We start from the raw sequence: 114434 nt of genomic DNA, 5'->3' as shown, positions 1-114434 counted from the left end.
CGGCCAGCCGGGGGAGTGCGCGGGGCGGGAAGGGCGCGAGGCGTTCGCTGAAGTCGGTGAACGCCATCGTCGTGTCCAGCCGCACCTCCCCGTACCGCTCGGCCAGGTCCAGGAAGTCCTCGTACTCCGGCATCCCCATGTGGGCTAGGACGAGTCGCAGCCGGGGGTGCCGGGCAAGTACCCGCCCGATGGGCTCGGGCCCGGTGTGCTTGCCGGGTGCGGCGGGCCCCGATCCGCAGTGGATCACGACGGGCGTCCCGCTCTCGGCGAGCAACCCCCAAGCCGGGTCGAGGAGTTCATCGTCCGGGTCGTATGCCCCGACCTGCACATGCGCCTTGAACACCCGCGCGCCGGCGTCGAGGGCGCGCCGCACATAGTCGTCGACTCCCGGTTCCGGGAAGAGAGTCGAGGTGTGCAGGCAGTCGGGTGTGCGCGCGGCGAAGTCGACGGCCCAGCCGTTGAGCCACTCGGCCATACCGGGCTTGTGCGGGTAGAGCATGGCGGTGAAAGCGCGTACTCCGAACTCCCTTATCAGCGCGACCCGTTCCGCCTCCTCCTTCCGGTACGCGATCGGCCACTCCAGTGCTCCGCCGGTCGCCGCACCGAGCGCGTCGAAGTAGTCCCAGACCTTGCGCAGCACCCGCTCGGGCATGAAGTGGGTGTGCACGTCGATCAGCCCGGGGAGGCCCAGCCGCCGCCAGAACGCCCGGACTTCGGCCACTTCGGCTGCTTCAGCCCCTTCGACTGCCTCGACTGCTTCGGCCGCCTCAGCATCCACGTCTTGATCCTCCCTATCGAACCGGCCCCTGCTCATCCACATGGAAGTCGGGCGTCCCCAGAAACACGTCGGCGGTCACCGGCCCATAGGCGATGTTGAAGGTGTCCAGCCAGTACGACCAGTCCCGCACAACGACCGCGCTGCTGAGTCGGTAGTTGAGCTGCCACCGGACCCACTGCCCCGGCACGAGCCGTACCGCCGGAAGTCTGCGGGGCCTGGGCGGCAGCTCGTGCATCACGCGGGGGAGCACCCGCAACCGGCCGTCCACGCGACGGAGTTCGGCGCTGACGCGCCTCAACTCCGCCCGGTCTTCGCACGGCGTGAAGTCCTCCCACTCCCGGATCTCGACGACATGGGCGAGCGGCAGCGCATCGTCCGGCAGGACGAACCCGACCGGCACCGCGTTCCTCCGCGCGGCGGCCTCACCGCCACGCGACCGCTTCGTCCAGGAGGTCCGAACCCACTGGACGGTGACGGGGACTTCCATGACGACTCCCTCCCAGCCCGCTTCCCGCACTTCCCGATGCCTACTGCGGCTGCCGGCTTCCGACTGCCCGCTGCCGGCTTCCGGCTTCCCCGCTTCCGGCTTCCCCGCTTCCGGCTTCCCCGCTTCCGGCTTCCCGACTTCCCGGCTTCCGGCTTCCCGGCTTCCGGCTTCCCGGCTTCCGGCTTCCCGACTTCCCGGCTTCCGGCTTCCCCGCTTCCCGCTTCCCGCTTCCCGCTTCCGGCTTCCCGCTTCCCGCTTCCCGCTTCCCGCTTCCCGCACAGCCTGACGACTACGGCGGCTGCCCGACATCCCCACCGCCCGACGACTACTCCGGCCGCCCGACGACCCCGGCGACCCCGGCGGCCGCCCCATAACCCCGGTCACTTCAGCCCGGCGTCAGAACAACCCCTCCTGCACCCCCGGCACCTCCCGCCTGAACTCCCGTACCGGCACGGTGAATCCACCCGTGTCACCCCCATCACCCCCGGCCTCACCCCCGGCCGGGATCAACTCCCACCCCGTCATCAGCCGGGTATCCAGCACGACCACCCCCCGCCCGGTCGCGAGGTGGAGGTCAGGTCCCGCCACCGCGACGACCTCCCCGCTCACCACCCCGCCCGCGACCAGCCCGCTCACCTCACCGACGGCGGCCGGGAGTCCCGCGAGGCCGAAGACGTCGACGTGGTCCACGGGTCGGTACGGCTCGCGGTGGAGCGACTCCGGCCATTCGCGCAGCGCGAGGGCGCGGGTGTGCAGGTCGGCGATCTCGGCGGCCCGCTCCGCCGCCGACGTCGGCAACGCGGAACGGACGACGCGCTTCTCGCCGTAGGGAATCCGGTCCGGGACCCGTAGGGCGGCGCGCAGCAGTTCCTCCGAGCGGCGGGCCGCCATCAGCGGGCCGAGGCCCAGCCAGCTGAAGCAGACGGCGCCCTGTTCAAGCAGGCGTGCGGAGCCGCGTTCTTCGGCGGTGATGCCGACCTTGAGCAGGCCGGGGCCGAACCAGGCCAGGTACACGTGGTACGGCCGCGGGTCGTCCGCGATGGTGTCGGCGGCCACCGAGTGCGCCCGGTCCAGCCGCGCGCACTCCTCGCACCGCGCGCCCGTGCTCCGCTCCGGCACGGCCGCCCGCACCGGGCAGGCGTGCCTCCGCGCCCCCACACATGTCCGCCCGCCCCCTTCCGCGACCTCGAAGGCCACCCGCTTCCCCCGGGGCAACGGGCTCCCGCGCCCGCCGTCCCACTTCAGCTCGGGTCCGTCCACCGCCCACCGCAGCCCCGAGCACTTCCACGTCTGTGATGCCCGTGATGTCTGTGCCATCGCTCACGAGACTAGACGGCGGCACTGACAACCGCGTCAGCCCGCGGTTCCACCGGCCGGGGCGGACTCGCGCGGCACGACCGCCATCGCGCGCTCCTCGGCCGTGTACTCCTCGGCCGCCCGCCCCCGCCCCGCCAGCCGGCACCCGACACACCCCGCATGTCCCGCCCGCGCCGACGGGTCCCGCACCCGCATCCCCCACTGCGCCCGGTCCCGGCGCCCGGGCGGCTTCCCCCAGCCGGTGAGATGCAGCGCCCACGTCACCAGGACGCCCGCCGCGACGATCCCCAGCCCGACCCCGATCTGGAGGGCGGAGACCGCGCACACCCCCACCCCGGCCCAGGCGCTGGACGCGATGGACTCCCTCATCGCCACCGCCCAGCTCGGCCAGCAGGAAATGGCCGAACGGCTGGGCCTGAACGTCACCGATCTCGTCTGTTTCGCCTACGTCATCAGGTCCGGCGAGCACCTCCTCACCGCGGGCGATCTCGCCGCACACGTCCACGTCACGACGGGCGCGGTGACCGGCATCCTCAACCGCCTGGAACGCGCCGGTTTCATCACCCGCGTCCCCGACCCGGCCGACCGCCGCCGCGTCCGCGTCGCCTCGGTACCGGCCGCGGTGACCCGAGTCGTCGCCCTCTACGGCCCCTACTACGACCGCCTCAACGCCCAGTTCGCCGACTACTCCCCCGCCGAGATCGCCGTACTGAACGACTGGTTCACGCGGACGTCGACGCTGGCGCAGGACTATATGGAGGAACTCCGGGCCAGGGACAAGGAGTTGTGAGCCGGCCGGCCCAACCGCGTAGGGGGGCTAACCCGACCCCGTAGGTACAGCCCACTCCCCCCACGGTCCGGGAGACCGCTCCATCGTGCCCGGAACCGTACGACGGCATCGTTGACCTCAGCCGGTCAAGAGGGTCGGCGCAGGCCCAACAGCCGCCGTACGGAGGGAAATCCCATGAAGCCCGCCCCGTTCGCGTCCTTCGTCAGGTTCGTGGTGTGCGGCGGCGGTGTCGGGGTCCTGTCCAGCGCGGCGGTACCGCTGCTGGCCGCGCTGATGCCCTGGGCGGCGGCGAACGCCCTGATCACGATCGCCTCGACCGTCCTCTGCACCGAACTGCACGCCCTGTTCACCTTCGGCACCGGCCGCCGCCCGGGTTGGCGCGAGCACTGGCAGTCGGCGGGATCGGCCACGGCGGCCTACGCGGCGACGTCCGCGGCGATACTCGTCCTCCACACCGTCCAGTCCTCCCCGGGCATGCTCACCGAACAGGCCGTCTACCTCACCGCCTCCGGCCTCGCCGGTATCGGCCGCTTCCTGGTCCTCCGCCTGTTCGTCTTCGCCGACCGCGGCGCCTCGGCTCCGGTCGCGATCGCGGTACGGCCGACGGTGGCAACCCCCGCGTTCAGCGCGGCCGCGTGAGGACCCCGGCGCACCAGCGGAAATGCCCGTCGCCCCCGTCCGACGAGAACAGGTCGTAGGTCGCCAGCGCATACGCCCGTTGATAGAGGACGAGCGTGGCGGGCGAGTACCGGAACTCCTCGGCGAACAACCGGGTGAGGGTGGCGGTGTGCCGATCCGCGTACGGCCCGTACATGTCCCACACGGCGGCTGCCACGGCGGCCTCGAAGGCCGGGTCGCCGGCGGTGGTGAAGAACCCGAAGTCGAGTACGGCCGTAGGGGCGCCGGTGTCGTCGACGTGGACGTTGGGCGGCACTAGGTCACCGTGCACGACGCCGACCGGCCCGCCGTCCGGAAGCGCCCCCAGGGATTCCACCGTCTCGCGCACGATGCCCGCGAGGCCGGGAACCCGGGCGGCGAGCAGACCACCGTGCCGGCGAACGGCCCGCCGGACGAGATCGGCGAGCGCGTCGGGAAAACGGCCGTGCCCCTCCCAGAGAGGCCGGTCGTCACCCTGCACGACAAGCCGCCGCATGGCCTCCGTACCGGGCACGGCGGCCAGCCCGCGCAGCACCGTCAACAGGGCGTCGGTCTCCCGCGCGGCCAACTCCCGCCCCGGCGCCACGACCGCCGAGTCGGCACGCAACGGGACGCCTCCCAACTCCCGTTCGTAGGTGACCAGAACCCCGTCATGCTCCTCGACACCGAGGATCTCCGGCGTGGCGAAGGGCAACAGCGCCGCGTGCCCGGCGATGTCCGCGTACACCCGCCGCATCAGCTCCACCCCGACCGGCCGCCGCCCGCTCCACACCTTGCCGACGATCCCGTCGCCGAGCCGGTAGACGGCTCCCTCGACGCCCGCGGCGAGCGGCTGGACGTCTCCGTGACCCCGGTCGGCGAAGTACCGCGTCCAGTGGGCGGTGTGCTCCTGGCGGTGGGTGACCATGGCTGAACCGGACCCCCTGAGGGTGTCAATGGGCGTACGGGTGAAGGTCGTTCGCGAGGTGTGACTCCCGTCGCCGCCAACTCCCCGGCGGTTCCCCGTGCCGGCGGGTGAACGCTGCCGCGAAGGCGTACGGCGAGGTGTAGCCGACGGCGTGGGCGATGGCCGTGAGGGGGAGGTCGCCGGTGCGGAGGTGGTCGCGGGCGAGGGCCATCCGCCAGTCGGTCAGGTACTGGATCGGGGTCTGGCCGAGGGCGTCGCGGAAGGCGCGGGCGAAGGCGGCCCTCGACAGGCCGCTGATCGCGGCGAGTTCGGGGACCGTCCAGGGGTGGCCGGCGTCTTCGTGGACGGCCTGGAGCGCGGCGTTCAGGCGGGGGTCCGCGCACGCCCGGTACCAGCGGGGCGCGTTGGGGCTGCGCCGGAAGTCGTTGCGGATGGCCAGCACCAGGAGGACGTCCAGGAGCCGGTCCAGAACCGTGGGCCCGCCCGGTTCGCCCGGCGCCGGCGTCGCCAACTCGTGGGACAGCAGCCCGATCACGTCCCGCAACGGATCCCCCACCGCCGCCGAAAGCGTCAGCACCTGCGGCAGCGCCTCCAGCAGCCCGGCGCCGATGTCACCCGAGAACCGGTACGCCCCGCAGAGGAACACCGTCGCCCGCGGATCCTCCGAACTCCCGTCGCCGGCATGCCTGTCTCGGAACTCCTCCGGTTCGAGGCAGTCCGCGCCCGGCTCGTGCCCGATGTGGTGGTCGGGGCCGCCGCGCACGAGCGTCACCTCACCCGGTACCAGTTCCACCGCGCCGCCGGGGTCGTCCAGCCACAGCCAGCCCCGCCCCCGTACGACGGTGTGCACGGCCAGTTGGATCGACCCGGCCAGCCGCAGTCCCCACGGCGGCTCGGCCACCGTCCGCGCGAAGACGGCACTGGAGGCGCGGGCCCGCGCGAGGCGATCGTGCAGTATGTCCACCCGATCAGTATCCGTCAGAAGGCTCCGGCAAGGGTTCCTTCGAGCGTCTGACGTAATGAATCAAGCGATTCACGCATTGATCCGCCCGCTCCGCGCTCCCACGATGGAGCCATGACTGGATCACCTCCCACCGCACTCGTCCTCGGCGGCACCGGCCGGACCGGCTCCCTCCTGGCACGGCGGCTCTCCGAACGGGGACTGCCCGCCCGCACCGCCGCCCGCCACGGCGCCGACGTGCCCTTCGACTGGGACGACCCCACCACCCACCCCGCCGCCCTCGCCGGCGTCGACCGCCTCTACCTCGTCACCCCCGTCCTGCGGATCTCCTACGCCGACCAGGTGGCCGCGTTCCTCGACCTCGCCGTGGCCGCGGGGGTACGTCACGTCACGTACCTCAGCACCTACGGCGGCCAACTGGCGCCCCCGGACGTCGACATCAGGGCCGTGGAGGACGATCTCGCCGCCCGCGACACCCTCACGCACGCGATCCTGCGTCCCGCGTGGGTGATGCAGAACTTCAGCGACGCGCACCTGCCGGTCGTCGACGGTGTGATCACGGTGCCGACCGGCGGCCGTAGGGAGGCGTTCGTCGACGCGGGCGACATCGCCGCCGTCGCGGTGGAGACGCTGCTCGATCCCGAGGCCCATGCCGGGGCGTCGTACGCGCCGACCGGACCGCGGGCCCTCACCGTCGCCGAGGTCGCCGACACCATCACCGCCGTGAGCGGCCGGCCCGTCCGGCACCAGGACATCGACCCCGAGGCGTGGATCGGCGGCGCGGTCGCGGCCGGGATCGTCCCCGCCGACTACGCGGTGATGCTCCGCTGGCTGACCGGCGCCATCGTCTCCGGGAACGGTTCCACGCCCAACGACGACATCGAGAAGGTCACCGGCCGAGCGCCGGCCGGCTTCGACGACTTCGCGCGGCGCAACGCCGGCGCCTGGGTGCGCCGGGCGGGGGCGAAGTGACCATGGCCGAGTCCGAACACGTCGAGAACACGGGCGAGTTCGCGGCGCTCGACCCGTTCTTCCGGATCGTCCGGGAGGGGCTCGCGGGGCTCGTCGACGGCGATCACTTCTTCGACCTCCTGGCCGAGGACGTGGTCGTCGAGTACGTCGTGTCCGTGCCCGGCTACCCGCGCCGGGTTGAGGGACGCGGGGCGGTGGCGGACCTGTATCGCGGCTACGGCGACGTCATGCTGCTGCACAGCGCGGACGAACTGGCCGTCCACCGGGACCCCGGGACGTCCGTGGTCGTCCTTGAGTACGCGGTGCACGGACGGGCTGTCCGCACCGGGCGGGCCTACGACAACCACTTCGTCTCCGTGCTCACCGTCAAGGACCGGCAGGTGACGCACTGGCGCGACTATCTGGACCCCGTCGCCGTGTTCCGCGCCACGGGGTGGCCGGCGGAGGCTCGCTGAGAGTCCGCGGGGTCGCTGAAGGACCGCTGGAGAAATGGCTCGTCGTCGACTGACGGGCTTCGCCGGACCTGACCGTGGAAGCCCTGCCCGCCTTGAACTAGCCCGCCCTGCGGAAAGCCTCGTCCATGTCCGAGAAGGGTGCCTGCCCGTCGTCGAGCAGCAGCGACTCGTCCTCCCCGAAGTCCGGGGCCTGGAAGGGGTTCGTCGCCGGAGGGGGCGATCCCGCGCTGGATTGGCGGGACGCCCCTTCCGGGGCGGAGAACAGCGAGGTCAGTTCGATGAGAGGTCTCCCGTTCGTTACAGGCCGCTAGGACCTGGTGTGCCGTGAACCGGGCACAGCGGTCCTACAGCTTGCTCATCTTGGCGTACGGACTCAGGATGCGCTCCTGGACCGACCCGAAGTCGACGAGCACCGCGATTCCGTCCTCGATGCCGATGACCCGGCCGAGGCCGTACATGTCGTGTGTGACCTGGTCGCCCACGGCGAACTGCTTGGGTGCCGCCGCGGCCGGGGCCTTGAAGGGACTGGTGGGCAAATAGCGCTTCGGTGCAGCTGGCTTTGTCATTGACTCCAGTATGGGCCTAGACACGCCACTCGCTGAGGCCGTCCACATCGCTTGTTCATCACAGATCGGGCAACCGGGAACCACGGCGCCGCCCCGGACGTACCCCTCACGCCCCTGACCTGGCCGTTCCCGGACCCGTCCCGGAACCGCCGCGGGCCTTCGAAAAACAGCCGCCGGGGCACACGCGAGAGGCCCCGGATCACTCCGGGGCCTCTCGTCAGATGTGCACTCGGCAGGATTCGAACCTGCAACCTTCTGATCCGTAGTCAGATGCTCTATCCGTTAAGCTACGAGTGCTTGTTTTCTCTTGTTTTCCTTCGTCGTTCCCGGCCCTTCCGGCCCGCTCGCGGCGACAGGAAGAACATTACATGACTGCCGCCGCCATGTGAAATCCGTTAGCCATACCCCTTGTGAGCTGCGAAAACGGCCTTACGGAGGGGTTCCGGGAACGACCGAAGCCCCGGTCGCGCGGACCGGGGCTTCGACGAGGTGCGGAGGCGGAGGGATTTGAACCCTCGATGGGATTTGCGTCCCAAACCGCATTAGCAGTGCGGCGCCATAGACCGGACTAGGCGACGCCTCCAGCACAACCACCCGCGCGAGCGCGGAAGGTGCGTGCAGATGATGACACAGACGAGCGCGGTGTCACCAATCGCCTCCCACGGTACTAGGCAGGCGGCCCGCAGGGCAAAGCCGTTGATGCCGGCCGCCGGGTCCGCAACGTCCGGGGGCGGCGGGCGTTAGTCAGGTCATGTCGCAGGTCAACCGTCTCCTCGTGATCGTCGCCGCGTCCGCCGCCACCGTCGGCTCGTCGGCCGCGGTGCCCGCCGTCGCCCTCGCGCGGGCCGCCCCGGCCGCGCCCCGCACCCTCGCGCCACCGCCCGTCCGCGACGAGGACCGGTCCGGCGGCGACCACCTCACCGTCACCGTCCGGCACGCGGGCGGCGCGGCCGACGGGACGCGCGAGCTGTACTGCCACCCCGGCGGCGGCACCCACCCGGACGTGACCGGCGCCTGCGCGGCCGTCGGCCGCAACACCCAGTGGGGAAAGGACCCCTTCGCACCGGTGCCCCCGGACAGCCTGTGCACGATGATCTACGGCGGCCCGGCCACCGCCCATGTCACCGGCACCTGGGCCGGACGCCCGGTCGACGCGACGTACGACCGGAGCAACGGCTGCGAGATCTCCCGCTGGAACGGGATGGTTCCGCTGCTGCCCGACCTCGGCGCCCGTCGCTAGAGACAACCGGAGGCCGCTGAAGACGCCGAGGATCGGTGGCCGGTTAGCGCTCGGTCACACGTTCTACGTCACTTCACCGTGCGACCTCCCTCTCATCTCACTCCGCGAGCACAAGGACTGCCCTTAGACTCCCTCGCGTGACACGTCGCGGGCAGGTTGGCAAGATGGCCTCCGCGGTCGGCAAGGTGCGGTAACAGGGAGGAAGCGTCTCGTGAGCAGCAGGCCATCCCGAGGCGCTGCTCGCCTCGCAGCCATACTCGACGCGCTCCCGGACGCGTTGGTCCTGGTCAACGCCAACGGGACCGTCGTCAACGCGAACACCATCGCGCTGGAGGCCTTCGAGGCACCGGGCACCGCGCTCGTCGGGCGCGGACTGCTGGACCTGCTGCCGGAGTTCGACTCCCGGCTCATCCCGGGTTCCATGCGCCGCCCCGACTCGATGGACCCGCGCGGCCGGACCAAGCCCACCCGCATGACCGCCCGCCGCACCGACGGCTCCGAGTTCCCCGTCGAGGTCACCAGCGCCAACCTCGAAGACGGCCAGCAGGCCTACGACGGCTACGGCTACACCTCCGACGAACTCCTGATGCTCGTCGTGCGCGACCTCTCCGGGACCGTGGACACCGAGGCCGAGCTGGCCCGTTCGCAGCGGCAGACCGAGATGATCCTGCGCGCGGCCGCCGAAGGTGTCGTAGGAACGGACACGGACGGGCGGGTCGTGCTCGTCAATCCGGCCGCCGCGCAGATCCTCGGGTACCGCGCCAGCGACCTCGGCGGCAAGGAACTGCACAACCTCGTCCTGCACTCGCGCGCGGACGGCTCCCCCTTCCCGTACGCGGAGTCGCCGCTCGCCGACACCCTGCGGTCCGGGCGCAAGCACCGGGTGCGCGGGCAGGTCCTGTTCGCCAAGAACGGGGACCGGGTCTCCGTCGACCTCACCACCGCGCCCGTGCGCGACGGCGACCAGCTCGTCGGCGCCGTGATGACCTTCACCGACCGGCGTCCGTACGACTCGCTCGCCGAGGAGAAGGACGCCGCCGACAAGCTGCACCGGGACGAGCTGGAGCGGCTCGACGAGGAGCACGCCTCCGAGCTGACCTCGCTGCGCCAGAAGCACATCACCGAGGTCGAGGAGCTCCAGGAGCGGCACGAGGAGGAACTCGCCGCGAACGAGGAGCGGTACGCCGCGCTCGGGGAACGGGAGAAGGACCGGTTCGAGGAGCTGGCCGGACGGCACGAGCAACTCCTCACCCTGCTCGGGCGGTCGTTGCGCGGGCCCCTTGATGAACTGCGCCGCGAACTGGCCGCGTTGGCCGCCGATGACGCGGGGCAGTTGTGGCCCGAGGCGAATCAGGTTCTCCATCACCTCTCGGCCGGCTACTCGCGCATCACCCAGCTCATCGACAACGTGCTCGGTTACCAGCGGCTGGAGACCGGGGAGGGCGACATCACCCGTACGAAGGTGATGCTGGACGCCGTCGTCGCCGCGGGTGTCGACGGGGCCGTGGAGCTGATCGGGCCCGGGCGGGTGCAGTTCGCCGTGCACGCGCCGCCCATCGAGGCCGAGGTCGACCCCGGGCTCCTCGCGACCGCGCTCGCGCATCTCGTCGCGGATGTCGCCGGTGTCGACGCGACCGGCAACTCGCCTGTGTCGGCGGGCGGTTACATGGACAACACGGTCGTCGTGGCGGCGGCGCAGCGCGGTGAGGTCGTACGGATCGAGGTGCGCGGGCCGTACGCCGGGGGAGACCCGGTGCACGAGCCGATCGTGCGCGGGATCGTGCGGGCGCACGGCGGTGTGCTTCAGACGCACGACGTGCCGGGGATGAGCGGCAGCGCGTATGTGCTGGAGGTGCCCATCGGGGGCGGGGCGGGGGCCGTCGCGGCTCCGGCCCCGACCGGTGCCGGCGCCGAACTCGCCCTGCCCGAGCAGGCGTCGGCCAGCAACGGACGGCGGCGGGCCCGGCGCTCCTCCGTGGACGCGTTCCTGGAGAGCGAGGTGCCGGGCGGTACCTCCGAGGACACCGGTGACGCCGGCGAGGCCGCCGTGCCCACCGGGCGGCGCAGGAGGCGTGCGGGCGACGAGTCCGCGGCGGTCGCGGTGGCCGGTGAGGCGGGCGGCGACGGTGCGTCCGGCGGTACCGGGCGGCGGCGCGGGCGGGCGGCCGAAGGCGCGGCCGGTGAGGTGTCCGACGGCGACTCCGAAGGTGGCCCCGGGGGTGTCTCCGAGGGCGCTGTCATGACGGCGGCGGAGCATGCCGCTGGAACTGCCGCTTCCGGTACGGGACTTGGTGGCACCGTGTCGCCACGAGGTGTGCCCGTGGGCGGTGAACGGCAGGCGTTGCCCGCCGCGTTGCCCGCGAGCGGCTCCGCCGATGGTGCCGACGACTCCGACTCCGTCGGCGAGGACGGGCAGCCGACCGGGCGGCGCAGGCGGGCGCTGGCCGCCGCGGCCGAGCGGGCCGCGGCGCAGGAGGCGGGGGCGCGGACCGTGTTCGCGTTGCCGCCGGCCGAGGCCGATCGGACGCCGGAGGGTTCTGGGGCTACGGCCGCGCAGGCGCCCGGAGTTGGCGTCGCACCCGGAGTTGCCGTCGCCCCTGGGGTTCCGGTTGTGCCTGGCGTTCCAGTTGCGCCCGGGCAGGTTCCGGGCGGTGTCCCTGGTGGGCATCCCGGTGACGACGGCCGGCACGATGCCGTTCCGGTTGATCAGGGTGACGATCACACTCCGCCTCAGCCGCATCCCACGAGTGCGCCGACTGGGCGGCGGCGTCGGGCTGTTGGCCAGCCGCAGCCTCAACAGCAGGCGCAGGGTGGGGAGTCGGTGCCCGTGCGGGCCGCGGCCCCGGTTCAGGCCGGTGTCGCGGTGCAGGGGCAGGGGCAACCTGGTGCGGTGGTTCCGGCGCAGGGGGCGGCCGGGCAGGGGCAGCAGGGGGTTCCGGCGCAGGTTGCCGCGGGGCAGGCGGTTCAGCAGGGGCAGGGTGTTCCCGTAGGTGTGCCGGGTCAGGTCGGTGCGGGGCAGCAACAGGGCGTGGGGCAGGCGGGAGTTGGGCAGGCGGTTGCGGGTCAGCCTGTCGCCGGGCAGGGGGTTGCCGGGCAGCCCGGTGCCGCTATGCAGCTTGCTCCCGCGCAGAGTCTTCCCGCTCCGGGGCAGATCCCGGCGGGGCAGCCGTTGCCGGCCGAGGCGGTTCCCGGGCAGGGGATTCCGGCTCAGGGCAGTCCTGGGCAGGGCAACCCCGGGCAGCCGGTGTCGCCGCAAGGGATCCAGGGGCAGGGAGTGCGGGGGCAGGGACTTCCCGGTCAGCCTGTCTCGCCTCAGGGGATCCCGGGGCAAGGCGCCCCCGGTCAGCCGATTCCGCCTCAGGGCATTCCCGGGCAGGCCGTGCCCGCGCAGGGGCAACCCGTCTCCCCGCACGGCATCCCCGGTCAAGTCGCCCCGGTTCAGGGGCAGTCCGGTGGGCCGGTGCCACCGCAGGCGCTGCCCGCCGCGCAGCCGAACCCGGCCGCGGGTACGCCCGGTGGGGCTCCGGCGCCCGTGGCGGCGAACGGCGCCGACAGCGCCGTAGCGCCGAACAAGGCACCGAACCCGCAGCCGAACTCCAACCCGAACCCGAATACGCCCGCACCCGGTACTCCCGTGCCCGCGCAGGCACGGGTCGCTCAGCCGCTTCCCGCTGAGGCCGGCGCTCCCATTGATCCCAACTCCACTCAGGGGCGGGCGATCAGTGTGCGGACGCTGGGGCAGGGAGTGCCGTTCACGCGGCAGGCCGCTCAGGTGCAGGTGCCCGCCGCCACGCCTACGCCTCCGCCCCATCAGTCCGGTGGGGGTGGTCGGAGAAGGAAGTTGGGGACTCGGCCCGAACCCGCCGGTGGGGTGGCGGAGCAGAGTGAGCGGGCTCAGCCCTCCATGGCCGGGCAGTCGCGGCTCGCGCAGATGACCGAGGGGGCCGGGCGGTCGTACGCCATAGGGGCACCGGACGAGAACGCGGCCGAGGGGCCGGAACCGTTGGACGGGCCGGGCGGGGCCGTCGAGATCGCGGACACTCCCAGGCCGCAGCCGCTCGACGACGAACTGCCCCCGGAGCCGCTCGACAACCCGCGCCGACTGCTCGTGTGGCCCGCGCCGGACGTGACGACCACGCAGGCGCTGAGCGACCGCGGGTACCGGCCCGTCATCGTGCACTCGCGCGAGGAGGTCGACGCGCAGATCGCCGCGTTCCCGGCGGCGCTGTTCGTGGACCCGCTGACCGGGCCGATCACGCGGACCGCACTTCAGTCCCTGCGGCAGGCGGCGGTGGCCGCCGAGGTGCCGGTGCTGGTCACGGCCGGGCTGGGGCAGGCCACGCGTGAGGCGGCCTACGGTGCCGATCCCGCCGTTCTGCTGAAGGCGCTCGCGCCGCGGGACAGCGACCAGCATCCGCCGCGGGTGCTGCTGATCGAGGAGCACGCGGAGATCGCGCTCGCGCTGACCGCGACGCTGGAGCGGCGTGGGATGCAGGTGGCTCGGGCCGCGAGTGACGCCGACGCGGTGACGTTGGCGGGGCAGTTGCGGCCCAACCTCGTCGTGATGGATCTGCTCCAGGTGCATCACCGGCGGGCCGGGATCGTCGACTGGCTGCGCGCGAACGGGCAGCTCAACCGCACCCCGCTCGTCGTGTACACCGCTGCCGTGGATCAGGCCGACCTGCCGCGGCTGGCCTCCGGGGAGACCGTGCTCTTCCTCGCCGAGCGGTCGACGAGCACCGAGGTCCAGTCGCGGATCGTGGACCTGCTCGCCCGGATCGGCACCAACTAGCCCCGGAAACGGCCCACTTCGCGCACTTCGCCAAGTGGTCCTGAAACAGGGCTACTTGGCGACCAGTCGCCGTGCCGCCTCCTTGATCGACTCGCGGAGCCGGTCGCGGTCCGGGTCGTCCACGCCCACCAGGACGCGGCGCATCTGCGGTACGACGACACCCCAGTTGGCCATCGCGACCAGCAGGAAGAGGAGGTCGCGGGCCGGGATCACGTCGGTCACGACACCCCGGTCCTGGCCGTCCTGGAGGGCGGCGACCTTGAACGCGTAGTGCTGTTGGCGCTCGGTCTCGTCGGGCAGTTCGGCGGTGCCGTACTCCAGGCCCTCCCAGAAGAGGAGGCGGAGCACTTCGGGGTGGGCCTCGTGATAGTCCATGAGACGGTCGATCCAGCCCTCGATGTCGTCGGGGTCGACGGGGAGCTGGACGGCCAGGTCGAGCATGGCCTTGCCGAGGACCTGCGTGAACAGCTCCGCCTTGTTGCCGAAGTAGGCGTAGATCAGCTGCTTGTTGGCCTTGGCCTCGGACGCGATGCGGTCGATGCGGGCGCCCGCGATGCCGTGCCGCGCGAACTCGGCGACCGCCGCCTCGAAGATCCGGGCCTTGGTGGCCTCGGGGTCTCTGACTCCCATGAGGCCAGGGTACTCGGCGGGCGACGGTAACCAACTATTTGGTTGACAGGGAATTCCGGGGCACCGCATGCTGTTCCAGCTTCCAACCAACCAGTTAGTTGCTAGAGCCCTCTCGAAGCGTTCGTGGGCTTGAAGGAGTGCCGCCGCTCATGTCCTCCGCAACCACAGCTCAGCCGGTGCATCCGGAGCATCCGGTGCAGGTCCCGACGGGAACGCCGGTCCCCACGGCCGCCGACCGCCTCTTCCTCGTCCTCATCGCCGTCTGTACCGCCGTGACAGCCGCCAACATCTACCTCGCGGGCCCGCTGCTCCCGCTCATCGCGCACGACTTCGGCTCGACCCCGTCCGCCGTGGCGTGGATCGCCTCGGTCGCGCAGTTCGGCTACGCCACCGGTCTCCTCTTCTTCGCTCCGCTCGGCGACCGTGTGAACCGGCGCCCGCTGGTCGCCGCCCTCTCCGTGGCCACCACGGCGGCCCTGCTCGTCGGCGCGGCGGCCCCCGGCACCGCCGCCCTCGCGGTCGCCGTCTTCGTCGCCGCAGCCGCGACCGTCGTACCGCAACTCCTCGTCCCGCTGGTCGCCGAACGCGCCCCCGCGCACCACCGCGCCCGTCATGTCGCCGCCGTCATAGCGGGCCTGTTCACCGGCATCGTGGCGGCGCGCGTGGTGGGCAGCCTGGTCGGCCAGGCCTACGGCTGGCGGGTCGTGTTCATCGGCTCGGCCGCCCTGACCCTCGTCCTCGGCCTCGCCACCGCGTACGTCCTCCCGTCCGAGAAGCGCCGCGGCTCCGGCCCGCTCTTCGCCGGCCTCGCCGCCCTGCCCGGCCTGGTCCGCACCTCGCCCGACCTGTGGCGCGCGTGCCTGCGCCAGGCCGGGATGTTCGGCGCGTGGAGCGCCCTGTGGACGACCCTGGCCCTGCTCCTGACAGGCACGACCGGCGGTTCCTACGGCTTCTCGACCGCGACCGCCGGCCTGTTCGGGCTCTTCGGTCTGGCGGCCAGCGCGGTGGCTCCGCTCGCGGGCGGGTTCGTCGACCGGTTCGGCGCGGGCAAGGTCGTACGGTCCGCGTATGTGCTCGCGGCCGTGTCCGTACCGGTGTTCTGGCTGGGCGGGCACGTGCTGTGGGCGCTGTTCGTCGCCGCGATCGCGATCCACGCGGCCCTGGTCGCCGCCCACGTCGCCAACCAGACCCTCGCCCTCACCACCACCTCCACCCCGGCGACCGCCAACACGGCGTACGTCGTCGCGGGCTTCACCGGCGGCGCCCTCGCGTCGGCATTGGCGGGGCCGGCGTTCAGCCACTGGGGCTGGGGCGGGGTGTGTGTGGTGGCGGGGGTGTGGCTGGTGATCGGGTGGGTTTCGACGGCTACGGGCGCGCGGCGGCGGTGAGGTCTTCGCCTGCGCGCCGGTGAGTTCTTCTTCTACGACGATGACGTGGCCGTACGCCGGGCAGGGGCCGTGGGGCGCCCTGCCCGGCGGACCGGCGTGAACGGCGTGAACGGGTGGGCGGTCAGAGCTTGGTGACGTCCAGGTCACCCTCGGCGTACCGCCTGCGCAGCACCTTCTTGTCGAACTTGCCGACGCTGGTCTTCGGGACCGACTCGATGATCGTCCAGCGTTCGGGGAGCTGCCACTTGGCGATCTTCGCCTCGTCGGCGAGGAAGGCGCGCAGGGAGGTGAAGTCCGCGGTGGAACCCTCCCGCAGGACGACCGTCGCCAGCGGACGCTCGCCCCACTTCTCGTCGGGGACGGCGACCACGGCGGCCTCGGTGATGTCCGGGTGGGACATCAGGGCGTTCTCCAGGTCGACGGAGGAGATCCACTCGCCGCCGGACTTGATGACGTCCTTGGCGCGATCGGTGAGGGTGAGGAAACCGTCGGCGGAGATCGTGCCGACGTCACCCGTCTTGAGCCAGCCGTCCTCGCTGAACTTGTCGGCGGGGCGCAGGGGTTCGGTGTCCTGGCCGTTGTAGTAGGCGCCGGCGATCCACGGGCCGCGCACCTCCAGCTCGCCCGCCGACTCGCCGTCCCAGGGCAGCCGTTCGCCACCGGGACCGGTGAGGCGGGCCTCGACGCTCGTCGGGAAACGGCCCTGCGTCAGCCGGTACTCGAACTCCCGCTCCGTACCGACCGCCTCGGCCGGCGGGCGCGAGACCGTGCCCAGCGGGGACGTCTCCGTCATGCCCCAGGCGTGGCAGACCCGCATGCCCAGCTTGTCGAAGGCCGCCATGAGGGCGGGCGGACAGGCCGAACCGCCGATGGTGACCTGGGTGAGCGAGGAGACATCACGGGGCTTCGCGGTCAGTTCCGCGAGCAGGCCCTGCCAGATGGTGGGCACGGCAGCCGCGTGCGTGGGGCGCTGGCTCTCGATCATCTCGGCGAGGGGGGCGGGCTGAAGGAAGCGGTCCGGCATCAGCATGTTCACGCCGGTCATGAAGGTGGCGTGCGGCAGACCCCAGGCGTTGACGTGGAATTGGGGCACGACGACGAGGGAGGTGTCCTGGTCGGTGAGCCCCATCGACTGGGTCATGTTGACCTGCATGGAGTGCAGGTAGATCGAACGGTGGCTGAACACCACGCCCTTGGGGTCACCCGTGGTGCCGGAGGTGTAACACATCGCGGCGGCCTGGCGTTCGTCCAGCTCGGGCCAGTCGTACGTGGTCGGCTTGCCGGCGATGAGGTCCTCGTACTCGTGCACGCGCGCGTGGGCGCCGTCGAGGGGGGTGCGGTCGCCGGGGCCGGAGACGACGATGTGCTCGACCGTCGGCAGCTTGGGCAGCAGCGGTGCGAGCAGCGGGATCAGCGAACCGTTGACGATCACCACCCGGTCCGCCGCGTGGTTGACGATCCAGGCCAACTGCTCCGCCGGAAGACGGAGGTTGAGCGTGTGCAGCACCGCGCCCATGGCGGGGATCGCGAAGTAGGCCTCGACGTGTTCGGCGTTGTTCCACATGAGCGTGGCCGAACGCTCGCCGTCCACCACCCCGAGGTCCTCCCGGAGGGCGTGCGCCAGTTGGGCCGAGCGGGCACCGATCTCCGCGAAGGAACGGCGCTGCGGCTCTCCCTCACCGGTCCAGCTGATCACCTGCGATGTTCCGTGGACCGTCGACCCGTGGGTCAGGATCCTGGAGATCAGCAGCGGTACGTCCTGCATGGTGCTCAGCACGGCGTCCTCCCGGGGCGACATTGCCTACGCGGTAGTAAGGGATGCGCTGATTCTGCGCACATACCGCACGGTATGTCACTAGGGGCGGGTGATCGATCACGTCACGTCGGCCGAGGGGGGGCGCTTTTGGCGGGTGGGGCTGGGGCACGGTTGCGGTTGGAGCACGGCTGCGGCTGCGGTGTCATGGCTTCGCCGGCAGCCGGGTGACTTGAATGTGACGCCCGCCTGGCCTCCAACGGCCTGACCTCTAGCGGGCGAGAACCAGCTCGGGGTCCTCGCGCAGCTTGCCGAGCGCCCGCGACACCGCCGACTTCACCGTGCCCACGGACACCCCGAGCACCTCGGCCGTCTGGACCTCGCTGAGATCCTCGTAGTACCTGAGGACGACCATCGCCCGCTGTCGCTCCGGCAGCTTCGCGATCGCCCGCCACATCGCGTCGTGCAACGCCTGCTGCTCGGCCGGGTCCTCCGCGCCGCCGACCGTCTCCGGCTCGGGCAGCTCGTCGCACGCGAACTCGTCGACCTTCCGCTTGCGCCACTGCGAGGTCCGCGTGTTCAGCAGCGCCCGGCGGACATAACCGTCCAGCGCCCGGTGGTCCTCGATCCGCTCCCAGGCGACATACGTCTTGGTCAGCGCGGTCTGCAACAGGTCCTCCGCGTCACACGGATTCGCCGTCAGCGACCGCGCGGTGCGCAGCAGCACGGGTTGCCTGGCCCTCATGTACGACGAGAACGAGGGGTACGTGAGCGTCTGGGCCCGAGCCTGCCCCGGGGCCGGGGTCCCGGTCGGGGACTGGGCCTGAGGTTGGGACTGGGGTTGGGTCTGCGAGGCCCGCGCGGCGGGCCGGGTGACTGTCCGCGTGGCAGGCCGTGCGGCGGGCCGGGTGGCAGGCCTGGTGACGGCTCCGGCGGCGGCCCGTGCGGCGGCGTTCGACGCGCTGGTGCAGACTGCTGTGGTCATGGCTCCACGCTATGAGTGACCCCCACTCCTCCGGATCGGCCGCAGGTCCCGAAGCAGACTCCGCCTCAGGTTGTAGGGGTGGGGCTGCCTCCACCTCCTGAAGGTGGACAAGCGCCTGACATGTACTGCGGGTTTACCCCTGGGGGCTCACCCGTCCGAGGTATGAGGGGTGGGGGCGGTAGGGGTTGGTGGGGCTGTTGAGGCGGCGGGGGTTGAGAGAGCGGCCGGGGTGGCGGGGGCGCCCGGGTCTGCGAGGGCTGTCGCGGTCGCCGGAGTTGTGCGGCCAGTGGAGGTCGCCGGGGCGGCAAGGGCAGCGGAGGCTGCTGCGAAGCCGACAGGAGTCGCAGGCGCCGCGAGGACCGTGAGCACCAGCCCCGATGTCGGCACCCCCGTCCCGGCCGTCACCAGAACCCGTCCAGCCCCCGGTATCTGGTTCACCGCCGTGCCGCGAACCTGGCGAACCCCTTCCGCTATCCCGTTCATCCCGTGCAGATACGCCTCCCCCAGCTGTCCCCCGTGCGTGTTGATCGGCAGCCCCTCCTCGGCCACGAAGTCCGCCGCCTCGCCCTGCCCGCAGAACCCGAACTCCTCCAGCTGCATCAGCACGAACGGCGTGAAGTGGTCGTACAGGATCGCCACGTCCATGTCCTGCGGGCCCAGCCCCGCCGTCCGCCACAACTGCCGCGCGACGACACCCATCTCCGGCAGGCCCGTCAGATCGTCGCGGTAGAAACTGGTCATCTGCTCCTGCGCCCGCCCGGCCCCCTGCGCCGCCGCCGCTATGACCGCGGGCGGACGCGGCAGGTCACGGGCCCGCTCCACCGACGTGACGACGATCGCCTGGGCCCCGTCCGTCTCCTGGCAGCAGTCCAGCAACCGCAACGGCTCCACGATCCACCGCGACGCCGCGTGCTCGGCGAGCGTGATCGGTCTGCCGTGGAAGTACGCCGCCGGGTTCGTCGCCGCGTACTTACGGTCGACCACCGCCACCTGCCCGAACACCTCCGGCGTCAGCCCGTACGCGTGCAGATACCGCTGCGCCGCCATCGCCACCCACGACGCCGGCGTGAGCAGCCCGAACGGCAGCGCCCAGCCGAGCGCCGTGCCCTCCGCCGACGGCTCCCGGTGCGTCACCCCCGAACCGAATCTGCGCCCCGACCGCTCGTTGAAGGCGCGGTAGCAGACCACCACCTCCGCGACCCCCGCCGCCACCGCGAGCGCCGCCTGCTGGACGGTCGCGCAGGCCGCGCCGCCGCCGTAGTGGACCCGGGATAAGAAGGACAGCTCACCGATCCCGCAGGCCTGGGCCACGGTGATCTCCGGGTTGGTGTCCATCGTGAACGTGACCATCCCGTCCACGTCCGCCGGCGTCAGCCCCGCGTCGTCCAACGCGGCCCGCACCGCCTCCACGGCCAGCCGCAGCTCACTGCGCCCCGAGTCCTTGGAGAACTCCGTCGCCCCGATCCCGACGATCGCCGCCTGCCCACCGAGGGTGTCGCGGGTACGGGTGCTCATTTCCCGGCCTCCCTCGTCCTCGGCACGGTGACCGTGACCGTGCCGGTCACATGCCTGCCGATGCCGTTCGCCCCGAGCACCCTCACCGTCGCGGTGTCGCCGTCCGTCTCCTCGATCCGCCCCGTCAACACCATCGTGTCGCCCGGGTAGTTGGGCGCACCGAGCCGTATCGCCACCTTGCGGAGGACCGCTCCCGGTCCGAAGTGGTCCGTGATGTAACGCCCGACGAGACCGTTCGTCGTCAGGATGTTCATGAAGATGTCGGGGGAGCCCTTCTGCCGCGCCGACTCCGCGTCGTGGTGCACGTCCTGGTAGTCCCGCGAGGCGACGGCTCCGGCGACGATCAGGGTGCGGGTGATCTCTATCTCCAGCGGGGGCAACTCCTCACCTGCCCTCATGGCCGCACCGCCTCACTCACGATCAACTCCCCCAGTTCTTGCAGCATTTCGCCCCCGCCACCCAGATAAGCGTCCAGCTGCCGGCCCCAGAGAAAGTGCCGGTGCACCGGATGGTCCAGGTCGGCTCCCGCCCCGCCGTGCAGATGCTGACCCGTGTGGACGACACGCCGGCCCGCCTCGGACGCCCACCAGGCGGCGGTCAACGCGTGCGTGGCGTACGGCAGCCCCGCATCCCGCCGCCAGGCCGCCTCGTACGCCGTCACGCGTATCGCCTCGATGTCCATGTGCGCGTCGGCCGCCCGGAGTTGAACCGCCTGCCGCGTCGCCAACGGACGCCCGAACTGCTCCCGAGTGTTGACATGCGCCACAGCCCGAGCGAGCGAACCGGCACACACCCCGGCCTGCAACCCGGCGAAGGCGATACGGGCCGTGGCCAGAACGTCGGTGTAGGGGGAGGGAGTTGCGGGTGACACCGAGGATCGGGCGTAGGACCCGAGCCGCTCCGCCGACGCCCCGTCCAGCGTCAGTCGCCCCGCCGACCAAGGTGCCGTCAGCTCGACCGCCTCGACACGCTCGGCCTCCGTGACCGGGGTCAGCCACAACTCACGCCGGTCATCGGCGACCAGGACATGCGTGGCGTCACGCAGCCAGGGGACGACGGGGACCGTGCCGGTCAACTCACCCCGCGTGAAGGCCCGTTGACCCTCACCCCGTGCTTCCCGGGCATCCCGCGCACCCCTCGCCCGTACACCCCCCTGCGCCGGAAACGCCCCGCACACCACCACCGAGCCGTCCCCGATCCCCGGCAACAACCGCTCCCGCTGCTCGGGCGAACCATGGGCCGCCACCGCCAGCAGCCCGTACACACAGGTCGACGCGAAGGGCACCTGGGCCGTCGTCCGCCCCTGTTCCTCCAGGAGGAGCACGAGGCCGAGCAGGCCCAACTCCTCGACGGCGCCCACCAGTCCGGCCGCACACAGGGCCTTCCACAGCTCGGGATCACTGTCCGTCCCAGCCGCCGTGAGCCGCTCGGGTGTCGCGAGGTCGCCGAAGATCCGGGCGGCCAGATCACGGGCCGCCGCCTGCTCCTCCGTGGGCGTGAAGTCCATGTCAGCCCACCCCGCCCTCTCGGCCTTCCTGGACCCGGAAGACGGGGAGCACCAACGGGCCGTCCTGGTCGCCGGCCCCCTGAGGTTCGTCGTACCGCCGGAATTCGAGCCGCACCGGCAGCCCGATGCGGACCTTGTCGTACGGCACCCCCACCACGTTGCTCACGATCCGCACACCCTCGGCGAGTTCGATCAGCCCGACCGCGTAGGGAGGATCGAAGGCGGGGAAGGGCGGGTGGTGCATCACCACATACGAGTAGACCGTGCCCTCGCCGCTCGCCTCGACCGTGTCCCAGTCCAGGCCGCCGCAGGCGTTGCAGCCCGGCAGCCAGGGGTGGCGCAGCGTCCCGCAGCTCGTGCAGCGCTGGATGAGGAGTTGGTGTCGCTCCACGCCCTCCCAGAAGCCGGCGTTGTCGCGGTTGACGACGGGCCGGGGCCGCCACGCGCGGGCCCCCTTCCCCTCCCGTTTCTCCTCCCCTTTTTCCTCCTTCTCCTTCTGGCGTGCGGGGGCGTACTTGAGGATGCGGAAGCGGTGGGTGCCGGCTAGGTCCGGTCCCACCCGGACGTCCATGCGTGTCGTGACGAAGTACCCCGTCCCCAGCTTCGTCGTCTTGCGGTCGGACACCGACTCGATCACCGCGTCGAAGGTGACCTCGTCGCCCGGGCGCAGGGGCCGTAGGTACTCCTGCTCGCAGTCGGTGGCGACCACCGAGGTGCAGCCCGCCGCGTCGAGGAGGTCGAACAGCTCGTCGTAGGCGCCGGCGCGTCCCGTGTGGCCGGAGAGGCCGCCCATGGTCCACGCCTGGAGCATGGTGGGCGGGGCTACCGCGTCCGGGCCCACGTACGCGGGATCGGTGTCACCCATGACCTCGCACCAGTGCCTGATCATCGGCTCGTTGACGGGGTCCTTGCCCCGGCCCGCGACGGCGGCCGCACGCCCCTCGTACGTCTTGAGCCGCGCCCCCAGTTCGTCGACCACTGTGCTCACCTCCGCCCCCTCGTCATCCCGAGCCGCATCGTCGCGACGATCTCCCGCTGCACCTCGCTCACCCCGCCCCCGAACGTGTTGATCTGTGCCGCCCTGTTCAACCGCTCCAGCTCGCCGTCCCCGAAAGCGCCCGGCGAGCCCGAACGCACCAGTCCTGCCAGTCCCGCCGGTCCGTCCGCCCCGGCGATGTGCTGACATATCTGGTACACCGCGACCGTCGATTCGGTTCCCACGACTTTCACGCCGCTCGCGTCGCCGGGCGCCAGCCGGCCGGCCCCGACATCACCCACCAAACGCCAGTTGAGCAGGCGCGTTGCCGCCAGCCGGGCATGTGCCTCGGCCAGTTGTGAGCGCACCCACGGCTCGTCAACCCGGCGCCGTCCCGTCACCGGATCGGGCGTGCGGGCGGCGGCGAGCACGGCGGTGTAGAACTCCTCGGCCTGCATTCCGGTCGCGGCGAGGGCGACCCGCTCGTGGTTGAGCTGGTTGGTGATGAGGGACCAGCCCTCGTTCTCCGCGCCGACGAGGTTGCCGGCCGGGACGCGGACGCCGTCGTAGTACGTGGCCGTCGTGCGCTGCCCGCCGACCGTCTCGATCGGGGTCCACGAGAAGCCGGGCGCGTCGGTCGGGACGAGGACGATCGAGATGCCGCGGTGCTTGGGGGCCTCGGGGTCGGTGCGGCAGGCGAGCCAGATCCAGTCGGCGTTGTGGGCGTTGGAGGTGAAGATCTTCTGCCCGTCGATCAGCCAGCCCCGCTCGTCACGTACCGCGCGCGTGCGCAGGGACGCGAGATCCGTGCCGGCCGACGGTTCGCTGTAGCCGATCGCGAAGACGAGTTCCCCGCGCAGGATGCCCGGCAGGAGGGCGGCCTTCTGTTCCTCGCTGCCGTACTTCATGAGGGTCGGTCCGACGGTGTTCAGGGTGACCATCGAGACGGGCACGCCCGCGCGGTAGGCCTCGTCGAAGAACACGAACTGCTCGTCCGCGCCCTTCCCTTGACCGCCGTACTCGACCGGCCAGCCGAGCCCGAGCCAGCCGTCGCCGCCGATCCGGCGCAGCAGAGCGCGCTGGCCCTGGGGGTCGTCCGCGCGGGGTGGCCCGTCAGGCATCAACGCGGCGAAGTACGTGCGGAGTTCGGCGCGCAGCCGCCGCTGGCGTTCGGTGGGGGCGAGGTGCACGACGGCGGACCTCCGGGGCGTCGTAGGCAACGTAGGTGTCGTGGGTGTCGTACGGTCGGAGGTTTCTGACTGTCCGTCAGATGCCGTGCACTGTCAAGGTCGTTACGGCACAGCCGTCCATCCGCCCGGGCACGCACGCGTGGTGCACGAAAAACGTCTGCGCGACGGTGCCGAAGCACCGCCGCGCAGACGTGTCACAACCCCAGAGAGCACACCTCACACACCCCCGCGCATCCCCACGCGGGAGTCGGGCGCGGCTACCAGAAGTTGGCGAAGTTGACGGCGACGTTCTCGTTTCCCTGGTTGATGGCGGTGAACGCGGACCCGTTGACCTGGGCGGTGTTGCTCTGGTTCGAGGCCCCCGAGCCGACCGCCTGCTGCTGTGTGGTGGACGAGTTGCCCTTGTTGTCGTGCCCGACCCCGCTCCCGCTGACGGTCGCCACACCCGCGTTCGATCCGTTGCCCGCGATGGCGCCGTTGTCCGCCGCCGCGACGCCGGTGAAGAGGGCGGCTGCCAGCGGGAGGGCGGAGACGGCGGCGATGACGCGGGCGGTACGGATGCTTGCCATGTTGTTCCTCCAGAACAGGGTGCGTACCGGCTCCGTAGCCGAACGCACATGAACTACGGCTTCAAGTACTGCTTCTTCCAAGGCGGTTGGCCGACCGCCTCGGTGTTGTGCACGACGTCGCGGAACCAGAGTTGCCCACCGAATCCCCGGCGAACCAGACCGGAAGGGGTTATTCCCCCTGAAGCGTGATGACAAGTCGATAAACCCCTTCACCTACCTTGAAGCCGCAGTTCAGGGCAGTACGGACAGCTCGCCCCAGGCGCCCCAAGGGGCGAAGCGTTCCGCCAGATTTCCGGCCGATCCGCCCGCCCCGGCGAGTCGGAGCCTCCCCCTCTTCCCTTTTTCGAACACTCGTACGAACATGGAGGCATGGCCACCACCGACCGGCAGGCCACGACGCTGGCCCTCGCACACGCCCTGTCAGCCGCCGAACGCGGACTGGCCGTGATCCCCCTGTCCCGCACCAAACTCCCGGCCCTGCGCTCACCGCACCACGACGACCCGTCGCCCCCGGCGGGCGAGGCGGGCGCGGTGAACCCGGCAGGCCCGCGCTGCCACGGCGAATGCGGCCGCCTCGGCCACGGGGTGTACGACGCCTCGTCCGACCCGGCGCGCATCCGTGAACTGTTCGCCGCCGCGCCCTGGGCCACCGGTTACGGCATCGCGTGCGGACTGCCGCCGCACCATCTGATCGGCATCGACCTCGACACCAAGTCCGGCACGGACTCCTCGTCCGCCCTGCGCGAACTCGCCCTCCGCCACCTGTTCACGATCCCCGAGACCGTCGTCGTCCTGACCCCCAGCGGCGGCCGCCACCTCTGGCTCACCGGCCCGCCCGACGTGGTCGTCCCCAACTCCGCGAGCCGGCTCGCCCCCGGCATCGACATCCGCGGCGCCGGCGGCTACCTGGTGGGCCCCGGCTCCCGCACGGACCACGGCCTCTACGGCGCCGCCCCGGCCACCGCCCACCTGGCCCCGGCCCCCTGCCCACCCTCGCTCCTGCGCCTCCTGCTCCCCCCGCCCCGCACGAACCACCCCACCCCCACGTCGACCGGCCAACACGGCCAGGGCCTGGTCCAGTTCGTCCTCGCCGCCCACGAGGGCCAACGCAACACCCGCCTCTTCTGGGCGGCCTGCCGCGCCTACGAGAACGACATCGGCCCCGCACTGATCGACCCCCTGGTCGAGGCGGCCCTGGGCACGGGGCTGTCGGAACGTGAAGCGCGGGCGACGATCGCGTCGGCGGCACGGATGACGGGGCATCGGCCGTAGGCCTGGTCCCGAGACACGCGTAAGGGGTGTCCTCCAGGGAGGACACCCCTTACAAACACTGCGGTGGGTGTGGGATTTGAACCCACGGTGACATCGCTGCCACGACGGTTTTCAAGACCGTTCCCTTAGGCCGCTCGGGCAACCCACCTGCGCACACGCCCACCAGGGGCGGAGCGGGTACAGCGTACCGGCACCGCGCGGTTCGCGGGTGGTGTGGCCCCGCTTGGGGCTGTCCGCCGCGGCTACTCGCGAGCCGGCCCCAAGAAGTCGTACCCGACGAAGTCCCCCACCGGAACGAACCCGATGCGCTGGTAGAGCGCGGTGCTGGTGGTGTTGGCCGGGTCGGCGAACAGGACGACGTCTGTCGCGCCGGCCGCCAGTGCGGCTCTGCTCACCTCGACCGTCACGGCGCCGGCGTAGCCGCGGGTCCTGAGGTGGGCCGGGGTGTAGACGGGGTCGATCCGGACCATGCCGGCGGTCATCGAGGTGACAGCCGCCAGGGAAGTAGGGATGCCGTCAGGGGTCTCCCAGAACGTGAAGTGTCTGTCGCCGAAGCGCGAGGTGGCCCAGTCGCCGACGTCGATGGCGTCTATGGAGACGGTCTCTCCGACGTCGACGCAGAACTCACGGCACCAGCGCACGACTTGGTCACGGTCTTGCTCACCCGCGACTCGACCCCGGCCTTCCGGGATCGGTTCCGGTGGGGTGAGCGTGCCGAGACGGTGGAGACGGGCACCCCAACTGCGTACCGACGTCGCACCCGTGTGCCGCTGCCAGGCCTCGGCGAACGTGGTGGCGGTGTCGTGGTCCGAGAGGACACCGGGCAGGCACTGGCCGAGCCCGGCCAGGTGGGCGGCGAGAGTGTCGGCCTGCTCGGGGGAGAGGGAGGTGGGATTCAGGCGGCGGGAGTCGACGCGGTAGAAGGCGGCCTCGACCTCGCCCCCTCGCTCCAGTCTGCCGAACACGGGGGCCTCTGCGCCGTGGGCCTCCGACCCCCGCTTTCGTATTTTCTCGATCGCCGTCAGCGTCAGGGTGTGGGGGGTGGGGCGTGACCCCAGGAACTCTCCGGCTCGGGCCAGGAACTCGTCGACGTCATCCGTGAGGTGCCAGTCATCCGGTCGCATGGTTCATGATTTCCCGTGCCGTCGGCGTGCGCCTGTGTTTTTGCTCGGCCATCCTCGCCGAGTACTCAGGCACACCGCCGACCGGCACGTCACGTCCCTACGGCCGCTGCATCACCCGGTCCACCACAGCGCTCGCGGCGAGGTACGACCACTGTTCGTACGTCGTCGCGCCCATCGAGCGCCGATCGTGCATGCCCAGGTAGCGGTACGTCTTCGCGTCGAAGACCAGGACCCGGCCGCCCTTCGCCCAGGGGGTTCCGGGGGGTCCCACGTACTGGATGCCGATGCCCACGCGGCCGTCCCCGTCCTTCTGGTCGGGCAGGACCTTGACGCCGGGGACGGTGGCCAGCGCCTCGTAGGCCGCGGAGCGGAGCCCCTTCGGCAGGACGGCGGTGCGGAGCAGGCTGGCGACGAAGAACTGGGTGATCGGCCAGTCGGCGGCCTTCATCGGCCTGTTGTAGTCCGCCTTTTCAGGGCCACCGCGGAGCGCGATCAGCAACTTGGCCGGATCGGTGGGCAGTTGCTTGAGCAGGGTCCACCTGGTCGGCGGCCAGTTGGTCTGGTTCGGCGCGTACACCGGGACCCACTGCTTCTGGCCCAGCTCGCTGACGTAGGACCTCTTGGAGCCGTCGACCGAGTCCCAGCTCTCGTCGACGTACGTCCGGGTCCGGCCGCCCCCGGTCGGGGTCTCCTTGATGACCTCCTTGGTGTAGATGAACTGGTCGTCGCGCGGGGCGATCGGCTTCTCCAGGCGGCGTTCCTCGGCCGCCGCGCCGTGCAGCACGGTGCTCGCGCTCACCGGCTGAGTGCGGGGTGAGGACTCGTTGGCGACCAGCACGGTCGTGGTGATCGCCGCCGCCGCGACGCCCGCCACCGCCATCCGCAGCACCGGACGGCGTCGTACGGCCGCGGGAGCGGGGGCGAGGGTGGTGGGCGTGAGCATCGCCTGGTGGAGGCGGAAAAGGGCACGCGCGCGTGCGGGGTCCGTGAGCGGGGGCGTGTCCGCGTCCCACTCCCTCAGGAGCTGGAGTTCGTCCCTCGGTTCACTCATCGTCGGATTCCTCTCGGAAGGCTGTCGGATCGGATCCGCCCAATGCGTCGCGAAGTTTTCTGCGGGCCCTGTGCAGCCGTGACCGGACCGTCCCCACCGGTACCTCCAGAGCGCGGGCGACCTCCTCGTAGCCGAGGTCGGCCCAGGCGACCAGCAGCAGCACGTCCCGGTGCCTGGCGGGCAACCGGGCCATCGCCAGGGCCAGTTCGCCCCGTACGGCCTGTGCGCTGACCCGCGCGGCCACCCGGTCGGCGACCGGGTCCTCGGAACCGTCGGCGCGGGCAGCCGACGGCAGCCGGCCGATCGCCTTCAGCCGTCGGGCCTCGGCGCGCCGGTGCCGGCCTATGAGGTTGGTCGCGATGCCGAACAACCACGGGCGGGCGTCGGCCAGTTCCGTGTTGTACCGGAAGCGCTGCTGGAACGCGGTGGTGAACGTCTCCGCCATCAGGTCCTCGGCGACCTCCGTGCCGAGTCGGCGCGCCGCGTAACGGTGCACCGAGTCGGCGTGGCGGTCGAAGAGCACGGCGAATGCCTCGGGCTTCTCCCACGACCGTTCGATCACCGAGGCGTCACTCGTCAAGGCGTCACTGTCCTGCCCCACTCTGACACCTGGTTCGACGGTCATCGGGGCTCCTCTCGTCCTTGCGAACACGCTGATGAAGATTGGGCTTTCACCCGTACTTCGCCGCAGGGAGGAATCCAGTTCCCGAATCGGGGTCCGCGAGTCGAGGTCCGCGAATCGGAGTCCGCGAGTCGAGATCCCCGAGTCGCATTCAGCCGCACGCACGCACGCGTGGAGGACGAAAACGATCGACCGGAAAACGATCGGGCCGGGCAAGGATTCCCTTGCCCGGCCCGCCGGTTGAGCGTCTTCGTCTGGCGCTGCGTCAGCTGTCGCCGACCCTCGACCCCAGGGTCAGGTCGGTCGTGTGCTCCGAACCGCCGCGCTTGTACGTGATCTTGACCTTGTCGCCCGGCTTGTGGGTCCAGATCTCGCCGATCAGGGTCGGGCCGCTGTCGATCACCGAGTCGTCGAGCTTGATGATGACGTCGCCGGCCTTGAGACCCGCCTTGGCCGCGGGGCCGCCGGCCTCCACCGAGGAGGAGCCGCTGGCGCCCTCGGCGGTGATCGTCGCTCCGGAGGTGCTGTCCTCCAGGGAGACGGAGGCGCCGATCTTGGCGTACACCGGCTTGCCGGTCTTGATCAGCTGCTGGGCGACGTACTTCGCCTGGTTGATCGGGATGGCGAAGCCCAGGCCGATCGAACCGGACTGGCTGGTGGAGCCGAGGCCGCCGCTGCTGGTCGACTGGATCGCGGAGTTGATGCCGATGACCGAGCCCTGCGCGTCGAGCAGCGGGCCGCCCGAGTTGCCGGGGTTGATCGAGGCGTCGGTCTGCAGGGCGCTCATGTACGACGCCTTGCTGGTGGAGCTGCCGTCGCTGGAGGCCACCGGGCGGTTCTTGGCGCTGATGATGCCCGTGGTCACCGTGTTGGACAGGCCGAAGGGGGCGCCGATCGCGATCGTCTCGTCGCCGACGGCGATCTTGTCCGAGTCGCCGAGGGCGAGCGGCTTCAGGTTGCTGGGGGCGTCCTTGAGCTTGATGACCGCGACGTCGTAGCCCTGGGCGTGGCCGACGATCTCGGCGTCGTACTTCTTGCCGTCCGGGAAGGTCGCCGTGAGCTTGCCGCCGTCGACCGCGTCGGCGACGACGTGGTTGTTGGTGACGATGTGGCCCTGGGTGTCGAAGACGAAGCCCGTGCCCGTGCCGCCCTCACCGCTGGTGCTCTCGGCCTCGATGGTGACCGTGCTGGGCAGCGACTTGGCGGCGACGCCCGCGATGGTGCCCGGGTCGCGCTTCACGGAGGCGCTGCTGCCGGTGTCGGCGGAGACGGTGGTGGAGTTGCTGTTGTCGTCGTTGTCCTTGGCCAGCGTGTAGCCGAGGCCACCGCCCAGGCCGCCGGCGACCAGCGCGGCGATCAGCACGGCGGCGATCAGGCCGCCGCGTCCGCCACCAGGCTTCTTGGGCGCGGGCTGCTGCTGGTACGGCGTGCCCCAGCCGCCACCGGCACCGGCGCCGTCACCTCCGTAGCCGTCTCCGCCGTATCCGCCGACGCCCTCGCCGCCGTACGCGCCCGCGCCCGTGCCGCTGTCGGCGTACGACGGGGTGGCGGGCGGCGGGGGCGGCCAGGCGGCGTCGGGAGCGGATCCCGTGCCGTGCTGGGGCGCTCCGGCGTACGCCGGAGCGGGGCCCGCGTGCAGTGTGTCCTGCGGGGCGCCCGGAGGCACCGGCGGGAGCTGCGTGGTGGGCGCGCCCCCCTCGGCCGCGGCCGCCTGCGGGGAAGCTGCGGGAGATTCCACCGGCACAGGAGGTGCAGACGGGGCCGGGGGTACCTCAGTGCCCTCGTTCTCGGTGCTCACAGCTCTTCTCCTCGGTCCACGGCTGTTGTTCTCGGAAGCATGCGGTCACACTCTTCACGCTTGTCGATCGGTCCGGCGCGAAACAGCTGTGCATGTGTTTTTGTATGCCGTCAGCTTTTCCCACCGGCCGTCAGAGCACCATAAGCGGTGCCTGTGTGTTCATGGCGAACCTTTACAAGGGACCTGTCGGGCTAACAAGACATAGCCCCTATGAGCCGTCCACCACCCTTCGGTTCCACGCCTTCCCCGTCGCGGTGGCACCATGACGCGGTGACCCTCGCACGGCAGCACCGGATCCAAGTCGTCGCCCACCGCGGAGCCTCCGAAGAGGCCCCCGAGCACACCCTCGCCGCCTACAGGAAGGCGATCGAGGACGGTGCGGACGCCCTCGAATGCGACGTACGGCTGACCGCCGACGGCCATCTCGTCTGCGTCCACGACCGCCGCGTCAACCGCACGTCGAACGGGCGCGGGGCGGTCTCGGCGCTGGAGCTCGCCGATCTGGCCACCCTGGACTTCGGTTCATGGAAGGGCCGCGACTCCCGTACGACGCGGGACGAGGAGCCCGACTGGGAGCACCTCCCGGAGGACCGCGAGGACACCTCCGTGCTCACCCTGGAGCGGCTGCTCGAACTCGTCGCGGACGCGGGCCGGCGCGTGGAGCTGGCCATCGAGACGAAGCATCCGACGCGCTGGGCCGGCCAGGTCGAGGAACGGCTGCTGGTGCTCCTGAAACGCTTCGGCCTGGACGCGCCGGCCACCGCCGCCGACTCCCCGGTACGGGTCATGAGCTTCTCGGCGCGCTCGCTGCACCGGGTGCGGGCGGCCTCCCCGACACTGCCGACGGTCTACCTGCTTCAGTTCCTCTCGCCCCGCCTGCGCGACGGTCGACTTCCGGCCGGTGTCCGGATCGCAGGCCCCTCGATCCGGATCGTGCGCAATCACCCTGCGTACATCGAGCGGCTGAAAAACGCCGGTCACCAGGTGCACGTGTGGACGGTCAACGAGCCCGAGGACGTCGATCTCTGCGTTGACCTGGGCATTGACGCCATCATCACCAACCGGCCGGGGGCCGTTCTGAGCCAGCTCGGCCGCGCACGGTAAACAACCTCATAAAGACCGCCAAACACCCCTTGACCCGGCCACCTCACCTGCACCATCCTCCGAACCCGGCCACACCGTCGAAAACAAGCCACTCGATTACAGGGAGTGCACCGGCGCGTTCGGTCCGTGTTCGATCGTTGCGAATGCGTCACTGAACGTGGATTGGCCGGTTTCCGGTACAGGCCAATGGGGCATCCACACCGTGGCGTGGGGCGAAGGAGGTCTCGGGGGTGGCGTTGGTGGTGGCACAGGAGGTGCCCACGTCGTCGAGCATGGCCGTGTCCCATGGCCCTGCGGGCGTGGGACAAGCAAGACATCGCATGCGCGATCAGCTGCGCACGGGCGGTGTGTCGGAAGCGGTCATCGACGACGCCGTACTGATCCTCTCCGAACTGCTGAGCAACGCGTGCAAGCACGGCCGTCCCCTGGGCGACGCCCTGGCCGGTGACGGCGACGTCCGGTGCGCCTGGCGCGTGGACACGGGCGGTCGGCTCACGGTCGAGGTGACGGACGGCGGCGGCCCGACCCGCCCGGCCCCGGCGACCCCGTCGGTGACGGCGCGCGGCGGACGCGGCCTGAACATCATCACCGCACTGGCCGACGACTGGGGCGTACGGGACGACACCCGGGGCGAGGTCACGGTGTGGGTCGTCGTACAGGACGACGTCCATGATCCGGATGCCGGGCCTCGACGCGACGACTTCGCTACGCGCGTCACCGCCCCCACGGTCTCCGCGGTCCCCCGACTGGAGTTCGCGGACGCGTTCGACGACCTGGACTGACCCGCCGGCCCGTACCTCGCCCGTACCTGCCCACGTCGCCCGCGTCGTCCCCAGGCCGCCGTCCACACCCGCCGGCTTGTCCACAGGCTCCCGTCGGTCATGGCGTGAACGGCTAGGCTCCCGCCAGTACGAGACGAGCCGTAACCGGGAGACACCCACGATGGCCAAGAAGCGCCCCCAGACCACGGCCAAGCGGCCGCAGCTCAGCGACGGAGAGGTCGCGGTCGTCGGTGCCCGCGAGCCCTGCCCCTGCGGCAGCGGCCGCCGCTACAAGGCCTGCCACGGCCGGGCCGCCGCGCACGCGGTGACCGAGCTGGTGCAGCGCCCCTTCGAGGGGCTGCCCGGCGAGGGCGACTGGGTGGCGCTGCGCGAGCTGGTGCCCGCGGCCACGGTCGCGCTGCCGCTGAAGGGCGGTCTCCCCGAAGGGGTCCCGTCGGTCACGCTCGCCACGGTGCTGCCGATGGCCTGGCCGGCCCTGCGCCGGGACGACGGCTCGGTGCTGCTCGGCCTGCAGAACGACACGGCCTCCGGCGACATCAGCCGCGACCTCGCCGACACCCTCCAGCGCGCGCTGGCCGCCGACCCGGGCACTCCGGTACAGGCCCGCCGCGCCCCGGCCGAGGGTCCGCGACTCCAGGATCTGCTCGACCCGGAAGGCACGTTCGAGCCAGTTGTGCACCCGGGCTTCGAATTCTGGGTCCCGGAGGCTTCGAGCGCGGCGCCGGAGGTGACCGCCTCCCTGGAGCGCGCCAACGCCGCCGCCATCCCGACCGTGAAGCTCCAGGGCGTGGACGCCGCGTACTGGTGCGAGACCCCGGACAAGAACCATCTGCGCTGGGTCATGCCGTACCCGGAGGAGCGGCTTCTGGACGGACTCGCCCGGCTGCACGCCGCGGGCCGCTCCGGTCTCGGCGAGGGCACCCGTCTCGTGGGGTCCTTCCGTGCTCACGGGCTGACCGTGCCCGTCTGGGACCTGCCGAGCGGGCTCGGCGCGGACGACATCGAGAAGCCGGCCGCCGAGTTCGCCGAGCGCCTCACCGCCGCGCTGGCCACGGAGACACCGCTCACCGCGGACGAGCGCCGCGCGCGGGGCGGCCTCACCAACCGGCAGGTCACGCTGAGCTGACACCCGGAATGGGCCAAGGGTTCGACTGAACGACCGTTCAGCCGCAACAGGCCTGTTCACTCGGGTGACTCCTGTCACAACTCCCCGTTGTGAAAGGGAAGTCGGTGTCCGAATAGCCGAGATCGAATTTGCTAACCGCCGATCTCTTGTTACCGTTCGAGTAGCCCGGTTGCTGGTGCATCCCCCGTCGCCAGCAACCGGGTCTTTTCATGCCCGGCCCGCGTGTACGGAACGATGTCGTCCGTCAACTCGCCGTAGGCGCCGAGGAGTTGCTCCCCGATCGCAGCAACAGCGGCCCGCTCCCGTTGCGCCCCGCGAACTCCGCCACGGCCGTGTAGGCCGCCAGCTCGCCCCGTGTGCGCTCCCGGGGTGTCTCGCACAGCGCGGGCTCGTCCTCGGCCGCCACGACGCAGTGCATCCGCACGGTGCGGTCCGCCGGACCCATGAGGCTCAGCACCGCGTCCAGGTCGTCGCCGGTCGCGTTCCGGTAGTAGGTGCGCGCCCAGGTGTCCTCACCCTGCGTCATGACACAGGTCTGCGCCTCGATGCCGTCGGGGGAGGAGAGTTCGGGTCCGCAGCGCGCGGCCGTCGCAAGACCCAGGCCGAGCGTCAGCGGGGAGCGGGCCGGAGAAGGCGCGGCGGAGGGCGCCTTGGGGTCGTCGTCGGAGGACCCGAGGGACCCGAGCGAAAGGGACCGTACGACCGCGTGACCCTCGTCGCGTACGGGTCCCGCGGACGCCACGGCCAGCGGCAGCGCGACCGCGCACACCGCGACGCCCGCGAGGGCGAGCAGACGAAGGTTCATGCTTCGGAAGATAACGACCAACTACGGGCGCCATGTCCCGCGCACGCCCGACACCCCTACAACTCGGGCGCGCTCACACCCGTACGAGTGAGGGCCTCGACCACGGCGTCCACCACGGCCTCGACGTCGGGTACCCAGGGCGAGGACGAGCCGGGCAGTGGTGCGCGCTCCCAGCGGATCTGGCCCTGGCCGGTCTCGGAGGGGGGCAGGGCGAGGTAGCCGCCCTCGCCGTGGAAGCGGAGCGAGCCGGGGACGTGGTCCTTGGCGTAGAGCAGCTCGCCCAACTGCTCCAGGGAGTACGGCTTGACGAGCAGCGACCAGCGGGTCGGCGCGGCGACGACCGGGCCGAGGCGCATGCCCTGGCGGTCGAGCGCGGCGAGGGCCCGGGCGGCCGCGGGGGCGGGCAGGCTGACCGCGCAGGGAGCCTTGTCGCCGGTGGCGAGGACGATCGGCGCGGCGGGTCGGTTGCCCCACCACCAGCGCACCATCCGGGCGTCGGTGGTGGCCGCGAGGAGGCCGGGGTCGAAGGGGTGTGCGCCGGGGACCGTGCAGTCTGGGTCCGGACAGCCGCAGCGGGCCCGGCCCTGAGGGTCCGGTGCCACGCCCGGGAGTACGGGCCATTGCCATTCTGTCGCGAAGGTCAGGGCCGCGCTGAGCATCTCAGACCTCCTGTTGTCTCGCCTGGACAGGAGCCTGCGTCGCTTTCCGGGGATCTCGCGCATGAGCGCTCGTTCCTTTCCGTTGCACCGCTGGCAACACCGAGGACCACATCACATCATGTGTCGATCACTTCACTGTGCGTACCTGTTGGCGCATCACACCCCTGCCTTCGGCAAGGGGAACCCGTGCGTGCTTGAAAAGCATGGGCGTGGCGATTGGGGGTGGCGAAGTCTGGCGTTTTGCCGTCCCGCGTAGTTCTCTCCGCCTCCGCCACGGGAGGATGGGGCACGATCGTCGGTGGTTAAGACGCCCGGGTCCTTCACCAGGTTCCGGGTGGCCCCCAGCCACCCCTGGCCTTCTCCGAGTACGTACCCATCACGACCGCTGTGACGCTCCGTCGAGCAAACCCAGTCGACCGCAATGGACCGTCCCCTGATGCAGTTTTAAGCCAACTTTGCCAATCCGCAAGGGGAGAGCGAAATAGCACCCGTAAACCCATGGACACCAGGAATCCCGGCAGGACAATGCTGGACATCCCCTCACGAGTGCGTGTACATGTGGAGACACTGCCAGCGGCGCAGAATGACATGGGGGTTTGCGATGCTTTTGAGCAATACGCACCGGTCGGAAAGCCGGACGCCATGAACGCCCCGCACCCTCCGAAAGTGGCTGGAATCGATTCAACGGTTCCCTCGCCCGCACACACTGTCGCGCCCGCGCCTGCCGCCACCGATACCCCGCCGAGCCCCTCCTCGAACACCCAGAACACGCCTGATACCGCACCGAACGCGCCAGGTGCCCTGCTCCAGGACCGGCTCGCCGGCTGGGTGTCCGATCTCACGACCCTCCATGAACTCACGGAGCGGCTGGCACGCACGGACGCACTCGACGAAGCACTCCAGGAGCTGCTGCGCGCCGGAGCCGCCCTGGTGGGCGCCCGCCGCGGACTCGTCGTCCTGGAACCCGGCGACGGCCTGGGCCCCCACACCACCATCGGCCTCGGCCTCGCCCGCTCCGACCTCGGCCACATCGAGACCGTCCCGCGCGGGGCGATGTCCTACGGCCAGATTCTCGACGGCGCTCCCGGCGGCGAGGGCGGCGAGATCGTCCACCCCGACCTGTTCGCCGAGGACACCCTCGACCCGCGCCACCGCGAGGTCGCCGTACGCCTCGGCTACGCGGCCAGTTACGCGCTGCCCCTGGCGACCGACGCGGCCGGGCGCCTGGGTGCCGCCGTGTGGCTGTACGACGAGCCCGCCGAGCCGGTCGAGCGGCAGCGCCACCTCGTCGGCCTGTACGCCCGGTACGCCACCGAGCATCTGGCCCGGGTCCTCGAAGTCGAGCGCACGCGCGCGTGCATGACGACCATCGCCGAGGAGCTGCTGCCGTCCCGGCTCCCCCGCGTGGCCGGTGTGCAGCTCGCCGCGCTGCACCGCACGGGTCCGCGCGGCGGCGGCGACTGGTACGACGCGCTGCCGCTGCCCGATGCCGCGCTCGGCCTCGCGGTCGGCTCGGTGACCGGCTCCGGGCCCAGCGCGATCGCCGCGATGGGCCGGCTCCGCGCGTCCCTGCGGGCGTACGCGGTGATGGAGGGCGAGGACCCGGTCGCGGTCCTGTCCGACCTCGAACTCCTCCTGAGACTCACCGAACCCGCCCGCTCGGCCACCGCCCTGTTCGCCTACTGCGAGCCCGCGCTGCGCAAGATCACCCTGGCCGGCGCAGGACACAGCCCGCCCCTCCTGGTCGGCGAGCGGCGCACGGAGTTCGTGGAGACCTCCGTGTCCGCGCCCCTGGGCATGCTCGCCTGCTGGGAGGCGCCGAGCGTGGAGCTGGAGGCGGAGGCGGGCGAGACCGTGCTGCTCTACACCGACGGGCTGCTGCACCGCACCGGCGACCCCATGGACCGCGCCTTCGCCCGCCTGCACGCGGCGGCCGCGAGCGTCCCCAAGGCGCTGCGCGACGACCCGGCCGCGATCGCCGACCACGTCCTGCGGACCGTGCTGCCGGACGGCCTCGACACGGCCGACAGCGACGAGGACGTCGTCCTCCTGGCGGCTCGCTTCGAGTAGTCGCAGCGAAGCCATGTGTAACAGGCCATACGGCCCTGGGCCCCCTTCCGTACGACCGTACGATGGACGGGGTCCAGTGCCGTATCTAGGAGGATGACCGTGGCCGACGAGCTCAATCCGGAGACCCCGGAAGCGGAGCCTGAAGAGCCCATCAAGAAGCGGAAGAACGGCTTGTACCCCGGCGTGTCCGACGAACTCGCAGACAGCATGAAGTCCGGCTGGGCCGACACCGAGCTGCACGACCTGCGGCCCGTCGAACAGGCCGAGCACACCGCCCGCCGCCGTGCCGCGCTCTCCGCGCGCTTCCCGGGCGAGCGCCTGGTGATCCCCGCGGGCAACCTGAAGACCCGCTCGAACGACACCGAGTACCCCTTCCGGGCGTCGGTCGAGTACGCGTACCTGACCGGCAACCTCACCGAGGACGGCGTCCTCGTCCTGGAGCCGGCCGCCGAGGGCCACAAGGCGACGATCTACCTCCTGCCGCGCTCCGACCGCGAGAACGGCGAGTTCTGGCTCTCCGGCCAGGGCGAGCTGTGGGTCGGCCGCCGCCACTCCCTCACCGAGGCCGAGCGGCTCTACGGCATCCCCGCCTCCGACGTCCGCGAACTGCCCGCCGCCCTGCGCGGGGCCACCGGCCCCGTCCGCGTCGTCCGCAGCTACGACGCCGGCGTCGAGGCCGCGCTGACCGACAAGGTCACCGCCGAGCGCGACGAGGAACTGCGGGTCTTCCTCTCCGAAGCACGCCTGGTCAAGGACGAGTTCGAGGTCTCCGAGCTGCAGAAGGCCGTCGACTCGACGGTCCGCGGCTTCGAGGACGTGGTCAAGGTCCTCGACAAGGCCGAGGCCACCAGCGAGCGCTACATCGAGGGCACGTTCTTCCTCCGCGCGCGCGTGGAGGGCAACGACGTCGGCTACGGCTCGATCTGCGCCGCGGGCCCGCACGCCACCACCCTGCACTGGGTGCGCAACGACGGCCCGGTCCGCTCCGGCGACCTGCTCCTCCTGGACGCCGGCGTCGAGACGCACACCCTGTACACCGCCGACGTGACGCGCACGCTGCCGATCAACGGCCGCTTCACCGAGGTCCAGAAGAAGGTCTACGACGCCGTGTACGAGGCCCAGGAGGCCGGTATCGCGGCGGTGCAGCCGGGCGGCAAGTACCGCGACTTCCACGACGCGGCACAGCGTGTGCTGGCCGAGAAGATCGTCGAGTGGGGTCTCGTCGAGGGGCCCGTGGAGCGCGTCCTGGAGCTGGGCCTCCAGCGCCGGTGGACGCTGCACGGCACGGGTCACATGCTCGGCATGGACGTCCACGACTGCGCCGCCGCGCGGACCGAGACGTACGTCGAGGGCACCCTGGAGCCCGGCATGGTCCTCACGGTGGAGCCCGGCCTGTACTTCCAGGCGGACGACGTGACCGTCCCCGAGGAGTACCGAGGCATCGGCGTCCGCATCGAGGACGACATCCTCGTCACCGAGGACGGCAACCGGAACCTGTCCGACGGCCTGCCCCGCACCTCGGCCGAGGTCGAGGGCTGGATGGCGTCCCTCAAGGGCTGACAGCTGATGGCTGCCACCTGATACAAGACTGATGGCCGGGCACACCTGCTGTGCCCGGCCATTCGTGTGCCGAGCGCATGCCCAGGGGGAGGCTTTTTTCATGAACGTGCCTAGGGGGAGGGCTTTTTCGTGAACGACTTCTGGTCCGGCGTCGGCGTCGACCTGCACCTGGAACCCGACCCGGAAGGCGGCCGCCGGGTCGGTCTCGAACGCGCGCTCCGGGACGCCGTACGGGACGGCCGACTCGCCCCGGGGACCCGCCTTCCCGCCACCCGCCGGCTCGCGGCCGAACTGGGCGTCTCACGAGGCACCGCGAAGGCCGCCTACGACCAGCTCGTCGCCGAGGGCTACCTGACCGCGCGCCAGGGCTCCGGTACCCAGGTCGCGCGGCTGCCCTCTGTCGACGCGGAGGCACCGGGCGCGGCGGCACGCGCGCGTGTACCCCGTTTCGACCTGCGGCCCGGCAGCCCGGACGTCGGCATGTTCCCGGCGGCGGCCTGGCTGCGCTCGCTGCGCCGCGCGATCGCGACGGCACCCTCCTTGGCGTACGACTACGGGGATCCGCGCGGCCGCATCGAACTGCGCACCGCCCTGTCGGGGTACCTGGGGCGGGCGCGCGGGGTGATCGCGCCGCCGGAGCGGATCGTGATCACGTCCGGGTACGTGCAGGGACTCGCGCTCCTCACGCGCGTGCTGGACGCGGCGGCGGGGCGCGGTGTCGCCGAGGTCGCCATGGAGGACCCGGGGCTGCCGTTCCACCGGGAGGTGGTGCGGCACAACGGCGGGCGCGTGGTGCCCGTACGGGTCGACGAACGAGGCGTCCGCGCCGAGGAGTTGGGGAACGCGGCGGCCGTGGTGGTGACCCCGGCCCACCAGTACCCGACCGGCGTCACCCTGCACCCGGAGCGCAGACGGGCGCTGACCGACTGGGCACGCGCGCGTGGGGGCCTGATCGTCGAGGACGACTACGACGGGGAGTTCCGCTACGACCGCCAGCCCGTGGGCGCGCTCCAGGGGATGGCACCGGGGCAGGTCGTGTACCTGGGGACCGCGTCCAAGACCCTCGGGCCCGCGCTGCGGCTCGGCTGGATGGTGCTGCCGCCCCACCTGGTCGACGCGGTCGCCGACGCCAAGCTGCACAGCGACCACCACACCGAGACCATCGGCCAGTTGGCGCTCGCCGAACTGATCGACAGCCATGCCTACGACCGTCACGTACGCGCGTGCCGGCTGCGGTACCGGCGCCGCCGTGACCAGCTGCTCGGCCGACTGGGGGCGCACGCAAACGTTTACGGCATCGCGGCGGGGCTGCACGCGCTGGTGGAGGTCGCCGACGAGGAGGCGGTGCTCGCGCGGGCCGAGAAGGAGGGCCTCGCGGTCGGGCGGCTCGGGGAGCACTGGCATGCGGCGGACGGGGACGAGGGGCGACCTCAGGGGCTTGTGGTGGGGTACGGGACGCCTCGGGAGCGGGTCTATCCGGAGGCGCTGGACGTGTTGGGGCGGGTGCTGGAAGGGCCGTGAGGGGGGGCTGGGTGAGTGCCGGGCGGGCTGCCGAATTGGGCCAATGACAGGGCGCCCGATTGGGCCTTCTGGCAGATCCAACCGAGCTCTACCGTCGTAGACATGACGAACTCACTCGTCCCGCCCGCGGGCCCGCAACGCACCCTCGCACTCGCCCAGTTGACCAACTCGGTCGGCGACGGCGCCTACTACGTGACCTCGGCGCTGTACTTCACCCACGTCGTCGGGCTCGCCCCCGCGCGCGTGGGCCTCGGGCTCACGCTCGCGTGGGCCGTCGGTTCGCTGGTCGGGGTGCCGCTGGGGCGGCTGGCCGACCGGCGTGGGCCGCGCGGTACGGCGGTGCTGCTGGCGCTGGCGACGGGGCTCGCGGTGGCGTCCTTCCTCGTCGTCCGGGGATTCGTGCCGTTCGTGATCGCCGCGTGTGCCTACGCCTCGGCGCAGTCGGGGCTCGCGGCGGCCCGGCAGGCGCTGCTGGCGGGGCTGGTGTCCGCCGGGGAGCGGACCGGGCTGCTGGCACACCTCCAGTCGACGCTGAACGCCGGTCTCGCGGTGGGCGCGGGTCTCGGCGGGCTCGCGCTGCGGGCGGGGACGCGGTCGGCGTACCTCGGGGTGTTCGCGCTGGACGCGGTGAGCTTCCTGGTGTGCGCGGGGCTGTTGGTGCGGCTGCCGTCGGTGCGGGGCGTCCAGGTGCGGAAGGCGGGCGGGCTCGGGGTGCTGCGGGACCGGCCGTACGTCGTCGTCACGCTGCTCAACACCGTGCTGCTGCTGCGGATGCCGTTGCTCAGCCTCGGGCTGCCGCTGTGGATCGCGGAGCGGACGGACGCGCCGACCTGGCTGGTCTCCGCGCTGTTCGTGCTCAACACCGGGGCGGTGATGGTCTTCCAGGTGCGGACGGCCCGCGGGATCACGGGGCTCGCGTCGGCCACGCGCGCGGTGCGGCGGTCCGGCTGGATCATGCTGGCGGCCTGCGCGGCGTTCGCGCTGTCGGCGGGCGCGTCGCCGTGGGTGGCCGTGGGGGCGCTGGTGGTCGGGGCGGTGCTCCAAGTGGCCGCCGAGATGGGGCAGTCGGCGGGTTCCTGGCAACTCTCCTTCGACCTGGCCCCCGCCGACCGGGTGGGCGAGTACCAGGGCTTCTTCGGGACCGGCGTCACCGTGGCGAGGACGATGGGTCCCCTGGTGCTGACGTCCCTCCTCCTGGAATGGGGGACGCCGGGCTGGCTGCTGCTGGGCGGGGCGACGGTCGTGGCGTCGTACGCGATGGGGCCGGCGGCGCGGCGGGCGGCGGGTGCCGGGCGGGAGACGGACGAGGAGGAGGGCGAGGCGGGCGCGGTGAACAGGCGGCCCGCATTGGCGAGTTGACCGGTACCGGGCTCGGTCCTCTACAGGTTCAGGCGGCCCACGCCAGTGAGTTGACCGGTAAAGAGTCCAGGAACAAAGCGCCCGCCAGGAGCCCCGCACTTCCGCGAGGGCTCCACGCGCGTGCGTGCAGGTCGGTGTCGAAGGCGGTCAGGGCCTCCGCACCCGCCGATGTCGCCGTGCCGCCCGACTCCAGGACACCCCGGGCGCCCGCCTGGACGTGCCGCAGGCCCAACGGGCCCACGGCGTGCAGGAGTTCGGTGTCCTGGAGGGTGGACATCACCGTGAGCAGGGCGTCGAGGCGGGCCTGAGTCTCCGTCGCCCCGGCCGCGCGGGTCGTGGCGAGGGTGTCCAACGCCCGCCGTACGTGCGGGAATCCGGCCTTGGCCTCGCCCCGCGCGCCGGCCGCGCCGTACTTCGCCGAGATCGACGAGCCGCGCGAGGGTCTGCGCGGGGCGCGTCGGTCGGGGTGGGCGGCGATGCGCTTCGCGGTCGCGGCGACGTCCTTGGCTCCGGCACCCGGGTCCAGGGCGGCCGCCGCGACGAGCAGGCCGAGGGCCCACAGGGCACCCCGGTGGCCACCGCCCGCGAGCGCGACGGAGTGTTCGGTGCAGCGGCCGATCGCGCCGAGCTCCGCGCGGAGCACGGAAGTCGGCTCGCCCGTGCGGCGGGCGGCGGCCGCCATCGCCGCGAGGCCGGGTGTCAGCGCCTTGGCGGACCAGCGCAGGGCGCTGTGGTCCACGCGGGTCGTGCGGGCGGCCAGGTCGCGCGGGTCGGGCAGTCCCGGCTTGGGGGCCAGGGCCAGTTGCCCGGTGAGCGCGTCCACGGCGGCCCGCGCCAGTGCCTCGTCCTCGCGGCTCTGCATCGTCGTACCTTACGAGGAGGCGGAGGCCGAAGGGGAGGGGTTGTCGCCGGGCGGCGTACCCGTCGGGGCACCGCTCGGGGGCGTACCGCCTCCACCGCCGCCCGCGCCCGTGCTCTCCGCGTCCGGGCCCTCCGTGGCGCTCGTCATCAGTGTCATGCTCGCGACGCTAGGGACGGGATCCGTCAGGGACGTGGGCCTGTGCTGTGCGTGAGGTAAGAATCCTCGGAAAGCTGAGGCCGGGTCGATCACACCGCCATCAACGGCGCGTCCTTGCGCCACTTCAGGATCTTGTCGAAGCTCACCACCGCGCCACCCACGCCCGGCTTGTTGCCGATGTGGACGTGGTCGGCGAGCTCCTGGATGAGGCACAGGCCGCGGCCGTTCTCGGCCTCGCTCGGGGCCGGGCGGACGGACTGCGTGCGGGCGAAACCGGGGCCGGAGTCCGCGACTTCGATACGGCACTTCTCGCCGTCGAGGTACGCGGTGACCCGGTACGCCTCCGTGGGCGCGCCGTGCGCGGTGTCGCCGCCGTGCTCGACGGCGTTGGCGCACGCCTCGCTCAGGGCGACGGAGAGGTCGTAGGAGATGTCCGGGTCGACGCCCGCGGTCTCCATCGTGCCGAGGAACAGTCGCCGGGCGAGTGGCACGCTCGCGGCCTCGCGCCTCAGATGGAGTGACCACCAGATGCTCATGCTCCAGCCTCCCGGCCGCGGCTCGACATAGTGATACCTATTGCCGCCAGTGCCCCTGTGTAAGCACGGAGTTGACGTGATGCCGCCCATATGGGCGATGCGTCCCAAACGTAATTGGTGTATCCGGAGGTAGCTCACGCCGGAGAGTGATCTTTGTGACCTACGACACACTATGGCCTCGATGTTGCCGACCTGCCGTATGGCGGCAATAAGGCCGGTGCGATGATGAGCCCGCCATGACTGCCCCCCACCCACGTACGGCGCGCTCCGGAGGTGAACTCCGGGTCCTGAGGGCCGCGGTGTTCGCCGCGGTCTGTGTCGTGCTGGCCGCGGCCGGTCATGCGATCGCCTCCTGCGCCACGGTTCCGCCGTGGACACTGGGCGCGGGCTTCCTCGCCACCTTCCTCGTGGTGGCGCCGCTCGCCGGGCGGGCGCGTTCGCTGCCGGGGATCGTGGTGCCGCTCGCGGTCGGACAGACCGTGCTGCACACACTGTTCGGGCTCGGTCAGACGGCCGTCACCCCATCGTCCGACTCCCTCTCGGCCTCCGACGCCACGCTCGTCGCGCGTGCCGCGCATCTCCTGTGCGGGACCACCGCCGCGGCGATCAGCCCGGCGCAGGCCCATCAGATCCTCACCGACGCGCGGCTGTTGCCGACCTCGGGCTCGATGGGTCCGACGGGCTCGATGAGCGGCATGGGGTCGATGCACCATCCGGCGGACGCCATGTCCACCTCCGCCGCGTCCTCCATGTCGCTGTTCCCGTCCCTGTCCATGCTGCTCGGTCACGTCCTCGCGGCGCTCGCCGCGGGCTGGCTGCTGCGGCGCGGGGACCTGGCGCTGCTGCGCCTGATGGAACTCTCGGCGCACGGAGTCGCGGAAGGGGCGCTCGTACGGTCCTTGCGCGGTGCGCTCGCCCTGGTGCGCGCTCTGCGGGCCGGGCTGCCGGGAGCGCCCGAGGCGGGCCCGCGTCCGCTCCGTAGCGCCCTGTTCGCGCCGCCCGCGCCGCACACGACCGCACTCCAGCACTCGGTGATCCGCCGCGGCCCGCCGGTCGCCGCCGCACACACCCTCGCCGCCTGACGCGACGCGACCAGTACCACTTCCATCGAGCACAGCTCTCCGGGAGAGGTGGCCGCCGTCGTGCGGCACACGCGCGTGCCACGCGCCCCCTCTTCACCACCGGAACTCACTCGAACTCGAAGTGGAGTGCTCCTTTCCATGAAGACCTCTCGTATCGCCGCCGCCGCTGCCGTCGCCGGCTCGGCCGTGCTCGTCCTGTCTTCCCCCGCCTTCGCGCACGTCTCTGTGCAACCGGAGGGCGCGGCCGTCAAGGGCGGCTACGCGGTCGTCGACTTCAAGGTCCCGAACGAGCGTGACGACGCCTCGACCACCAAGCTGGAAGTGAACTTCCCGACCGACCACCCGCTGGCCTCCGTGATGCCGGAGCCGATCAGCGGCTGGACCGTGAAGGTCACCAAGTCGAAGCTCGCCAAGCCCGCCGAGATGCACGGCGAGACGATCACCGAGGCCGTCACCAAGGTCACCTGGACCGCGACCGGCAAGGGCGTCGAACCCGGCTACTTCCAGAAGTTCCCGGTCTCCGTCGGCATGCTGCCCACGGACGCCGACCAGCTCGTCTTCAAGGCGCTCCAGACGTACTCCGACAAGCAGGTCGTGCGCTGGATCGAGGTGCAGAAGGACGGCGAGGAGGAGCCCGAGAACCCGGCTCCGACGCTCACGCTGACCTCCACCTCCGGCGCGACCGCCGAGGACGCCTCCGACAAGGCCGCGAAGACCGAGACCACCGCCGCCGACTCCACCTCGTCGTCCGCCGATTCCTCCGACACCACCGCCCGCGTCCTCGGCGTGGTCGGCATCGCCGTCGGCGCGGCGGGCGTGGCGTACGGCGTTCTCGCCGGCCGACGGCGTACGACCGTCTGAGGCCCGTCACTCATGGCGCGCACAGGGGTCCGTGCGACTCTCTCGTACGACCCCGGTGCGCGCCGGAGCTCTCACAACTGGGACATTTCTCTATGCGCAAGAAGACGTTCGCGGCGGCCGTTCTGCTCGTCGCCGCCACCCTGACGCTCTCCGCCTGCGGCAGCGACGACAGCCAGAGCCCCGTCTCCGTGGTCTCCGAGGACACCGCGACCCAGGCCGCCACCGTGCTCGACACCCCGTTCGAGAAGCCGGACCTGGTCCTCACGGACACGCACGGCAAGAAGTACGACTTCCGGGCGGAGACCAAGGGCCGACCGACACTGATCTACTTCGGCTACACCCACTGCCCCGACATCTGCCCGCTGACGATGAACAACATCGCCGTCGCCAAGAAGTCGCTGCCCAAGGCCGAGCAGGACAAGCTGCTGGTCGTGTTCGTGACCACCGACCCGGCGCGCGACACCCCCTCCGAGCTGGGCAAGTGGCTCAAGGGCATCGACACCCAGTTCGTCGGCCTGACCGGCGACTTCGCCACCATCCAGGCCGGCGCCCGCTCGATCGGCATCTCCATCGAGCCGACCTCGAAGGACAAGAACGGCAAGCTGGTCTCCGTCCACGGCACCCAGGTCGTCGCGTTCTCCCCGAAGACCAACGGCGGCTATCTGCTCTACGGCCAGGACACCACCGTCGACGACTACACCAAGGACCTCCCCAAGATCGTCAAGGGAGAGACGCCGTGAGGCGGTTCGCCGTACCCGTCGCGGTGCTGACCGGCGCGCTGGTCCTCACCGGCTGCGGCGGCTCGGACGCGAAGGCCCAGCTGTCCGTCAGCTCCGCCTACATGCCCCAGCCGGTCTCGGACATGGCGGCGGGCTTCCTGGACATCGCCAACAAGGGCGGCGCGAAGGACGAGTTGACCTCCGTCACCAGCGACCTCGGTCCCGTCAGCGTGCACGAGACGGTCGGCCAGGCGATGGAGGAGGTGAAGTCCCTCGATGTGCCCGCACACGGTCAACTCGTGTTCAAGAGCGGGGGCAACCACCTGATGTTCGACAAGCTGAAGCACACGCTCAAGCAGGGCGACCACGTGACCGTGAAGCTGCATTTTGCCAAGTCCGGCCCTCTCACGGTTGAGATGCCCGTGAAGTCGGCCACGTACAACCCCACGACCGGGCACTGAGGGAGGGACCCCCACCTTGAAGACGACCATCACCCCCCGCGTCCGCAACCTGGTGCTGCTGCTCCTGGCTGTCACCGGCATGCTCTTCGCCGGGGCGGGCACGGCCTCCGCGCACGCCGCGCTGACCGGCAGCGACCCCAGTTCGGGGGTGGTGGTCGACAAGGCTCCGACGCAGATCTCGCTCACCTTCTCCGAGAAGGTGGCGACGAACAACGACTCGCTGCGCGTGCTCGACCCGAAGGGCAAACGCGTCGACGTCGGCAAACCGTCCAACATCAGCGGAACGACCTACGCCACCCAGGTGCGCAGCGGACTGCCCGACGGCACGTACACGGTCGCCTGGCAGGTCGTGTCCGCCGACAGCCACCCCGTCGGCGGCGCCTTCACCTTCTCGATCGGCTCCCCCTCGAAGACCACCGTCTCCGCGTCGGACGAGCAGGACGTCGGCGGCGGACTCGTCGGCGGGCTGTACGGCTTCGGGCGCTACATGTCGTACGCCGGCTTCATCGTCATGATCGGCGGCGCCGCCTTCATCCTGGCCTGCTGGCAGCGCGGCGCCGGAGTGCGCGCCCTCCAGCGGCTGGTGGTCTCCGGCTGGGTCTCGCTCACCGCGGCCACACTCTGGCTGCTGCTGGTGCGCGGCTCGTACACGACGACCGGGAAGCTCGGCGACATCTTCGACCTGAACCTCCTCGGCCAGGTCCTCCAGACGAAGACCGGCGCGGCCCTCGTCTCCCGGCTGCTGCTGCTCGCCGCCGCCGCGCTGTTCATCGCCGTGCTCTTCGGGGCGTACGACAAGCGGGAGGACGAGGAGAAGCGGGACCTCACCTTCGGTCTCGCGATCGGCGGCGGTGTGGTGGCCGCCGGGCTCGCGGCGAGCTGGGCACTGGCCGAGCACGCCTCGACAGGGCTCCAGCCCGGCATCGCGATGCCCGTCGACGTCGTCCACCTGCTGGCCGTCGCGACCTGGCTCGGTGGCCTCTCCGCCCTCCTCGTCGCGCTCTACCGGGCGCCCGCCGACAACCTGGTCGGGCGGACGGCCGTACAGAACTTCTCGCGCATCGCGTTCGGCAGCGTCCTCGCGCTCGTCGCGACCGGCATCTACCAGTCCTGGCGCCAGCTCGGCTCCTGGTCGGCGTTCACCGACACGGGCTACGGACAGCTGCTGCTCGTGAAGATCGGCCTCGTGGCGCTGCTCGTCGGCATCGCGTCGATCTCCCGGCGCTGGACCGCCCGCCTGGCGGAGACCACCGCGACAGCCGAGACGGCCGTCGAGGAACGCGCGCCGGAGAAGGAGAAGGCACACGCCAGCGCGTCCACGAAGACCGCCGACTCCAGCGCTACGGCAGCCGCCGAGGCCAGTGCCTCCAGCGCTACGACGTCCACCGCGGCCGGTACCTCCAGCGCGTCCGCCAAGGCCGGCGTCTCCGGCGCCACGACCTCCGCGAGGACCGGCGTCTCCAGCGCCACGACCTCCGCCGAGGGCGATTCCGATGCGGCCGCGTCCGCCGACGACGGCGACTCCGAGGCGCCCGGCGGTTCCAAGCGGGCCGCCCAACTCGCCCGCCAGCAGGCCGCCGTGGACTCCACCCGAAAGAAGCGACTTCGGGACGCCGACCCGATCCGCTTCGGGCTGCGCCGGTCCGTGCTCGCCGAGGCCGCCGTCGCCGTCGTCGTCCTCGCCGTCACCACGGCCCTGACGGCCACCGAACCGGGCCGCACGGAGGAGGACGCCAAGGCGGCCAAGTCCTCCTCCTCGTCCTCTTCCTCGTCGTCCGCCGGTGCCCTGACCCTGGACATGTCCTTCGACACCGGGGGCACGGACGGCAAGGGCGTCATACGGCTCGACCTCGACCCCGCGCGCGTGGGCGGCAACGAGATGCACGTCTATGTGCAGCGCCCCAACGGCCGGGCCTTCGACGTCCCCGAGGTGAAGGTCGCCTTCACCCTCGCCGCGAAGAAGATCGGCCCGCTGCCCGTGACGCCCGACCGCATCGCCACCGGGCACTGGGCCGCGAACGGAATCCAGATCCCCATGGCGGGCGACTGGAAGATCTCGGTGACCGTGCGGACCTCCGACATCGACCAGACGACCGTCGACAAGAACGCGCAGATCGGCTGAACCACGCCATGCCTGACCAGTCCATTCCCCAGGCCCGGACCGTAGAGGCACCTCCTGGGGAGGCCGTTTCCGAAAACACCTCCCCAGGGGAGGGCATTTCCCGCCGACGGCTCCTCGGTACGGCCGGTGCCACCGGGCTCGTGCTCGGTACGGCGGGCGGGGCCGTGGGGTACGCGTCCGCGCCCGCCGGGGCCACACCACTGACCTCGCTGGGCGAGGACATGGCAATGTTTCACGGGAAACATCAGCCCGGCATCACCGAGGGCCTCCAGGCGCGCGGTCATCTCGTCGCCTTCGACCTGGCGGCGGGCGCGAGCCGCAAGGAGGCGGCGGCCCTGCTGCGCCGCTGGTCGACGACCGCGCAGCGGCTGATGGCGGGCGAGGCGGCGGCGCAGGACGACACGGAGGTCGCCCGGGACGCGGGGCCCTCGTCGCTGACGATCACCTTCGGCTTCGGCAACTCCTTCTTCTCCCGTACGGGACTGGAGAAGCAGCGGCCTGTCTCCCTCGACCCGCTGCCCGACTTCTCCTCCGACCACCTCGACAAAACGCGCAGCAACGGCGACCTGTGGGTGCAGATCGGCGCCAATGACGCGCTGGTCGCCTTCCACGCCCTGCGCACGATCCAGAAGGACGCGGGCAGCGCGGCCAAGGTCCGCTGGCAGATGAACGGCTTCAATCGGACGCCGGGCGCGACGGCCCACAAGATGACGGCCCGCAACCTGATGGGCCAGCTCGACGGCACCCGCAACCCGAAGCCGGCCGAGTCCGACTTCGACAAGCGGATCTTCGTGCCGGCGTCCGGTTCGACCGACCCGGCGTGGATGGCGAACGGCTCCTACGCCGTCGTACGCCGTATCCGCATGCTCCTCGACGACTGGGAGAAGCTCTCGACCGGCGCCCAGGAGAACGTCGTCGGGCGCCACAAGTCCACCGGGGCGCCGCTGTCCGGGGGCGGTGAGACGACCGCGATGGACCTGGAGAAGACCGACGCGAAGGGCGCCCTGGTCGTCCCCATCAACGCGCACGCCCGGATCGCCCGGCCCGACCAGAACGGTGGCGCGGCGATGCTGCGGCGCCCGTTCTCGTACCACGACGGCATCGCCGCGGACGGCACTCCGGACGCCGGGCTCCTCTTCGTGTGCTGGCAGGCGGACCCGCTGCGCGGCTTCGTCACCGTGCAGCGGAAACTCGACCGCGGGGACGCCCTGTCGACGTACATCCGGCACGAGGCGAGCGGCCTGTTCGCGGTGCCGGGCGGGGCGGCGGAGGGCGAGTACGTGGGGCAGCGGTTGCTGGAGGGGTGAGGCCGTCGCCCTCACGAGTGGCTGGGCCAGGAAGCGTGCCCCGGGTCTCGCAAGGCCCATTAGGGTGAAGCCATGCCAGCCAGCTACGCGTATCTCGGCCCTGAGGGCACCTTCACCGAAGTCGCCCTGCGGACGCTGCCCGAGGCGGCCACCCGGGAGCTGATCCCGTACGTGTCGGTGCAGTCCGCGCTGGACGCGGTGCGCACCGGCGAGGCCGAGGCCGCGTTCGTGCCGATCGAGAACTCCGTCGAGGGCGGCATCACCACGACCCTGGACGAGCTGGTCGCGGGCGCGCCGCTGATGATCTACCGCGAGGTGCTGCTGTCGATCACCTTCGCGCTGCTGGTCAGGCCGGGCACGAAGATCTCCGACATCAAGACGGTCTCCGCGCACCCCGCCGCCCAGCCGCAGGTCCGCAACTGGATGAAGGCGAACCTCCCGGACGCCCTGTGGGAGTCGGCGGCCTCGAACGCGGACGCCGCCCGGCTGGTCCAGGAGGGCCGCTACGACGCCGCGTTCGCCGGTGAGTTCGCGGCCGCCCGGTACGGTCTCGAAGCGCTGGAGACCGAGATCCACGACGCGGAGAACGCGCAGACCCGGTTCGTGCTGGTGGGCAGGCCCGCCCGCCCGGCCGCCCCGACCGGCGCGGACAAGACCTCGGTCGTGATCTGGCAACGCGACGACCACCCGGGCGGGCTGCGCGACCTGCTGGGCGAGTTCGCCACCCGGGGCATCAACCTCATGCTGCTCCAGTCCCGTCCGACCGGCGCCGGCATCGGCAACTACTGCTTCTGCGTCGACGCCGAGGGGCACATCTCCGACCGTCGGGTGGCGGAGGCGCTGGCCGGGCTCAAGCGGATCTGTCTCCAGGTGCGCTTCCTCGGTTCGTACCCGCGCGCGGACGTCGGCGTGGACGGGGTGCGGCCGCTCTTCCCGGCCACCTCGGACGAGGAGTTCCTGGCCGCGGCCGACTGGGTCGCGCACTGCCAGGACGGCCGTTTCTGACCGGTACTACCTGCGTATCTTCGTTATCCACAGAAGTTATCCACAGGTCCGCTTCTCGACCTGGGGACAAGTCGACAACGAAGTGCGATCCAGTCGACAAATCTCCCTACAGGCCGCCCATGCGTCCACCGGCGCGTAGGTCACTCTTCGTCCACCTGTTTCCTTCGGGCAATCCTTTGGAGCGACGCATTTCCACCCGAAAGTGGGTGGGAGGTGCGTTTAGGACAGGAAATACCCGTCGCGCGAAACTCTTTGGAAATGATCGTTTTCGATGTCCACAGATCTTTCGCACACCCTGTGGATAACTCTTCCGGGATGTGGATTCCTGTGGACAACCGCGACCTCAAGTCCCGTTTCCCACAAGGGATTCGGGTCAACAGGCCGCCTCACGGCTGCCCCGTTCCAGGGAGCGGGACGCCTTTTCATTGACCCGCGTCGGCACGCGCGAACACTCTGCGCAATTACCCCATAACTGGACGTAAGCCATAGTTCGGAATACCGAGTCGTGAGCCGGAACTCCGCACCGGTAGCCTGTTCCGCGTGATTGACCTTCGCCTGCTCCGTGAGGACCCCGACCGTGTGCGCGCGTCCCAGCGCGCCCGTGGAGAGGACGTCGCGCTCGTCGACGCTCTCCTGTCCGCCGACGAGCGGCGCAGGTCGTCCGGCGTCCGCTTCGACGAGCTGCGCTCCGAGCAGAAGGCGCTCGGCAAGCTCATCCCCAAGGCCTCCGGCGACGAGAAGGCCGAGCTGCTCAGGAAGACGGGTCAGCTCGCCGCCGACGTCAAGGCGGCCGACGCCGAGCAGCACGAGGCGGACGAGGAGACCAAGCGCCTCGCGCTCCAGCTCGGCAACCTCGTGCACCCCGACGTGCCCGTCGGCGGCGAGGAGGACTTCGTCGTCCTGGAGACGCACGGCACGATCCGCGACTTCGCCGCCGAGGGCTTCGAGCCCAAGGACCACCTGGAGCTCGGCGAGGCGCTCGGCGCCATCGACGTCGAGCGCGGCGCCAAGGTCTCCGGCTCGCGCTTCTACTACCTCACCGGCGTCGGCGCCCTCCTGGAGCTGGCGCTCGTCAACGCGGCGATCGCGCAGGCCACGGAGGCCGGCTTCATCCCGATGCTGACCCCGGCGCTGGTCCGCCCGCGCGCCATGGAGGGCACCGGCTTCCTCGGCCAGGCCGCGGAGAACGTGTACCACCTGGAGAAGGACGACTTCTACCTAGTCGGCACCTCCGAGGTCCCCCTCGCCGCGTACCACATGGACGAGATCCTCGACGCGGAGAAGCTGCCGCTGCGCTACGCGGGCTTCTCCCCGTGCTTCCGCCGCGAGGCCGGGACGTACGGCAAGGACACGCGTGGCATCTTCCGCGTGCACCAGTTCGACAAGGTCGAGATGTTCTCGTACGTCCTCCCCGAGGACGCGGAGAACGAGCACCAGCGGCTCCTGGACTGGGAGAAGCAGTGGCTCACCGCCCTCGAACTGCCCTTCCAGGTCATCGACGTGGCCTCGGGCGACCTGGGTTCGTCGGCGTCCCGCAAGTTCGACTGCGAGGCGTGGATCCCGACCCAGGGCAAGTACCGCGAGCTGACCTCGGCCTCCAACTGCGACAGCTTCCAGGCCCGCCGGCTGTCCGTCCGCCTGCGCGACGGCAAGAAGGTCCAGCCGCTGGCGACGCTCAACGGCACTCTGTGCGCCGTACCGCGCACGATCGTGGCGATCCTGGAGAACCACCAGCTGCCCGACGGTTCCGTGCGCGTGCCCGAGGTGCTGCGTCCGTACCTGGGCGGCCGTGAGGTCCTGACGCCGGTCGCCAAGTGACGGCCGGCTTCCCGTACCGGCTGATCGCGACCGACCTCGACGGAACGCTTCTGCGCTCCGACGAGTCGATCTCGGCACGCACCCGTGACGCCCTCGCCGCGGCCACCGCGGCGGGCGCGGCACACATCGTCGTGACGGGCCGCGGGGTCCCCTGGACCCGGCACATCCTCGACGACCTCGGCTATGACGGCCTCGCGGTCTGCGGCCAGGGCGCGCAGGTCTACGACGCCGGGGAGCACCGCCTGCTGACGTCGGTCACCCTGGACCGGCAACTGGCCGGGGTGGCACTCGCCAAGATCGAGGCGGAGGTCGGCCCGCTGCACCTCGCGGCGAGCCGGGACGGCCTGGACGGCGAGGTGCTGGTCGGCGACGGGTACGCGCTGACGGGCGCGCTGCCGTCGACGCCCCTCTCGGACGTGTCCGAGCTGTGGGCCGCGCCGCTGAACAAGATCTACATCCAGCACCCGACCCTCACGGACGACCAGCTCGCCGAGGCGGCGCAGCTGGCCGCGGGCGGTTTCGTCTCGGTCGCGATGGCCGGCGCGGGTATCGTCGAACTCCTCCCGCTCGGCCTCACCAAGGCCACGGGGCTGTCCCTCGCGGCCCGCCGCCTGGGCCTGAAGTCCGCCGACACGGTTGCCTTCGGCGATATGCCCAACGACATCGCGATGCTCGCGTGGGCGGCGCACGGCGTGGCGATGGCCAACGCGCACGAGGAGCTCAAGGCGGTGGCGGACGAGGTGACGTCTTCGAACGAGGAGGACGGGATCGCGGTGGTGCTGGAGCGGTTGCTCGCGTAGGTGTGGGCAACCGCCCCAGCGCAGAATGCCCCCGGCAGCGGGGGCGAAAGGGAAGGCGGCCCACGCGATAATGAGTCGCGTGCTCGAAGCGGCCGCCCCGGGCAGCTCCCCGTGGTGGGCGACTCGACGGAGGGTAACTACTCCGGAGACCGCCGCGGGCTGCCCTGAAGGGAGTTGGACGTCCTGTCGTGCATCGACATCGTCCAGCTCCTCTCCCAGTCAGTGGCGCCGGCTGATCCGGCGTCGACACAACAACTGTGCCGGTACGCCGAGTTGGGCGCCACCGAATTAACCCGCGGCCGAACTGCCGCTACCGCCGCCGCCACTTCCGCCGCCGAGCCTTGCTGAAGAACCACCCAGCAGGCGGCTCGTCAGAGCGCCACGGCTGGGGCTCGGGGGACTCGGCACGCCAGCGCGCCGCGAGCATCCGCGCGCGGGCGGACGGCTCGGCCGTCTCGGCGGACCGTATGAAGTCGTCGTCCAGGACCAGCTTGTCCCAGCCGTCCCCGGACTCCGGCTGACCGCCGCCGTACGTCGCCTCTCCGGCCATCCCCGTTCCTCCTAGCCGTCCGTCCTCTTTGCCCAGTGTGCCCGGACAGAGATGAAGCCCCCGTCAAGATCAGGACCTGTCATTCCTCGCCGGCGAGCTTCAGCGAGCGCAGCTTCTGTCCGGCGAACCAGGTGGCTCCCGCGGTGACCGCGACGAGGAACACCGTGGCCGTGGTCAGTCCGACGTCCGAGGTGACGAGGTCTCCGCCTGCGACCTTGTGGGCGACGGCCAGGGACCACTGCTGGACGCTCAGCGTGCGGGCGCCGGCGACCAGGGAGCCGAACAGGGCTTCCCAGACGAGGGCGTAGACGAGTCCGAAGACCACCGCGTGCCGGGAGACCGTGCCGAGCAGCAGGAAGAGTGCCGCGTAGGCGATGGACGCGACCAGGGCGGCCACCGTGTAGGCGACGGCGATCTGCTGGCCGTTGCCGTTGAGGATGAGGCCGGCGATCAGCATGGGGACCGCCGAGAACACCATGGTGACGGCGACCGCCACGATCAGCTTGGTGAAGATGATCGTGGGCCGCTTCAGCGGCTTGGACAGCAGGTAGACCACGGAGCCGTCGTCGATCTCCGGTCCGATCGCGCCGGTACCGGCGATGACGCCGATGATCGGCACCATCGTGGCGAGGCCGAGCCCGCCCAGGACGTCGACCGCGGTCTGGTCGTCGGCGCCGGTGAGGCCCCGCACCACCACGGAGATCATGATCAGCAGGAAGGGCAGGGCGCCCAGGATGAGGGCCCGGCGCCGGCCGAGCAGGGCCCGGTAGGTGAGTCGGGCGACTGTGGGGTCGTACATCTCTTGGCCTCCTACGCCGCGACGAGATACGAGAAGACTGATTCGAGCGACTCGTCCGACGGCGAGACCGTGAGCAGCCGGATGCCGTGGTCCTTGGCCACCCGGGGCAGCAGGACCGTGAACCGGCCGAAGTCGACGGCCTGGATACGCAGCGCGCCCTCGGCCAGGTCGACCTCGATGCCGGACGTCGACGGGTCGGCGATCAGCGCGGCCGCGAGGGCGCGGTCGTCGCTGGAGCGGACCAGGTAGCGGTGCGGGCGGTCGGTCATCAGGCGGCGGATCTTGCGGAAGTCACCGCTCGCCGCGTGCCTGCCGGCCACCACCACCTCGATGTGCCAGGCGAGTTGCTCGACCTCTTCGAGGATGTGGGACGAGAACAGCACCGTGCGGCCCTCGTCGCCCATCCGCCGCAGCAGCTCCATGAGCTGCATGCGCTGGCGCGGGTCCATGCCGTTGAAGGGCTCGTCGAGGAGCAGCAGCGAGGGGTCGTGGACCAGGGCGGACGCCATCTTCACGCGCTGGCGCATGCCCTTGGAGTACGTGGAGATCTTGCGGTCCTGCGCGTACTCCATCTCGACCGTGGCCAGCGCCTTCTGGGCCGCCTTGGCGCCGAGGCCGTGCAACTCGGCGTTGGCGACGACGAATTCGCGTCCGGTGAGGAAGTCGTACATCGCCTCGCGCTCGGGGACGATGCCGATGTGCTTGTAGATCTGTTCGTTGCGCCAGACCTGCTGGCCGTCAAGGGTGACGGTGCCGGTGGAAGGGGCGAGGAAGCCGCCCATCATGTTGATGAGGGTGGACTTCCCGGCGCCGTTGGGGCCGAGCAGTCCGGTGACGCCGGGGCCGACGTTCATGGTGATGTCGTTGACGGCGACCACGTTGCCGAACCAGCGGGAGACGTGGTCGATGGAGAGCGTGGTCACAGGCCCACCTTCCGGTAGCGGCGGATCAGGAGGCCGTAGGTCGCGGCGATGAGGCCCAGGACGGCGAGGACGTAGACGACGCCTTCCGCGTGGCTGGGGCCGACGCCTCCGGGGAACGCCGAAGTCGCGCCCAGGAAGGCCGACTGGAGACCGTCGATGAGCGTGACGGGCGAGAAGAGGCCGATCCAGGGGATGGCGCTCGTGGAGTTCTGCGCGTCGGCGATCGCCTGGAGGGTGGAGACCGCGCCGGAGGAGATGGTCAGGACGGCGATGACGGCGGCGATGCCGAAGCCGCGGCGCGGGGTGACCGCGGCGATGACCAGGCCGATGCCGGAGAAGAGCAGCGAGAGGAGGGCCACGGAGACGAGTCCCTGGGCGAAGCCCTTGGTCTGGTCGGCGAAGTCCAGCTTGGCGAGCAGGGCTCCTACGTAGAGCACGATCAGCGGGGCCCCGGTCAGGATGAGCATGGCCGAGGCCAGGGCCGCGAACTTGGCCCGCACGTAGTCGGCGGTCTCGATCGGCCGTGAGAAGTACAGCGGCACGGTCTTGAAGCGCAGGTCGCGCGAGACCGACTGGGGTGCCTGCGAGGCGACGTAGAGGCCGATGACGGCCTGCATGATGATCGCGTAGCGCGTGTAGTCGACGGGCAGGTCCTTGGCCTTCGTGGCGACCGCGACGGCCACCATGATGGCCGCGGGCACGCACATGACCACGAACAGCAGCATCGGCAGCACCTTGGACTTCACCGAGCGGCCGAGGCCGTACGAGCCGCGCAGGGACTGCGAGTAGAGCGAGCGGCGGGCGTAGGCGCGGCCCAGGCGGGGGCCGTCGTAGTGGCGGTAGCCGATGTTGTGGATACGGGTCTGGTCGCCCGGCTGGGGGACCAGGGGCTGGTCAATTGCCATGGCCTACGGCCTCCTTCCGCTCTGCGTCGTGGCCGGCGCCCGTGTCGGTGCCGGTGTCGGTGTCGGTGAAGACCTCGGAGATGTGGTGCCTGCGCTGCTCCATGCGCACCAGTCCGATGCCGAGGTCCGCGATCACGTCCCGGACCACGTCGTACGTCTCCTCGCCCGTGGCCGTCAGGAGGAGGACGTGGCCCGCGCCGGGCAGGCCGCTGCTGTCGTGGGTGTCCACCCCGCGCGCGTGGAGCGCGTCGCGCACCGCGCGGCTTCCGTCGGGGTGGTCGTCGGTGTCGGTGACCTCGATCGCCAGGGTCGTCGTGATCTGGGTGAAGTCCGTGGTGGAGCTGGAACGCAGGAGCTTGCCGCCGTCGACCACGATGACGTGGTCGCAGGTGCGCTCCAGCTCGCCCAGCAGGTGCGAGGTCACCAGCACCGAGATGCCGAAGTCCGTGTGGATGCGGCGGATGAGGCCGAGCATCTCGTCACGGCCGACCGGGTCGAGGCCGTTGGTCGGCTCGTCCAGGAAGACCAGCTGCGGGTCGTGGACGAGGGCCTGCGCGAGCTTGACGCGCTGCTTCATGCCCGTCGAGTAGCCGCCGATGGGGCGGTAGCGCTCCTCGTACAGACCGACATGGCGCAGGGTGTCCGCGGTGCGCTCGCGGGCCGCGGTGGGCGGCAGGCCGGACATGCGCGCCATGTGGACGACGAACTCGGTGGCCGAGACGTCGGGCGGCAGACAGTCGTGCTCCGGCATGTACCCGACGCGCTCGCGGATGTCGGCACCCTTGGTGGCGACATCGAGGCCGAGCACTTCGGCTCGGCCCTCGGAGGCGGGGGACAGACCCAGCAGGATCTTGATCAAGGTCGACTTGCCGGCTCCGTTGGCACCGACGAGCCCCGTCACACCGGGGCCGACGTCCACGGAGAGCCGGTCAAGCGCGGTCACCCGTGGGAACCGCTTGCTCAGGCTTTCGGTCGCGATCACAGTCACGTCTACGAAGGTAGTGACGCGGACCACTGCGGTCGTCACCCCGCAGAGCTGTCCTCACGTCAGACTCCAGGCGTACGGGTCCGTAGGGGATGCCCCTACTTGAGAGCTACGCGACCGGCCCCCGCGGTTATCCACAGGTGGAGATCACGCCTATTGACGCAGCCTCTAACAACTGTCACATTCACGAGTGTCAAGTTACGAGCACGTACCGCAGTCGGTGTGGACAGGTGGGGCGGTGGCATGACTACGGCGGTGACACGCGAACTCTCCGCGGAACTGCGGGGGTTCAGGGAGGTCCAGCGGCTGGCGTACGAGTGCGCCGAGGCCGTCGCGGCCCGGTTGGAACCCGGGGTGACCGAGCGCGACGCGGCGCGGATGCAGCGGTCGTGGCTGCGCGCGCGGGGTGTGAGCGACTGGTTCCATCTGCCCTTCGCCTGGTTCGGCGACCGCACGGCGTTCACGGACTTCCGGGTGCCCTTGCAGTTCTTCCCCACGGGCCGCCGTCTTGAGCCCGGGATGCCGTTCATCCTGGACATGGCCCCCGTGTACAAGGGCTTCACGGCCGACATCGGGTATTCGGGCTCCCTGGGCGCCAACCCGGTGCAGGACCGGCTGATGGCCGACCTGGAGGCACACCGCGCGCTGCTCCTGCGCGAGGTGCGCGAGCGGCGCCCGCTGCGCGAGATCTACGAGGACGTGGACCGCCTCATGGTCCGCCAGGGCTACGCCAACCGGCACCGCGCGTACCCCTTCGGCGTGATCGCGCACAAGGTCGACCGGGTCGCCGAACGCCCTTGGTCCCCAAGGCTGTTCGGGTTCGGCACGCAGTCCCTGAAGGGCCTCGCGAGCGACGCGCTGCACGGCCACCGCGACGGCTGGTCGCCGCTCTGGTCGCCGTACCGCTTCTCGGACCATCCCCCGCACCCGGGCCTGTGGGCGGTCGAACCGCATCTCGGATTCCGGGGCACGGGCGCCAAGTTCGAGGAGATCCTCGTCGTCACCGACTCCGCGGACCCCGAACAGAGTGCCTTCTGGCTGGACGACGATCTGCCGCACGTGCGGCGCTGGGCGGAGGACAAGTGACGCTTGAGGGTGCGCGCGAGCGCTGGGTGCGGACGGGTGGAGTCGAGCTGTGCGTGGCCGAGTTGGGGGACCCCTCGCGCCCCACGGTCATCCTGGTGCACGGCTATCCCGACAGCAAGGAGGTGTGGTCCGAGGTCGCGTCCCGGCTCGCGGACCGCTTCCACGTCGTGCTCTACGACGTCCGGGGCCACGGCCGGTCGACGGCACCGGAGCCGCTGCGGGGCGGGTTCACCCTGGAGAAGCTCACGGACGACTTCCTGGCGGTCGCGGACGCGGTCAGCCCGGACCGGCCCGTGCACCTCGTAGGGCACGACTGGGGGTCGGTGCAGTCCTGGGAGTTCGTCACCGTCGAGCGCACGGTGGGCCGGATCGCCTCCTTCACGTCGATGTCCGGGCCCTCCCTGGACCACTTCGGGCACTGGATCAACAAGCGCCTGACCCGGCCCACCCCGCGCCGCGTCGGCCAACTCCTCGGCCAGGGCGCCAAGTCCTGGTACGTGTACCTGCTTCACACGCCCGTGCTCCCCGAACTCGCCTGGCGCGGCCCCCTGGGCAGGCGCTGGCCGAAGATCCTGGAGCGCGTCGAGAAGGTCCCCCGCGGCGACTACCCGACCTCGTCGCTCCCCACGGACGCGGCCCACGGCGCCTGGCTGTACCGGGACAACGTCCGCGCCAGGCTGCGCAGACCACGCCCCGACGCGTACGCGCACGCGCCCGTGCAGCTCGTCACGCCTCTGGGGGACGCGTTCCTGTCCGAGCGGCTCTACGACGAACTGGAGCTGTGGGCGCCGGGTGCGGTGCGCCACACGCTCCCGGCCAAGCACTGGATCCCGCGCACGCGACCCGATCAACTCGCCTCCTGGATCACGGAGTTCGTGACCACCCATGAGGGCGAGCGCCCCAGGTCGACGCCGGCGACCGGCAAGTACGTAGAGCGGTTCGGCGGGCAGCTCGTGCTGGTCACGGGCGCGGGCAGCGGCATCGGGCGGGCCACGGCGTTCGCCTTCGCCGAGTCCGGCGCGCGCGTGGTGGCCGTGGACCGGGACACGGAGAGCGCGGCCCGCACCGCCGAACTCGCCCGGCTGATCGGCGCCCCCGAGGCCTGGGCGGAGACGGTCGACGTCTCCGACGAGCAGGCCATGGAGAAGCTCGCCGCGAAGGTCGCCGCCGAGTACGGCGTGGTCGACGTCCTGGTGAACAACGCCGGAATCGGACTCTCCGGTTCCTTCTTCGACACCACCCCGGAGGACTGGAAGAAGGTCCTGGACGTCAACCTGTGGGGCGTGATCCACGGCTGCCGCCTCTTCGGGAAACAGATGGCCGACCGCGGCCAGGGCGGCCACATCGTCAACACGGCGTCGGCGGCGGCGTTCCAGCCGTCGAAGGCACTGCCCGCCTACAGCACCTCCAAGGCGGCCGTGCTCATGCTCAGCGAGTGCCTGCGCGCGGAACTGTCCGGCCAGGGGATCGGCGTCTCGGCGATATGCCCGGGCCTCGTCAACACCAACATCACCTCGACCGCGCACTTCGCCGGGGTCGACGCCGCCGAGGAGAAACGGCGCCAGAAGAAGTCCGCGCGGCTGTACGGGCTGCGCAACTACCCGCCGGAGAAGGTCGCCGACGCGATCCTGCGGGCCGTCGTACGCAACCAGGCCGTCGTGCCCGTCACACCGGAGGCGCGCGGCGCCCATCTGATGTCCCGGTTCGCCCCGCGCGCGTTGCGGGCGATGGCCCGCCTGGAGCCGCCGCTGTGACCTCCGCGCACGAGCACCACGCGATCGCCCCGCGCCGGGTCGCCTTCGACTGGTCGCGCACGCCCCTGCACTGGATCCCGGACGAGCCGACCGCCACCCACGTCATCAACGTGCTGCATCTGCTGCTGCCGGCGGGGGAGCGGTGGTTCGTGAAGGTCTTCAAGGAGGGCCTGCCGCTGGTCAGGGACCCCGAACTCCTCGCGGACGTCAAGGGGTTCATGGGACAGGAGGCCACCCACAGCGTCCAGCACGCGCACGTGCTGGACCATCTCGCGGCCCAGCGGCTCGACACGGCGGACTTCACCCGGCACGTCGACTTCCTCTTCGAACGGCTCCTCGGCGAACGCCCACCGCTCGGCGCGCCGGTGCCGGAGCGGGAGTGGCTGCGCTTCCGGCTGGCGGTCGTCGCGGCGATCGAGCAGTTCACGGCGGTGCTGGGCGACTGGATCCTGGCCGCCGAGGGCCTCGACCAGGCCGGCGCCGACGAGATCATGCTGGACCTGCTGCGCTGGCACGGCGCCGAGGAGGTCGAACACCGCGCGGTGGCCTACGACATGTTCCAGCACTGCGGAGGCCACGGCCTCCCCCGCTACGCCCGCCGCGTCGCCGGCATGGCGGTCACGGCGCCCGTGATGCTCTCCCTGTGGGCCTGGGGCACGGCCTACTTGATACGCCACGACCCCCAACTCCCCGTCCGCGTCCGCTATTCGCTTCCCGCACACAACAGGGCCGTACGCAAAGGCCTGCTGCCCACCTGGCGCTCACTCGGCGCGGCCGTCCCCCGCTATCTGCGCCGCTCCTACCATCCGTCCCGGGAGGGGTCGTTGAACCGGGCGGCCGAGTACCTGCGGAGGTCACCGGCGGCACGGGCGGGGGCTGCGTGAGGTCGGGGACGGGTGGGGCCAGGTCCGGTTCGGACTCCGGTTCGGACTCCGGCTCCCGCTCCGCTTCGAGTCCCGTCCCCAACCCCGGCCCCCGCGACGCCGCCTACCGCATAGAAGACCTCGCGCATCTCAGCGGTGCCACCGTCCGGACGATCCGTGCCTACCAGGACCGCGGGCTGCTCCCCCGGCCCGAGCGGCGCGGCCGGGCCAACGTGTACGCCGATGTCCATCTCGCCCGGCTCCGGCAGATCGCGGATCTGCTCGACCGTGGCTACGGCCTGGCGTCCATCAAGGAGTTGCTGGACGCCTGGGACGCGGGCCGGGGGCTGGGCGGGGTGCTCGGGCTGGCCGCCGAGGTGGACGGGCCGTGGACCGACGAAGAGGCGGTACGGATCTCGCGCGCCGAGCTGGAACAGCGCTTCGGCGGCAGCCCGGACGACGCGGCCGTCGCCGAAGCCGTCGAACTCGGCGTGCTGGAACCGGTCCCCGGAGACCCCGACTCATTCCTCGTCCCGAGCCCCCAAGAGCTGGCCGTGGCCGTCGAGTTGTACGCCTCCGGAGTCCCGCTGCCCGCGATCTCCTCCCACCTGCGGGAGTTGAGGGTCCAGGTCGAGCACATCGCCGCCCGCTTCCTGGAGTTCACCACCGAGCACGTCTTCGCCCGCTACCTGGACGGATCACACCGTCCGACCGACGCGGACGCGACCGAAGCGGCCTCGCTCGTACGACGGCTGCGGCCCCTCGCGCAGCAGACGGTGGACGCCGAACTCGCCCGGGCGATGCGCCTGTTCGCGAATCGGTCGCTGCGCCGGCATCTCGGCGCGGCGGAGCCTTCGCGGTCCGTGTCATCGTCACGTTCCGTGGCCGTGCCCGAGACGACAATGCGGGCCGTGGAGGGGCTGGTTGGTCCGGCGAGGGCGGCCGAGTTCATCGCGCTGGCGGTCGAACGGGAGCTGAGGGCAAGGGCGTTGGATGCGCTCATGCCAAGCAGTGCGCCCCCAGACGATCTTGACGAACAGGGGTGACATGACAGGGAGTTATCCACAGAAGCGCCAATTCCCCTGTGGATAACTACAGTTGGTTGTGGATCAAACATCGGCCGCAAAATAAAGTGCGTGATCCACGTCTCTCCCGTCATGCTGACCGGATGGATGAAAGACGCACCGTGAAGGTGTCGAAGTACCTCTCCAAGCATCTGCGCCACCAGCCCGAGCGGATCGGGCTCACCCTCGACGAGGCCGGCTGGGTCGAGATCGACACGCTGATCGCCGCCTGTGCCGCACACGGGGTCCGGTTCAGCCGTCAGGAACTCGACCACGTGGTGGCCACGAACGACAAACGCCGCTTCGCGATCGAGGGCACCCGTATCCGCGCCAGTCAGGGCCACAGCATCGAGGTCGACCTCGGACTGCCCCCGGCCACCCCACCGCCGTACCTCTTCCACGGCACGGTCGCCCGCAACCTGGACGCGATCCGGGGCGAGGGGCTCCGGCCCATGAACCGCCATGCCGTGCACCTCTCCGCCGACCGGGAGACCGCGACCCGCGTCGGCGCCCGCCGCGGCCGCCCCGTCGTGCTCTCGGTGGACGCCGGCGCGATGCACGAGGACAGCCATGTCTTCCGGGTCAGCGAGAACGGGGTCTGGCTCACCGAGGCCGTACCCGTGCGGTATCTGCGGTTCCCCGCGCCCCACTGACCTCGCACGGCCCAGGGAGTACCGCCCCGGTATGGCCCCGGCCGCGCCACCCTCGGCATGATCAGTGGTATGGACCACTTCCACAGCACCGAGGCCGCCGTCACCGCCCTCCGCGCCATCGCGTCCGAGTACGCGCGGGAGATCGAGGTCACCCATGACATCGGCGCCGACCAGACCTCCCGCCGCACCTCCGCGGGCTTCGGCGTCACCACCGACCCGGACGGTTCACTCCCGCACGAGGCCTTCGCCGAGTTCGGCGGACTGCCCCGGGTGAGCGTACGGCTCTATCCCGACGACGACGCGCTGATCACGGTCGAGGGCATCGACTGCCCCGACATCGCCCGCGACGACGTCCCCGCCTTCCTCCGCTCGGTCTTCGACGGCCGCGCCTACGTCAAGTCCCGCCGTTTCCCGCCCAGTTGCAACCTGGTCGTCCCGCTGCCCGGCGACCGGACGCACAAGGAGTGGATCTCGATGATCGTCCTCACGCCGTGGCTGAACAGCCGCGTACGGTGACGGTTTCACGTGAAACAGGGACAGCCGCATAGCCTGGGAATCATGAGCCTGCGCCTGAGCACCGTGATCCTCCCGTACCTCCGCTGGAACGAGGGGAGCCGCGAATCCTGGCAGCGCGCGGAGCAGCTCGGCTTCCACACCGGCTTCACCTACGACCACCTCTCCTGGCGCACCTTCCGGGACGGCCCGTGGTTCGGTGCCGTACCGACGCTGACCGCCGCCGCGGCCGTGACCGAGCGGATGCGTCTGGGCACCCTCGTCACCTCGCCGAACTTCCGGCACCCGGTGACCCTCGCCAAGGACCTCATCTCGCTCGACGACGTCTCCGACGGGCGGGTCACCCTGGGCATCGGCGCGGGCGGCACCGGCTTCGACGCCACCGCGCTCGGCCAGGAGCCGTGGACCCCGCGTGAGCGTGCCGACCGGCTCGGGGAGTTCGTTCCGCTGCTGGACCGGCTGCTCACCGAGGACTCGGTGTCGTACAAGGGCGACTTCTACTCGGCGCACGAAGCGCGCAACATCCCGGGCTGTGTGCAGCGGCCCCGGCTGCCCTTCGCAGTAGCGGCCACCGGACCTCGTGGGCTGAAGCTCGCCGCCCGGTACGGACAGGCGTGGGTGACCACCGGTGACCCCAAGCTGTTCGAGAACGGCACCCCCGAGCAGTCGGTTCACGCCATTCGCGGGCAGGTCGACAAGCTGGCTGACGCCTGCGCCGCGATCGGCCGGGACGCGGCCGGGATCGACAAGATCCTGCTCACCGGTTTCACCCCGGACCGCGGCCGTCCGCTGGAGTCCCTCGGCGCCTTCGTCGATTTCGCGGGCCGGCACCAGGAACTGGGCTTCACCGACATCGTGATCCACTGGCCCATCCCGGACTCCGACTTCGTGGCGGACGAGAAGATCTTCGAGCAGATCGCCATGGAGGCTCCGACACAGCTCCGCTGAGTCGTCACCGCTGCTCGGCCGGGATCGGGGAGAGCACAACGCCCCTGGTAGGGGCGTTAACCACTCACCTGTGCACTCTCCCGCACAGCCGTGCGGACATATGCGGGAGAATGGCCCGGTGACCTCAGCTACTCGACAGCCCGAGACCCCGGCCTCCGCCGTCCCGCCACGGCTGATCGCCACCGACCTGGACGGCACTCTGCTGCGCGACGACAAGTCGGTGTCCCCCCGCACGGTGGCGGCCCTGGCGGCAGCCGAGGAGGCGGGTGTCGAGGTCTTCTTCGTCACCGGGCGCCCGGCCCGCTGGATGGACGTCGTCAGCGACCACGTGCACGGCCACGGCCTGGCGATCTGCGGCAACGGCGCCGCCGTGGTCGACCTGCACGGCGGCCCCGGCGCCCACCGCTTCGTGAAGGTCCGCGAACTGGCCCGGGAGAACGCCCTCGACGCCGTACGCCTGGTGCGCGAGGCGGCGCCCGGGACGGTGTACGCGATCGAGCTGACGTACGGCTTCTACCAGGAGCAGGCGTATCCGAAGCTGCACATGGAGATACCGGACAGCCTCGCCACCGCCGAGAAGCTCCTCGCGCCGGACGCCCCGGGGGCCGACGAGCCGGTGCTGAAGATCCTCGCGTTCCACCCCGAGCTGGACCCGGACATCTTCCTGAACCTCGCCCGCCTCGCCCTCGGCGACCGCGCGAACGTCACCCGCTCCAGCCCCAGCGCCCTCCTGGAGATCAGCGGGCCCGGCGTCTCCAAGGCGAGCACCCTCGCCCTGTGCTGTGCGGAGCGCGGTATCGCGCCCGAGGAGGTTGTCGCCTTCGGGGACATGCCGAACGACGTCGAGATGCTCACCTGGGCGGGACGGTCGTACGCGATGGGCAACGCGCACCCCGATGTGCTCGCGGCGGCCTCCGGGCGGACCGTCGACAACAACGAGGACGGCGTGGCGGTCGTGATCGAGCGGATGCTGGCCGAGCGCCGGTAAGGGCCGGTAAGGGCCGCAGGCCTGGAGCACGGTACTTACCCGCAGGCTCAGCCGATCGGTACGCCCCGCTGGGCCAGCCAGGGCAGGGGGTCGACCGCCGATCCCATGTCCGGGGTGACCCGTACCTCGAAGTGCAGGTGTGGGCCGGTGGAGTTGCCGGTCGTGCCGGACTGGGCGATCCACTGGCCGGTGGTGACGCGGTCCCCCTGGTCGACGGTGACGGCGGCGAGGTGGGCGTACTGCGTGTAGTAGCCGCCCGGGTGCTCGACGACGATCTCGATGCCGAAGGCGCCTCCGCAGGACACCCGCACCACCCGGCCCGCCCCGGCCGCCCTGACCGGCGTGCCGATGGGCACCGCGAAGTCCTGGCCGGTGTGCCGGTTCGCCCAGCGGGAGCCGCCGCTGCCGAAGCCCGCGGACAGTTCGACGGTCTCCACCGGCGCGACCCACGGGTCGGTGACCCGGGCCGGCGGCTGGTCGAGGCGGACGGCGCCCCGGCAACTGCCCGCCGCGACCGAGGCGTCCGCCTGACCCTGCAACTGCCCGCGCGCCTCGTCGAGTCTCCGCTGGATGCCCTGCTTCAGGTCGGCGAGTTCGGCGTTGCGCCTCTCCAGCGTCCGCCACGCCGACGCGGCCTTCGCCTCGTCACCGGCGAGCCGCACCTCGGCCCGGTGACTCCTGCCGAGCGCGTTGCCGACGGCGAGATCCGCCTGGGAGAAGACATGCTGATCGCGCATCAGATCCTCGGGGCTGTCCGCGAGGAGGATCCGAGCCGCCATCGGGACACCGCCGCCGCCGCGGTACTGGGCGCGGGCGATCCGGCCCAGGTCCTCGTGCAGCCGGGCGATCTCCCGCCGTTCACGGTCCAGTTGACCCTCGACCCGCTGGGCCCGGGCCCGTTGCGCGTCGGCCTCCTGCCGCCCCGCCTCGTACCGCTGCGCCGCGACGGCCGCGTCCTGGTACAGCCGCGCCACCTCCGCACTGGCACCAGCGGCGGTGTGGGTGTCGTCGTCGCCGGGGCGAGCCGCCAGCACGGCGAGCGCGCACAGCAGCACCGGAACGAGCAGTGGATGACGGCGAGATGAGCGCATGTCAGCGATCGTGACCCGCGCGGCGGGCGAGGGCCCTGTCCAAGTCGTACGCATGGGGGACGCGTTGCTGCGAACGGCTGAGCGGGAGCCACGGCGGGCAGGTGTCCGGCAGGCCCCGGCGGAAGCCATACCGGACGGGTGTCCGGCAGGGCTCAGCGGGAGTCACGGCGGACAGGATCCCGACCGGGCTCAGCCGAAGCCGCACCCGACAGCGTCCCGACCGGGGCTCCGCGGAAGCCATACCGGACGGGCGCCCGACAGGGCTCAGCGGGAGTCACAGCGGACGGGTGTCCGACAAGGCTCAGCGGGAGTCACGGCGGACAGGATCCCGACAGGGCTCAGCCGAAGCCGCACCCGACAGCGTCCCGACCGGGGCTCCGCGGAAGCCGCACCGGACAGGGTCCCGCCGGGGCTCAGTGGGGCGCCTGCCACACCACCGTCGTACCGCCGCCGTCCTCGCCGATGCCCGGCCCGTACCAGCTGTCGCCGCCCAGGGATTCGGCCCGGCGTTTGAGGTTCTGCAGGCCGCTGCGCCGGCCGTCGGCGGGGATGCCGACGCCGTCGTCCGCGACGGTGAGCCGTACGCCGGGCCGGCCGTCCGGCAAGGTCGCGGTCGCGTCGACGACAACCTCGATCCGGGACGCCTCCGCGTGCCGGAACGCGTTGGAGAGGGCCTCGCGCAGGGCCGCGATGAGGTTCTTGCCGGTGAGGTCGCCGACCGTCGTGTCGACCGCGCCGACGAAACGGTGCCCGGGCTGGAAACCGAGCGGCACGGCCGCCATGTTGATCTCCCGCAGCACCCGCGTGCGCAGCCCGGAGGGCGCCTCGGCGGGGCCCTGCTGGAGCGCGAAGATCGCGGTGCGGATCTCCTGGATGGTGACGTCGAGTTCGTCGACGGCGTTGGCCACACCGTGCCGCACCTCGGGGACGAGCGACCCGCGCTGGGCGCTCTCCAGCATCATCCCGGTGGCGAACAGCCGTTGGATGACCAGATCGTGCAGGTCACGGGCGATCCGGTCGCGGTCCTCGAACACCGCGAGCCGCTCCCGGTCGCGCTGCGCCTCGGCCATCATCAGCGCGAGCGCGGCCTGCGAGGCGAACTGGATCGCGAGAGTGCGCTCGGCCTCCGTGAACGGCCGCTCGCCCTGCGCGCGCGGCGTGACCAGGGCCCCCAGGACGCGGCCTCCGCTCTGCAGGGGCAGCGCCATGATCGGGCCATACGCGCGCGCGAGGGCGCTGAGCATCCGGGGATCGGTGGCCGCGTCCACCACGAACACCGGCCGTCCGTCGAGGAGTTGCGCGATGATCTCGCTGTCCGGCGCGACGACCCTGCCGAGCTGGTCCGACGGCTGTTCCGAGGACACGGCGACGATCTCCATGCCGCCCTCGGCCGCGGGCAACAGCACGATCCCGGCCGCCGAACCGGACAGCCGGCGGGCCCGTTCCGCGACGACCTGCAACGCGTCCTCGGCATCCCCGCCGGACAACAGCGCCGTCGTGACGGCCACCGACCCGTCGATCCACCGCTCGCGCTGCTTGGCGGCCTCGTACAGACGGGCGTTGCCGATGGCGATACCCGCCTCGGTCGCCAGCACCCGGACCATGCTGACGTCGTAGTCGTTGAAGACGCCCCCGCCGCGCTTCTCGCCCAGATAGAGGTTCCCGAAGACCTCTCCCGAGACGCGGATGGGAACGCCGAGGAAGCCGCGCATCCGAGGATGGTGGTCGGGGAAGCCCCAAGAGCGCGGGTCCTCGGTCACATCCGCCAGCCGAACCGGCTCCGACTCCCGGACGAGCGCGCCGAGCAGCCCCTTGTGCCCGTCGGGGAACCGCCCGATGCGCCGCGCGGTCCCCGCGTCGACCCCGTGGAAGACGAAGTCGGCGAGCGCGTCGCCGTCCTCGTCGACGACGCCGATCCCCGCGTAACGGGCGTCCGTCAGCGTGGCCGCCGCCTCACAGATCCGCTCCAGCGTGGAGTGCAGTTCGAGCCCGCTCCCCACGGACCGCATCGCCTCCAGCAACTGCGGGACGCGGACGGCCAGTTCGGCCGAGAGTCCCGGGGCGGACGGCGGCGGGGGACCGGGGCGCGCTGCGGCTGACATACGTCGAGCCTAATTAGTCCCCTTTGCCACGGAAAGTCGAGCGGTCCGGCCACCAGACCCCCTACCCGGCGGCCACCAGCAGCTCCGACTCCGCCTCCCGCTCCGCCATCCCCCGCAACGGCCCCTCCACGGAGGCCAGTCCGGCGTACGGACCCCGCTGCACGACCCGTCCCTCGTCCAGCACGATCACCTCGTCCACGTCCTCCAGGCCCGCGAGCCGGTGCGTGATGAGCAGTGTCGTACGGCCCTCCGTGGCGGCCAGCAGATCGGCGGTGAGCGCGTCGGCGGTCGCCAGATCCAGGTGTTCGGCGGGTTCGTCGAGCACGAGGACCGGGAAGTCGGCGAGCAGGGCACGCGCGAGCGCCAGCCGCTGCCGCTGCCCGCCGGAGAGCCGCGCCCCGTGTTCACCGACGAGCGTGTCGAGACCGTCGGGCAGCCCGTCGGCCCAGTCGAGCAGCCGGGCGCGTTCCAGCGCGGCCCGCAGTTCGTCCTCGGTCGCGTCCTTCTTCGCGAGGAGCAGGTTCTCGCGCACCGAGCTGTCGAAGAGGTGCGCGTCCTGCGCACACAGCCCGACGAGCCGTCGTACGTCGTCGCCGTCCAGGGCGTACGCGTCCACGCCGGCCAGTGTGTACGAACCCGCGTCCGCGTCGAGGAACCGCAGCAGCACCTGCGCCAGCGTCGTCTTGCCGGACCCGGAGGTGCCGACCACGGCGACCCTGCGCCCCTTCTCCAACGTCAGGTCGAGCCCGGCGAGCGCGTCCCGGTCCTGCCCGGAGTGCCGGGCGGCCAGTCCCTGTACGACGAGCGGGAAGGGTGTCGCGGGCGCCTGGCGGGGCCGCTCCGGTTCCCGTACGGGCTCGGGGGCGTCCAGCACCTCGTACACGCGCTCGGCGCTCTTGCGGACCCGCTGCCGGTACTGCACGGCGAGGGGCAGTCCGAGGACGGCCTCGAAGGCGGCGAGCGGGGTGAGGACGACGACCGCCGTCAACACGCCGCTGAGTCGTCCCGCGGCGACGGCCTGGGCGGCCACGAGTGCGGTGGCTGCGACGGTCAGGCCGGAGATCAGTGCGGTGAGGCCGTCGCCGAGCGCGGTGGCGGTGGCGGCGCGGGAGGCGATCCGGGTGAGGGTGCTGTCGGCGCGCTCGGCCTCGGCGGTACGGGCGGGCAGTGCGCCGGCGACCGTCAACTCGGCGGTGCCGGTGAGCAGTTCGGTCACGCGGGTGGCGAGTTCCCCGCGGGCGGGGGCCAAGCGCCGTTCTGCACGGCGGGCCACGGCACCGGTCACGAGGGGGACGCCGACGCCGGCCGCGAGGAGACCGACCGCGAGGGCGGCACCGGCCTCGGGGAGCAGCCAGGCCGTGAAACCGACCGTCGCCGCGGAGACGGTGATCGCGACCCCGGCGGGCAGCAGCCAGCGCAGCCAGTAGTCCTGGAGCGCGTCCACGTCGGCGACGAGCCGGGACAGCAGATCGCCGCGCCGGGTGTCGCGCAGCCCGGCGGGCGCCAGCCGTTCGAGGCGCCGGTAGACGGCGACCCGGGTGTCGGCCAGCATCCGCAGCACCGCGTCGTGCGACACGAGCCGCTCCGCGTACCGGAACACGGCCCGCCCGATCCCGAAGGTCCGCGTCGCCGTCACGGCCACCATCAGGTACAGCACGGGCGGCTGCTGCGAGGCCCGCGAGATCAGCCACCCCGAGGTGCCCATGAGCCCGACGGCACTGCCCAGCGCGAGACTTCCGAGCAGCAGCGCCAGGGCGAGACGCCCACGCCGGGCACCGGACATGGCACGGACACGGGCGAGGACACCTCCCGCGTGTGCGGCGAGCCGCGTCTCCGGCTCGTCGGGAGCCACGGCACTCACCGGCGCCTCCGACGGGACCGGAGTCGTCTCGGTGAGCGCCGGCACGGCCTCCGCGTGGATCGCGGCCGCGCCCTCCGTCACCCGCACCACCCGGTCGGCCACCGCCAGCAGGGCCGGGCGGTGCACCACGAGCAGGACCGTCCGCCCGACCGCCAACCGCCGTACCGCCTCGACCACTTCGGCCTCGGTCGCTCCGTCCAGCGCGGCCGTCGGTTCGTCGAGGAGCAGGACGGGCCGGTCGGCGAGGAAGGCCCGGGCGAGGGCGAGCCGCTGCCGCTGCCCGGCGGACAGTCCGGCCCCGTCCTCGCCGAGCACGCTCCCGATGCCCTCGGGCAGCGCGTCCACGAAGTCCAGGGCGCCCGCATCGGCCAACGCCCGCCGCACGGCGGTGTCGTCGGCGTCGGGGCGAGCGAGCCGTACGTTCTCGGCGATCGTCCCGGCGTACAGCTGCGGGCGTTGCGGCACCCAGGCGATCCGCGACCGCCACCGCTCCAGGTCGACGTCGGTGAGATCGACTCCCCCAACGCGCACCCGGCCTTCGGTGGGCCGTACGAACCCCAACAGGGCGTTCAACAAAGTGGACTTGCCCGAGCCGCTCGGGCCGACGAGGGCGACCGTCTCTCCGGGTTCCACGGTGAAGGACGTGTCCGATACGGCGTCGGCGGACCGCCCGGGGTACCGGACCGTCACGTCCTCGAAGTCCAGGGCGTCCGACGGCACTTCGGTGGTGCCCGAGGCCGGTACCGGTGTCTCCAGTACCGAGAAGATCTCCTCGGCGGCGGCGAGGCCCTCCGCCGCCGCGTGGTACTGCGCGCCCACCTGGCGCAGCGGCAGGTACGCCTCGGGTGCCAGGACGAGGACGACGAGACCGATGTAGAGGTCCATGTCGCCGTGGACGAGGCGCATGCCGATCGTCACGGCGACCAGGGCCACGGAGAGGGTGGCGAGGAGTTCCAGGGCGAAGGAGGAGACGAAGGCGATCCGTAGGGTCCGCATGGTCGCCTGCCGGTACTCGCCGGTGATGCGCCGGATCGAGTCGGCCTGCGCCTTGGCCCGGCCGAACACCTTCAGGGTCGGCAGCCCCGCGACCACGTCCAGGAAGTGCCCGGAGAGCCGGGAGAGCAACTGCCACTGACGGTCCATCCGGGACTGCGTGGCCCAGCCGATCATCACCATGAAGAGCGGGATGAGCGGCAGGGTGCCGACGATGATCGCCGCCGAGACCCAGTCCTCGGTGACGATCCGCGCCAGTACCGCCACGGGGACGACGATCGCGAGGCCCAACTGCGGGAGGTAGCGCGAGAAGTAGTCGTCGAGGGCGTCGACACCTCGGGTGGCGAGGGCGACCAGCGAACCGGTCCGCTGCCCGCTCAGCCAGCCGGGGCCCAGTTCCACGGAACGCTCCAGCAGCCGTCGCCGTAGCTCCGACTTCACGGCGGCGCTGGCGCGGTGGGCGGCGAGTTCGGTGAGCCAGGAGACGAGGGCGCGGCCGACGGCGACCATCGCCAACAGCACCAGGGGAGTGCCGAGTTCACCGACGGACATCCTGTGCTGGAAGGCACCGACCACGACCTCCGCGATGAGCATCGCCTGCGCGATGACCAGCAGCGCACCGACAGCACCCAGGCCGACGACCGCCATCAGGAAGAAGCGGGTGGCGCGGGCGTACCGGAGCAGACGTGGGTCGATTGGTTTCACGTGAAACACACCCTCTTCTCGGGAGGTCCCGGCTTCTCAGTGGGTCCCAACGGGGCATGTTTCACGTGAAACATGCCCCAAGTCGGACTCGGCGCTCAGACTCAGTGCGCGGCTTCGGCGATGTGCTGCGTGCCGATCCGTTTGCGGAACACCCAGTAGGTCCAGCTCTGATAGAGCAGCACGATCGGCGTGGCGATCCCCGCGCACCAGGTCATGATCTTCAGGGTGTACGGACTCGACGAGGCGTTGGTGACCGTGAGGTTCCAGTCCGGGTTGAGCGAGGACGGCATGACGTTCGGGAAGAGCGACAGGAAGAGCATCGCGACGGCGGCCACGATGGTGAGGCCGGAGAACGCGAACGACCAGCCCTCACGCCCCAGTTGAATCGCACCCAGCGCCGCGACGAGCGCGACGACGGCCACGATCAGCGCGACCAGACTCTTGCCGTCACCGCTGTCGACCTGGGTCCAGATCAGGAAGGCCAGCGCCAACAGGGCGGTGACGAGCCCGACTTGAAGGGCCAGCTTCCGCGCCCGCACCCGGATGTCCCCGACGGTCTTGAGCGCCGTGAACACCGCGCCGTGGAAGGTGAAGAGCGTCAGCGTGACGAGGCCGCCGAGGATGGCGTACGGGTTGAGCAGGTCCCAGAAGGTGCCGACGTACTCGAAGTTCTTGTCGATCTTCACGCCGTGCACGATGTTGCCGAAGGCGACACCCCACAGGAACGCGGGGAGCAGCGAGGTCCAGAAGATCGCCGTCTCCCAGTTGCGCTGCCAGTTCTCCTCGGGCCGCTTCGCCCGGTACTCGAAGGCGACGCCTCGGACGATCAGGCAGACCAGGATGATCAGCAGGGCGAGGTAGAAGCCGGAGAAGAGGGTGGCGTACCACTCGGGGAAGGCGGCGAAGGTCGCGCCGCCGGCCGTGAGCAGCCAGACCTCGTTGCCGTCCCAGACCGGGCCGATCGTGTTGATCAGGACCCGCTTCTCGGTGCGGTCCCGGGCGAGCAGCTTGGTGAGGATGCCGACCCCGAAGTCGAAGCCCTCCAGGAAGAAGTAGCCGGTCCACAGGACGGCGATGAGGACGAACCAGACGTCGTGCAGTTCCATGACTGTTGCAGCTCCCTCGGCCTAGTACGAGAAGGCCATCGGCTTGTCGGCGTCCTGGGAGTCGCCGCCGATCTTCGTGGGCGGGTTGAGGTCGGCCTCGGTGAGTTCGGGCGGGCCGGCCTTGACGTACTTCGCGAGCAGCTTGACCTCGATGACGGCGAGGACGGCGTAGAGCGAGGTGAAGACGATCATCGAGGTGAGGACCTCGCCCTGGGAGACGCTGGGGGAGACGGCGTCACGGGTCTGGAAGAGGCCGTAGACGACCCAGGGCTGGCGGCCCATCTCGGTGAAGATCCAGCCCCAGGAGTTGGCGATCAGGGGGAAGCCGAGGGTCCAGATCGACACGAGCCAGTAGAGCTTGGTGAGTTTCGGGCCGAGGGTCTTGTTCTTGAAGAGGACGACGTTCGGCACTTCGTCGTCGCCGACCCGCAGATGCGGGGCCAGCATGAACTTCTTGCGGGTCAGCCAGAGTCCGGCCAGGCCGATGGCGAAGGACGCCATCCCGAAGCCGATCATCCAGCGGAACGCCCAGAAGGTGACGGGGATGATGGGCCGGTAGTCACCGGGACCGTACTTGGCCTGCTCGGCCTTGTTGGTGTCGTTGATGCCGGGGACGTACGAGCTGAAGTCGTCGTCGGCGAGGAAGGACAGTATCCCGGGGATGGACAGCTCGACGCTGTTGTGGCCCTTGCTGACGTCGCCGTAGGCGAAGATCGAGAACGGCGCGGAGTCCTGGCCGTCCCACAGCGCCTCGGCGGACGCCATCTTCATCGGCTGCTGCTTGAACATGACCTTGCCGAGGGTGTCACCGCTGACGGCGGTGAGCAGGCCGGCGATGGCGACGGTGACCAGGCCCAGCCGCAGCGAGCTCTTCATCACGGCGATGTGCTTCTTGCGGAACAGGTGGAAGGCCGCGATGCCGACCATGAACGCGCCGCCGGTCAGGAAGGACGCGGAGAGCGTGTGGAAGGCCTGGGCGAGCGCGGTGTTCTGGGTCAGCACGTGCCAGAAGTCGGTGAGTTCGGCGCGGCCCTTCGCCTTGTTGATCCGGTAGCCGACGGGGTGCTGCATCCACGAGTTGGCCGCGAGGATGAAGTACGCCGACAGGATCGTGCCGATCGAGACCATCCAGATGCAGGCCAGGTGGATCCGCTTGGGCAGCTTGTCCCAGCCGAAGATCCACAGCCCGATGAAGGTGGACTCGAAGAAGAACGCGATCAGCGCCTCGAAGGCGAGCGGGGCACCGAAGATGTCACCGACGAACCGCGAGTAGGTGGACCAGTTCATGCCGAACTGGAACTCCTGGACGATGCCCGTGACGACGCCCATGGCGATGTTGATCAGGAAGAGCTTGCCCCAGAACTTGGTGGCCCTGAGGTACTTCTCCTTCTCCGTGCGCACCCACGCGGTCTGCAGCCCGGCCGTGAGAGCGGCGAGCGAGATCGTCAGGGGGATGAACAGGAAGTGGTAGACGGTGGTGATGCCGAACTGCCATCGCGCCAGTGTCTCCGGCGCCAGAGCCAATTCCACGTCGTCAGTCTCCTTACGTCGCCGTGGTACAGCGGCAGTTTGCCCCTTTTGTCGCACACATCATGGGACGAACCGGGACACGCTTGTGAACGCGTTCACATTCACAAGCTATTATGACGTACGGATTTTCGGCAGCGGAAGGGGGGTCCCGTTCGGAGGCCCATTACGGAGGGGGGTCCCCCTAAGGCAACCCCCCTGACGTCACTCGTTACGAACCCTCACATCCGCGACGGCTAGAGCTCCTTGCGGAACCCCTCCGCCACCTTCAGGAAGATGTCGTTGCCCTCGGTCTCCCCGATCGTGATCCGCACACCCTCGCCCGCGAACGGCCGTACCACCACGCCCGCCTGGTCGCAGGCCGCCGCGAAGTCGAGCGTGCGCTCCCCCAGCCGTAGCCACACGAAGTTGGCCTGGGTCTCCGGGACCGTCCAGCCCTGGGCGCGCAGTGTGTCGGCCACGCGGGTGCGCTCGCCGACCAACGAGCCGACGCGGCCGAGCAGTTCGTCCTCGGCGCGCAGCGAGGCGACCGCCGCGTCCTGCGCGAGCTGGCTCACCCCGAAGGGCACGGCCGTCTTGCGCAGCGCCGCCGCCACCGGCTCGTGGGCGATCGCGAAACCGACCCGCAGCCCGGCGAGGCCGTAGGCCTTGGAGAAGGTCCGCAGGACGCAGACGTTCGGCCGGTCGCGGTAGAGCTGGACGCCGTCCGGCACGTCCCCTCCTTCACCTTCGGCGGACCGGATGAACTCGCGGTAGGCCTCGTCCAGTACGACGAGCACGTCGCCCGGCACCCGGTCCAGGAAGCGCTCCAGTTCGGCCCGGCGTACGACCGTTCCCGTCGGGTTGTTGGGGTTGCAGACGAAGATCAGCCGGGTGCGGTCGGTGATGGCGTCGGCCATCGCGTCCAGGTCGTGCACGTCACCCGGGGTCAACGGGACCTGCACGGCCGTGGCGCCGCTGACCCGCGTGATGATCGGGTACGCCTCGAAGGAACGCCAGGCGTACATGACCTCGTCGCCGGGTCCGGCGGTCGCCTGGATCAGCTGCTGGGCGACGCCGACCGAGCCGGTACCGGTGGCCAGGTGGGAGACGGGGACGCCGAACCGTTCCGCCAGCTCGTTCATCAGGCCGGTGCACGCCATGTCGGGGTACCGGTTGAAGTTCAGGGCCGCCGCGGTGACGCTCTCCATCACGCCGGGCAGCGGGGGGTACGGGTTCTCGTTGGAGGACAGCTTGTAGGCCACCGGACCGTCCGCCGAGGCAGGCCTGCCCGGCTTGTAGGTGGGGATACCCTCCAGCTCGGCGCGCAGCTTCGGGCTCGTCTCGCTCACCGCAGTCCTCCTTGTGACCACCACCGGCACCACCGGCTATCAATACTGCTCACCTTATGAGGATTCGCCGCCGGGGCGTACAGGTCCGGAGCGGGTGAGCGGTCGCCGGCGTACGGGTAACCCGTCATCGACGTACGGGTGAGGAGTCACCGGCGTCCGCGTGAGCGACCTCGGGGATCCGCGAGCAGTCGCCGGGTGTCTGCATGAGCAGTCGCCGCGTGCCTGCGTAAGCAGCCGACGGGTGCCCGTCAGGAGTCCGTCCGGATCGCCCCACGTGTCACATCCGTATCAGGGGCAACACCGTACGAAGGCACACGAACCGGGGGCGCGCTGTACATATATCTATGCGCCGGTAGCTCGCGCCGTGGCGCGCATCCCTCGTGCAGGTGAGTTGAGACCTCTTCGAAACATGGGGGGCTTGGCAGGCCCATACGCGCCGACAAGTCACGTAATGCCATCGCATCGTTTAACTGACTTTGTTTCTAAGGCAGTTGACCCCTTCTGACCTTGCAGAAACGTGCCTGTCAACGCGTGCATATGCGTCCGCACTACCCCACCGCATGAGCCCTACTATCGGCTCGCCATGACAGCAGCAGGGAAGCACCAGGTGAGCCGCGCGGAAACCTCTCGTCGAGGAAGCCGGCCGGGCCGGGCGGGAATCAGAGACGTGGCCGCCGCGGCCGGAGTCTCCATCACGACCGTCTCCGACGCCCTCAACGGCAAGGGCCGGCTCCCGGACGCCACCCGACGCCATGTCCGCGAAGTCGCCGACCGGCTGGGCTATCGGCCCTCAGCGGCGGCTCGCACACTCCGTACCGGCAAGTCCGGCCTCATCGGCCTGACCGTGACGACGTACGGGGATGAACCTTTCACCTTCACCGAGTTCGCGTACTTCGCCGAGATGGCGCGGGCCGCCACCTCGGCCGCGCTCGCCCGCGGCTACGCCCTCGTGATCCTCCCCGCGACCTCGCGCCACGACGTGTGGTCGAACGTCGCCCTGGACGGCACGGTCGTCATCGACCCGTCCGACCAGGACCCGGTGGTCAGCGAGCTCGTCCGGCAGGGTTTACCGGTCGTCTCCGACGGCCGCCCGGCCGGCTCGCTCCCGGTGACCGCCTGGGTCGACAACGATCACGAGGCCGCGGTCCTGGGCATCCTGGACCACCTGGCCGACGCCGGCGCCCGCCGGATCGGCCTGCTCACGGGCACGAGCACGGACACGTACACGCACCTCTCGACCACGGCGTACCTCCGGTGGTGCGAGCGGGTGGGCCAGGATCCGGTGTACGAGTCGTACCCGGCGCACGATCCGTGCGCGGGGGCCGTCGCCGCCGACCGGTTGCTCGCCCGGCCCGACCGGCCCGACGCGGTCTACGGCCTGTTCGACCCCAACGGCACGGATCTGCTGGCGGCGGCCCGTCGCTACGGGATGCGGGTACCGGAGGATCTGCTGCTCGTGTGTTGCAGCGAGTCCACGGTGTACGCGAACACCGAGCCGCCGGTCACGACGCTGTCGCTGAAGCCGCGGCGGATCGGTACGGCGGTGGTGCAACTCCTCATCGACGCGATCGAGGGGGTCGAGTCCGACCTGCCGATCGAGCAGGTGATACCGACGGAGCTGATCGTGCGGACGTCGTCCCAACGGCGTCCACCGAGGACGACGGTCAGTCCGCCTCGGTCGCCTGAGGGGAAGTAGGGGGCGGGGGTGCCCCGGGGGGCGGTGCCGGTGTCGGTGCCGTCCCGGTGGATGTGGGTGTGGACTCGGGCGGGGTGGAGGGTTTCCGGAGTTCCATCGGGCGCCGGGGGTGGCAGGAGGCGGGGTCGGACTTGTTCCGGGTGCCGTGGTCGGGCGGGCGGAGTCGGGGGGCCGGGTTCGCTCCGGGCTCCGTGGACGGGTGCAGGCGGGGGTCTGGGTCGTTCCGGTTGTTCCAGTCGATGTGGACGCTTGGAGGGGGCGCAGTGCCGGGCGAGTTCGGGGCTTGGTGGCGGTCAGGGGGCCGGACTTCCACCAGGCCAGCCGTAGGGCGGAGCGAGGGGCGGACTTGTCCCGGCTGCCTGTGAAGGTCGGTGCCGGGGCGGCCGTCCGACTTCCGCTCGGCGGGGTTGGTGCCGAGGTTCCCGTCGGGTGACCGCCCGACGAGCTTGGTGTCGAGACGCCCGTCGGGTGACCGTCAAAGGCGGGAGCTGTGGCGGGAGTTCCCTCGGGACGTGGTGGCGGGCAGAGCGGTACTTGGACTCCCAGCCGGTACCGCGATCGGAGCCCGGCGGGACGGGACACAGGCTCGTGCCGGTTCCCGTGCCCGGGGGGCTCGATGCCGGGACCGACGCTGAGCCCCGTGGAGAGGGGCTCGGCGTCGGGACTCGCGCCGGGTGGCCGTGGCGAGGGGGCTCGGTGCCGGGATTCACGCTGAGCGCCGTGTAAAGGGGCTCAGCGTCGGAACTCGTGCTGGGTGCCAGTGGTGTGAGGGAGTTCGGTGCCAGGACTCACGTGCAGCCCCGTGGAAACGGCTCAGCCTCGGGACTCGCGCCGGGTGCCCGTGCCGAGGGAGCTCGGTGCCGGAACTCACGCCGAGCCCCGTGGAAACGGCTCAGCGTCGGGACTCGCGCCGGGAGCCGGTGCCCGTGGCGATGGGGCTCGGTGTCAGGCACCCCCTTCCAGTGCCGTGAGCGACTACGGGGCCCGGACTCCCACCGGGTGCCGTAGTCGTGCAGAGGCAGAAGCGGAAGCCGGACTTGCTCCGGGTGCCCGTGAGGCTCGGTGCCGAAGCTCCCGTCGCGTGCCCGCCGGGTGCCCGGCATCAAGACCCGCCTCGGGTGCCGTCGCGCACGGAACGGGGCCTGGACTCCCACCCGCCGCCCCAGTCCGGCCGAGGCAGAACCCGGAGCACTCCCGCAGGTTGCCCCCGAGCGCGCCCGGGGCGCGGCCGCCAGGCGCCATGGGGATGGCCGGAGCGGTACCCGGAACTCCCCTCGGCCCGCGTCGCGCAGGACCCCCGTCAAGTGCCGTGGCGGGCCGAGCAGCGCCGGGACTCCCAACACACCTGAGGGCGAACCCACCCGAACCACCCGAACCGACCCCACCCCTCACCCGCAGGCAAACTCACCCCAACCCGACGCCCCCACCGCCCCGCGCAAGCGACCCCGCAAGCGATCCCCACCACCTCGACCAGACACCGCCCCCCACCCCCACCCAAGCAACCCCCACCACCCCCGACCACGTACCCCCACGCACCCCCACAGCCCCCACCCACCCCACCGCGAACAACCACCACCGACGATTTCCAGCCGCTCGGCGGCGCGAACCAACCCCCGCCCACCCCCCGTCAAGCAGACGGCCACCAGCCGAACCCCTGCCCAATCGGGGCGAAAGCCGCGGTGGACCGGAGTCCTGGTCCGATTCAGCACCCCTGGGTCATCACATGGCGCGATCCGCATTCCTATGATGGGCCCACGACACCGCGGGCCGCTGCGACCAGGCAGTCCGACGCGGTGCAGCTGCGGCGCGATGGTGGAGGGGTCGATGACTCAGGGGGCCGGTCAGGGACCCGAGACGGAGCGGACGGCGACGTTGCGCGACTTCCGGGTACCGGCGTACGTCCACGAGACCGGTCCGTACGCCGACAGCGCGCAGCCCGGCGAGGCCGTACGACCCGACGAGGATGCCTTTGACGAGGCCTTCGACGAGGTCTATCCGGAGGGCTACACGCCCACGCAGCGCGATCTGCCCGTCATCCGTCGGGGTGACACGGTTCAGGTCGCGGTGGACCCGGCGTCGGCGGCCGTCCCGCAGCAGACGGAGGGCCCCGGTCCGCTGTTCGTCGTAGGGGATGTGCACGGCTACCTGGACGAACTGGTGGCCGCCCTGCGGGAGAAGGGTCTGATCGACGCGGCCGGCAGCTGGTGCGCGGGCACCGCGCGGCTCTGGTTCCTCGGCGACTTCACCGACCGCGGACCCGACGGCATCGGCGTCATCGACCTGGTCATGCGGCTGTCCGCCGAGGCCGCCGCGGCCGGTGGCTACTGCAAGGCGCTCATGGGCAACCACGAGCTGCTCCTGCTCGGCGCGAAGCGGTTCGGCGACACCCCCGTCAACTCCGGCGCCGGCACCGCCACCTTCCAGGCGGCCTGGCTGCTCAACGGCGGCCAGAAGACCGACATGGACCGCCTCCAGGACGTCCACCTGCAGTGGATGGCCCGCCTGGACGCCATGGAGGAGGTCGACGGCCACCTGCTCGTGCACTCCGACACCACCGCGTACCTCGACTACGGCGACTCGATCGAGGCCGTCAACGACACCGTCCGCGAGACCCTCACGCGCAACGACGCGGACGAGGTCTGGGACGTGTTCCGCAAGCTCACCAAGCGCTTCTCCTTCCGCGACGAGGGCGGCGCCGACCATGTCCGCTCCCTGCTCGACATGTACGGCGGCACCCGGATCGTGCACGGCCACAGCCCGATTCCCTATCTCCTGGGCGACGTGGGCTCCGAGGACGGCGAGGACAGCGCGGGTCCCGTGGTCGAGGGACCGCACGTCTACGCCGAGGGACTGGCCATCGCGATGGACGGCGGCGTGACCATGGCCGGAAAACTGCTGGTCCAGCAACTGCCGCTGGATATCTGAGCGTTTAGCGGGCAGTCGTCCCCTCCGGAGGACCGGCGGACGACAGCGCTGGCCAGGGGCCAATTTCTGGAAACCCCCTGTCACCGTGTGCCGTCGCCGCTCTACCATCGGCTTATCCGTAGCAGGCTCCCCTCCGTTTCTGCCCGACGGCTCGTTGGCATGCGAGCCCCAAGCCCTACGGAGCATCGGGGGATGCACATGAACAGCGTTCCGCAGCACCTGCACAGCGAGGACCGCCAGGAGTACGAGCGGATCCTCGACGAGGCGCTGCGCTCCGCCCCTACCCGCCCGGAACTGGCCGCTGTCGGCAAGCGGCTCAACCCCGAACAGCTGCGCACCATGGCGCTGAACGCCACCGCGCTCATCACGGCGGCCGCGGCGACCGAGTACCAGCACTACGTGAAGGTCCGCGAGGAACTGCGCCGGCCGGCGTCGTCCACCCCGTCGGCCGTCCACGAGCCCGACTCCGTGGAGCCGGGCGGCGTGGGCGCGATGGGGCTCGCCACCACCCTGGGGGAGGCGGCCGAGGGTGCGGGCGCCGTCGCCGTAGCCGCCGTCCTCACCCCCGTCCTCGCCGGCACGGCCGCGGCGATATTCCTGCTCGTGGGCTACATCCTCAAGATGCTCAGCCCCGAACCGGCGTTCGCCAAGACCATGCTCACTGCCGGCTGGGTGTTCGGCGCCATGACCGCCGCGGCGATCCTCGTCGCCATCGTCGGCCTGCTGCTCACCGCCCTGCGCAACAGGCCCTCGCTCGACACCGGCCCCTACGGCGAGTCGGGCGGCGAAGTGGCCCGCGCCAGGGATGCCTGGCACGACGCCCTCCTGGAACGCGGCATCCTGCCGTTCCTCCAGGAGGCGCTCGCGGCGCCGAGCACGGCACCACTCCGCCGTACGACGCCCACGGCGCCCAGTCGCATGCCGAACCTCGGCTACGACCGCCCGGGCTTCTCCAGCCCGGACGACGGCCCGGAGCCGGGTCACCGCCCGAGCTTCTCCAGCCCGGACTTCTCCAGCCCGGATTTCGGGGGGCCCGAACACCAGCCGGAATAACCCCTCGGCTTGCGCCCCCACCCAGGGGAGCGCAAGCCGAACGTCCGGTCGACGGGTCGGTGAACCACAGGTTCACAGGTTCACAGGTTCACAGGGGCGCCGAGTGCTGCGCTCGTCGAACCCCGCCCGCGTTCAGGTTCAGGAAAGGTGTTCAGGGAAGGTCGATGATCGCGATGCTCCCGGGCTGGGCGACAGCCAGCCGGATGCCGTCCGGGTGCAGGGCCGCGACGGGCGACGGGATGTCGATGACCCCGTAACTCCCCTCCTTGCTCGGCACCTCCACAGCCGGCCACTCCGCCATCGACGTCCCCGTCGTGACATCGATCAGCCGCGGATGCCCGTACAGCGAGACGAGCGTGTCACCCCGCGGGATCAGCGTGCCGATGTGGAAGTCGACCCTGTTGCGATGCACCCACCGCTTCTCGGCGAGCGACCACACGCCCAACTGCCGTTTGCCCAGGCCCGCGCTCGCCGCGGTCTCCTCCTCGTCGACGAACTCCTCCCCGGTCGCCACCGCCAGGCGGTCACCGTCGAGCCAGCAGCCCGAGATCACCTCGGAACTGTTGCCCGGGTAGAAGGACGGCACGCCACGGCCGTCGAGCACAGCGGGATCCGTCAACGCCCGTTCCAGATCGAAGACTTCGACGATCCCGTACGGATGCCACACCCAGCCCGCCGACAACAGATGGGTCCCACCCGGAGAGACCGCCAGCCGCGAGTGGAGGACGTCGTTCCGCGTACGGTCGCCGACCGTGAGCCGTTCTCCGGATTCCGCGTCCTCGATCTCAAGGAGGTCGTACTGGTCCGGGCAGTGCACCAGTACCTCACGGCCGTCCCGCAGCACCCCGAGGGCGACCGGATAGTCGAAGTCCTCGGCGTAGTCGTCATTGCGCTCCAGCTCACGGACCGGCCGATCGCCGTCCAGCAACAGTGCCTCGGTGCCCCGCTCGTCGTAGACCACGGTGAAGCGGCCGGACGGAGAGCTGACGCTCCGGTCGAAGGAATACCCATGGCCGACCGAGACCTGACGCTCCACACCGTCGGCACCCCACCGCCGACCACCCACGACATCGACCAGATCATCGCCGTCCCACGCCAGCGACTGCGCCTCGTCCGTCACCTGCAGAAGAATCACGGTCCCCATCCCCCAGTCCCCCAGCCCACAACAACACACCCCCGGAGCAACTCCACTCCACTCCACTCCACAGACAAATCTACGGCCGGGGGCGAACCCGTAGACCGTACGGGGGCCAGGTGCACCCCTCATCCGGAGGACAGCCCCATCCCCTCGCGCCGGCAGATCCGGTTGGCTGGTGATCGTCACCGACCAGGAACCAGAACACCGGGGGATACGACCATGCAGATGCCGTCGTCGAAGAAGACCGGCGCCGCAGTACTGGCAGCAGCGCTCCTCGCCCTGGGCTCACCCCTGGCCGCGACCGCCGCCACCAGCGGCCAGAGCACACCGACGCACTCCTACAGCGAGGCCACGCTCCGCCAGGACCTCGCAGCCGTACGCAAGGCCGGCGGCGGCGACGTGAACGTGCTGGCCAGGGTCGACGGCCCGAACGGCGCCCCGCTGATGGCCCGCATCGGCACTCGAACCGCCGACTCCACGGCCCCGATCCCGTGGAACGCGCACTTCCGCGTGGCCAGCACGACGAAGACCTTCGTGGCGACCGTCGTCCTCCAACTCGTCGCGGAGAAGCGCCTGTCGCTCGACGACACCGTCGAACACTGGCTGCCCGGAGTCGTCGCCGGCAACGGCAACAACGGCAGCCGCATCACCGTCCGCGACCTCCTCCGCCAGACCAGCGGCCTGTACGACTACATCGACGACCCGGAGATCCAGGACGCGCTGATCAACCACTTCGACGAGAACCGCTACGACACCACCCCCACCGCCGACCTGGTCGCGGTGGCGATGAAGCACCGACCGGTGTTCGTACCCCAGCCGGGCGGGCCCACCCGGTGGGCGTACTCCAACACCAACTACCTGCTGGCCGGGATGATCGCCGAGAAGGCCGGCGGCGCGAGCTGGCAGGACCTGGTCGCGCACCGGATCATCGCGAAGCTCGGACTGCGGAACACCTCCATTCCCGGGCTCAACCCGTTCCTACCCGACCCGCACGTGAACGCGTATCTGACGACCGCCGACGGCAAACGTCTCGACGTCACCGAGCACAGCTACCAGCACACCGCGGACTCCGGCGTGGTGAGCACCACCGCCGACCTGAACACCTTCTTCCGCGCCCTGGCGGACGGCCGGCTGCTCCCCGCCGCGCAGTGGCGCGAGATGCGGCAGACCGTCCAGCGCACCGACGACCCGGAGGACGTGGCCGAGATGCCCGAGGGCACCTACGGCCTCGGCCTCCGCAAGATCCCGCTGACCTGCGGCGGTTTCTACTACAGCCACGAGGGCGACGGCGCGGGCGTCAACACCCGCCCCGCGGTGAGCGCAGACGGCAGACGCGCGGTGACGATCTCCATCACGACCACCACCGCGTCCCCGGACCTGCCCGCCCTCAACCACGCGACAAACACCCTCGTCGACCACGCCCTGTGCGAAAAGCCCGCCAAGAACTGACCGAGAGCCGATCGAGAGCTGCCCGAGAGCCGTGCCGGTCGCCGTCAGTCGGCGATCGGCAGGTACACCCGGTTGCCCGCCGCGGCGAACTCCTTCGACTTCTGCTCCATCCCGACCTCGATCTCCTCCCGACTCCCGCCGTGCTCACGGCGGATGTCGTGGGAGATCTTCATCGAGCAGAACTTCGGCCCGCACATGGAGCAGAAGTGTGCCGTCTTGGCCGGCTCCGCCGGAAGCGTCTCGTCGTGGAACTCCCGTGCCGTGTCCGGGTCGAGGGCCAGGTTGAACTGGTCCTCCCAGCGGAACTCGAAGCGGGCGTCGGACAGCGCGTCGTCCCATTCCTGCGCACCGGGGTGCCCCTTGGCGAGGTCGGCTGCGTGGGCGGCGATCTTGTAGGTGATGACGCCGGTCTTGACGTCGTCACGATTGGGCAGGCCCAAGTGCTCCTTGGGCGTGACATAGCAGAGCATGGCCGTGCCCCACCAGGCGATCATCGCGGCACCGATGCCGGAGGTGATGTGGTCGTACGCCGGCGCGACGTCCGTCGTCAGCGGGCCGAGCGTATAGAACGGAGCTTCATCACAGATCTCCTGCTGAAGGTCGATGTTCTCCTTGATCTTGTGCATCGGGACATGTCCCGGGCCCTCGATCATGGTCTGTACGTTGAAACGCTTCGCGATCGTGTTGAGTTCCCCGAGTGTCCGCAACTCCGCGAACTGCGCCTCGTCGTTGGCGTCCGCGATCGAACCCGGCCGCAGGCCGTCGCCCAGCGAGTACGTGACGTCGTAGGCGGCGAGGATCTCGCACAGCTCCTCGAAGTTCTCGTAGAGGAACGATTCCTTGTGGTGCGCGAGGCACCAGGCCGCCATGATCGAGCCGCCGCGCGAGACGATGCCCGTCTTGCGGTTCGCCGTCAGCGGTACGAACGGCAGCCGGACACCCGCGTGGACGGTCATGTAGTCCACGCCCTGTTCGGCCTGTTCGACGACCGTGTCCTTGTAGATCTCCCAGGTCAGCTCCTCGGCGCGGCCGTCGACCTTTTCGAGCGCCTGATAGAGCGGCACCGTGCCGATGGGAACGGGGGAGTTGCGCAGCACCCACTCGCGGGTGGTGTGGATATTGCGGCCGGTGGACAGGTCCATGACCGTGTCGGCGCCCCAATGGGTCGCCCAGGTCATCTTCTCGACCTCCTCCTCGATGGAGGAAGTGACCGCGGAATTGCCGATGTTGGCGTTGACCTTCACCAGGAACCGCTTGCCGATGATCATCGGCTCGATCTCCGGATGGTTGACGTTGGCCGGCAGCACCGCCCGCCCGGCCGCGATCTCCTCCCGGACCACCTCGGGCGAAACCTTCTCCCGTACGGCCACGAACTCCATCTCGGGCGTGATCTCGCCCCGTCGCGCGTAGGCGAGTTGCGTGACCGCCGTGCCGTCACGGCCTCGGCGCGGCTGACGCGGACGGCCGGGGAAGACCGCGTCGAGGTTGCGCAGTCCACCGCGCGGTGAGGTGTGCTTGATCCCGTCGTCCTCGGGGCGGACGGGCCGGCCCGCGTACTCCTCGGTGTCACCGCGGGCGATGATCCAGTTCTCCCGCAGCGGCGCCAGCCCCCTGCGGACGTCGGTGTCGACGAGCGGATCGGTGTACGGACCGGAGGTGTCGTACAGCGTCACGGACTGCCCGTTGGTGAGGTGCACCTGACGGACCGGCACCCGCAGATCGGGGCGCGAGCCGCCCACATACCCCTTGTGCCAGCCGATGGACTGCTCGGCCTCCGTCGGCTCTCCGGCCGCCCTGGGCTGCTCGGTCCGCGCGAACTCCTCGCCCGGAATGGGCTGTTCGTCCTGGCTGAAGGCAGACGTGTGTGCGTCCTTGTTGGTCATGAGACCTACTCCCTACGCCGGCATTACCCGGTAACAGGTTCGGCGGTCGACGCAGCGGTTTCCATCAGTCGATGTTTCATGTGAAACATCACTCGATTCAGGTGACGTTTCACGTGAAACAGCGCAAAGACGAAGGTCAGCGCCCTCTCAGCCCGGTGCTCCGAGCTCCCGCGTGTGCAAAGGTGCCTCCACGCTAGCGTCATAAGTGGCGCGGTGAACAGTGGGCCTCGGGCGTTCTTGCGATGATCGGGCGGTGACCACCACACAGCAGCCCCCGTACCCGCCGACCGGGCCGCCGCATGGCCACGATCACGGGCCCGGCGACGACCACGGCTCCGGTTCCGGGCACGACCACGGCTCGGGTGGGGACGGTGGACACGGGCCGGGTGGAGACGGCGGGCACAGTTCCGGGGCAGGCGGTGGAGGACACGGTCACTCGCACAGCCACGGCCCCGCCGCCCCCGTGTCCCGGCATCTGCGGAAAGTCATCGCGGCGATCCTGATCCCGTTCACGGTGGCGGTCGTGGTCGGCATGGTGGTGCTCTGGCCCGGCGGCGCCCCGTCGCACAAGCGCACGGGCGTCGGCTTCGACCGGCAGACACAGCAGGCGACGGTCACCAAAGTCATCAGCGTGAGCTGCGCCTCGGTGAACGCCTCGGGCGGAGGCTCGACCGGGGACACCTCCACCGCCGAGGGCTCCTCGGCTGCACAGGAGGCGGCCGGCACCTGCAAGAAGGCCACGGTCACGGTCTCCACCGGCAAGGACAAGGGCCGTACGTTCACGGAGATCGTGCAGCCCGACCAGTCACGGCAGTTGCATCAGGGCGAGAAGGTCGTGGTCGCGTACGAGCCCTCCGCGCCCAGGGATCTGCAGTACTCCGTCACCGACGTGAACCGCAAGTTCCCGATGGCACTGCTCGCCGGGATCTTCGCGCTGGCCGTCGTGGTGGTGGGCCGGCTGCGCGGTGTCATGGCACTGGTCGCGCTGGCCATCAGCTTCATGATCCTGAACTTCTTCATCCTGCCCGCGATCCTGCACGGCTCGAACCCGCTGATCGTGGCGGTGGTCGGTTCGAGCGCCATCATGCTCATCGCCCTCTACATGTGCCACGGGCTGTCGGCCCGAACATCGGTGGCGGTGCTCGGCACCCTGATGTCGCTGGTGCTGATCGGCGTCCTGGGCTCGGTGTTCATCGGCTGGGCCGCGCTGACCGGGAACACGGACGACAACACAGGTCTGATCCACGGGCTGTATCCGTCGATCGACATGAGCGGTCTGCTGCTCGCCGGCGTCATCATCGGTTCGCTCGGCGTGCTCGACGATGTGACGGTCACCCAGACATCGGCGGTCTGGGAACTGCACGAGGCCAACCCCGCGATGGGCTGGCGCGGGCTGTACCGCGCCGGCATCCGCATCGGCCGCGATCACATCGCGTCGGTCGTCAACACACTCGTCCTCGCCTACGCGGGTGCAGCGCTGCCTCTGCTGCTGCTCTTCTCCATCGCGCAGAGCAGCGTGGGCGCGGTCGCCAACAGCGAGTTGGTCGCAGAGGAGATCGTGCGCACGCTGGTGGGTTCGATCGGCCTGGTCGCCTCGGTACCGGTCACCACGGCCCTCGCGGCCCTGGTGGTCTCGGCGGACCGACCGGGGCGCGAGGCGGTTCCGGCTGGAGCGGCTGTAGGGGCCTCGGTTACGGCTACGGCGACCATGTCGGCGCCAAGTGCCAAGCCCGCTGCGGCGCGCGGCGGGAAGGGCCGACGCCGCAAGCACTGAGGGGCCGCGAGCGCTGAGACGCCGCAGGCACTGCCATGGACGGCGAGAACCGCCCCAGAAAGCCACGCAGAAGCGTTACTGCGAATCCCCTGACCGCCAGGACTTCAACCTCCCCCGAGGCCTTCAGAACTCTGCAGGGCCCTTCAGAGCTCATGGCCCCTCCAGCGACTTCAGTTCAGGGTTCGTGGCGAAGCGTTACGCCAACTCCCGCCCCCACCGCCGACACAACACCTCACCCCGCGCTCTGCTCCTCCGCCAGGATGCGGTCCAGCGCCTCGTCGAGGTGGGTGTCGAAGTCGGCGAGGGCGCCCTCCTGACCGAGTGGAACCAGCCGGTCGGTGCGGTCGAGGAACGCCACCAGCGGGGCCGCGCCGGTGCGGAACAACGCCTGGTCGCTGCCCACCTGAAGCCGGATCAGCACCTCGCCCAGCGTCTCGGGGTCGACGGGCTCGATCCGCACGTCGCCCTCCCCGCACGCCATACCCACCCCGTCGATCAGCAGCTCCCGGCCGAAGGCCCAGGTCACCGGGGCATCACCCGGCAAATGGAAGGTCAGCCGCACGGCGTACGGATCGCACGTCTCGTAACCCAGCTCGACCGGGATACGGAAGGAGAGCTCCTCGGAGACGAGGAAGCTCATCATGACCTCTGCCTGTACGGACTCGCGCATCGCCTATCCCGTCAACTGCCGTCGTCTGGCCGGGAATGATCCCCGTGACACTGAAGGAATATTGCTGAACGTACACGTTAGATCACAAGGAGTAAGTTTTCAGATACTGATAGAGAGCGCGAGCGACCCCAGAAGCCTGCCGACCTCGGCCTGCAACTGCCGCGCCGCGCCCGGCAGTCGATCGGCCTGATGCGCCGGCAGGGACAGAGCCATCGTGGCGGCCGTGGCACCGAGCGTGATCGGAATCGCCGCGCAGACCGTCCCCAGCGCGTACTCCTGACGCTCCACCACCAGCTCCGTCCGCCGCATCCGGTCCAGGCGCCGCACCAGGGCATGGCCGTCGCGCACGGTGTACGGCGTGAGGGACCGCACGGGGTAGCGGTCGAGGTGGTCGCGGCGGACGTCCTCGTCCAACTGGGCCAGCAGGCACTGGCCGATCGCGTGCGCGTGCCCCGTCTCACGGAAGTCCGCCCACTCCTCGACCGCCGGACTGCCGGAGGTGTCGGAGACGCACAGGACCTCGATCTCACCGTCGCGGTACATCGCGTAGTACACCGGTGCACCGATCAAATCCCGCCACTGCGCCAACGCGTCGACGATCGTGCTGCGACGTTTCTCCTGCGCCCCACTGCTGCTCAGCCGCTCGGCCGCCTCCCCGAGGAAGAACAGCCCCTTGTCGCGCCGGAGATATCCCTCGTGCACAAGGGTGCGCAGCAGGTGGTACGCCGTGGGCAGGGCGAGGCCGGTCTCGCGGGCCAACTGCTTGGCGGGGGCGCCGTGTTCGTGTCCGGCGACGGACTCCAACAGGCGCATGGCCCGTTGGACGGAGCCGATGAGGGTGGCGGCGGACTGCTGCGGGCCGTCGGCCGTCGCGGAGCGCTGCCGGTCGGGGGGTGCGGTGAAGGGCTGCTGGTCGATGACCGTCACGGAGCGCTGCCGCGGCGGAGTCGGCACCGGGCGCTGCTGTGCCACCGGCTTTGGCTGTGACGCCGGGCGCAACTGCGGCACCGGACCCGACCGTTCCACCAAACCTGGCTGAGCCACCGCACCGGACCGTTCCACCGGACCTGGCTGTGACACCGGCCGCAGTTGTGCGGGGACCGCCACCGAGCGCGGCCATGTGGGCGGGACGGGCAGGGTGGGGCGTGCGTGTGGTTCTACGGGTGCGGTGTCAACCGTGGCCAAGGGTCACTCCCGGAGCGCGAGGGGGCAGCCCGTGCGGGGAACACGGGGAGGGGGTGCGCCGCCCGCGGGGTTCGTCCCCGCGTCGAATTCCGGACTTTAACCGCCCGTCACCGCCCGTAGACGGCCTGTCCGGGAAACTTCCCCCGCCCGAGGGAACCGGTGATTCCCGTTACCGATCACCGGTCGCCCCAGCAGGACCTCACCAGTCGCCGCGTGAGGAGGAACTCGACGTGAACTTCCGCACGACGTAGACCAGTCCGCCCACCAGGGCCACGAAGATCAGCGCCTTGAAGAGCAGTCCGATGACAAAGCCCACGACGGTCGCTATCAGCCCGCCGAACACGACCAGGGCGATGACCGGCACCGCGACCCACTTCACCCACCACGGCAGTCCCGCGAAGATCTCACCCATTGTCCTCGTCCTGTACCTCTCCGCCCGTCGCTCGTACCGGGTCCGGTCCGTGTCCGGTACTTCCGTACCGGATCTCTGATGTCCTGCACTCGATGCTAGGGCGGGCAAGAGCGAAACGGGGGCCTCGCATCCCTTGTCCTCCCCTGACCGTTCCCCTAGGGAACCCTGAGACGCGGGTCAGGCTTCGGGTGGAGAGTCAGGCCTCTGGGGGCGAGAACACCACCAGTACCCGCAGGTCCTCGCTGATGTGGTGGAACTTGTGGGCCACCCCGGCCGGCACATAGACCACGCTGCCGCGCGCCACCTGGGTGGTCTCCATACCGACGGTGATCGCGGCCCGGCCGCTCACCACGAAGTACACCTCGTCCTGGTTGTGCGGCTGCTGCCGGTCGTGCTCACCGGAATCGAGCGCGTACAGGCCGACCGACATGTTCTTCTCGCGCAGGAACTGCAGGTACGCACCGTCGTTGGCGGCACGTTCCGCCTCCAGTTCATCCAACCGGAATGCCTTCATCGCCCTCGTCCACGCTCGGAGTCGATCTCTTCTGTCACGATCAGACACATGAAGAATTTCCTAGTCAAGACGATCGCCAACGCGGGTGCCCTGGCGGTCGCCGTATGGCTGCTCGACAAGATCACCCTGACCGGTGACAGCACCTTCAAGAAGGTCTGGACGCTGCTCCTCGTCGCCCTGGTCTTCGGCCTGGTGAACTTCCTGGTCAAGCCGATCGTCAAGGTGCTGACCTTCCCGCTGTTCATCCTGACGCTCGGCCTGATCACCCTGGTGGTCAACGCGCTGATGCTGATGCTCACGTCATGGCTGGCCGACAAGTTCGACCTGAGTTTCCATGTCGAGGGCTTCTGGACCGCCGTCCTGGGCGGCCTCATCATCTCGGTCGTCTCCTGGGCGCTCAACGTCGTCCTGCCCGAAGGGGACTGAGCGCGCGATGACGTACCGCGTCAGCTTCGTCTGCACCGGCAACATCTGCCGTTCGCCGATGGCCGAATCGGTCTTCCGCGCGCGGGTCGCGGAGGCCGGGCTCGACGGCCTGGTCGAGGTCGACAGCGCGGGCACGGACGGCTGGCACGAGGGCGACGGCGCCGATCCGCGCGCCGTCGCCGTCCTGGAGGAGCACGGCTACGGCACCGACCATGTCGCCCGCCGGTTCCAGGCCTCCTGGTTCTCCCGCCTGGACCTCGTCATCGCCCTCGACTCCGGCCACCGCAAGGCCCTGCGCCGCCTCGCCCCCACCGAGCAGGACGCCCAGAAGATCCACCTGCTCCGCTCCTACGACCCCGATCCCGACGCCGCCGACGACCTCGACGTACCGGATCCGTACTACGGGGGCCTGGACGGCTTCGAGGAGTGTCTTGAGATGGTGGAGGCGGCGAGCGAGGGCCTGCTCGCCGTGGTGCGGGACGAAGTGGAGGGACGAGCGGTATGAGTGATTCCGCTACGAACGAGGGTGTCGGAGACGGCACGCGCGCGGTGCGCGCCGGTCTGCCCGAGCCGGTCAAGTACGAACCGACGCTGCCCGGGCCGGTGTTCGCCGCGCACTTCCATCTCCCGGGCGAGGCGACGGGCCCGTACAAGTACGGCCGCGACGAGAACCCCACCTGGACCCACTTGGAGCACGCGATCGGCGAGCTTGAGGCGCCCGGGCAGGACGGCGTCGAGACGCTCGTGTTCGCCTCCGGCATGGCCGCCATCTCGTCGGTGCTCTTCTCCCAGCTGCGCGCGGGCGACGTGGCCGTGCTGCCCGACGACGGCTATCAGGTGCTGCCCCTGGTGCGCGAGCAGTTGGAGGCGTACGGCATCGAGGTGCGCACCGCGCCGACCGGCGGGGACGCCCAGCTCGACCTCCTCGACGGCGCCAAACTTCTGTGGCTGGAGACCCCGTCGAACCCCGGGCTCGACGTGTGTGACGTACGACGGCTCGCCGAGGCTGCACACGCGCGTGGCGCCCTCGTGGCCGTCGACAACACCCTCGCCTCGCCCCTGGGGCAGCGCCCGCTGGAACTCGGCGCCGACTTCGCCGTGGCGAGCGGCACCAAGCAGCTCACCGGGCACGGGGACGTCCTCCTCGGGTACGTCGCCGGGACCGACGCCGCCGCGATGGCCGCCGTACGGCGCTGGCGCAAGGTCGTCGGCGCGATTCCCGGGCCCATGGAGGCCTGGCTCGCACACCGTTCGATCGCCACGCTCCAGCTGCGGGTCGACCGGCAGAACGCCACCGCTCTGACCCTCGCGCAGGCCCTGCGCGAACGGGCCGACGTGACGGGCCTGCGCTATCCGGGGCTGCCCGACGACCCCTCGTACAAGATCGCCTCGCAGCAGATGCGGCGCTACGGGTGTGTGGTTTCGTTCACACTGCCCACGCGCACGCGTGCCGAGCGTTTTCTCGACGCGCTGCGGCTCGTGGACGACGCGACGAGCTTCGGCGGGGTGCGGTCCACCGCGGAACGGCGGGGACGCTGGGGCGGGGACGCGGTACCGGAGGGCTTCGTCCGCCTCTCGGTCGGTGCCGAGGACCCCGCGGACCTGGTGGCCGATGTGCTGCGTGCGCTGGACGAATCGGCGCGGTGACCGCTTCGCGTACCGCCGGCCGGCGCCCGGCTACGCACAACGGACGGTCCGAGCCTCCCCCCTCGTGGCTCGGACCGTCCTCGGTTCTGCGCGCGAAGAACCGCGCGCCCAAGGCTAGTTGACTCTGTGTCAGTGTCCAATCACAGTAGCGACAGAGACCTATCGACTTATTTATAGTTGGGCCCTGCCCGGGGCCGGAGGAAGGGCGGGGAAAGGAGAGTGCGTGCCATGGACCTGGCCTTGCTGCGCACCTTCGTGACCGTGCACCGGGCCGGCTCCTTCACGCGCGCGGCGGCTCTGCTCGGCCTCTCCCAGCCGGCGGTGACGTCCCAGATCCGTACCCTGGAACGGCAGTTGGGCCGCCCCCTGTTCCTGCGCCAGGCCCGTGGGGTCACCCCCACGACCATGGGCGACGAACTCGCGCACAAGGCCGCGCCGCATCTCGACGCCCTCGTGGAGATAGCCGAGACCGGGCCCGACAACGACGCCTCGCTGCGCACCCTGCATCTCGCCGGTCCCCCCGAGTTCACCGCCGAGCGGGCCCTGCCCGCGCTCACGGAGCTGACCGGGGACGACGGCCAGGGCTTCGCGCTGCGGGCATCCTTCGGGAACGCCGAGGAGACCCTGGAGGGACTGGCCGCCGGACATCATGATCTGGCCATCAGCACGGCCCGTCCACGCGGTGCTCTGCTCACGGCGACAACGCTCTGCGACGAGGAGCACGTCCTGGTCGCCGCCCCGCACCGGGCGGAGCAGATCGGCTCCGCGGAGCTCGGCCCCAAAGACACGCCCGTTCCGGACGACCTCCCCGTGATCGAGGTCCATGAGTCGCTGCCCTTCGTCTCCCGGTACTGGGCCTCCGTCTTCGACTCCCGCCCGGCCGCCCCGGGCACCGTGATCGTGCCGGACCTCCGCGCGGTCCTCGCGTGTGCGATCGCGGGTGCCGGGCTCGCGGTACTGCCCCGTTATCTGTGCGCCCTGGCGCTGAAGCGCGGCGAGGTCGTCCCGCTCCACGAACCCGCGATTCCGCCACTGCGGACGTATTTCCTGGTGGTCCGCACCGGCACTCTCGCGATGCCGCACATCGCCCGCGCCCACGAGTGGCTCCATCGCGCCGCCGCCCACTGGAGCTGACCAGGCACTTTGTCGCGGTTCCGCGGCGAACCCGCTGGTTCCACGTGAAACATCACGCTCCGAACCGTCAAGGTGACGCCGTGCAATGTTTCACGTGGAACCAGCCGGGCCACATTTCTCCCATGACCGTCCGACCCGTGGTCAAGCGCACCGCACGTGCCGTTCTCCTCGACGGCGACGCCCTGATCCTGATCAAGCGCACCAAGCCAGGTGTCGATCCCTACTGGGTCACGCCCGGTGGCGGGGTCGAACCCGAGGACACCACCGTCGTCGACGCCCTGCACCGGGAGGTGTACGAGGAGCTCGGCGCCAAGATCACCGACGTGGTGCCCTGCTTCGTGGACACCGTCGAGCACATCGGCGCGGACGCGGCCTCGACCGGCGTGAAGGTGCAGCACTTCTTCGTCTGCCACCTGGAGTCCATGGACCCGGCACTACGCCACGGCCCCGAAGTGGACGAGCCCCTCGGCGAGTACGAGATCGTCAGAGTGCCGTTCAACCGCGTCGGCATCGCGTCCGTCCACCTCGTGCCCCTGTCTCTACGGCACTACCTGGACGGCAACATCGAAGGGGTTCTCGCGATGCACGCTCCCGACCTGGGCTGACGCCTCCGGCACCGGTCAGTCCCCGGCGGCCACCAGCTCCTCGACCGAGTCGTGCCGTATGCGCTCCGTCGGGATGCCTGCGTCCCGCAGGGCGTGGACACCGCTGCGAATCATTCCGGGCGGGCCCGAGACATAGGCGTCGTACTCGTTCCACGGCCCGTACGTGCGTATGGCGTCCGGGAGTTGGAGGTTCCCCTGCCGGTCGACGACCGGCCGGACCGCGAGCCACGGATGCGACTGCTGGAGCCGCAGCATCGTGTCGATGTCATAGAGGTCGTGGTCGGTACGGGCGCCGTAGAACACCTCCACCGGGCGCCGCTCGCCGCGTTCGGCGACGTCCTCGACCAGTGCCTTGATCGGCGCTATGCCTGTGCCGCCGCCAACGCAGAGCAGTCCGCTGTCGGTGGTGTGGTCCACGGTCATCGAGCCCGTCGGCGGCCCGAGTCGGATGACGTCGCCGGGCCGGGCACGGTGCACCAGCGCGTTCGAGACCCAGCCCGCCGGGACGGCCTTCACATGGAAGGTCAGCAGCCCGTCCGAGCGGGGCGCCGAGGCGAACGAGTAGTGCCGCCAGATCCGCGGCCACCAAGGCGTCTCCAGGCTCGTGTACTGCCCGGCGACGAAGGGATACGGCTGGTCCGGGCGGAGGGTGACGACGGCGACGTCCCGGGTTCTCAAGTCATGGGTGACGACCTCCGCGTGCCACCAGGCCGGAGCCCGCAGTTCGTCCGCGGCGGCCGCGTCGATCATGACCTGCGAGATCGTCGTGTACGCCCGCACCCAGGCCGCCTCCGTCTCGGCGTCCCAGACGGCGGTGGCGTACTTGTTCAGCGCGCCGATGAGGCACTCCCCGACGGCCGGGTAGTGCTCGGGCCGGGTGCCGTACTTGCGGTGCCCGCGGCCGAGGTTCTGCAGATACGCGACGAGGACCTCGGTGTTGTCGATGTGCTCGGCGGTGGTCAGCAGCGCCTTGAGCAGCCGGTCCCGCTGGGTGTCCATCGCCGCCGGGAACAGCGACCGCAGCTCGGGGTGGCGCACGAAGAGCAGCGCGTAGAAGTACGAGGTGACCTTGTCGGCCACGGGACCGACTTCGGCCATCGTCCGGCGGATGAGTACGGCGTCCGGCGAGGCCTTCTCGGTGGCGGGGCCGGACGAACGCTGGGCGGGCACGCGCACGGGGGCGGGGTTGGAGGCAGAGGCGGCCGGGGCAGCCTCGGCGACGGCCGGAGCGGGTGCGGCGGTCTGCTGCGGTGCGGGAGGCGGGGGTGCTGCCGACGCGGGGGTAGGAGCCATGGACTGGACAGGGGTTGAGCGCTGGGCGGGAGTTGAGGGCTGGGCAGGGGGCGAGGCCTGCGGGGCGGTCACGGCCGTCGGTATTCGCTGCTGTGCGGGCGCCACATGCCGCTGAGCTGCGTGCCCGTACGGATGAGACGCAGCGCCGTCACCGCTCGAAGCCGGCGGGGCGGGTGGAGCCGCCGAGGCCGGTGGAGTCGATGGGGCCGCTGAAGTCGACGGAGCCGGTCGAGTCGACGGGGCCGAACTCTCCGTGGGCGGAGGCTCTTTGTTCTCCGCCGCCGCGCCCCTGCGGACCGGGCGCAGTACGGCCGGACGCCGTCCCTCCGTCGTCCCACGCTCTTCGCCCGGAGGCACCTCCGGCTGCTTACGCGGAGTGAACCAGCCGGTTCCGCCTCCGCCGCTGCCGCCGGACGTGCCGTTGTCGGCCGACGTGGTGGTCGGAGCGTCCATGGTGTGCCTCGCCTCGAACATCTTTCGGTCGGTCTGCGCGCTTCCTCAGCCGGAAGCTGCCTGCTTCCGCGCGGACGGCTTGCTTCTCCCCGTTCGGTCAAGCCGCCGATACAGCCATATCCAACCCACATTCCCACTGCGTACGGACAAGTAAGGCGAGAGTGTGACATTGCCCGCAGTACTCTCGCGCGGCGTCCGGCTCCGGACAAGAACCGGAGTCGACCCTACCGGCCCGCGCTCCGCACACAAATGGCGCCTCGCTCCCCCGCGAACAGAGGGAGGGGCGAACCATCGATTCCCTCAATTACCGGGCGCCGCGCGCCAATTCGTAGGCATCCCATAGATCCCGCCCCTCATAGGAGTGGGTGGCGAGGCCCGACAGATGCTGATCCGCGTTGACCGCGACGGAGACGGGCACGGCACCGAACAGGTCCTTGTCCGACATCGAGTCGCCGTACGCGACGCAGTCCGCCCGCGTCACCCCGAACTCCTCACACAGCCGATCCGCGATCACCACCTTGGCAGCCGAGTTGAGGACTCCGGCCAGATCCATGGACGGTGCGGTGAACGGCACGGCGGGGAACAGCGATCCGTGTGCCGCGTGAGCGCCCCAGCCCGTGAGCCGTTCCACAAAGAAGGACGGCGAGAGCGATACGACAGCGCAGTATTCGCCGGCGCTCCTGATCTCGGCCCAGACCTCACGGATCCGCGCCAGCCAAGGTGCCCCTTCGAAGGCCGCCGTCACATGCGCCTCGGTGAGATCCGCCCACAGCGTGTACACGCGGGTCGCATACTCCGGCGGTCCGATCAGCCCGGTCGAGATCGCCCGCTCCAGTTCCACCGTCTCGGATTCCAGGCCGAGTTGACGGGAGATCTCCAGGGGCGCGCTGGTTCCGTGCAGCAAAGTGCCGTCGAGGTCGAAGAGATGAAGTCTCGCCATGAGCCACGAGATTAGTGGGCGGAACTGTGGCGCCTTCCCCGAGGCTGCCGGATGCTCGCCGTTCGCCGGTGTTTCACGTGAAACATCCGGCTTCTGCGGGTGCGTTGTGCCGCTGATCACGACATGGCCAAAAGCACGTACGTCTCACCGGAAACAGGTGGACGCCGACAACGCACGTCAGACAGCCTGACCTGCGTGCCGACTCCTTCCCTCGCCGCTCTGCCCATCCGCCGACTGACGCTCCGCGATCGCCTCGCCTGCGCCGACTTGTCCGAGGACCGGGGGTGGCCACGCGAGGAACACAAGTGGGGCTTTCTCCTGAGCGCCGGGAAGGGCTACGGCATCGACGCCCCCGAGGGCGGTCTCCTCGCGGCATGCGTCACCACGGAGTACGGCCCGCAGGACCGCCCGGACCTGGTTGCCATCGGCATGGTCCTCGTCGCCGAGCGGTACGCCCGGCAAGGCGTGGGACGCCGCCTGATGCGCCACCTGGTGTCAGAGATGGGCACCACACCGCTGACCCTGTACGCGACCCCGTACGGCCGCCCGCTCTACGAAGAACTCGGCTTCAAGGCGACCGGCCGGGCCGAGACCCTGCGCGGCCACTTCGCACCTGCCGGACCCGAGTCACCGATCGCCACCCGTGCGGCCACGGCCGAGGACCTCACCGGCATCCTGCGCCTCGACGAGGCGGTCTTCGGCACCGATCGCACGCCCCTCATCACCCGACTGCCCGCCTTCTCCGACCAGTTGAGGGTCGCGGAGGAGAACGGCCGGATCATCGGCTACGCGGCCGCCTGGCCCAACATGGACACCCAGGTCGTGGGCCCGCTGGTCGCACAGGACACGGAGGCGGCGAAGGCCCTCCTCGCCTCCCTCGCCGCCCGCACCGACCGTCCCCTGCGCACCGACATCGACGTACGCCATGAAGACCTACTGTCCTGGGCGAAGGAACACGGCCTCGTCTCCTCCGCCTTCAACGCCGTGATGACGTACGGCATCGCCGAGCTGCCCGGCGACTGGACACGACGCTTCGCCCCCCTGACGGTCGCGGCCGGCTGACGCTCTCCGGACACGCAGAACGCCGGTTCCCGACCTACCTCGTCGAGAACCGGCGTCCGTCGCCTACAGACGTTCAGACAAGCGCCTCTACGGCGGCCTGGGCGAAGCCGTGGTCCTGCGCGGGCGCGCCGCCACCGACCCCGATCGCTCCGATCAGCCGGCCGTCACGCTGTACCGGGATGCCGCCCGCGATGAACAGCAGCGGCCGGTCGAGCGCGGTGGGCAGGGTGTGGAAGAGGCCGCCGGGCTGGACGGCGTCGACGAGGTCGGCGGTGGGCGCGTTCAGCTGAAGCGCGGTGTACGCCTTGCGGGTGCTGGTCTCACCGGAGATCAGCACGGCCCGGTCGTCCCGCCGGAAGGCGAGCAGATGACCGCCCGCGTCCAGCACGGTGATGCTCACGGTGACCCCGGCAGCCTCCGCGGCTCGGCGGGCCTCGGAGACGAGCGCTTCGGCGTCCTGGATGGTCAGCGGGGCTACGGCGGTGGTGGTGCTCATCAGGGTTTCTCCTTGCGGGTGTTGCTGTTTCTGGTGGTGGTCGAACAGTCGAGGTCGGCATTGGTCAGGCGGCCCAGGCCGGCGGGATGTACGGGGACGGCCCTGGCCCCGTGTCTCCGCGTTCCGGCCGGGCGGGGTCAGTGGTGGACGGCGGCCCGCTGCCCGCTCGGCGTACCGGCCGCGACGACGGCGCCGCGGGCGCTGGTGCGGCGCTCCAGGGCGGCCGAGAGGATCGCGAGGACCAGGGCGGCCGCGGCGAGGACGGCGCCGACCCAGTTCGGGGCGGTGTAGCCGAAGCCGGCCGCGATGACGATGCCGCCGAGCCAGGCGGACAGCGCGTTGCCGAGGTTGAAGGCGCCGATGTTCACGGCCGAGGCCAGCGTCGGGGCGCCGTGTGCCTGGTCGAGGACCCGCTTCTGAAGCGGTGGCACGGTGGCGAAGCCCAGGGCGCCGATGAGGGCGATGGTGACGGCTGCCGCGATCTTGTTGTGCGCGGTGACCGTGAAGAGCGCGAGCACGACGGCCAGGGAGCCCAGGGAGACGTACAGCATGGGCATCAGGGCGCGGTCGGCGAACTTGCCGCCGACGAGGTTGCCGCCGACCATACCGAGGCCGAAGAGGACAAGCAGCCAGGTGACGGAGCCGTCGGCGAAGCCGGCGACGTGGGTCATCATCGGCGCGATGTAGGTGATGGCCGCGAAGACGCCGCCGAAGCCGAGGACGGTCATCGCCATGGCGAGCAGGACCTGGGTGTTCTTGAAGGCGGCCAGTTCGTGCCGCAGCCGTACGCCCTCGGGCTTGGGCAGGTCGGGCACAAGCTTGGCGATACCGGCCAGGCCGATCACGCCGAGGCCCGCGACGACGGCGAAGGTGACACGCCAGCCGACGGACTGCCCGACGAGGGTGCCCAGCGGGACGCCGACGACGTTGGCGACGGTCAGTCCGGTGAACATCATCGCGATGGCTCCGGCCTTCTTGTCCGGGGCGACCAGTTCGGCCGCGACGACCGAGCCGATGCCGAAGAAGGCGCCGTGGGCGAGCGAGGCGACCACACGGCCGATCAGCATCACGGAGAAGCTGGGGGCGACGGCGGAGAGCAGGTTGCCGACGATGAACAGGCCCATCAGCAGCATCAGCATCCGCTTGCGGGGGACCTTGGTACCGAGCACGGTCATCAGCGGGGCGCCGATCACCACACCCAGCGCGTAGCCGGTGACCAGCAGTCCCGCGGTGGGGATGGAGACCCCGAAGTCACCCGCGACCTGGGGCAGCAAGCCCATGATCACGAACTCGGTCGTTCCGATTCCGAAGGCCCCGATCGCGAGGGCCAGAAGCGCGAGAGGCATGTGGAGGTACCCTTCCCAGAAGATTGCAGGAGCGCTTTGCGTGCGTTCACAATAGTTGCAGACGCGGGCTATATGCAAGCGCGGACTATTTCATCTGTGCTCTATCCTGGGTTCAGCCGCTCTGGGACGGAGGAAACGCCAATGACAGCGACGGACCCCGCACTCACCGCCCTCGCCCAGGGCTGGTGCGCCCTCTCCTTGTTGCACGGGAGGATCGAGGCGCACATCGAGCGCGCCCTGCAGGCCAAACACGACCTGAGCATGCGCGAGTACTCGCTGCTCGACGTGCTCAGCCGACAGCACGACGGCGACGGGGGGCATCTGCAGATGCGGCAGGTCGCCGACGCGGTCGTCCTCAGCCAGAGCGCCACCACCCGGCTGGTCACCCGGCTGGAGGACCGCGGCCTGCTCGCGCGGTATCTGTGCCCGACCGACCGACGGGGCATCTACACGAACGTCTCCGAGACCGGTCTCACCCTGCTCGAAGAGGCCCGCCCGACCAACGACACCGCCCTGCGCGAGGCACTCGACGCGGCGGCCACGAACCCCGAACTGGCGCCACTGGTCCGGGTCGTGGAGTCGATGAACGTGCCCGCGTAGATCCGTCCCGCACCGCACGCCTCTGCCTAAGGTGTGGTCATGGGAGATCTTGAAATACGAGCCGCGGTCACCGAGGACGTCCCCGCCATCGTCGGCATGCTCGCCGACGACCCCCTGGGTTCCCAACGCGAGTCGCCGGACGACCTGACGCCCTACCTGGCCGCGCTGGACCGTCTGACCGCCGACCCGAACCAGCACCTGGTCGTCGCCGTCCGCGAGGGCCGCGTCGTCGGCACCCTCCAGCTCACGGTCATTCCGGGGCTGTCCCGCAAGGGCGCCACCCGCTCGATCATCGAGGCCGTACGCATCCACGCGGACGAGCGGGGCAGCGGCCTGGGCACACAGCTCATCGAGTGGGCGATCGCCGAATCACGCCGCCAGGACTGCCAGTTGGTCCAGCTGACTTCCGATGCCACCCGCACCGACGCCCACCGGTTCTACGAGCGACTCGGCTTCACCGCCTCACACGTGGGCTTCAAGCTCCCCCTCTGAAGAGACCCCTCTTCCGAAGAGAGAGCGAAGCGTCCGTCCCGGCAGACAGCGGGAGGCGCCATGTTTCACGTGAAACACGACGCCTCCCCGATCGCTGCGGCTAGAGGATCCCCCGCCACCCCTTCGGGTCCACCCCACCCGGCACGGAAGCGCTCTCGTCGTACGGCTGACGCGTGAAGACGAACGATCCGAGGTCCAGGTGACTCAGGGACCCGTCCGGGCGCCGTACGGGCCGTAGGAGCTCTCCTGCGTAGTACCCCTCCAGCCCGGTCCAGGTGGCGTCACCGTTGGCCCGGAACCGCGAACGGCGGCCGTTGCCGGCCAACGGCTCCAGCGAGGCCCCGCCATCAGCCGTCAGCCTCAGGGCGAAGCCGTGCGTCCCCCAGTACCACTGACCCGCCAACTCCAGTACTCCGGCATCGACTTCAGGCATCGGGCGCCATGGCTCCGGAATCCTCGGCTCGGCCTCGGCGACGATACGGACGAGATCGGCGGCCACCGACGCCACCGGCGGACCGGAGGTGCAGTTGGCCAGTACCACCGCCGCGACGTCGTCCGTGAGGCTGATGGTGAGGCTCGCCAGGAAGCCGGGCAGCGATCCGCCGTGGCCGATGAGCAGTCGGCCGTCGCGGCGCTGGACCTGGAGGCCGAGACCGTATGCGGAGCCGTCCATGACGTCGGAGGCCTCCGCCGGTGCCGCGGGAGTCCGCATCTCCCGCACGGACTCCGCGCTCAGTACGCGATCGTCTCCATCGGCCAGGAACACCGCGAACCGTGCCAAGTCCCCGGTGGTGGACCAGAGTTGACCGGCCGGCGCCATACGCCCGAGGTCCTCGATGGGTTCCGGCAACAGTGCATCGGCCCAGGGATGCACCGCCCAGCCACCCGCGTGCGGTGCCTGCGGCTGAGCACTCGTGCGGTCGAGGCCCAGGGGTTCGAGTACTTCCCGCCGGAGTACGTCCTCCCATGGAGCGCCTCGCAGTTCCTCGATGAGCGCGCCCAACACCGTGTAGCCGGGGTTCGAATAGTGGAAGCGGCGGCCGACCGGATGCAGCAGAGGCTGTTCGCCCAGCACATCGCGGAGCTCAGGACGCAGGGAACCCGGCGTCCGCTCCCACCAGGGCGCGGGCGACTCGGCCGCCAACCCGCTTGTGTGCGCGAGGAGTTGGGCGATGGTCGCCTCCCCAGCGCCGGTGCCGGGCAGATGCTTCTCCAGCGGGTCACCGAGGTCGAGGACACCCTCGTCGCGCAGCCGCAGGACCAGGACGGCGGTGAACGTCTTGGTGATCGAGCCGATCCTGTACTGCACGTTCTCGTCCGGTCCGTGCCCGTCCACCGAGGTCCGCGCGCCGTGCCACACCGCCCGCCCGCCGCGCACCACCGTCGCGACCAGCGACGGCGCCCGTCCCTCGGCCTGGGCCACGGCGATCCGATGCAGCAGCGCCCGGCGGGTGCCGGGAAGCAAGTCGTCCTGAGATGTCGTCATGCCCCCAGTCCATCCGGAGGGACAGCCGTACGTCGAGCACATTTCTCGGGACACGGCACCGGGTCTGCCGCCTACAGCGACCCGGTCACGTCTGCGCCATGTCCACGAAGCGTGAGTAGTGCCCCTGGAAGGCGACCGTGATCGTCGCCGTCGGGCCGTTACGGTGCTTGCCCACGATGATGTCGGCCTCGCCCGCGCGCGGCGACTCCTTCTCGTACGCGTCCTCGCGGTGCAGCAGGATGACCATGTCGGCGTCCTGCTCGATGGAGCCGGACTCACGCAGGTCGGACACCATCGGCTTCTTGTCCGTGCGCTGCTCGGGACCACGGTTCAGCTGCGAGAGCGCGATCACCGGGACCTCCAACTCCTTCGCCAGGAGCTTGAGGTTTCGGGACATGTCCGAGACCTCCTGCTGACGGCTCTCCTGTCGCTTGGAGCCACCGGCCTGCATCAGCTGCAGATAGTCGATGATCACCAGCTTGATGTCGCTGCGCTGCTTGAGCCGGCGGCACTTCGCGCGGATCTCCATCATCGACAGGTTCGGGGAGTCGTCGATGTAGAGCGGCGCGGACGACACCTCGGGCATCCGGCGCGCCAGTCGCGTCCAGTCCTCGTCGGTCATGGTGCCGGAGCGCATGTGGTGCAGAGCGACCCGCGCCTCGGCGGACAGCAGACGCATCGCGATCTCGTTGCGCCCCATTTCGAGGGAGAAGATGACGCTCGGGAGGTTGTTCTTGATCGACGCCGCGCGAGCGAAGTCGAGCGCGAGTGTGGACTTACCCATGGCGGGACGGGCCGCGATGACGATCATCTGGCCCGGGTGCAGACCGTTGGTGAGCGAGTCGAGGTCGGTGAACCCGGTGGGCACGCCGGTCATCTCGCCGCTGCGTGAGCCGATCGCCTCGATCTCGTCGAGCGCGCCCTCCATGATGTCGCCGAGCGGAAGGTAGTCCTCGCTGGTCCGCTGCTCGGTGACGGCGTAGATCTCGGCCTGGGCCCGGTTGACGATCTCGTCGACGTCGTCGTCGGCCGCGTATCCCATCTGGGTGATGCGGGTGCCGGCCTCGACCAGGCGGCGCAGGACGGCCCGCTCGTGGACGATCTCCGCGTAGTACTCCGCGTTCGCCGCCGTCGGAACGGTCTGGACGAGCGTGTGCAGATACGATGCGCCGCCGACCTTGTTGATCTCACCGCGCTTGGTGAGTTCGGCGGCGATGGTGATCGGGTCGGCCGGCTCGCCCTTGGCGTAGACGTCGAGGATCGCCTGGTAGATCGTCTCGTGCGCGGGCTTGTAGAAGTCGTGGCCCTTGAGGACCTCGACGACGTCGGCGATGGCGTCCTTGGACAGGAGCATGCCACCGAGCACGGACTGTTCGGCATCGAGGTCCTGCGGCGGCACTCGCTCGAAGGCCGAACCGGCGCCCTCCCACTCGCCGCCTTCGCGGCCGCGGTCGTGCTGTTCGTCCCGGCCGCGGCCTCCGTCACCTCGTCGTCGGGAAGCGGGCAGACGATCACTTGGACCGCTCTCGGCCCACGGGTCGTCCAAGGGCTCGGAAATACTCACCGAGCCACCTCCTCCCGTCCGTCGAGCGGACCTCGCCGTGCCCCTTATTTCTACGGCACGGCACTGACAAATGAAGCGCCCAACTCCGGTACGGGCGCGTCGGTTTTGTGATGGTTCTCGGTCCGACGGACGGGGCGGGTACCGGTCCACCGTAGGCCTGTGGGCACCGTCAGCCAATCTGGTTATCCACAGGCCATGTGGACGACGGCCCCGATGCTGTGGAGAACCCGCCAAAACCTGTGCACGACCCGGTGGACAGCCCTGTGAACAAGCCCTCGCCACTTCCGCCGTAACCGACCTGACCTGCACCTTTCCCATCCACCGGCTGTGCAGAAGAAAAACTTTCCACATCAGACCAAGATCGCTTCGAACAGTGCGCGAGAGGACACGAGGCGAGATCAGAGGTAAGGGTCACAAAGCAATTGCATCTCTTACCTGTGGACGATTAGATTAGTGCTCATGACACAGGCTCCCGCGGCCACCAGGGCCACCCGACGACAGCACGACCGAGAGATCGTCATGCTGGCCGTCCCGGCCTTCGGCGCACTCGTCGCCGAGCCCCTCTTCGTCATGGCCGACAGCGCGATCGTCGGCCATCTCGGCACGGCACAACTCGCCGGACTCGGAGTAGCATCCGCCCTCCTGACGACAGCCGTGAGCGTCTTCGTCTTCCTCGCCTACGCCACCACTGCGGCCGTCGCCCGACGTGTCGGCGCCGGTGATCTCCAAGCCGCCATCCGCCAGGGCATGGACGGCATCTGGCTCGCCCTGCTGATCGGCGCCACCGTCATAGCCGTCGTCCTCCCCTCGGCACCCGCCCTCGTCGGCCTCTTCGGCGCCTCGGACACCGCCGCCCCCTACGCGACGACCTATCTGCGGATCTCCTCCATCGGCATCCCGGCCATGCTGATCGTCCTCGCCGCCACCGGAGTCCTGCGCGGACTGCAGAACACCAAGACACCGCTCTACGTCGCCGTCTCAGGCTTCGTCGCCAACGGCGTCCTCAACGTAGGGCTCGTCTACGGCGCCGACCTCGGCATCGCCGGTTCCGCCTGGGGCACCGTCATCGCCCAGTGGGGCATGGCTGCCGTGTATCTCGTCGTGGTCGTCCGCGGAGCCCGCCGACACGGCGCCTCCCTCAGCCCGGATGCGGCAGGGATACGAGCCTCGGCCCAGGCCGGCGTACCTCTCCTCGTACGCACGCTCTCCCTGAGAGCGATCCTCCTGATCGCCACGGCCGTCGCGGCCCGCCTCGGGGACGCCGACATCGCCGCCCATCAGATCATCCTGTCCCTGTGGTCGCTGTTGGCCATGGCACTCGACGCCATCGCGATCGCGGGACAGGCCATCATCGGGCGCTACCTCGGCGCGGACGATCCCGCGGGCGCCCGCGCCGCCTGCCGTCGCATGGTGCAGTGGGGGATCGCCGTCGGAGTGGTGCTCGGTCTCCTGGTGATCCTGTCCCGCCCGCTCTTCCTCCCTCTATTCACCAGCGACCCCACCGTCAAGGACACCGCCCTGCCCGCCTTGATCATGGTCGCGCTCTCCCAGCCGATCTGCGGTGTCGTCTTCGTCCTCGACGGGGTACTGATGGGCGCGGGTGACGGGCCGTATCTCGCCGGGGCCATGGTGGTGACCCTGGCGGCCTTCGCTCCGGTGGCCCTGCTCGTACCGACCCTCGGCGCCGGACTGACCGCACTCTGGGGAGCGATGACCCTGATGATGACGGTCCGCATGCTGACCCTCCTGCTGCGGGCCCGCTCGGGACGTTGGGTCGTGACGGGCGCGACCCGCTGACCGTTTCACGTGAAACACCGGTTTCACGTGAAACACTGCCCGCCGCACTGTCGCGTTTCACGTGAAACATGCGCGACGGAACGGCGTCCCCAACCCTGCACGCCGGCCCGACGTCCCGCCCTCCCGGACACAGCAGAGGGGCCGCACCCCAACGGGTGCGGCCCCTCTCTCAGCTGTGCCGAGTGCAGCGATCAGGCTGCGATGACCTCGATGTTGACCTTGGCGGCAACCTCGGGGTGCAGACGCACGGACGTCTCGTGGGCGCCCAGGGTCTTGATCGGGGCAGACAGCTCGATACGACGCTTGTCGACCTCGGGGCCACCGGAAGCCTTGATCGCGGAAGCGATGTCGGCCGGGGTGACGGAACCGAAGAGACGACCGGCGTCGCCGGAGCGGACGGCCAGACGAACCTTGACGCCTTCGAGCCGGGCCTTCACGGAGTTGGCCTGCTCGATGGTCTGGATCTCGTGGATCTTGCGAGCACGACGAATCTGCTCGACGTCCTTCTCGCCACCCTTGGTCCAGCGGATAGCGAACTTCCGCGGGATCAGGTAGTTGCGAGCGTAACCGTCCTTGACGTCGACGACGTCGCCCGCGGCACCGAGGCCGGAGACCTCGTGGGTGAGGATGATCTTCATTAGTCGGTCACCCTTCCCTTATCGCGCGGTGGAGGTGTAGGGCAGCAGCGCCATCTCACGGCTGTTCTTCACAGCCGTGGCGACGTCACGCTGGTGCTGCGTGCAGTTGCCGGTCACGCGGCGGGCACGGATCTTGCCACGGTCGGAAATGAACTTCCGCAGCATGTTCGTGTCCTTGTAGTCCACGTACTGGACCTTGTCCTTGCAGAATGCGCAGACCTTCTTCTTCGGCTTGCGCACAGGCGGCTTCGCCATGGTGTATCTCCTGTGTGATCAAGAAGTGTGGGTACGACCCACCCTCGGCCCAAGGGCCTAGAAGGGGGGTTCGTCCGAGTAGCCGCCGCCACCGCCACCGCTGGCGCCGCCGGAGTTTCCACCCCAGCCGCCACCGCCGCCGCCCTGGTTTCCACCGGCAGGAGCGCTGGTGGCCCACGGGTCCTCGGCGGGAGCGCCGCCGGCCGGCTGACCGCCGCCGGAGTTTCCACCCCAGCCGCCGCCACCCTGGCCACCGCCACCGCCACTGCCGCCGCCGAAACCGCCGCCCTGGCCACCGCGAGCGCCACCGGCGGTCTTGGTGACCTTGGCCGTGGCACTGCGCAGGCTGGCGCCGACTTCCTCGACGTCCAGTTCGTAGACCGTGCGCTTGACGCCCTCACGGTCCTCGTAGGACCGCTGCTTCAGCCGGCCCTGCACGATGACGCGCATGCCTCGCTGGAGCGATTCCGCGACGTTCTCCGCCGCCTGACGCCAGACCGAGCAGGTGAGGAAGAGGCTTTCGCCGTCCTTCCACTCGTTCGTCTGGCGGTCGAAGGTGCGGGGAGTGGACGCGACACGGAACTTCGCGACCGCCGCACCGGACGGGGTGAAGCGCAGCTCGGGGTCGTCGACAAGATTGCCGACGACCGTGATGACGGTCTCGCCTGCCATGGGGGAACCTCTCGGCGGGTTTGCTGCTGGCTGCTTGGTGCTGCTACTCGAATCCCGAGATCAGCTGAGCTGGATGCTCAGTGGGTCTCGGGGCGGAGGACCTTGGTCCGGAGGACCGACTCGTTCAGGTTCATCTGGCGGTCGAGCTCCTTGACGACCGCAGGCTCGGCCTGCAGGTCGATGACCGAGTAGATGCCCTCGGGCTTCTTCTTGATCTCGTACGAGAGACGACGACGGCCCCAGGTGTCGACCTTCTCGACCTTTCCATTGCCCTCACGGACGACGGAGAGGAAGTTCTCGATCAGGGGGGAGACAGCGCGCTCCTCCAGATCGGGGTCGAGGATGACCATCACCTCGTAGTGACGCATGTGGAACCCACCTCCTTTGGACTCAGCGGCCACGGTCGATCCGTGGCAGGAGGGTTGTGATGCGTAAGCAACAGTGTGTGCCAGTAAAACAGCCGCCACTGACATCGGATGCCCCTCGTGGGGATTCCGGGTCGTGGCATGGGCAGACACCAGTGCAGAGGATACAGAGTACCCGCACACCGGCTTCCGGTTGAAATCCGGTGGCGGAGAGCGTCAATCTGTACACATCGGGTGCGTCCGGCGCGACGATGCGCCGCCTTCCGCAGGAGGTGCCACATGGCACAGGCATTGCGACCCAACACCGCCGGTTCTCTCTTCGCCACCGACGGCAAGCCTCATCCGCTCCAGGACACGCTGCTCGCGGTGACCCTGGTGCTCGGGCTGACGGCGTTCATCACGGGCTTCTTCCACAACCTGCATCTGCTCAGCTCCTGGGCCGGCCTGGTGGGGATCCTCACCGGTGCGTACGGGCAGTGGATCTCCGAGACGACGAGGGAGCGCTTCGGACTGATCCTGGGTCTCGGTGCCGCGAGCGTCGGATTCTTCCTCGGCATGGCACACGGCGGCCTGTTCGGCGGCGTCATCAACTGACGGGACGGACGCCACAGTCCGAACTCCGCGTAAAACAGCACGGAACGCCTTGGCGGCCAACAGGCCGAGGCGAAGGTTGCATACGCCCAGTCGGGGCGCTCGTAAGGCGCAGTAGGCTTCGGCGCGAGAGCCGGAGCCCCTGTACCCATGGGGACACCCCAGCCCGAGGAGCGCCCCGAATGAGCCTGACCCTGAGGACCATCAGCCGTGAGCAGCATCTGGCATTCATCCAGAGCCTGCCCTCGGCGAGCCACATGCAGGTCCCGGCCTGGGCTGATGTGAAGGCGGAGTGGCGCTCCGAGAGCCTCGGCTGGATCGACGAGAAGACCGGCGAGCTGGTCGGCGCGGGCCTGGTGCTCTACCGCCAACTCCCCAAGATCAAGCGCTACTTGGCCTATCTGCCCGAGGGCCCGGTCATCAACTGGTTCGCGCCGAATCTGGACGACTGGCTCCAGCCGATGCTGGCCCACCTCAAGCACCAGGGCGCCTTCTCGGTGAAGATGGGCCCGCCGGTCATCATCCGGCGCTGGGAGGCCGTCTCCATCAAGGCCGGCATCCAGAACCCCGATGTGAAGCGACTGCGGGACATCGAGGCCGACTTCATCGAACCGCGCGCCTTCGAGGTGGCCGACAAGCTGCGCCGTATGGGCTGGCAGCAGGGTGAGGACGGCGGCGCGGGCTTCGGCGACGTCCAGCCGCGCTACGTCTACCAGGTGCCGCTGGCGAACCGCTCCCTCGAAGAGGTCCACAAGAACTTCAACCAGCTGTGGCGCCGCAACATCAAGAAGGCCGAGAAAGCCGGTGTCGAGGTCGTCCAGGGCGGTTACCACGACCTTGAGGAATGGCAGCGGCTGTACGAGATCACCGCGCTGCGCGACCACTTCCGGCCCCGCCCGCTGTCGTACTTCCAGCGCATGTGGACGGCCCTCAACACCGAGGACCCCAACCGGATGCGGCTGTACTTCGCCCGGCACGACGGGGTGAACCTGTCGGCGGCGACGATGCTCGTGGTCGGCGGACACGTCTGGTACTCCTACGGCGCCTCCGACAACATCGGGCGTGAGGTCCGGCCCTCGAACGCGATGCAGTGGCGGATGCTCCGCGACGCCTACGCGCTCGGCGCCACCGTCTACGACCTGCGCGGCATCTCCGACTCGCTGGACGAGACCGACCACCTCTTCGGTCTGATCCAGTTCAAGGTGGGCACCGGCGGGCAGGCCGCCGAGTACCTCGGCGAGTGGGACTTCCCGCTCAACAAGCTGCTCCACAAGGCGCTCGACATCTACATGTCGCGCCGCTGACCTCACGGTCCTCGCTTCGATAACGTCGACAGCTTCCATACTTCTGATACACCGCAGCCACCCGAAAGGTTCCAGGTCCGGCCATGGCGCTCACGCTCTACGTCGACACCGCGCGCTGGCGGGCGCATCACAAGCACGTTGCCGGGCAGTTCCCGGGGCTCGTCCCGGTCTGCAAGGGCAACGGCTACGGCTTCGGGCACGAGCGGCTGGCGGAGGAGGCGACGCGGCTCGGCGCGGACGTCCTCGCCGTCGGCACGACGTACGAGGCCGCCCGGATCAAGGACTGGTTCGGCGGTGACCTGCTGGTGCTGACGCCGTACCGCCGCGGCGAGGAGCCCGTTCCGCTGCCGGACCGGGTCATCCGCTCGGTGTCGTCCATCGACGGCGTGTACGGCCTCGTGGGCGCCCGCGTGGTCATCGAGGTGATGTCCTCGATGAAGCGTCACGGCGTGAGCGAGCAGGAACTGCCGCAGTTGCACTCCGCCATAGAGAACGTGCGCCTGGAGGGCTTCGCCATCCACCTCCCGCTGGACCGCACCGACGGCTCGGACGCCGTCGAGGAGGTCATCGGCTGGATGGACCGTCTGCGGGCCGCCCGGCTGCCGTTGCACACGATGTTCGTCAGCCACCTCAAGGCCGAGGAACTGGCCCGGCTGCAGCAGCAGTTCCCGCAGACCCGCTTCCGGGCCCGTATCGGCACCCGGCTGTGGCTGGGGGACCACGAGGCGACCGAGTACCGCGGAGCGGTCCTGGACGTCACCCGGGTCTCCAAGGGCGACCGCTTCGGCTACCGGCAGCAGAAGGCGGCCTCGGACGGCTATCTGGTGGTCGTGGCGGGCGGTACGTCGCACGGGGTGGGCCTGGAGGCCCCCAAGGCGCTGCACGGCGTCATGCCGCGCGCCAAGGGCGTCGCCCGCGCCGGCCTCGCCACGGTCAACCGGAACCTTTCTCCGTTCGTCTGGGACGGCAAGCAGCGCTGGTTCGCCGAGCCGCCGCACATGCAGGTCTCGATTCTGTTCGTACCGGTGGAGGCGGCCGAGCCGAAGGTGGGCGAGGAACTGGTGGCCCATCTGCGGCACACCACCACGCAGTTCGACCGCATCGTGGATTGCTGAGCCACTCCGGAACAGCCGAAAGGCCGTACACGGGAGGTCCCGTGTACGGCCTTTCGCGTGGCCTCTCCGCGCCCAGTCGGCAACTGTTCGCTCAGAGCGAACGGTCGGCCGGTCCCTCGCCGCCCCACTCCACCTGCGGTCCGTCGAAGGGGGCCGCGTGCCGCCCGGGACGGGCCGCGGCCCCGAAAACGAAGACGTCCTCCGCCCTGTCGAGCACCCCGCCCGAGGGATCGTCGTCGCCCGCCAGGCGCACCACATCCCGCTCCGGCATGAGGATGTCGCGCACGATCACGGCGCACAGGTAGAGCGTGCCCAGGATGTGCAGGCCGATGGCCCAGTGGTAGCCGTCGGTCGGCAGGCCCTTGTGCGCGTCTCCGCTGGTCGTGTACGCGAGGTAGAACCAGATCCCCAGGAAGTACGCCACCTCGCACGCCTGCCAGATCAGGAAATCCCGCCACTTCGGCCGGGCCAGCACCGCCAGGGGGACCAGCCACAGCACGTACTGCGGCGAGTAGACCTTGTTCGTCACGATGAACGCCGCGACGATCAGGAAGGCCAGCTGGGCGAAGCGCGGCCGGCGCGGGGCGGTCATCGTGAGCGCCGCGATGCCCGCGCAGCACAGCAGCATCAGCAGCGTGGCGAACGTGTTGACGGTGTCGGTGCTGAGCGGGTCGCTGGAGTTCTGGGCGAAGATCAGCCAGAAGGATCCGAAGTCGACGCCCCGTTCCTGACTGAACGTGTAGAACTTCGACCAGCCGTCGAAGGCGAAGAGCATCACCGGCAGGTTCACCGCCAGCCAGGCGACGGCGGTTCCGCCCAACGCCTTCCCGAAGTCCCGCCACTTGCCCGCGCGCCAGCAGAGCAGGAACAGCGGGCCGAGGAGGAAGACGGGATACAGCTTGGCGGCCGTGGCAAGGCCCAACAGGACGCCGAACGCGAGGGAACGGCCCCGCGACCACATCAGCATCGCCGCGGCCGTCAGAGCGACCGCCAGCAGGTCCCAGTTGATGGTGGCGGTCAGCGCGAAGGCGGGCGCCAGGGCGACCAGCAGACCGTCCCAGGGCCGACGGGCGTGCGTACGGCTGACGCAGACGACGATGACGGCCGCGCACACCATCAGCATCCCGGCGTTGACCATCCAGTACCACTGTTCCTGGTGCTGGATGCTGCCGCTACCGGGCGTGAGCCAGGCGGCCACCTCCATGAACACACCGGTCAGCACCGGGTATTCGAGGTACTGCATGTCACCGGGCAGCTTGTCGAAGTACGGCACGAGACCGTCGGCGAAACCGCGCCCCTGGTAGAGGTGCGGGATGTCCGAGTAGCACGCGTGCGTGTACTGCGAGCTGGCCCCGAAGAACCAACCGCTGGTGTAGCAGGGCGCCTTCTGGACCAGGCCGAGGGCGAACATGCCGATCGCCACCAGTGCGACGACCCGTACGGGAGTCCACCAGGACGCCCCCAGGAGAGCGCGCCGCCCGATGGGGCCACCGATCAGTTCACTCCCTGCGGCGGCGACCTCATCGTCCTTGGTCGGCCGTACCGGATCCGGCTCGTGCACGCTCGTGGGCGTCAGTTCTGCACTGGGCATGGGGCACATCCTGCCGTACGGACCTAGGTGTACGCCGAGGGCCGCCGCACCTCGTGGATGCGACGGCCCTCGTTTCACGTGAAACATCCTATGAAGGGTGTTTCACGTGAAACACCCTTCATAGGCGATATGGCGGCTAACCGGTTGAGCCTCCGAAGATGCCCCCGTTGTCGCCGCCTCTACTGGTGCCACTGGATTCCGTAGCAGTGGCCGTGTCCGTCGGCGTGGACGTCGCACCTCCGTCGGTGCCACCGTCGTCGCTGCACTGCCAGCTGAACTTGCAGGACTCGGTGGCCGAAGGTGTCGAACTCGGCGTCTCGCTGGGCGTCTCGCTCGGGGTCTCACTGGGCGTCTCACTCGGCGTCACGACGGGCGTCGGAGTGGGAGTCGGGGCACCGTCCTCGTTCGACACCTTGTCGATCTTGGTGGCGTCCGGGAAGCCGGGGTCGGACTTCCCCTTCAGCGCGGCCTCCATGTACTCGGTCCAGATCGACGTCGGGATGTCACCACCGTGGATGGACGCCACCCCTGCCGTGCCGTTCATGGAGAGCAGTTCGGCGTCCTTGGGGTTCTCCCTGAACATCGCGATCGACGTCGAGAGCTGCTGGGTGTAGCCGACGAACCAGGCCGACTTGTTGCTGTCGGTGGTACCGGTCTTGCCGGCCGCATCACGGCCCAGAGCCTTCGCGCTCTCGGCCGTACCGTTCTGGATGACGTTCTCCAGGGTGTTCGTGACGTTGTTCGCCACGTTCTCCGGAATCGCCTCCTTCACGGTCGGCTTGGTGAAGCCGGACACCGGCTGTCCGTCCTGCTTGACGGCGGTCACGGAGTACGGGTCCGCCTGCTTTCCCGAGGCGGCGAACGTCGCGTAGGCGTCGGCCATACGGATCGCGCTGGGAGTCGACGTACCGATGGCGAAGGACGCGTTGAGATCTCTCGCCATGCTGTCGCTCAGGATGCCCGCCGACTTGGCGACGTCCCGCACCTTCGTCATCCCGACGTCCATACCGAGCTGCACGTACGGCGTGTTGATGGACTGCTCCATCGCCTTGCGCAGCGTGATGTAACCCCAGGGATAGTTGCTCTCGTTGTTCTGGTAGAAGATCGAGTTGTCCTTGTTCAGGACGTTCGTGCCGTCCTGGTTTCTGACCTTGAGATGGTCGTCGCCGTTGTACTTGCTGAGCGGCGAGATACCGACGCCGTCGGTCTTGTACGTGCCGTACTCCATGGCCGCGGCGAGCACGAACGGCTTCCAGGTCGAACCCACGGGGACACCCGAGGTGTCGGCGTTGTTGGTGAAGTGGCCGTTCTCGTAACCGTCACCGCCGTAGAGGGCGACGATCGCTCCGTCCTTGGGCACCACCGACGCCGCGCCGAACTGGACGTACTTGTCCAGATTGCGCTTCTTCGGATCGATGCGATCCTTCTGGACCTTCTTCACGGCCGCGCTCAGTGCGTTGACCTTGTCCTTCTGGAAGGTCGTGTAGATCTGGAAGCCGCCCTGGTCGAACGCGGTCTGCGAGATGTTCGAGTGGCTCAGGACGTACTTCTTGGCCGTGTCCACCAGATAGCTGATCTGGCCGGTCATGCCCTTGGTCGCCTTGAGCCCCTGGGGCATGGGGTACTTCTTGATGGCCGTCTGGTACTCAACGTCCGTGATGTGCTTGTCATTGTGCATCTGCTCAAGGATCCAGCTCCAACGAGCCTTGGAACGGGCCGTGTTGGACTTGGAATCCGCCGCAGGGTCGATGTTCGTGGCGCCGATGGGGTCGTAGTACGTCGGACCCTTCAACAGGGCTGCCAGGAAGGCGCACTGACTGGGCGTCAGCTTGACCGCGTCCACGCCGTAGTAGGTCTGCGCGGCGGCCTGTATGCCGTAGGCGCCGCGGCCGTAGTACGAGGTGTTCAGGTAGCCCTGAAGGACCTGCTGCTTGCTGAGTTCGGTGCCCACCTTGATGGAGATGAACATCTCCCTGAACTTACGGGTGACCGTCTGTTCCTGGCTCAGGTAGGTGTTCTTGACGAACTGCTGGGTGATCGTCGAACCACCCTGCGTCTCACCGCCCTTGGCCATGTTGGCCAGGGCCCGGGCGATGCCC

At 70.2% G+C, this 114434-nt stretch carries 102 protein-coding genes, 3 tRNA genes and 1 pseudogene (2 of these 106 cut by a window edge); 49 read left to right on the top strand and 57 right to left on the bottom strand.

The window, feature by feature from the left end:
- From OG194_RS24085 to OG194_RS24070, 4 genes are all read right to left on the bottom strand, one after another.
- Nucleotides 1-778, bottom strand: partial view of an amidohydrolase family protein gene (locus tag OG194_RS24085; protein WP_327402894.1) — the 5' portion only. It extends 152 nt beyond the left edge of the window; the window shows 778 of its 930 coding nt (coding positions 1-778); its start codon is at nucleotides 776-778; the stop codon falls past the left edge of the window.
- Between the two features lie 13 nt (nucleotides 779-791).
- Nucleotides 792-1265: a hypothetical protein gene (locus OG194_RS24080; RefSeq protein WP_327402893.1), complete on the bottom strand. Its 474-nt coding sequence runs from the start codon at nucleotides 1263-1265 to the stop codon at nucleotides 792-794.
- A 396-nt stretch (nucleotides 1266-1661) separates the two neighbouring features.
- The gene (locus OG194_RS24075; protein WP_327402892.1) at nucleotides 1662-2582 is read right to left on the bottom strand and encodes a DUF2797 domain-containing protein; all 921 of its coding nucleotides are present in this window, start codon (nucleotides 2580-2582) and stop codon (nucleotides 1662-1664) included.
- 36 nt (nucleotides 2583-2618) lie between these two features.
- The gene (locus OG194_RS24070) at nucleotides 2619-2951 is read right to left on the bottom strand and encodes an HGxxPAAW family protein (RefSeq protein WP_327402891.1); all 333 of its coding nucleotides are present in this window, start codon (nucleotides 2949-2951) and stop codon (nucleotides 2619-2621) included.
- Between OG194_RS24070 and OG194_RS24065 the strand changes: the two genes are divergently transcribed.
- Nucleotides 2938-3372, top strand: a complete 435-nt coding sequence (locus tag OG194_RS24065; RefSeq protein ID WP_327402890.1) for a MarR family winged helix-turn-helix transcriptional regulator — start codon at nucleotides 2938-2940, stop codon at nucleotides 3370-3372. The two genes, OG194_RS24070 and OG194_RS24065, sit on opposite strands and share 14 nt — an antisense overlap.
- A 174-nt stretch (nucleotides 3373-3546) precedes the next feature.
- The gene (locus tag OG194_RS24060) at nucleotides 3547-4011 is read left to right on the top strand and encodes a GtrA family protein (protein WP_327402889.1); all 465 of its coding nucleotides are present in this window, start codon (nucleotides 3547-3549) and stop codon (nucleotides 4009-4011) included.
- Here OG194_RS24060 and OG194_RS24055 read toward each other — a convergent pair.
- The gene (locus tag OG194_RS24055; RefSeq protein ID WP_327402888.1) at nucleotides 3995-4936 is read right to left on the bottom strand and encodes a phosphotransferase family protein; all 942 of its coding nucleotides are present in this window, start codon (nucleotides 4934-4936) and stop codon (nucleotides 3995-3997) included. The genes OG194_RS24060 and OG194_RS24055 overlap by 17 nt on opposite strands.
- A gap of 25 nt (nucleotides 4937-4961) precedes the next feature.
- Complete coding sequence (locus OG194_RS24050; RefSeq protein WP_327402887.1) at nucleotides 4962-5900, bottom strand: AraC family transcriptional regulator; 939 nt, start codon at nucleotides 5898-5900, stop codon at nucleotides 4962-4964.
- Between the two features lie 111 nt (nucleotides 5901-6011).
- On the opposite strand from OG194_RS24050, the gene OG194_RS24045 reads away from it, so the two are divergent.
- Complete coding sequence (locus tag OG194_RS24045) at nucleotides 6012-6869, top strand: NmrA family NAD(P)-binding protein (RefSeq protein ID WP_327402886.1); 858 nt, start codon at nucleotides 6012-6014, stop codon at nucleotides 6867-6869.
- Between the two features lie 2 nt (nucleotides 6870-6871).
- Complete coding sequence (locus tag OG194_RS24040) at nucleotides 6872-7324, top strand: nuclear transport factor 2 family protein (protein WP_327402885.1); 453 nt, start codon at nucleotides 6872-6874, stop codon at nucleotides 7322-7324.
- A 344-nt stretch (nucleotides 7325-7668) separates the two neighbouring features.
- Here OG194_RS24040 and OG194_RS24035 read toward each other — a convergent pair whose 3' ends face one another.
- From OG194_RS24035 to OG194_RS24025, 3 genes are all read right to left on the bottom strand, one after another.
- Entirely contained in the window at nucleotides 7669-7890 is a 222-nt protein-coding gene (locus OG194_RS24035) for a hypothetical protein (protein ID WP_026150079.1), read from the bottom strand.
- Nucleotides 7891-8114: 224 nt separating this feature from the next.
- Nucleotides 8115-8187 (bottom strand) — tRNA-Arg (locus OG194_RS24030).
- Between the two features lie 195 nt (nucleotides 8188-8382).
- A tRNA-Ser gene (locus OG194_RS24025) sits at nucleotides 8383-8473 on the bottom strand.
- Between the two features lie 168 nt (nucleotides 8474-8641).
- On the opposite strand from OG194_RS24025, the gene OG194_RS24020 reads away from it, so the two are divergent.
- Nucleotides 8642-9130, top strand: a complete 489-nt coding sequence (locus tag OG194_RS24020; protein WP_327402884.1) for an SSI family serine proteinase inhibitor — start codon at nucleotides 8642-8644, stop codon at nucleotides 9128-9130.
- 211 nt (nucleotides 9131-9341) lie between these two features.
- Nucleotides 9342-13922 (top strand): PAS domain-containing protein, encoded by a 4581-nt coding sequence (locus OG194_RS24015; RefSeq protein WP_327402883.1) that lies wholly within the window; start codon nucleotides 9342-9344, stop codon nucleotides 13920-13922.
- 51 nt (nucleotides 13923-13973) lie between these two features.
- Here the strand turns inward: OG194_RS24015 and OG194_RS24010 are convergent, their stop codons facing one another.
- Entirely contained in the window at nucleotides 13974-14552 is a 579-nt protein-coding gene (locus OG194_RS24010; RefSeq protein ID WP_327402882.1) for a TetR family transcriptional regulator, read from the bottom strand.
- 149 nt (nucleotides 14553-14701) lie between these two features.
- On the opposite strand from OG194_RS24010, the gene OG194_RS24005 reads away from it, so the two are divergent.
- On the top strand, nucleotides 14702-15940 hold the full coding sequence (locus tag OG194_RS24005) for an MFS transporter (RefSeq protein WP_327402881.1): 1239 nt from the start codon (nucleotides 14702-14704) through the stop codon (nucleotides 15938-15940).
- A 121-nt stretch (nucleotides 15941-16061) separates the two neighbouring features.
- Here the strand turns inward: OG194_RS24005 and OG194_RS24000 are convergent, their stop codons facing one another.
- The 8 genes and pseudogenes from OG194_RS24000 to OG194_RS23965 form a co-directional block, all read right to left on the bottom strand.
- Nucleotides 16062-17738, bottom strand: a complete 1677-nt coding sequence (locus OG194_RS24000; protein ID WP_327402880.1) for a long-chain fatty acid--CoA ligase — start codon at nucleotides 17736-17738, stop codon at nucleotides 16062-16064.
- 226 nt (nucleotides 17739-17964) lie between these two features.
- The gene (locus OG194_RS23995) at nucleotides 17965-18678 is read right to left on the bottom strand and encodes a SigE family RNA polymerase sigma factor (RefSeq protein ID WP_327402879.1); all 714 of its coding nucleotides are present in this window, start codon (nucleotides 18676-18678) and stop codon (nucleotides 17965-17967) included.
- Nucleotides 18679-19038: 360 nt separating this feature from the next.
- Nucleotides 19039-20193, bottom strand: a pseudogene (locus tag OG194_RS23990) (lipid-transfer protein); the annotation flags it as partial.
- Nucleotides 20190-20591 carry a MaoC family dehydratase gene (locus OG194_RS23985; RefSeq protein ID WP_327402878.1) on the bottom strand — a complete coding sequence of 134 codons (402 nt, stop codon included), beginning with the start codon at nucleotides 20589-20591 and terminating at the stop codon, nucleotides 20190-20192. The pseudogene OG194_RS23990 and the gene OG194_RS23985, both read right to left, overlap by 4 nt.
- Nucleotides 20588-21700 carry an acyl-CoA dehydrogenase family protein gene (locus OG194_RS23980; protein ID WP_327402877.1) on the bottom strand — a complete coding sequence of 371 codons (1113 nt, stop codon included), beginning with the start codon at nucleotides 21698-21700 and terminating at the stop codon, nucleotides 20588-20590. The genes OG194_RS23985 and OG194_RS23980 overlap by 4 nt, the downstream gene beginning before the upstream one ends.
- Before the next feature lies 1 nt (nucleotide 21701).
- Nucleotides 21702-22688, bottom strand: a complete 987-nt coding sequence (locus tag OG194_RS23975; protein WP_327402876.1) for a bifunctional MaoC family dehydratase N-terminal/OB-fold nucleic acid binding domain-containing protein — start codon at nucleotides 22686-22688, stop codon at nucleotides 21702-21704.
- Nucleotides 22685-23866 (bottom strand): acyl-CoA dehydrogenase family protein, encoded by a 1182-nt coding sequence (locus OG194_RS23970; RefSeq protein WP_327402875.1) that lies wholly within the window; start codon nucleotides 23864-23866, stop codon nucleotides 22685-22687. Before OG194_RS23970 ends, OG194_RS23975 begins: the two co-directional genes overlap by 4 nt.
- A 257-nt stretch (nucleotides 23867-24123) precedes the next feature.
- A complete protein-coding gene (locus OG194_RS23965; protein WP_019055045.1) occupies nucleotides 24124-24435 on the bottom strand; it encodes a hypothetical protein in 312 nt (103 codons plus the stop codon).
- Between the two features lie 369 nt (nucleotides 24436-24804).
- Here OG194_RS23965 and OG194_RS23960 point away from each other — a divergent pair, with 369 nt between their 5' ends.
- Nucleotides 24805-25707, top strand: coding sequence for a bifunctional DNA primase/polymerase (locus OG194_RS23960; protein ID WP_327402874.1), 903 nt, complete (start codon nucleotides 24805-24807; stop codon nucleotides 25705-25707).
- A 61-nt stretch (nucleotides 25708-25768) separates the two neighbouring features.
- On the opposite strand, the gene OG194_RS23955 is transcribed toward OG194_RS23960, so the two are convergent.
- The 5 genes from OG194_RS23955 to OG194_RS23935 all read right to left on the bottom strand — a co-directional run bounded on the left by OG194_RS23955 (nucleotide 25769) and on the right by OG194_RS23935 (nucleotide 30302).
- Nucleotides 25769-25855, bottom strand: a tRNA-Ser gene (locus OG194_RS23955).
- A 94-nt stretch (nucleotides 25856-25949) separates the two neighbouring features.
- Nucleotides 25950-26831 (bottom strand): GNAT family N-acetyltransferase, encoded by an 882-nt coding sequence (locus tag OG194_RS23950; RefSeq protein WP_327402873.1) that lies wholly within the window; start codon nucleotides 26829-26831, stop codon nucleotides 25950-25952.
- 97 nt (nucleotides 26832-26928) lie between these two features.
- Nucleotides 26929-27882 (bottom strand): CU044_5270 family protein, encoded by a 954-nt coding sequence (locus tag OG194_RS23945; protein WP_327402872.1) that lies wholly within the window; start codon nucleotides 27880-27882, stop codon nucleotides 26929-26931.
- Nucleotides 27875-28507 carry an RNA polymerase sigma factor gene (locus tag OG194_RS23940; RefSeq protein WP_327402871.1) on the bottom strand — a complete coding sequence of 211 codons (633 nt, stop codon included), beginning with the start codon at nucleotides 28505-28507 and terminating at the stop codon, nucleotides 27875-27877. Before OG194_RS23940 ends, OG194_RS23945 begins: the two co-directional genes overlap by 8 nt.
- Nucleotides 28508-28769: 262 nt before the next feature.
- Nucleotides 28770-30302 carry a S1C family serine protease gene (locus OG194_RS23935; RefSeq protein WP_327402870.1) on the bottom strand — a complete coding sequence of 511 codons (1533 nt, stop codon included), beginning with the start codon at nucleotides 30300-30302 and terminating at the stop codon, nucleotides 28770-28772.
- A gap of 270 nt (nucleotides 30303-30572) precedes the next feature.
- Here OG194_RS23935 and OG194_RS23930 point away from each other — a divergent pair, with 270 nt between their 5' ends.
- The 3 genes from OG194_RS23930 to OG194_RS23920 all read left to right on the top strand — a co-directional run bounded on the left by OG194_RS23930 (nucleotide 30573) and on the right by OG194_RS23920 (nucleotide 33314).
- A complete protein-coding gene (locus tag OG194_RS23930; RefSeq protein ID WP_327402869.1) occupies nucleotides 30573-31406 on the top strand; it encodes a glycerophosphodiester phosphodiesterase in 834 nt (277 codons plus the stop codon).
- A gap of 230 nt (nucleotides 31407-31636) precedes the next feature.
- Entirely contained in the window at nucleotides 31637-32188 is a 552-nt protein-coding gene (locus OG194_RS23925; protein ID WP_442811612.1) for an ATP-binding protein, read from the top strand.
- A gap of 160 nt (nucleotides 32189-32348) precedes the next feature.
- Nucleotides 32349-33314 (top strand): DUF5926 family protein, encoded by a 966-nt coding sequence (locus OG194_RS23920; protein ID WP_327402868.1) that lies wholly within the window; start codon nucleotides 32349-32351, stop codon nucleotides 33312-33314.
- Between the two features lie 244 nt (nucleotides 33315-33558).
- Here the strand turns inward: OG194_RS23920 and OG194_RS23915 are convergent, their stop codons facing one another.
- Together OG194_RS23915 and OG194_RS23910 are read right to left on the bottom strand one after the other, a co-directional pair.
- Nucleotides 33559-34119: a hypothetical protein gene (locus OG194_RS23915; RefSeq protein WP_327402867.1), complete on the bottom strand. Its 561-nt coding sequence runs from the start codon at nucleotides 34117-34119 to the stop codon at nucleotides 33559-33561.
- Nucleotides 34120-34175: 56 nt separating this feature from the next.
- On the bottom strand, nucleotides 34176-34841 hold the full coding sequence (locus OG194_RS23910; protein ID WP_327402866.1) for a bifunctional DNA primase/polymerase: 666 nt from the start codon (nucleotides 34839-34841) through the stop codon (nucleotides 34176-34178).
- Nucleotides 34842-35303: 462 nt separating this feature from the next.
- Here OG194_RS23910 and OG194_RS23905 point away from each other — a divergent pair, with 462 nt between their 5' ends.
- The 4 genes from OG194_RS23905 (at nucleotide 35304) to OG194_RS23890 (ending at nucleotide 41288) form a co-directional block, all read left to right on the top strand.
- On the top strand, nucleotides 35304-36848 hold the full coding sequence (locus tag OG194_RS23905) for a PP2C family protein-serine/threonine phosphatase (protein ID WP_327407185.1): 1545 nt from the start codon (nucleotides 35304-35306) through the stop codon (nucleotides 36846-36848).
- A 93-nt stretch (nucleotides 36849-36941) separates the two neighbouring features.
- Nucleotides 36942-38408, top strand: a complete 1467-nt coding sequence (locus OG194_RS23900; RefSeq protein ID WP_327402865.1) for an aminopeptidase P family protein — start codon at nucleotides 36942-36944, stop codon at nucleotides 38406-38408.
- Between the two features lie 129 nt (nucleotides 38409-38537).
- Complete coding sequence (gene pdxR, locus OG194_RS23895; RefSeq protein ID WP_327402864.1) at nucleotides 38538-39929, top strand: MocR-like pyridoxine biosynthesis transcription factor PdxR; 1392 nt, start codon at nucleotides 38538-38540, stop codon at nucleotides 39927-39929.
- A 102-nt stretch (nucleotides 39930-40031) separates the two neighbouring features.
- A complete protein-coding gene (locus tag OG194_RS23890) occupies nucleotides 40032-41288 on the top strand; it encodes an MFS transporter (protein ID WP_327402863.1) in 1257 nt (418 codons plus the stop codon).
- A gap of 28 nt (nucleotides 41289-41316) precedes the next feature.
- Here the strand turns inward: OG194_RS23890 and OG194_RS23885 are convergent, their stop codons facing one another.
- From OG194_RS23885 to OG194_RS23875, 3 genes are all read right to left on the bottom strand, one after another.
- Nucleotides 41317-42150 (bottom strand): triphosphoribosyl-dephospho-CoA synthase, encoded by an 834-nt coding sequence (locus OG194_RS23885; RefSeq protein WP_327402862.1) that lies wholly within the window; start codon nucleotides 42148-42150, stop codon nucleotides 41317-41319.
- Nucleotides 42151-42159: 9 nt separating this feature from the next.
- Nucleotides 42160-42306, bottom strand: a complete 147-nt coding sequence (locus OG194_RS23880) for a hypothetical protein (RefSeq protein ID WP_327402861.1) — start codon at nucleotides 42304-42306, stop codon at nucleotides 42160-42162.
- A gap of 89 nt (nucleotides 42307-42395) precedes the next feature.
- Nucleotides 42396-42842, bottom strand: coding sequence for an ATP-binding protein (locus OG194_RS23875; RefSeq protein ID WP_019055063.1), 447 nt, complete (start codon nucleotides 42840-42842; stop codon nucleotides 42396-42398).
- A 236-nt stretch (nucleotides 42843-43078) separates the two neighbouring features.
- Between OG194_RS23875 and OG194_RS23870 the strand changes: the two genes are divergently transcribed.
- The 9 genes from OG194_RS23870 to OG194_RS23830 all read left to right on the top strand — a co-directional run bounded on the left by OG194_RS23870 (nucleotide 43079) and on the right by OG194_RS23830 (nucleotide 53017).
- Nucleotides 43079-43924, top strand: coding sequence for a hypothetical protein (locus OG194_RS23870; protein ID WP_327402860.1), 846 nt, complete (start codon nucleotides 43079-43081; stop codon nucleotides 43922-43924).
- Between the two features lie 138 nt (nucleotides 43925-44062).
- Entirely contained in the window at nucleotides 44063-44785 is a 723-nt protein-coding gene (locus OG194_RS23865; RefSeq protein WP_327402859.1) for a YcnI family copper-binding membrane protein, read from the top strand.
- A gap of 92 nt (nucleotides 44786-44877) precedes the next feature.
- Nucleotides 44878-45525, top strand: coding sequence for an SCO family protein (locus OG194_RS23860; RefSeq protein WP_327402858.1), 648 nt, complete (start codon nucleotides 44878-44880; stop codon nucleotides 45523-45525).
- Entirely contained in the window at nucleotides 45522-45965 is a 444-nt protein-coding gene (locus tag OG194_RS23855) for a copper chaperone PCu(A)C (protein ID WP_327402857.1), read from the top strand. The genes OG194_RS23860 and OG194_RS23855 overlap by 4 nt, the downstream gene beginning before the upstream one ends.
- Nucleotides 45966-45981: 16 nt before the next feature.
- Nucleotides 45982-48087, top strand: a complete 2106-nt coding sequence (locus OG194_RS23850; RefSeq protein ID WP_327402856.1) for a copper resistance CopC/CopD family protein — start codon at nucleotides 45982-45984, stop codon at nucleotides 48085-48087.
- Nucleotides 48088-48095: 8 nt separating this feature from the next.
- Entirely contained in the window at nucleotides 48096-49394 is a 1299-nt protein-coding gene (gene efeB / locus OG194_RS23845; protein WP_327402855.1) for an iron uptake transporter deferrochelatase/peroxidase subunit, read from the top strand.
- 72 nt (nucleotides 49395-49466) lie between these two features.
- The gene (gene pheA / locus OG194_RS23840; RefSeq protein ID WP_327402854.1) at nucleotides 49467-50399 is read left to right on the top strand and encodes a prephenate dehydratase; all 933 of its coding nucleotides are present in this window, start codon (nucleotides 49467-49469) and stop codon (nucleotides 50397-50399) included.
- Nucleotides 50400-50939: 540 nt separating this feature from the next.
- The gene (serS, locus tag OG194_RS23835) at nucleotides 50940-52217 is read left to right on the top strand and encodes a serine--tRNA ligase (protein WP_327402853.1); all 1278 of its coding nucleotides are present in this window, start codon (nucleotides 50940-50942) and stop codon (nucleotides 52215-52217) included.
- Nucleotides 52214-53017: an HAD family hydrolase gene (locus tag OG194_RS23830; protein WP_327402852.1), complete on the top strand. Its 804-nt coding sequence runs from the start codon at nucleotides 52214-52216 to the stop codon at nucleotides 53015-53017. Before serS ends, OG194_RS23830 begins: the two co-directional genes overlap by 4 nt.
- A 310-nt stretch (nucleotides 53018-53327) precedes the next feature.
- Here OG194_RS23830 and OG194_RS23825 read toward each other — a convergent pair whose 3' ends face one another.
- From OG194_RS23825 to OG194_RS23805, 5 genes are all read right to left on the bottom strand, one after another.
- Entirely contained in the window at nucleotides 53328-53567 is a 240-nt protein-coding gene (locus OG194_RS23825) for an SGM_3592 family protein (RefSeq protein ID WP_327402851.1), read from the bottom strand.
- Between the two features lie 79 nt (nucleotides 53568-53646).
- Nucleotides 53647-54366, bottom strand: a complete 720-nt coding sequence (locus OG194_RS23820) for an ABC transporter permease (RefSeq protein WP_327402850.1) — start codon at nucleotides 54364-54366, stop codon at nucleotides 53647-53649.
- Between the two features lie 11 nt (nucleotides 54367-54377).
- Nucleotides 54378-55289, bottom strand: coding sequence for an ABC transporter ATP-binding protein (locus tag OG194_RS23815; protein ID WP_327402849.1), 912 nt, complete (start codon nucleotides 55287-55289; stop codon nucleotides 54378-54380).
- Nucleotides 55286-56194, bottom strand: coding sequence for an ABC transporter permease (locus OG194_RS23810; RefSeq protein WP_327402848.1), 909 nt, complete (start codon nucleotides 56192-56194; stop codon nucleotides 55286-55288). Before OG194_RS23810 ends, OG194_RS23815 begins: the two co-directional genes overlap by 4 nt.
- Nucleotides 56184-57176, bottom strand: coding sequence for an ABC transporter ATP-binding protein (locus OG194_RS23805; RefSeq protein WP_327407184.1), 993 nt, complete (start codon nucleotides 57174-57176; stop codon nucleotides 56184-56186). Before OG194_RS23805 ends, OG194_RS23810 begins: the two co-directional genes overlap by 11 nt.
- Nucleotides 57177-57422: 246 nt before the next feature.
- Between OG194_RS23805 and OG194_RS23800 the strand changes: the two genes are divergently transcribed.
- From OG194_RS23800 to OG194_RS23765, 8 genes are all read left to right on the top strand, one after another.
- Nucleotides 57423-58265, top strand: a complete 843-nt coding sequence (locus tag OG194_RS23800) for a M24 family metallopeptidase (protein WP_327402847.1) — start codon at nucleotides 57423-57425, stop codon at nucleotides 58263-58265.
- A complete protein-coding gene (locus OG194_RS23795) occupies nucleotides 58262-60019 on the top strand; it encodes an SDR family oxidoreductase (RefSeq protein WP_327402846.1) in 1758 nt (585 codons plus the stop codon). The genes OG194_RS23800 and OG194_RS23795 overlap by 4 nt, the downstream gene beginning before the upstream one ends.
- Nucleotides 60016-60903, top strand: coding sequence for a metal-dependent hydrolase (locus OG194_RS23790; RefSeq protein ID WP_327402845.1), 888 nt, complete (start codon nucleotides 60016-60018; stop codon nucleotides 60901-60903). The genes OG194_RS23795 and OG194_RS23790 overlap by 4 nt, the downstream gene beginning before the upstream one ends.
- A gap of 110 nt (nucleotides 60904-61013) precedes the next feature.
- The gene (locus tag OG194_RS23785; RefSeq protein ID WP_327407183.1) at nucleotides 61014-61928 is read left to right on the top strand and encodes a MerR family transcriptional regulator; all 915 of its coding nucleotides are present in this window, start codon (nucleotides 61014-61016) and stop codon (nucleotides 61926-61928) included.
- A gap of 122 nt (nucleotides 61929-62050) precedes the next feature.
- Nucleotides 62051-62599, top strand: a complete 549-nt coding sequence (locus tag OG194_RS23780; protein ID WP_327402844.1) for an RNA 2'-phosphotransferase — start codon at nucleotides 62051-62053, stop codon at nucleotides 62597-62599.
- A gap of 69 nt (nucleotides 62600-62668) precedes the next feature.
- Nucleotides 62669-63115, top strand: coding sequence for a hypothetical protein (locus tag OG194_RS23775; protein WP_327402843.1), 447 nt, complete (start codon nucleotides 62669-62671; stop codon nucleotides 63113-63115).
- Between the two features lie 42 nt (nucleotides 63116-63157).
- Nucleotides 63158-64060, top strand: a complete 903-nt coding sequence (locus OG194_RS23770) for an LLM class flavin-dependent oxidoreductase (protein WP_327402842.1) — start codon at nucleotides 63158-63160, stop codon at nucleotides 64058-64060.
- A 100-nt stretch (nucleotides 64061-64160) separates the two neighbouring features.
- The gene (locus OG194_RS23765) at nucleotides 64161-65048 is read left to right on the top strand and encodes a Cof-type HAD-IIB family hydrolase (protein WP_327402841.1); all 888 of its coding nucleotides are present in this window, start codon (nucleotides 64161-64163) and stop codon (nucleotides 65046-65048) included.
- Nucleotides 65049-65095: 47 nt separating this feature from the next.
- On the opposite strand, the gene OG194_RS23760 is transcribed toward OG194_RS23765, so the two are convergent.
- From OG194_RS23760 to hisC, 6 genes are all read right to left on the bottom strand, one after another.
- Nucleotides 65096-66139, bottom strand: a complete 1044-nt coding sequence (locus OG194_RS23760; RefSeq protein ID WP_327402840.1) for a M23 family metallopeptidase — start codon at nucleotides 66137-66139, stop codon at nucleotides 65096-65098.
- 413 nt (nucleotides 66140-66552) lie between these two features.
- Complete coding sequence (locus OG194_RS23755) at nucleotides 66553-68241, bottom strand: sensor histidine kinase (protein ID WP_327402839.1); 1689 nt, start codon at nucleotides 68239-68241, stop codon at nucleotides 66553-66555.
- A gap of 61 nt (nucleotides 68242-68302) precedes the next feature.
- Nucleotides 68303-71800, bottom strand: coding sequence for a thiol reductant ABC exporter subunit CydD (gene cydD / locus OG194_RS23750; protein WP_327402838.1), 3498 nt, complete (start codon nucleotides 71798-71800; stop codon nucleotides 68303-68305).
- Nucleotides 71801-71901: 101 nt separating this feature from the next.
- On the bottom strand, nucleotides 71902-72906 hold the full coding sequence (gene cydB / locus OG194_RS23745) for a cytochrome d ubiquinol oxidase subunit II (RefSeq protein WP_327402837.1): 1005 nt from the start codon (nucleotides 72904-72906) through the stop codon (nucleotides 71902-71904).
- A gap of 21 nt (nucleotides 72907-72927) precedes the next feature.
- Nucleotides 72928-74436 (bottom strand): cytochrome ubiquinol oxidase subunit I, encoded by a 1509-nt coding sequence (locus OG194_RS23740; protein ID WP_327402836.1) that lies wholly within the window; start codon nucleotides 74434-74436, stop codon nucleotides 72928-72930.
- Nucleotides 74437-74669: 233 nt separating this feature from the next.
- The gene (hisC, locus tag OG194_RS23735) at nucleotides 74670-75764 is read right to left on the bottom strand and encodes a histidinol-phosphate transaminase (protein WP_327402835.1); all 1095 of its coding nucleotides are present in this window, start codon (nucleotides 75762-75764) and stop codon (nucleotides 74670-74672) included.
- A gap of 583 nt (nucleotides 75765-76347) precedes the next feature.
- Between hisC and OG194_RS23730 the strand changes: the two genes are divergently transcribed.
- The 3 genes from OG194_RS23730 to OG194_RS23720 all read left to right on the top strand — a co-directional run bounded on the left by OG194_RS23730 (nucleotide 76348) and on the right by OG194_RS23720 (nucleotide 81438).
- Nucleotides 76348-77460: a LacI family DNA-binding transcriptional regulator gene (locus OG194_RS23730; protein ID WP_078622773.1), complete on the top strand. Its 1113-nt coding sequence runs from the start codon at nucleotides 76348-76350 to the stop codon at nucleotides 77458-77460.
- 1809 nt (nucleotides 77461-79269) lie between these two features.
- Nucleotides 79270-80385, top strand: coding sequence for a metallophosphoesterase (locus OG194_RS23725; RefSeq protein ID WP_327402834.1), 1116 nt, complete (start codon nucleotides 79270-79272; stop codon nucleotides 80383-80385).
- 192 nt (nucleotides 80386-80577) lie between these two features.
- Nucleotides 80578-81438, top strand: coding sequence for a hypothetical protein (locus OG194_RS23720; protein ID WP_327402833.1), 861 nt, complete (start codon nucleotides 80578-80580; stop codon nucleotides 81436-81438).
- Between the two features lie 151 nt (nucleotides 81439-81589).
- On the opposite strand, the gene OG194_RS23715 is transcribed toward OG194_RS23720, so the two are convergent.
- Entirely contained in the window at nucleotides 81590-82582 is a 993-nt protein-coding gene (locus tag OG194_RS23715) for a hypothetical protein (RefSeq protein ID WP_327402832.1), read from the bottom strand.
- A 213-nt stretch (nucleotides 82583-82795) separates the two neighbouring features.
- On the opposite strand from OG194_RS23715, the gene OG194_RS23710 reads away from it, so the two are divergent.
- Entirely contained in the window at nucleotides 82796-84025 is a 1230-nt protein-coding gene (locus tag OG194_RS23710) for a serine hydrolase domain-containing protein (protein ID WP_327402831.1), read from the top strand.
- A 44-nt stretch (nucleotides 84026-84069) separates the two neighbouring features.
- Here OG194_RS23710 and thiC read toward each other — a convergent pair whose 3' ends face one another.
- Nucleotides 84070-85908, bottom strand: a complete 1839-nt coding sequence (gene thiC / locus OG194_RS23705; RefSeq protein ID WP_327402830.1) for a phosphomethylpyrimidine synthase ThiC — start codon at nucleotides 85906-85908, stop codon at nucleotides 84070-84072.
- A 253-nt stretch (nucleotides 85909-86161) separates the two neighbouring features.
- Here thiC and OG194_RS23700 point away from each other — a divergent pair, with 253 nt between their 5' ends.
- Nucleotides 86162-87682, top strand: coding sequence for a YibE/F family protein (locus OG194_RS23700; protein WP_327402829.1), 1521 nt, complete (start codon nucleotides 86162-86164; stop codon nucleotides 87680-87682).
- 232 nt (nucleotides 87683-87914) lie between these two features.
- Here the strand turns inward: OG194_RS23700 and OG194_RS23695 are convergent, their stop codons facing one another.
- From OG194_RS23695 to OG194_RS23680, 4 genes are all read right to left on the bottom strand, one after another.
- The gene (locus OG194_RS23695) at nucleotides 87915-88352 is read right to left on the bottom strand and encodes an SsgA family sporulation/cell division regulator (protein WP_327402828.1); all 438 of its coding nucleotides are present in this window, start codon (nucleotides 88350-88352) and stop codon (nucleotides 87915-87917) included.
- A gap of 99 nt (nucleotides 88353-88451) precedes the next feature.
- Nucleotides 88452-89165: an IclR family transcriptional regulator gene (locus tag OG194_RS23690; RefSeq protein WP_327407182.1), complete on the bottom strand. Its 714-nt coding sequence runs from the start codon at nucleotides 89163-89165 to the stop codon at nucleotides 88452-88454.
- A gap of 571 nt (nucleotides 89166-89736) precedes the next feature.
- Nucleotides 89737-89949 carry a DUF5326 family protein gene (locus tag OG194_RS23685; protein ID WP_327402827.1) on the bottom strand — a complete coding sequence of 71 codons (213 nt, stop codon included), beginning with the start codon at nucleotides 89947-89949 and terminating at the stop codon, nucleotides 89737-89739.
- A 196-nt stretch (nucleotides 89950-90145) separates the two neighbouring features.
- Nucleotides 90146-90463: a cupin domain-containing protein gene (locus tag OG194_RS23680; RefSeq protein WP_262060822.1), complete on the bottom strand. Its 318-nt coding sequence runs from the start codon at nucleotides 90461-90463 to the stop codon at nucleotides 90146-90148.
- 48 nt (nucleotides 90464-90511) lie between these two features.
- On the opposite strand from OG194_RS23680, the gene OG194_RS23675 reads away from it, so the two are divergent.
- From OG194_RS23675 to OG194_RS23655, 5 genes are all read left to right on the top strand, one after another.
- On the top strand, nucleotides 90512-90889 hold the full coding sequence (locus OG194_RS23675) for a phage holin family protein (protein ID WP_327402826.1): 378 nt from the start codon (nucleotides 90512-90514) through the stop codon (nucleotides 90887-90889).
- A 7-nt stretch (nucleotides 90890-90896) separates the two neighbouring features.
- A complete protein-coding gene (locus OG194_RS23670; RefSeq protein WP_327402825.1) occupies nucleotides 90897-91394 on the top strand; it encodes a low molecular weight protein-tyrosine-phosphatase in 498 nt (165 codons plus the stop codon).
- Nucleotides 91391-92536, top strand: a complete 1146-nt coding sequence (locus tag OG194_RS23665; protein WP_327402824.1) for a cystathionine gamma-lyase — start codon at nucleotides 91391-91393, stop codon at nucleotides 92534-92536. The genes OG194_RS23670 and OG194_RS23665 overlap by 4 nt, the downstream gene beginning before the upstream one ends.
- 228 nt (nucleotides 92537-92764) lie before the next feature.
- Entirely contained in the window at nucleotides 92765-93670 is a 906-nt protein-coding gene (locus tag OG194_RS23660; RefSeq protein ID WP_327402823.1) for a LysR family transcriptional regulator, read from the top strand.
- Nucleotides 93671-93792: 122 nt separating this feature from the next.
- On the top strand, nucleotides 93793-94275 hold the full coding sequence (locus OG194_RS23655; protein WP_327402822.1) for an NUDIX hydrolase: 483 nt from the start codon (nucleotides 93793-93795) through the stop codon (nucleotides 94273-94275).
- A gap of 15 nt (nucleotides 94276-94290) precedes the next feature.
- On the opposite strand, the gene OG194_RS23650 is transcribed toward OG194_RS23655, so the two are convergent.
- Both OG194_RS23650 and OG194_RS23645 read right to left on the bottom strand, forming a co-directional pair.
- Nucleotides 94291-96021 (bottom strand): globin domain-containing protein, encoded by a 1731-nt coding sequence (locus OG194_RS23650; RefSeq protein ID WP_327402821.1) that lies wholly within the window; start codon nucleotides 96019-96021, stop codon nucleotides 94291-94293.
- Nucleotides 96022-96325: 304 nt separating this feature from the next.
- Nucleotides 96326-96961 carry an HAD family hydrolase gene (locus OG194_RS23645; protein ID WP_327402820.1) on the bottom strand — a complete coding sequence of 212 codons (636 nt, stop codon included), beginning with the start codon at nucleotides 96959-96961 and terminating at the stop codon, nucleotides 96326-96328.
- A 195-nt stretch (nucleotides 96962-97156) separates the two neighbouring features.
- On the opposite strand from OG194_RS23645, the gene OG194_RS23640 reads away from it, so the two are divergent.
- Nucleotides 97157-98023, top strand: a complete 867-nt coding sequence (locus OG194_RS23640) for a GNAT family N-acetyltransferase (RefSeq protein ID WP_327402819.1) — start codon at nucleotides 97157-97159, stop codon at nucleotides 98021-98023.
- Between the two features lie 73 nt (nucleotides 98024-98096).
- Here the strand turns inward: OG194_RS23640 and OG194_RS23635 are convergent, their stop codons facing one another.
- Complete coding sequence (locus OG194_RS23635) at nucleotides 98097-98519, bottom strand: GlcG/HbpS family heme-binding protein (RefSeq protein ID WP_327402818.1); 423 nt, start codon at nucleotides 98517-98519, stop codon at nucleotides 98097-98099.
- A gap of 137 nt (nucleotides 98520-98656) precedes the next feature.
- Nucleotides 98657-99865, bottom strand: coding sequence for an MFS transporter (locus OG194_RS23630; protein WP_327402817.1), 1209 nt, complete (start codon nucleotides 99863-99865; stop codon nucleotides 98657-98659).
- Between the two features lie 141 nt (nucleotides 99866-100006).
- Between OG194_RS23630 and OG194_RS23625 the strand changes: the two genes are divergently transcribed.
- Both OG194_RS23625 and OG194_RS23620 read left to right on the top strand, forming a co-directional pair.
- Nucleotides 100007-100465 carry a MarR family winged helix-turn-helix transcriptional regulator gene (locus OG194_RS23625; protein ID WP_327402816.1) on the top strand — a complete coding sequence of 153 codons (459 nt, stop codon included), beginning with the start codon at nucleotides 100007-100009 and terminating at the stop codon, nucleotides 100463-100465.
- Between the two features lie 39 nt (nucleotides 100466-100504).
- Nucleotides 100505-100957 (top strand): GNAT family N-acetyltransferase, encoded by a 453-nt coding sequence (locus tag OG194_RS23620; RefSeq protein ID WP_327402815.1) that lies wholly within the window; start codon nucleotides 100505-100507, stop codon nucleotides 100955-100957.
- Nucleotides 100958-101057: 100 nt separating this feature from the next.
- Here OG194_RS23620 and OG194_RS23615 read toward each other — a convergent pair whose 3' ends face one another.
- Both OG194_RS23615 and dnaB read right to left on the bottom strand, forming a co-directional pair.
- Nucleotides 101058-102443, bottom strand: a complete 1386-nt coding sequence (locus tag OG194_RS23615) for a serine hydrolase domain-containing protein (RefSeq protein WP_327402814.1) — start codon at nucleotides 102441-102443, stop codon at nucleotides 101058-101060.
- An 85-nt stretch (nucleotides 102444-102528) separates the two neighbouring features.
- The gene (gene dnaB / locus OG194_RS23610; RefSeq protein ID WP_026150108.1) at nucleotides 102529-104007 is read right to left on the bottom strand and encodes a replicative DNA helicase; all 1479 of its coding nucleotides are present in this window, start codon (nucleotides 104005-104007) and stop codon (nucleotides 102529-102531) included.
- A gap of 459 nt (nucleotides 104008-104466) precedes the next feature.
- On the opposite strand from dnaB, the gene OG194_RS23605 reads away from it, so the two are divergent.
- Complete coding sequence (locus OG194_RS23605) at nucleotides 104467-105804, top strand: MATE family efflux transporter (protein ID WP_327402813.1); 1338 nt, start codon at nucleotides 104467-104469, stop codon at nucleotides 105802-105804.
- A gap of 191 nt (nucleotides 105805-105995) precedes the next feature.
- Here the strand turns inward: OG194_RS23605 and rplI are convergent, their stop codons facing one another.
- The 4 genes from rplI to rpsF all read right to left on the bottom strand — a co-directional run bounded on the left by rplI (nucleotide 105996) and on the right by rpsF (nucleotide 107737).
- Nucleotides 105996-106442, bottom strand: a complete 447-nt coding sequence (rplI, locus tag OG194_RS23600) for a 50S ribosomal protein L9 (RefSeq protein ID WP_327402812.1) — start codon at nucleotides 106440-106442, stop codon at nucleotides 105996-105998.
- An 18-nt stretch (nucleotides 106443-106460) separates the two neighbouring features.
- Nucleotides 106461-106697, bottom strand: coding sequence for a 30S ribosomal protein S18 (rpsR, locus tag OG194_RS23595; protein ID WP_006381652.1), 237 nt, complete (start codon nucleotides 106695-106697; stop codon nucleotides 106461-106463).
- A gap of 57 nt (nucleotides 106698-106754) precedes the next feature.
- Entirely contained in the window at nucleotides 106755-107369 is a 615-nt protein-coding gene (locus OG194_RS23590; protein ID WP_327402811.1) for a single-stranded DNA-binding protein, read from the bottom strand.
- Nucleotides 107370-107446: 77 nt separating this feature from the next.
- The gene (rpsF, locus tag OG194_RS23585; RefSeq protein ID WP_006604399.1) at nucleotides 107447-107737 is read right to left on the bottom strand and encodes a 30S ribosomal protein S6; all 291 of its coding nucleotides are present in this window, start codon (nucleotides 107735-107737) and stop codon (nucleotides 107447-107449) included.
- Nucleotides 107738-108013: 276 nt separating this feature from the next.
- Here rpsF and OG194_RS23580 point away from each other — a divergent pair, with 276 nt between their 5' ends.
- The 3 genes from OG194_RS23580 to OG194_RS23570 all read left to right on the top strand — a co-directional run bounded on the left by OG194_RS23580 (nucleotide 108014) and on the right by OG194_RS23570 (nucleotide 110744).
- Nucleotides 108014-108328 carry a hypothetical protein gene (locus tag OG194_RS23580; protein ID WP_327402810.1) on the top strand — a complete coding sequence of 105 codons (315 nt, stop codon included), beginning with the start codon at nucleotides 108014-108016 and terminating at the stop codon, nucleotides 108326-108328.
- Between the two features lie 179 nt (nucleotides 108329-108507).
- The gene (locus OG194_RS23575) at nucleotides 108508-109629 is read left to right on the top strand and encodes a lipid II:glycine glycyltransferase FemX (RefSeq protein ID WP_327402809.1); all 1122 of its coding nucleotides are present in this window, start codon (nucleotides 108508-108510) and stop codon (nucleotides 109627-109629) included.
- 83 nt (nucleotides 109630-109712) lie between these two features.
- On the top strand, nucleotides 109713-110744 hold the full coding sequence (locus OG194_RS23570) for an alanine racemase (RefSeq protein ID WP_327402808.1): 1032 nt from the start codon (nucleotides 109713-109715) through the stop codon (nucleotides 110742-110744).
- A 91-nt stretch (nucleotides 110745-110835) separates the two neighbouring features.
- On the opposite strand, the gene OG194_RS23565 is transcribed toward OG194_RS23570, so the two are convergent.
- Nucleotides 110836-112335: a glycosyltransferase family 87 protein gene (locus OG194_RS23565; protein WP_327402807.1), complete on the bottom strand. Its 1500-nt coding sequence runs from the start codon at nucleotides 112333-112335 to the stop codon at nucleotides 110836-110838.
- 136 nt (nucleotides 112336-112471) lie between these two features.
- On the bottom strand, nucleotides 112472-114434 hold the 3' portion of the coding sequence (locus OG194_RS23560; protein ID WP_442811611.1) for a transglycosylase domain-containing protein. 644 nt of this gene lie beyond the right edge of the window; only the last 1963 of its 2607 coding nucleotides appear in the window; the start codon falls outside the window, past its right edge; the stop codon is at nucleotides 112472-112474.

Source organism: Streptomyces sp. NBC_01288 (assembly GCF_035982055.1).
GTDB lineage: Bacteria > Actinomycetota > Actinomycetes > Streptomycetales > Streptomycetaceae > Streptomyces.
This window is presented reverse-complemented; position numbering and strand designations above follow the sequence as displayed.

Coding starts and splice junctions, on each gene's coding strand:
- OG194_RS24080 (WP_327402893.1), bottom strand. CDS start 1,265: ATGGAAGTCCCCGTCACCGTCCAGTGGGTTCGGACCTCCTGGACGAAG.
- OG194_RS24075 (WP_327402892.1), bottom strand. CDS start 2,582: ATGGCACAGACATCACGGGCATCACAGACGTGGAAGTGCTCGGGGCTG.
- OG194_RS24065 (WP_327402890.1), top strand. CDS start 2,938: ATGGACTCCCTCATCGCCACCGCCCAGCTCGGCCAGCAGGAAATGGCC.
- OG194_RS24070 (WP_327402891.1), bottom strand. CDS start 2,951: ATGAGGGAGTCCATCGCGTCCAGCGCCTGGGCCGGGGTGGGGGTGTGC.
- OG194_RS24060 (WP_327402889.1), top strand. CDS start 3,547: ATGAAGCCCGCCCCGTTCGCGTCCTTCGTCAGGTTCGTGGTGTGCGGC.
- OG194_RS24055 (WP_327402888.1), bottom strand. CDS start 4,936: ATGGTCACCCACCGCCAGGAGCACACCGCCCACTGGACGCGGTACTTC.
- OG194_RS24045 (WP_327402886.1), top strand. CDS start 6,012: ATGACTGGATCACCTCCCACCGCACTCGTCCTCGGCGGCACCGGCCGG.
- OG194_RS24040 (WP_327402885.1), top strand. CDS start 6,872: ATGGCCGAGTCCGAACACGTCGAGAACACGGGCGAGTTCGCGGCGCTC.
- OG194_RS24035 (WP_026150079.1), bottom strand. CDS start 7,890: ATGACAAAGCCAGCTGCACCGAAGCGCTATTTGCCCACCAGTCCCTTC.
- OG194_RS24020 (WP_327402884.1), top strand. CDS start 8,642: ATGTCGCAGGTCAACCGTCTCCTCGTGATCGTCGCCGCGTCCGCCGCC.
- OG194_RS24010 (WP_327402882.1), bottom strand. CDS start 14,552: ATGGGAGTCAGAGACCCCGAGGCCACCAAGGCCCGGATCTTCGAGGCG.
- OG194_RS24005 (WP_327402881.1), top strand. CDS start 14,702: ATGTCCTCCGCAACCACAGCTCAGCCGGTGCATCCGGAGCATCCGGTG.
- OG194_RS24000 (WP_327402880.1), bottom strand. CDS start 17,738: ATGTCGCCCCGGGAGGACGCCGTGCTGAGCACCATGCAGGACGTACCG.
- OG194_RS23995 (WP_327402879.1), bottom strand. CDS start 18,678: ATGACCACAGCAGTCTGCACCAGCGCGTCGAACGCCGCCGCACGGGCC.
- OG194_RS23985 (WP_327402878.1), bottom strand. CDS start 20,591: ATGAGGGCAGGTGAGGAGTTGCCCCCGCTGGAGATAGAGATCACCCGC.
- OG194_RS23980 (WP_327402877.1), bottom strand. CDS start 21,700: ATGGACTTCACGCCCACGGAGGAGCAGGCGGCGGCCCGTGATCTGGCC.
- OG194_RS23965 (WP_019055045.1), bottom strand. CDS start 24,435: ATGGCAAGCATCCGTACCGCCCGCGTCATCGCCGCCGTCTCCGCCCTC.
- OG194_RS23960 (WP_327402874.1), top strand. CDS start 24,805: ATGGCCACCACCGACCGGCAGGCCACGACGCTGGCCCTCGCACACGCC.
- OG194_RS23950 (WP_327402873.1), bottom strand. CDS start 26,831: ATGCGACCGGATGACTGGCACCTCACGGATGACGTCGACGAGTTCCTG.
- OG194_RS23945 (WP_327402872.1), bottom strand. CDS start 27,882: ATGAGTGAACCGAGGGACGAACTCCAGCTCCTGAGGGAGTGGGACGCG.
- OG194_RS23940 (WP_327402871.1), bottom strand. CDS start 28,507: ATGACCGTCGAACCAGGTGTCAGAGTGGGGCAGGACAGTGACGCCTTG.
- OG194_RS23920 (WP_327402868.1), top strand. CDS start 32,349: ATGGCCAAGAAGCGCCCCCAGACCACGGCCAAGCGGCCGCAGCTCAGC.
- OG194_RS23915 (WP_327402867.1), bottom strand. CDS start 34,119: ATGAACCTTCGTCTGCTCGCCCTCGCGGGCGTCGCGGTGTGCGCGGTC.
- OG194_RS23910 (WP_327402866.1), bottom strand. CDS start 34,841: ATGCGCGAGATCCCCGGAAAGCGACGCAGGCTCCTGTCCAGGCGAGAC.
- OG194_RS23905 (WP_327407185.1), top strand. CDS start 35,304: ATGCTGGACATCCCCTCACGAGTGCGTGTACATGTGGAGACACTGCCA.
- OG194_RS23900 (WP_327402865.1), top strand. CDS start 36,942: ATGACCGTGGCCGACGAGCTCAATCCGGAGACCCCGGAAGCGGAGCCT.
- OG194_RS23890 (WP_327402863.1), top strand. CDS start 40,032: ATGACGAACTCACTCGTCCCGCCCGCGGGCCCGCAACGCACCCTCGCA.
- OG194_RS23885 (WP_327402862.1), bottom strand. CDS start 42,150: ATGCAGAGCCGCGAGGACGAGGCACTGGCGCGGGCCGCCGTGGACGCG.
- OG194_RS23880 (WP_327402861.1), bottom strand. CDS start 42,306: ATGACACTGATGACGAGCGCCACGGAGGGCCCGGACGCGGAGAGCACG.
- OG194_RS23875 (WP_019055063.1), bottom strand. CDS start 42,842: ATGAGCATCTGGTGGTCACTCCATCTGAGGCGCGAGGCCGCGAGCGTG.
- OG194_RS23870 (WP_327402860.1), top strand. CDS start 43,079: ATGACTGCCCCCCACCCACGTACGGCGCGCTCCGGAGGTGAACTCCGG.
- OG194_RS23865 (WP_327402859.1), top strand. CDS start 44,063: ATGAAGACCTCTCGTATCGCCGCCGCCGCTGCCGTCGCCGGCTCGGCC.
- OG194_RS23860 (WP_327402858.1), top strand. CDS start 44,878: ATGCGCAAGAAGACGTTCGCGGCGGCCGTTCTGCTCGTCGCCGCCACC.
- efeB (WP_327402855.1), top strand. CDS start 48,096: ATGCCTGACCAGTCCATTCCCCAGGCCCGGACCGTAGAGGCACCTCCT.
- pheA (WP_327402854.1), top strand. CDS start 49,467: ATGCCAGCCAGCTACGCGTATCTCGGCCCTGAGGGCACCTTCACCGAA.
- OG194_RS23825 (WP_327402851.1), bottom strand. CDS start 53,567: ATGGCCGGAGAGGCGACGTACGGCGGCGGTCAGCCGGAGTCCGGGGAC.
- OG194_RS23820 (WP_327402850.1), bottom strand. CDS start 54,366: ATGTACGACCCCACAGTCGCCCGACTCACCTACCGGGCCCTGCTCGGC.
- OG194_RS23810 (WP_327402848.1), bottom strand. CDS start 56,194: ATGGCAATTGACCAGCCCCTGGTCCCCCAGCCGGGCGACCAGACCCGT.
- OG194_RS23800 (WP_327402847.1), top strand. CDS start 57,423: ATGACTACGGCGGTGACACGCGAACTCTCCGCGGAACTGCGGGGGTTC.
- OG194_RS23780 (WP_327402844.1), top strand. CDS start 62,051: ATGGATGAAAGACGCACCGTGAAGGTGTCGAAGTACCTCTCCAAGCAT.
- OG194_RS23775 (WP_327402843.1), top strand. CDS start 62,669: ATGGACCACTTCCACAGCACCGAGGCCGCCGTCACCGCCCTCCGCGCC.
- OG194_RS23770 (WP_327402842.1), top strand. CDS start 63,158: ATGAGCCTGCGCCTGAGCACCGTGATCCTCCCGTACCTCCGCTGGAAC.
- OG194_RS23765 (WP_327402841.1), top strand. CDS start 64,161: ATGCGGGAGAATGGCCCGGTGACCTCAGCTACTCGACAGCCCGAGACC.
- OG194_RS23760 (WP_327402840.1), bottom strand. CDS start 66,139: ATGCGCTCATCTCGCCGTCATCCACTGCTCGTTCCGGTGCTGCTGTGC.
- OG194_RS23755 (WP_327402839.1), bottom strand. CDS start 68,241: ATGTCAGCCGCAGCGCGCCCCGGTCCCCCGCCGCCGTCCGCCCCGGGA.
- cydB (WP_327402837.1), bottom strand. CDS start 72,906: ATGGAACTGCACGACGTCTGGTTCGTCCTCATCGCCGTCCTGTGGACC.
- OG194_RS23730 (WP_078622773.1), top strand. CDS start 76,348: ATGACAGCAGCAGGGAAGCACCAGGTGAGCCGCGCGGAAACCTCTCGT.
- OG194_RS23725 (WP_327402834.1), top strand. CDS start 79,270: ATGGTGGAGGGGTCGATGACTCAGGGGGCCGGTCAGGGACCCGAGACG.
- OG194_RS23720 (WP_327402833.1), top strand. CDS start 80,578: ATGCACATGAACAGCGTTCCGCAGCACCTGCACAGCGAGGACCGCCAG.
- OG194_RS23715 (WP_327402832.1), bottom strand. CDS start 82,582: ATGGGGACCGTGATTCTTCTGCAGGTGACGGACGAGGCGCAGTCGCTG.
- OG194_RS23710 (WP_327402831.1), top strand. CDS start 82,796: ATGCAGATGCCGTCGTCGAAGAAGACCGGCGCCGCAGTACTGGCAGCA.
- thiC (WP_327402830.1), bottom strand. CDS start 85,908: ATGACCAACAAGGACGCACACACGTCTGCCTTCAGCCAGGACGAACAG.
- OG194_RS23695 (WP_327402828.1), bottom strand. CDS start 88,352: ATGCGCGAGTCCGTACAGGCAGAGGTCATGATGAGCTTCCTCGTCTCC.
- OG194_RS23690 (WP_327407182.1), bottom strand. CDS start 89,165: ATGCGCCTGTTGGAGTCCGTCGCCGGACACGAACACGGCGCCCCCGCC.
- OG194_RS23685 (WP_327402827.1), bottom strand. CDS start 89,949: ATGGGTGAGATCTTCGCGGGACTGCCGTGGTGGGTGAAGTGGGTCGCG.
- OG194_RS23680 (WP_262060822.1), bottom strand. CDS start 90,463: ATGAAGGCATTCCGGTTGGATGAACTGGAGGCGGAACGTGCCGCCAAC.
- OG194_RS23675 (WP_327402826.1), top strand. CDS start 90,512: ATGAAGAATTTCCTAGTCAAGACGATCGCCAACGCGGGTGCCCTGGCG.
- OG194_RS23670 (WP_327402825.1), top strand. CDS start 90,897: ATGACGTACCGCGTCAGCTTCGTCTGCACCGGCAACATCTGCCGTTCG.
- OG194_RS23665 (WP_327402824.1), top strand. CDS start 91,391: ATGAGTGATTCCGCTACGAACGAGGGTGTCGGAGACGGCACGCGCGCG.
- OG194_RS23660 (WP_327402823.1), top strand. CDS start 92,765: ATGGACCTGGCCTTGCTGCGCACCTTCGTGACCGTGCACCGGGCCGGC.
- OG194_RS23655 (WP_327402822.1), top strand. CDS start 93,793: ATGACCGTCCGACCCGTGGTCAAGCGCACCGCACGTGCCGTTCTCCTC.
- OG194_RS23650 (WP_327402821.1), bottom strand. CDS start 96,021: ATGGACGCTCCGACCACCACGTCGGCCGACAACGGCACGTCCGGCGGC.
- OG194_RS23645 (WP_327402820.1), bottom strand. CDS start 96,961: ATGGCGAGACTTCATCTCTTCGACCTCGACGGCACTTTGCTGCACGGA.
- OG194_RS23635 (WP_327402818.1), bottom strand. CDS start 98,519: ATGAGCACCACCACCGCCGTAGCCCCGCTGACCATCCAGGACGCCGAA.
- OG194_RS23630 (WP_327402817.1), bottom strand. CDS start 99,865: ATGCCTCTCGCGCTTCTGGCCCTCGCGATCGGGGCCTTCGGAATCGGA.
- OG194_RS23625 (WP_327402816.1), top strand. CDS start 100,007: ATGACAGCGACGGACCCCGCACTCACCGCCCTCGCCCAGGGCTGGTGC.
- OG194_RS23620 (WP_327402815.1), top strand. CDS start 100,505: ATGGGAGATCTTGAAATACGAGCCGCGGTCACCGAGGACGTCCCCGCC.
- OG194_RS23615 (WP_327402814.1), bottom strand. CDS start 102,443: ATGACGACATCTCAGGACGACTTGCTTCCCGGCACCCGCCGGGCGCTG.
- OG194_RS23605 (WP_327402813.1), top strand. CDS start 104,467: ATGACACAGGCTCCCGCGGCCACCAGGGCCACCCGACGACAGCACGAC.
- rplI (WP_327402812.1), bottom strand. CDS start 106,442: ATGAAGATCATCCTCACCCACGAGGTCTCCGGCCTCGGTGCCGCGGGC.
- rpsR (WP_006381652.1), bottom strand. CDS start 106,697: ATGGCGAAGCCGCCTGTGCGCAAGCCGAAGAAGAAGGTCTGCGCATTC.
- OG194_RS23590 (WP_327402811.1), bottom strand. CDS start 107,369: ATGGCAGGCGAGACCGTCATCACGGTCGTCGGCAATCTTGTCGACGAC.
- rpsF (WP_006604399.1), bottom strand. CDS start 107,737: ATGCGTCACTACGAGGTGATGGTCATCCTCGACCCCGATCTGGAGGAG.
- OG194_RS23580 (WP_327402810.1), top strand. CDS start 108,014: ATGGCACAGGCATTGCGACCCAACACCGCCGGTTCTCTCTTCGCCACC.
- OG194_RS23575 (WP_327402809.1), top strand. CDS start 108,508: ATGAGCCTGACCCTGAGGACCATCAGCCGTGAGCAGCATCTGGCATTC.
- OG194_RS23570 (WP_327402808.1), top strand. CDS start 109,713: ATGGCGCTCACGCTCTACGTCGACACCGCGCGCTGGCGGGCGCATCAC.
- OG194_RS23565 (WP_327402807.1), bottom strand. CDS start 112,335: ATGCCCAGTGCAGAACTGACGCCCACGAGCGTGCACGAGCCGGATCCG.